Here is a 115,343-nt window from a genome sequence, read left to right on the forward strand (position 1 = left end):
ATTGATAACCGATTTGAATTTTTGGTAGTCAACAAGTCTTTCATAAAAACTCTTCAATACGCCACAAGATTCAGGAATTGTCAATTTATTATTCTGTCCAAAACCTTGTTTAGCAGTTCCAATATTCTTATTTCGTCTTGTCGGATTGTTCATTTCTGCTGTCTCTGTAAAATTACTGCCAACGTTTCGGGGCTTTGCGATGGTGGGGCAATCGAAGCACAAATCTTCAATTTTGCACAAAAGTTCAATCGAAGAACTGAACTTGAATTTAGCAGTTTCGCCCCACTATTGCAAAACCCTCGTTAGCAGATGGCCTTTTCTGTCTGTCTAATATTGTTATCAAATATTTTTACTATATCGTTTAATTTTACAAATAATTCTTTTGTATCAATTTCCAATTTCGGTCTGTCCCACGTTTCAAATTTTTCTTTGTCGTTGAGCCTTGGCCAAAAGATAAAATCATAGAAGTAATTCCACACTTCTTTTATTAATTCATTGTCAGCAAAAACTTGAAGGTTGGAATTTCTTTCGTCCTGATTAATAAAATCGCCAAATAAGTTCACGAAGTTTGCAAAGCCTTCAACCGTTTCGATGTCCAAATTGCTTTTATCAATTTCTCCTAAGATTTTGGCGATGTCGTAAATACAATATTCTGTAACTTCTAAATCGTTGAAATTCTCAAGCCAAGAATTAAGATTTTCAAATTCGATTAGTTTGTCAACCGAAGATAAAATTGTTGCTTTTAACTTTGTCAGAGATGTAACTGCAAATATTTCCCCATTTTTAAAGGTCAAAAGCCTGTCTGTACTGTTTTCATCTGTATCAGTATACCAAACTAAAAATAAAGAACTTTCAAAACTTTTCGAACAGTACTTGATTATCCAAGTCGAATATTTTTCACTCAAATCGTCAAATGTTTTTATGTCGCGTTGTTCTGTCATAGGCTTTCTGCTAACTTGCGGCTTGGCGCAACCTAGTTGTGTTTAAACGTTTATAAACGAATATACACGTTTGTCTTCCGATTATTAATTAAAATTTAACTATTAAAAATTCGCAGTTCAATAGCCAATCGCAAACTAAAAATTACTTCCATCAAATTTTTACGGTTTCCCATAATTCGTTTATAATTCATCAACTAAAATTATCCAAGCCATAATTTTTTCCCAATTTTGCAAAATGCCTCCACCGAAGAAAAAGCCCGTAGCAAGAAAACCAACCACTCGAAAAACTAAAGCCAAACCAATTGTAAATGGATGGAAAATAGCCTTGGTGGGTTTGTTATTGGTTTTACTTTCTCCATTTTACTACGGCTACATCTTAAAATTTGCATCGGCAACTTGGTTTAGTTTAACACATTGGGGCGAGGATAAAAACTACAGAACCTATAAAAGCTTCGACATAAAAATCCCTAAAAAACATAACATACATGGTATTGATGTTTCCTATTATCAAGGTAAAATCAACTGGCAAAAAGTTAAGGCAATGGAAGAGGATGGGGTTAAAGTTTCTTTTGCATTTATCAAAGCTACCGAAGGCCTTTTGCTGGTTGATCCTTATTTTCAACGAAATTGGCGAGAAGCACCAAAAGTGGGTTTAAAAGTTGGTGCCTATCATTTCTTCCGTCCGCAACGCTCGGGTTTATGGCAGGCTAATTTCTTTTTGCAAACAGCTAAATTTGAAGCTGGCGATTTGCCTCCAGTGGTAGACGTAGAAAGCCTGGATGGTGTTTCGCCAGAAAAAATGCGCACCGAGCTGAACGCTTTTATCATTCGTGTAGAAGAGAAAACCAAGGTTAAACCTATTATTTATTCGGGCTTAAAGTTCTACCAAGATAATCTGCAAGGTTTTTACGATGGATATCCACTTTGGGTGGCGCATTATTATCAGCCTAAGCTAAAGTTAAGCGATAAAGCATGGAAGTTTTGGCAACATTCTGACAAAGCTCGGATTAACGGTATCAATCACGTGGTAGATTTTAACGCATTTAACGGAGATAGTTTGGATTTCGCTGAAATGCTAATCCAATAGAAAAGCCTTCCCGATTTTCGGAAAGGCTAAAATTAAAATGTTTGGTTTATTTCCTTGAAATGTAAACTTCAGAATTCATTTCGGTGCTTTTAGAGTTAAATCTGCTTACTTCAAATTTGCACGATTTATCCATTGAAATTTTGTATTTACCTGTTTTTCCGCTTAACGATAGGTTAGCATTGTTTTTAATATTAGTATATAAATCTTCGGTTTTAGCATTTAAGCCTAGTTTAGCGTTATCTGCCAAAAATACTTGTAGGTATTTTAGCGATAGTGTGTTTTTGCTATTTACTACAGCATCGTCAGCAACTTCTAATCTGTAAATGTCATCTATAAACAGCGTGATTTTAGCATTATCAGTTGAGCTAACAAAAATAGTGTTGCCTAGTTTTTTTACTAGTACGTTTTGGCTTCCTTCGTTGGTATACAAAACATTCGAGTTCCTGTCTTGGCTAATGGTAACTTCTACATTACCTTTTATAATAAGTTTTTTGATGCTAGCGATGTTAACGGAACTCGCAGAAATGGTGTTTTCTGATTTAATAATATCGTTTGCGTAAACTGTTGATAATGATGTTGCTAACGCGATTAAGCCAGTAGCAAAAAGGGTTTTGATTGAAGTTTTCATGATTTCTATAATTTGTTAGGGTTTTGTTATTAAGACGCCCTTACCATGAAAACGTTGCACCACATTTCTAACCTTTATACCAAGGCTTTAGCATTATCGACGAACGCCGATTTAACCTATACCAACACGCTCAAAAAATCAAAAAAACTAACCAACTAACCAACCAACCAACCAACTAACCAACTAAAAAACTAAACGATCCACTTTTCGCAGGTTTTCAGAAACTCTTCATCTGCATCTGCACCAATACCAATGGTATCAGGCACATCCAACAGGTAACCATCGTAGCTTAGTCCGCCAATAACCGGATCTACCAAATGGCCCAATAAACAAGTATCTAAATCGAAAAATTCAACATTCGGGCTGGCCAATGCAAAGTGCAAGTTAGCGGTTAGCGCTATTCTGCTTTCTAGCATGCTTCCAATCATACATTTTATGCCATGTTGTAAGGCTTCTTCGTGTATTTTCTGCGCTTCTAAAATGCCTCCAGATTTGGCAAATTTAATATTTAAGTATTCGCAAGATTGTGTGTTTATCAGTTTTCTGGCATCATGGTGGTTGTAGCAACTCTCATCGGCCATAATTTTAATGGGCGAGTTAAGTGCTAACTCCGGCAATTTATCATCATACCAAGTTCGCATCGGCTGTTCGCAAAACTCTATTTTTTCTTTAACCAGTTCGCCTAGGGCAAATAATGCATCGTCAAAACTCCAACCTTGATTGGCGTCCAAGCGTAAAATCATATCATCGCCTACGGCAGCTCTTATTTGTTTTACCCGTTCTATATCATCGTGTACGTTTTTTCCTAGTTTAATTTTAATAATATTGCAACCATTAGCCCTATATTCTAAAGCCTTTTTAGCCATTCCTTCTGGTGTGTCGATACCTATAGTCATATCGGTTTCTATGGTGCGTTTGTGTCCGCCTAGAAATTGGTAAAGTGGTAAATTCGCATGCTTTGCTGAAATATCAAACAATGCCATGTCAAATGCACTTTTTATGGTAGCGTTATGATCGGCATAAGCCAAAAGGTCTGCCATTCTATCTGGTATCGCTAAGGGATCTTTTCCAACTAATATTTTAGCAAAATCCTTGGCCATCGCTAAACAGGTTTCCTGCGTTTCGCCAACAATCATCGGAAAAGCAGAACACTCGCCCACACCGTGTAAACCGGCGTCAGTATAAATTCTAATTAATACATTTTGTGCAAAGTGCATGGTTCCGGTTGCAATTACAAAAGGCTCCATTGGTATACTAAAGCGATAAATTTCGGTGTGGGTTATTTTCATAATATTGAGTTTAAAGGTTCGGAGGCTGTAAGTTCATCCATCAAAACATTTACACCTAAAAGTATAAAAACAAAACAAAATCCGATAGGTTAATAGATAATATATAATTTTGCAAGACCTTTTGCCTTAAACCTCAAACCTTCTACCTTTATAGTATGCAAGAACCCAATAAACTGATCCACGCTTCGTCTCCGTATTTGTTGCAACATGCCTATAATCCTGTAGAATGGCACGAATGGAATGCCGAAGCATTAGCAAAAGCAAAAGACGAAAACAAGCTTATTTTAGTAAGTATTGGTTATTCTGCCTGCCATTGGTGCCACGTAATGGAGCACGAGAGTTTCGAGAATTTTGAAGTGGCTGAGGTAATGAACAAACATTTTGTTTGCATTAAAGTAGATAGGGAAGAGCGTCCAGACATCGACCAGATTTATATGCTGGCTGTACAATTGATGAACGGAAACGGCGGATGGCCCCTAAATGCCGTTTGTTTGCCAGATCAGCGCCCCATTTATGGTGGTACTTATTTTAGAAAAGACGATTGGATTAATATTTTAGAAAACGTTGCTGGACTTTGGGCAAATGAACCTGCTAAAGCTATTAATTACGCAGAGCGATTAACAGATGGCATACGACAAGCAGAAAAAATCATCGATGTAAACACAGAACTCGAGTTTTCGGAAGATCAGTTAATTGAAATTGTGGAACCTTGGAAACGTCATTTTGATACGGATCAAGGTGGCTACAACAGAGCGCCGAAATTTCCTTTGCCAAATAATTGGAGCTTTTTATTAAGATACAGCTTTTTAAAGGCTGAAGAAGCTACTTTTATGCCTACTTGCACCACGCTCGAAAAAATGAGCATGGGCGGTATTTATGACCAAGTTGGTGGCGGTTTTGCTCGTTACAGCGTAGACGACAAATGGCATGTGCCACATTTCGAGAAAATGCTATATGATAATGCGCAGTTAGTTAGCTTATATGCAGAAGCTTATCAATGCTTAAAATTTAAACCTTTTGTGCAAGTTATTGTAGATACCATAGATTGGATATACCGCGAAATGACGGCCGAAAATGGTTTATTCTATTCGGCTTTAGATGCTGACAGCGAAGGTGTAGAAGGTAAGTTTTACGTTTGGGATAAGATAGAATTTGATAAAGTTGTAGGTGACGATGCAGAGCTTTTAGCCGAATATTTCGATGTAACCGCAGAAGGGAATTGGGAAGAGGAAGAAACAAATATTCTCCGCAGAAACAAAGACGATGTTTATTTTACCGATAAGTATAATATCACAGAAGAAATACTTTACCAAAAAATAGCATTAGCAAAGGCCAAACTACTCGATGCAAGAAGTAATCGTATTCGTCCCGGCTTAGACGATAAATGCCTAACAGCATGGAATGCCATGATGATTAAAGCTTTTATAGATGCATCGCAGGTATTATCATCCGATTTATATTATCAAACTGCAAAAACTGCAACCGAGTTTATTTTAGAAAACATGGTTTCGCCAAATGGGGGTTTATACAGAAACTACAAAAACGGTAAAGCAAGCATTACTGGCTTTTTAGATGATTATGCTTTTATGATAGACGCACTAATTGCGCTTTACCAGGCTGATTTTAATGAAGAATGGTTGCAAGAAGCAAAAGCTTTAGCTAATTATGTTATCGCCAATTTTACAGATCCAGAAAGCGAAATGTTTTTTTATACCGCAACTAATGGCGAAGAATTAATTGCCCGCAAACACGAAGTGATGGATAACGTAATTCCTGCCTCAAACTCGGTTATGGCGCAAAACCTGCAAAAATTAGGGCTGTTTTTTGATGAGGAAAGTTATCGAGAAAAAGCATCAGCTATGCTAAAATCGGTACTACCACGTATTAAAAGCTATGGTTCTGCTTATTCAAATTGGAGTATTCAATTACTAAACGAGGTTTACGGCATTAATGAAATTGCTATAACTGGTAATGAAGCTCAGCATGTTAAATCTGAGCTAAATAACTTCTACATACCTAATAAAATTACATTAGGCGGAACAAAAAGTGACCTGCCTTTGTTAAAAGATAAGCAAAGCGACGAAACAAAAATCTATATTTGCCGCAACAAAACATGTCAGCTACCTGTGGGCACAGTTAGCGAAGCATTAAATTTTATAAATTAAAACAATAGTATGAATATTAATTCGAACACTGTAGTTTCTTTAACTTACGAACTACACACTACTACGCCAGAAGGTCAGCAAGTTTTTGTTGAAAAAGCTACCGAAGAACAACCACTTGTATTTTTGTACGGTGTAGGTATGATGTTACCTAAATTTGAAGAACATTTAACTGGCTTAAAAGCTGGCGACGAATACAGTTTCGAGCTTTCTGCTGCAGACGGTTATGGCGAAATAGATGCTACTGCTCATGTAGATTTGCCTAAAAGCATGTTTACAGAAGCCGGACCAGACTTACCAAACGTTGGCGATGTTATCCCTTTACAAGATAACCAAGGTAACCAATTTCGTGCTGGTGTAACTGGCGTTCACGAAGAACACATTTCAGTTGACTTAAACCACCCAATGGCTGGTAAAAACTTAATTTTCGCCGGCAAAATCCTTACTGTTCGTGAGGCTACTGCTGATGAGTTAAGCCACGGTCACGCTCATGGCGCAGATGGTCATTCGGGTCACTAAGATCCTATAAAAATAATTAAAGCGTCCAATTTGGGCGCTTTTTTTGTTTAGAAAAACTTAGCTGGTAGCTCTTCTGTCAATACAGCCCCGCCAATCGCTTCAATCTTTTGCGAACAAACCTGCGAGGTTTAATAGAGCTTGTGCTACAAAAAGTATTTACGCTGTTGTCGGGTTTATATAACAAAGTAAATGCCCTTTGGCAAAAATGCGCATAGTTTAAAATGATTGTAAAACTTACTACTGTGGGTTCGGGTTACAAATCCGGAATAGCAAGTTGCAAATCCAGAATAGCATTGTCCGGAAAAGCATTAGTAGCGAGTAGTGATTAAAAAATTGTTAGTTTTCTGCGCTGCATTTATCGCAAACCCCGTAGGCAACAAAACTTATAGATTCTGTTTTAAATCCGTTTGGAATAGTTATTTGAGGCACATTAACTGGTAAGCAATAAACTTTGGCACAAATACTGCAATTAAAATGCACATGCTCATCTTGGTGGTGGTGCGAACTACAGTTTGATGAGCAGATGGCGTAATTAGCCGTTCCGTTATGGTCTATAATTCGGTGTAAAATGCCTTTGTCTTCGTAGGCATTTAAAATACGGTATAAGGTAACGCGGTCTATTTCCTTACCTAATTTTTTTTCTAAATCTGGTTGGGAAATAGCCGCATCGTCAGCTCCAATTTCTTCCAAAACACGAACTCGCTGCTTCGTATTTTTAAGCTGGTTTCTTTTTAATATTTCTGTAGGATCGTTAGCCAACATTATATAGCCTTCGCGTTTAGCAAACTAATAGGAGGGTTGTCCATCGCATTTCCAGCACTCAATTTAAGCGTACCTTTAATTTTAACGGTTTGGTAGGTAAATTTTATCGGCTCTGCCAATTCTACCAATACCATAATGGGCACACCATTTTTGCCACAATAAAAACATTGGTTAATTGGAAGTGTGCTTAACATAAACTTGGTTTGTTTCATGCCATCTTTAATTGGCACAATGTATCCTTCTAATTCAAAGGGTTTGTTAGCATGTTTTTTAATATCGTTACCAAAAATGGCATACATTTCTGTGTCCTTAACAGTTTTAAAATCGACACTGCCGATTACATCCCAGTTTTCTGATAAAATCTGGTCGTTCGGATCATGCTGTGCCTTTGCGCTAAAGCCGAAACCAGCAAGTAATAAAAGTATAAAGCTTAATTTTTTCATCGTTATCGTTATTTGTGTGTTATATTTTTAATTCTTGGCTAATATTTTAGAGATGTTAGATCTGTAAGCTCGCAAGGCCGGAATTATAGAAGCAAATATACCAATAGCTAGGCCAGCAAGCAACAAGTACAATTCGCTATTTAAGAAAATCCGTCCGGTAAGCTTAGCTTGGCTACTTTCTTGGTAATGTCCAATTATTTCCATGGCAAAATGTCCTAGCACTAATCCAACTATCGTACCAGCAATGGTTAAAAGTAATCCTTCTAATATTACTATAAAAAACAATTTGGTTCTAGATGCACCTAAGGTTCTCATAATCGCCAAATCATAACTTCTTTCCTTTAACGAATTATAAAGGTTTACAAATACACTAATAGCGGCAATTAGCATAATTAATACAGCAAACCACTGCAATGTGTCTACGCCAACGCCAATTAGCGAGAACAACCTCGTACTCTCCATAGCTGGTGAAGCAGATTGCAGGCTTGTCATTTGGTTTACCATACGTGGAAACATTGCTACAGACATTGGCGAACGATATTGGATCAACAATGCGGTAATTTCCTTACCTTCCAAAGATTCCGCTTCTTCCGCATGTTCATCGTCTGTGTGTACGTGCCCAGGTTCTCCGTGTGCCACAGCTGCTGCTTCATGCTCGCCTTCATCGTGCATTTTCCATATGCTGGCAACATTGGTAAGTATAAGGTTATCGGTAACATTTTGTTGAGGCGCTAAAATACCTACCACCTTGTATGCATGGTGATCGTGTACATCTTTAACTTCTGTTAACCCATGCGCACCAAAAAAGGTATCGCCAACTTTTAGATTTTGCTCTTTAGCTACAGTTGCACCAATAGTTGCCTCAAAATTTGCGCTCCAAAATTTTCCACTTTGTGTTTTTAAACCATAAAGACTTACAAAATTGCTATCTGTACCCACAATTCGTACGCCATTATAATTGTCGCCTAACGCTAAAGGTGTGGCACGTTTAACAAACGGACTTCTAGAAAGCTCGTTTGCTTCTTTCAATGGAATATTCCCGGTAGGAAAATCGATGTAGTAAATGCTGCTTAAAATTAACTGTAACGGACTTCCTTTTGCACCTACAACTAAATCAATATCTTTCGAGTTGTTGTTTAGTTTTTCTTCAATTTGCGTAGATGCTAAAAGTAAAATTGTTAAAATGCCCGTTCCGAATGCGATAAGCATAATATTTAACCAAGCAGATAATGGTTTAGACCACAAACTTTTCCAACTTATTTTTAATGGGCTCATGCTAAACTATAGGTATTTGTAAATGCGTCTTTAACTCTTTTGTCGTGTGTAGCAACTACCAAAGTTGCGTTGTTTAGTGCAGATTGTTGCATTAGCAATGCTAAAACGGCTTCTGCATTTTTGTCGTCTAAACTAGAGGTAGGTTCGTCGGCAATTAACAAAGCAGGCTTGTTAATTACTGCTCTGGCAATAGAAACCCTTTGCAGCTGACCTTGGCTTAACTCGTTAGGGTAAGCATTTTTCTTGCTTAAAATATCTAAAGACTCTAAAACTTCATCAATGCGTTTTTTATCCTCTGGAAGTTTAGCAAAACTTTGTGCCAACAAGAGGTTTTCAGTTATGGTTAAACTTTTGATTAAATGCGGTCTTTGAAAAATTATTCCAATTTTACGACCTCTAAATTGGTCGAGTTCTTTTGAAGATAAGTTATAAATTGAAGTGCTGTCGATATTTACTTCGCCTTGCGCAGGTTTTAAAATGCCTGTTAGTATATGTAACAAAGTAGTTTTACCGCTTCCAGATTCGCCTAGAAGCAACCATTGCTCGCCGTCTTTAATGTCCCAATCTTTAAAGCTTAGCTGTTGTTGGCCATTATAGTTATGTTTTACAGATTTTATAGCAATCATTTTTTAATTCTGCTTTTTAAATAGTTTATGTAAATTTCTTTAGCATTAAGTTCTTGGTGCTTATGGTCACAACCATTGTTTAATGTGCATATAGCCAAAACTGCACACAGCAATCCTAATTTTTTTACCATTTCAATCGTTTTACAAATTTAAGATATGCAATTGTATTGCATTAATTATCGTGTAAAGTATTTGCTACCACTAGCTAATTTCTAAGCTTTTTCAGCATTAGTAGGGTGCGAGTGGTTGCATTTCTTCATTAATTTCCAATTTACGAAATGGCTAAACGCAATGGTAAAACCGCCCAAAGGGATTAAAATAAATTCTATTTCATGGAATAGAAAATGTCCAGAAAAAATAAAAGCAAAACCTGTTGCTAAAAGCGTAATTGGTAGAACATTTTTGTGCTTGGGATAGGATTTGAATAGGGAGTAACATCCCAAAATCAACGAAATAAATATCATTACTATTTCTACCCAGCTATTGGCCAGAAATTCTAAGCCAATTAATGGTAGCAATGTAAGCACAAATGGAAGCGCTGCGCAGTGGATAGCGCAAGAAATTGAGGCAAGCATTCCGAGTTGGTCTGCATTAAAACGACGAGTTAAAGTTTTCATGTTACAAATATAAATGCAATTATGTTGCATTTAAAAATTTATTTGTTATTTTTGAGTCATCGTTATTTTTAATTAAAGCATTTGCAACAGTTTTTCATCAGGCTGTTGCAGTGCTTTTTTTTGTCTATATTCGTTTATAAATAATGACATATGGAAATTAAGTTTCTTTTTTTAATGTTTTTCGCGATTTTATTAATTGGTTATTATTTGTACACGTTGTATAAAACACTGCAGTACAAACGGAAGTACGATAAATCCGCAGATGCGCAGGATTTGTATTTGCGAACACAATCATTTCATCTCTTGTTTTTTGGCAAACTTTTTAAGAGTGATGAAAAATCAAAATACAAGATTTTGAAGAACGAAGGAGAAAAAGATGAACATAAAAAAAGCCTTGATTCGTAAAAATCAAGGCTTTTTTCTTTTTGGTTGTTACCTATTTATACATTTCTGCTCTTAGTTTGGCCACATCTTCATTATTAATGTAGTCATCGTAAGTCATCATTCTATCAATACTTCCTTTTGGCGTAATTTCTATAATTCTTGTAGCTACAGATTCTGTTAAAGCATGATCTCGAGAAGTAAATAACATTGTTCCTCTAAAATCCTTCATGCCGTTGTTTAAAGCCGTAATAGATTCCAAATCCAAGTGGTTGGTAGGTTCGTCGAACATTAAAAAGTTAGCATGTTGTAACATCATTCTTGAGAACATACAACGCATTTTTTCACCTCCAGAAAGGACTTTTACATTCTTTAAAACTTCTTCGCCAGAAAACAACATTCTGCCTAAAAAGCTACGCACAAATTGCTCGTCGGCATCAGTACCAGAATATTCGCGTAACCAATCTACCAAGTTCTCGTCTTTACCAGCAAAATATTCGGTGTTATCATTTGGGATGTCAGCAGGGCTAATGGTTACACCGAATTTAAATTCGCCTGTAAAATCTTTATCTCTTCCAGTAAGTACGTCGTAAAATGCTGCGGTTGCTAAACTGTTTTGCGAGAGAATAGCAATTTTGTCGCCTTTGTTGACCATAAAGTCAACATCTTTAAATAAAACTTCGCCATTAGCGGTTTTACTCAATTTTTCTACCTGTAAAATCTGGTCGCCAGCTTCTCTGCCTAAGTTGTTAAACAAAATAGCCGGGTATTTACGGCTAGATGCCTTAATTTCGGTGATATCTATTTTATCTAAAGCTTTTTTACGTGAAGTTGCCTGTTTAGATTTAGAAGCATTTGCACTAAAACGTCTAATAAATTCTTGTAGTTCCTTAACTTTTTCTTCTGTCTTTTTATTTTGGTCGCTACGCTGTTTTAATGCCAATTGGCTACTCTCGTACCAGAATGTATAATTACCGGTATAAATATTCATTTTGCTAAAATCGATATCCACGATGTGCGTACAAACCGCATCTAAAAAGTGCCTGTCATGACTAACTACCAAAACCGTAGCTTGGTAATCTGCTAAAAAGTTCTCTAGCCAAGCAATCGTATCAATGTCCAAATCGTTGGTAGGCTCATCTAATAGTAAAATATCCGGATTACCGAACAAAGCTTGCGCTAATAAAACACGAACCTTTTGGTTACCGTCTAATTCCTTTAGCTGTTTGTAATGATGCTCTTCTTTGATGCCTAAATTACTTAACAAAGTAGCCGCATTGCTTTCCATATTCCATCCATCTTTCTCCGCAAAAAGATTTTCCAATTCGCCAGCACGCTCGCCGTCTTTATCACTAAAATCTTCCTTTAAATAAATAGCGTCTTTCTCGATCATAATGTCGTACAATTCCTTGTGTCCCATCATAACGGTTTCAATAGCTGTATTTTCGTCAAATTCGTAGTGGTTTTGTTTTAACACGGCCATACGTTCGCCCGGTGTAAAAGCCACCGAGCCAGATGTTTGGCTTACCTCGCCACTTAAAATTTTAAGAAAAGTAGATTTACCTGCGCCATTGGCACCTATTACACCATAGCAGTTGCCAGAAGTAAATTTTAGGTTAACGTCTTCGAAAAGAGTACGTTTGCCATAACGAAGGGAAAGATTAGAAACTGAAATCATATTATTTGTAATAAGGCGCAAAGGTACGGAAAAAGGTTGAGGGTAGAAAGAATATGCCAGAAAGTATGATGATCGATTAATGTGAAAGAAAATTGATTTCGTTTAATAACAACTTAAAGTTGAATGGAGATAGCAGCAAAACAATCAGGCATAAAAAAAGGGCGATTAAACCGCCCTTTCTCTAAGTTTTGAGTATTTCTTAGTAGTTCCAAACGAAACGTTGTTTTTCTGTACCGTTGTTAGTAAACACAATTTTAGTTGCAACCTTAAATTCTGCTTCTACATCTTTTCCGTCGTAAGTAGATGGGATCCAATCTATTTTAAAATCCATATCTTTTTCCTTTAACTGATAACTATACCAATTATTTTTATGTTGATAAGTGATTATGTATGATACATCGGTTTTAGATTTAACTTTTGCAATAATGTTGATGTCTATTGGCGAATTATAAACTACAATTTCTTTTGGGAATTGAGCTTTCGCTGCTTCTCCTAATAATGATGAATATTGGTCTATTGAGCAGATAGGTAAAACTACCGATCCATTTTTTGCAGCGTCTGGGTTTTTATCAGTTATTGAAATTTCGGCTTTTTTTAAAGCTACTGTGTCTAAGGCGATCAGTTTATTTAAATCATAATTGTACCTTAAAAAGGTAGAGCCATCGCTGTTAAAAGCATACCAATTACCTGCCCTGGTGTTTTCTTTGTAAGTTCCTCTCAGCCAAATTTTTCTGTTTGTGTTTTCAACGAAGTAAGCGCCATCAAGCTTTTTATCGTCATTTACATTGTATGTTAATCGAGAATTGTCAACTAAGATTTTGGTTTTTTGTACCGGTTTTACATCGCTAAAAACAGATGCGAAAAAAGCACTTGTAATTAACATCGGTAATGCGAAAGCTTTCATAAGAATTTATATTTTTAAGTTCTCTTAAAGGTAAGAATTAAAAAATGCAGTCGCAAATAAATTTTATAGCTCAATTTGAGTTGGTTAGATTATTTGAAAAGCCGTTAACAAAAAAAGAAATAACAGATTTTGCCTTAATGGCAAAAGATGGGAGGATAGATGTAGCTGATCTGTTAACGCTCAATTTTCATCAAAATGAACAAGTTGCCTTTCGCTCATCTTGGATTTTGGAGAACGTTTTCCTTAGCTATCCATCATTATTTACACCTTACGCATTTATTTTTCTAGAAAAATTCTCTTTACAGAAAAACCTTTCTTGTTGTAGGAATTATGGCAAAATTTTAGCCTTAATGACAAAGAAAAACGCCTCGAAAGAACTAAAAGAAATTATTCAAAATATAGATACCAAACCATTGGTTGAGACAGTTTTTACTTGGTTAATTGATGAAGGAATGCCAGTTGCAGTTAAATCGCATTGTTTAAATATTTTAGCAAATCTAACCGCAAAACACAGTTGGATAAAAGATGAGCTGTTAGAAACGATGGATTTTTTGGTGGATAAGGAAAGCATCGCATTTTATGCTAAAGTTAAGCAGATAAGAACGCAATTAAAATAAAGATACCCGTGCTATACAAAAGCAATAAAATAATTTAAGATTTAAAACCCATGTAAAATCATTTACTTTTGGTTTATGAACAATGATTTCGAAGTTTTAAAAAAACTAATCCAAAATCGCCGAAGTGTATTTCCGGCCGATTATATTGCAAAGGAAATAGAAGAAGATTTAATTGAACAAATATTAGAAAGTGCCAATTATGCGCCTACACATAAATTGACTCAGCCTTGGCGTTTTACAGTTTTAACAGGCAAAGCAAAATCTAAATTGGGCGTAGCATTAGGAGAAATTTATAAAGCAACTGTTCCTGCAGAAAAATTCCTTCAAAAAAAGTTCGATAGTTTTGCGCAGAAAACAGATCAGGCAGCTTGTATACTTGCAATAAACATTAAGTTTTCGGGAAAATTGCCAGATTGGGAGGAGATTGCAGCGACAGCCTGTGCAGTTCAGAATATGGCACTAACTGCCGAAGCCTTAAGTATTGGCGCTTATTGGAGTTCGCCACCTTTAATTAGTGGCTTAGGAGAATTTTTAGGTTTGAAGGAAGATGAGAAATGCTACGGTTTATTTTATATGGGCTACCATAATAACGAAGCTGGCACTGCTAACAGAACACCGATGAGTGAGAAAGTAACTTGGATGAGAGATTAATATGGAAGGCACAAAATTAGCTTTGTACGAACTTTGTTTAGCCTTTGTAGCTCAACGGATAACGACCGCGAAAACTGCCTTGCAGCAAGCTAGGGAAGCAAGTAATGATGATACGAAAAGTAGCGCTGGCGATAAATACGAAACTAGCCGTGAGATGGCGCAACAAGACATTGATCGTAACAAAAGGTTATTGATGGATGCTGAAGAAAATCAGCATATGTTAACTTTGATAAAAGATTTACCCGCAAACGAAATAGCAAGAAATGGCAGTTTGGTTTATACCGATAATGGAAATTTCTATTTAAGTATAAGTGCTGGTTTACTTAATTTAAAAGGCGAAACTTTTTTTGCGGTTTCTGCGGTTTCGCCGATAGGTAAAATGTTTTTAGGAAAAAAGGCAGGTGAAAACTTCGATTTTAACGGAAAAAAGTATCAGCTAAAAGAAGTTATTTAGCTGATACAGGTTTCTTATTAAAACTTTTATTAATACTGTTGTAAAGGTTTTTAGCAGTGTAAGTCCCTGGGTCTATAATTCTTCTTATGGTGAACAATGGATAATTCTCATCCCTTTGGGTAGATAGGATAAAAGCCGCTTTAAAGCCGTAGTCTTTTAACTTATGCAACGTAGAGGATTTCGAAACGCCGTAAGGATAGGCGAAGTACTCGATTTTTTTGCCAGTTATATCTTCTAGCTTTTTGTTAGGTTCCTCTATTTGTGTTTTCCAATCTTCAGCCGTAAAATCAGCAAAATTTTTATGGTCGTAGGTATGGCTGGCTATTGTATTACCTTCATCGCTTAGCTGTTTTATCTGCGCCTTGTTCATGTACGCGATTCTTCCTTTCTTGCCAATTGCAACCGTCATTATAAAGTACACACCTTTAAAACCGTATTTTTTTAAAGTTGGTGCCGCTATGGTAAACTGATCTAAATCTGTGTCATCAAACGTAAACATGATTGGTTTTTCCGGCAACTTTTTGTCAAATACCAAATAATCATAAAGCTGATCAGGCAGTATAGAATTGTAACCACTATCGGCCAGCATTTTTACGTGGCTCTCAAACCTGTCTGGTGCAATAATATCATCGTGTGCTCGCTTACCATCTGTAGGCAACCAATTTCTTATTTGATGATAACAAAGCACCGGAACTTCTTTCTTGGCCAGAATTTCTTGAGCAGAAGCCGGTTTTATGTTACTTCTATCTTTTACAGTTGTTGTATCGACGTTAGCGGAGGTAGTTTTACTATTGTTTTCTTGCGGATTAGAATGGCAAGAAAACAATAATAATGCAGGTGCTAAAGCTAATAAAAGGTTAACTCGCATTAGTTTTTAAAAACTTTTAACAATGTTGTTATGTAAAGTTTTAGGGCTCCAAAATCCACTAGCAATAATTCGTCTAACACACATTAACGGGTCGTTTTCATCACGCTTGTCAGCTAAGGCAAATGCCATTTTAAAACCTCTTTTCTTTAACTCAGGGAAGCCTTCCTTATTCCATAAACCAAACGGATAAGCGAAATATTCGATTTTTTTGCCCGTAATTTCTTCTAATTTTTTTGTAGGCTTATCTAATTGCTCTTCCCAATCTTTACCTGTGTATTTTTTAAAATTTTTATGGTCGTACGTATGGCTACCAATAGAATTGCCTTCATCCGCAAGCTCTTTAATTTGTTCAGCGCTCATGTAATTAACAAATTTGCCTTTTTTCCCAATTGAAACCGTCATGATAAAATAAGCAGCTTTATAGCCATATTTTTTTAGCGTTGGATTTACTACAGTATATTGGTCTAAAACAGTATCATCAAAAGTAAGCATGATAGGTTTTGCTGGCAAAGGTTTACCTTCATTCAAGTAAGCGTATAATTGATTTGGTAAAATGGTGTTGTAACCACTATCGGCCAACATTTTAATTTGATCTTTAAAGTTCTGAATTTCTACCGTATAATCTTTACCCATTTGCCCATCTGTAGCACGCCAGTTGCGTACTTGGTGGTAACATAAAATAGGCACTTGTTTGCGAGCTAAAATCGTTTTAGCATCCGCAACTTTTACACCGTTAATGTCAATGTTTTTTGCAGTGCTCTCAGGAGCTGTTTTTTCTTTTGTAGTGCTATCGCCCGCGTTTTGCTTATCGTTGGCCGCATTACATTGGCATCCGCTTACCAGAATTGTAGCAGCTGCAATTATTGTTAGAAAATTAATCTTCATAGGTTTTTGTTTTCCTTGTAGTTGATAAGAGAAATTGTTTATTTCTGAACGCAAAACTATAAAATTGACATGTATTTACTATCGAAAACTTTAAGCTGTTGATAAAAAAACGATTAATTGGTTTTAAAATCTTTAACAGGGTGAATTCCTATCTTTTTTATTACAAATAAATAGCTAGTTTTTAAATAATTTAGGCATTTATTAAACAATCAACTCACATCAATGAAGAAACTCTACTCATTGTTAGCTTTTGCATCGGTTTTATGTGCTACCGATGCCCTAGCGCAAACAAAAACCATTTCGCTTACAGAAACCACACAAGTAGGAGAGAAAGCTAATTACCAAGCAGCTGCAAGGTTTTCGCCAAGTAAATTGCGTAAAATTATTTATTCGACGGCGGTAGATCCGCATTGGTTAAAGCAAAGCAACAGGTTTTGGTACCAATATGAAACCCCAAACGGCAAACAATGGTACATTGTAGAGCCTGCATCTAAAACCAAAAAGGTTTTATTTGACAATGCTAAAATGGCTTCTGAAATAACTTTAATAGTTCGCGATCCGTTTGATGCACAGCATTTGCCGATTGAAAATTTAAAATTTTCTAAGGATGAAAAAAGCATCAGCTTCGAGATAAAAAGTACTATCGAAGAGCTTAAAAAAGATAGAAAAGATAAAAAAGCTGCAGATTCTATGCAGAAGAAAATTTTCTTTTTTAACTACGATTTGGCCAATAGCAAACTTACAGAGGTTAAAAACTACGAGAAGCCAAAAGCTAAGCCAAGTTGGGGTTCTGTAGCGCCAGATTCGTCGGCAGTTATTTTCTCTCGCAATTATAACCTGTATTGGATGGATAAAGCCAATTATCTAAAGGCGGTGAAAAATGAAGAGGATAGCACAATTGTAGAGCATCAGTTAACAAAAGATGGTGTTAAGTTTTACTCTTTTGGTAGCGACGGCGATGGCGAAGATAATGAGCTAAATATCAAAAACAACAAAAAGAGAAGAGGTGCTTACGTACTTTGGTCGCCTGACAGTAAACATTTTGTGTTGGATAGAACCGACTCTAGAAAGGTTAAGGATTTTTGGGTAATTAACAGTATTGCCGCTGGCCGCCCAACATTAGAAACTTACAAATACCAAATGCCAGGTGAAAAAGAATCGCCTGTAGACGAGTTTGTACTTTTTAATTTTGCAGCTAAAACTTATAAAACTATAAACACTACAGCTTTTAAAGATCAAAGCATATCTACCTGGAGTAAACCAGCTTTAAATAAGGATAGAGATAATGAGTTTAGACCGTCGATTTGGTTAGGCGATAACAATAAATTCTATTTTTCTCGTAACAGTAGAGATTTAAAACGAATTGATATTTGCACAATAGACATACAAACCGGTGCGGTAAAACAATTGATAGATGAGCGTTTTAATACCTATGTAGAAGTTCAACGCCCAGGTTTAGTTAACGGTGGTGCAGAAATGATCCATTGGAGCGAACGTGATGGTTGGGGCCATTTCTATCTTTTTGATGCTAATGGAAAGTTGAAAAACCAAATTACAAAAGGTGCTTTCCACTGCGAATCTATTGTTAATGTTGATGAAAAAAACAGGGTTTTATACTTTACAGCTAACGGAAAAGAGGACAAGGAAGATCCGTACTTTATGCACTTGTACCGTATAAACTTTGATGGTTCTGGCTTAAAGTTGCTGAACAGCGGAGATTTTGATCACGCAGTAAACATGAATGACGAAGCAAAATTCTTTGTTGATAATTATTCGAGAGTAAACACGGTGCCAAAATCGTTCTTATTAGATAACAATGGCCTGAAAGTAATGGAGTTGGAAACTGCAGATTTGTCTTTACTGATGGAGACGGGCTACAAATTTCCAGAACCATTTAAAGTTAAGGCAGATGATGGCATAACCGATATTTACGGAGTGATGTACAAGCCATTCGATTTTGATCCGAAGAAAAAATACCCAATTATAGAGTATGTTTATCCTGGTCCGCAAACGGAGGCAGTTAATAAAGCTTTCGGTAGGGCAATGGATAGAATGGATCGTTTGGCGCAGTTAGGTTATGTGGTAATTACAGTAGGTAACAGAGGTGGTCACCCGGCTCGTTCTAAATGGTACCACACTTATGGTTACGGAAATCTGAGAGATTACGGTTTGGCCGATAAGAAAGCCGCTGTAGAGCAGTTGGCGGATAGATATTCTTTTATCGACGCGAATAGAGTTGGTATTACTGGCCACTCTGGTGGTGGTTTTATGTCTACCGCTGCATTGTTGGTTTACCCAGATTTCTTTAAAGTTGCAGTTTCTGCAGCGGGTAACCACGATAATAGCATCTACAACCGTTGGTGGAGCGAAAAGCACCACGGTGTTAAAGAAATTGTGTCGGCCAAAGGCGATACAACTTTTAAATATTCTATTGATAAAAACCCAGATTTAGCGAAAAACCTTAAAGGACATTTGATGCTTATGCACGGTGACATGGATAATAACGTAAATCCTGCAAACTCAATTCGTGTTGCAAACGCCTTGATAAAAGCCGGCAAACGTTTTGAATATGTGGTAGTTCCGGGTCAGCGACATGGTTTTGGCGATATGACGGAATATATGTTCTGGAAATTAGCCGATCATTTCAACAATTATTTATTGGGCGATTTCTCGAAATCTTCTGAAGTAAATATTGTGGAGATGGATAGAGATATTGAACGAAAGCAATAGCGCTAATAATTTACGAACGTAAAAGGCTCTGCAGGTTTTCTTGCAGAGCCTTTTGTGTAATAAACCTGAGCGCAGTGTAAAGCCCGGATCCCGATTTTATATCGGGAGAGGACTTGTAACGTAGCGCAGGACTAACATTTATAGTAACGCTGGTTTTGCTTTTCAAAAAATGAATATATTTAGGTTTTTAATTTAAACACTTAACGAGCTATGATATTGAACAAAAAACATTTATTAATGCTTGCTATTGGGGCGGTTGGCTTTGCTTCTTGCCAATCGGAGCAAGGCGGCGCTAATTTAACGCCAGATTCTGTAGCCTTAAAAGCGGTAAACGATACTGCTTTAGCGAAACATATCGGAGTATTGGCATCGGATGATTTTGAAGGCAGAAAACCTTTTACTACTGGGGAAACGAAGACCATTAACTATTTAAAGACCGAATTTGAGAAAATTGGCTTGAAACCGGGCAACGGCGATAGTTATTTCCAAGAAGTTCCGATGGTGGATATCAAATCTACACCGAGTGATTTGAGCATTAAAACAGCCGATGGAAAGGCCGTGAGTTTGAAATATTTGGATGATTTTGTTGGCGCAAGTAGGCATGTTACCGAAGCCGTTAAAGTAGAAAATTCTGAGATGGTTTTTGCTGGCTATGGCATTGTTGCACCAGAATATAAATGGAATGATTACGAAGGTTTGGATGTTAAAGGAAAAACGGTAGTAGTTATGGTAAACGATCCTGGTTTTTCTGACTCGACTTTGTTTAAAGGTAAAACGATGACTTACTATGGGCGTTGGACTTACAAATTTGAAGAAGCCGCTAGACAAGGCGCAACCGGAGTAATAATTATCCACGAAGATAAAGCGGCAAGTTACCCTTGGGCGGTGGTAAGGAGCGGTTGGTCTAAATCTAAATTATATTTAGAAGCGGCGGATGCTAACAAATCGAGAGCTATTATGGAAGGATGGATTACACAAAATGTTGCCCAATCTTTATTTAAAATGGCTGGTAAATCTGCCGATTTGATGAAACAGGCTGGTAAGCCAGGATTTAAGCCCGTTGCTTTAGGTTTGAGTGTTTCTACCACTATTAACAACGTGATCAAAAAATCTACTTCAAACAACGTTGTTGCCGTATTGCCGGGTACTAAAAGAGCTGATGAATATGTGATTTACTCGGGTCACTGGGATCATTTAGGAAAAGGCGAGGCTATTAATGGCGATTCTATTTACAATGGCGCTGTAGATAATGCAACAGGTACGGCTGCTTTGTTGGTTTTAGCCGATGCTTTTAAGAAAGCGAAAGTACAACCAGAGCGTTCTATCATGTTTATAGCTTTAACGGGCGAGGAGCAAGGTTTGTTGGGGTCTGAATATTATGGCGCACATCCTTTAGTGCCGGTAAATAAAACAGTAGCAGTAATTAATATGGATGCGATGCAAGCATTTGGTAAAACTAAAGATATTATAGCAGTTGGCTTTGGTCAGTCGGAGCTGGAAGATTATTTAACAGATGCAGCTAAAAAACAAGGTAGGATAGTTACGAAAGATACAAATCCATCGGCTGGGTTTTATTTCCGTTCAGATCATTTTAATTTTGCGAAAGTTGGTATTCCGGCTTTGTATACCGAAACTGGAGATGACCATGTAGAAAAAGGAGTGGCTTACGGAAAGGCGCAAAAAGAAGATTATACCAAAAACCGTTATCACGCACCTGCGGATAATTTTGAACCTGCCAAATGGGATTTCTCTGGCATGGTAGAAGATTTGAGATTGCTTTTTGATGTAGGTTACCGCATTAGTAACGAAACTACTTTTCCAGGTTGGAAAAATGGTTCGGAGTTTAAAGCGATTAGAGAAAAGAGTATGAAATAGGTTTTTAATTAAACTACCAAAGGTGGTAACTCTGTTGAATTACCACCTTTTTTATTTTTGAGGGCTTCTGTTTATTTTACCTCCAACTTCATCGTTTTTACGCCAAAGTTCCCTTCTAAATCAGTCCCTTCTAGCCAAACGGTGTAAGTTCCCTTTTTATCCGAGGTAAAAAAACTTACAAAAGTTTCGCCTTTTTCATCAGTGATAATATTCGGATTCCAATAAATTGTAGATCTAAAATCGGGTGTTTTATTGTCGTTCTCTGCAGTGTATTTAGGCGAGTAGAAAACCTTTTTGTTACCATAATTCATCGGTCGGTACTTATAAATATTAGCAGCCTTTTTTAAAAAAGGCCCACTACCAGATTTAGTAGTAATTTCTATGTAAGCATATTGAGTTTGGTCTAACCAGTTTCTTACAAAGCGACTTCTGTAAAGCATACTTTTGTTGAAAAATGCCATTACCTCAACACCTTTAATATCCTCAGCATTATAATAATCTAAAGTAGTCCTTACAAAATTGTTATAATCATTCATTTTGGTTGCTGCAGATGCATCCGCTGAGTCATAAAAGAAATCTAACTCCATTCCATCTATCACAAACCTTACTGGTTCAGAATTGATGAAAAAATCTCGAATACTCGAACCCCGCCTCACACCGGTTCTAAATCCGGTAATCTTTTTTATAAGTAAATCGTATAAAGTTAACTTGGGTACTTTGTTTAAGTCTTCTTCGGTAAGTATTTGGTCTGCCTCACCAGGGCCATTTAAATTTTTTGAACCTGGAATCACTCTCTTACCCGTAATGGTTACCTCCCTAAGTAAGTTTCCACTGGCATATCGTTTGTTTAAGGCTTCGTTTTGTGTAGCTACCAAAACATTTGCAACACTGTCGGCAGTAGTATCGAAAATAATATTCTTTCGTTTTACAACCTCAATTTCAGGTCTTTTAAATTCATCAACTTCAATGCCCAATGTTCCTTTTCTGCCCTTGGTGTTTAGAGCCTGTACGATAAAAGATGCGCTATCCATAACCGGGAGCTGATCGAATACAAACTCTCCCTTATCATTCGCAACGGTATCTATTAATGTAAAACCTCTGTTCTGACCAACCATAGTTACTTTAGCGTTAGCTATGGGTGTGTTGGTTAAGTTGGTGATTTTTCCACGAAGTGTAAATTCCTTTTCAGCTTTAAATAAAGGTTTTTTAGTTAAATCCCATTGGTAATTAACCCAGCCTTGTGTTAACATTAACGCTTCCAGGTCATTATGCGTTTGTTCATCGTATTGCTTAAAATACGATCCAGGGTTTTCAATCTCTCCTTTTAAATCTGAAGTTAATAGCAAGTAGCTTAAAATATTTCCCTCATTTAAACTGTCCTTGGTAACTTGGCTATCGTCGGTTATGGACATGGATAACGACATTTGGGCTGGTTTTTTATCGAATGAACTGGCCTTGATAACGAGTTTTACGCTGTCTCTATTTTTGTATGCTAACTTATCTGAAGAAACATCAATCTTAGCCTGGTCTAAATGATTGATAAAAAAGTTTCGCTCATTAAGGGGCTTTCTTTGTGCATCTAAAATTAATATCTGGCAAACTCCGGTTGGGAAAATGCTTTTGGCAACACGAATAGTTTTACCTGTAGTGTTTGCTGCCAACGTTGCTACAAAACAAGCCACGCCTCTAGATTGACCAATGACGGTTAATGGTTCGTTTTTTAAGTTAGATCCAAATTGAATAACTAAAGAGTCTGATTTATAATCGTTTGTAACTTTTAAAGCTGTTGAAAGTTCTTTAACAGTAGGCAAGGTTGTATTAGGTACTGCTAAATTTTTTATTCTCGCAGTATACCGCTCAGTCGCTACAGCGTTTAAATAGAAAAAGCCCATTCCTTTTGTATTCGATACAAAAGTGGTAACGATATTATCTTTGCTGTCTAAAATTTCGCCACTTAGGCTGATGCCTTTTCCATTGGCATTTAATGCTTTAAATGCAATTTTTTGATTAGAACCAGCTATAAGATTTCCACCTTCCGGCAAAAATTGTAGGTCTATTGCACTATTTCTATTGTTGCCTGAATTATTTTGATTGCTTGCCAAAGGCGACTTTGTTGTTGAAGCACTGGCTATTCCTATCGCACCTGCAGGTAAGGAAAATACTTTAAGCTGTTTTTGAAAAAAATGTGAATTTCCAAAGTTCTGCATCCAGTTTGTGTAGGCTCTAAATGTGTATGTTCCGGTTTTAAATTGCCGTTCGTTTAGTGCAAAAGCGCCCCAAGTTAAGCCAGATACTGTTGGCAAGGCAAGCGTTTGTAAAACATCGTTATTTTCGTCGATTATTTCTGTGTAGATAACAGCACTAGTATTAGACGGAACATTTAGTGTGCCATCTACCAGATAGGCTTTAAACCAAATGGTATCAGTTGCTGTATAATTGGTCTTGTCAAAATGCACATAAAGTTTTTCCCTTGGCAAATTGTTGCGAATGCTGTCGTACAATTTTAAAATAGCTTGTTGCTGGGCCGAAACTATTGTGCGGCAAAAAATAAAAAAAGTAAGGAGGACTGCGGATTTATACATTGATGAGAGCATTTGATAAAATTAAATATACAAGAATATTTTTATGCTGATGATTTTCGAGTGTAAAAGGATTTATACAAAGGATTTAACTTTAGGTTTGCAACTCCAAAACCAAACAATCGCGAGGCGTATTTATACGCAAATAGTCAAAAAACTCATTTATAGGGCTAAACGCATAAATAGTTTCTAAATTTGGCAACATAATTATGAATACAGAAAGTTCTACAAAAGTTATAGCCGAGGAAACTGTTTTTCCAATCCTGTTTGCGTTAAGTTTTTCGCATTTACTTAATGATACCATACAGTCGCTAATTCCAGCTATTTATCCGATAGTAAAAACCAGTTACGGTTTGAGTTTTGCTCAAATTGGTATTATTACCCTTGTTTTTCAAATGGCGGCTTCGTTGTTTCAGCCTTTTGTAGGTTTGTATACAGATAAAAAACCGCAACCATTTTCGTTGGCAACAGGCATGGGTTTCACCTTAACGGGATTGGTAACGCTTTCGCTTTCAACACATTTTTATACGATGCTAGTTTCGGTGGCTTTAATTGGTGTAGGTTCTTCGATTTTTCATCCAGAAGCATCCAGAATGGCTAATGCTGCATCTGGGGGAAAAAGAGGTTTGGCGCAATCAGTTTTTCAACTGGGGGGTAATGCAGGTAGTTCTTTAGGCCCGCTTTTAGCGGCTTGGATTATTGTGCCCAACGGTCAGTTTAGCATTGTTTGGTTTTCTTTTATTGCGCTGTTGGCCATCATCGTATTAACTTACGTGGGCCGTTGGTATAAAACTTATTTGGTTAAAATTAAACAACGTGCTAAAGCAAGTGCACAGGCTGTTTCTCATCATTTGTCTAGAACTAAAGTTATCACATCAATCGTTATTTTACTGGTATTGATATTTTCCAAATACTTTTACATGGCTAGCTTAACAAGCTATTTCACATTTTTCTTAATGCAGAAATTTCATGTTTCAGTGCAAACCTCGCAAATCTATTTGTTTGTGTTTTTGTTTTCGGTTGCTGCAGGTACACTAATTGGTGGGCCAATTGGCGATAAAATTGGTCGTAAGTACGTAATATGGGCATCTATTTTAGGTACTGCACCTTTTGCATTAATGCTTCCTCATGCCAATCTGTTTTGGACAGGCGTGTTAATTGTTCCTATCGGGATGATATTAGCTTCTGCTTTCTCGGCAATCCTGGTGTATGCGCAAGAGCTTATTCCAGGTAAAGTTGGTTTGGTATCCGGTTTATTCTTCGGCTTTGCATTTGGAATGGGGGGGATAGGTTCGGCTTTATTGGGTCGATTGGCGGATTCGACAAGTATCAGTTACGTATATAGTATTTGTGCTTATTTGCCACTAATAGGTTTGCTAACAGCATTTTTGCCGAATATAGAAAGAACAAAGAAATAGCAATTAAAAACAGCCCAATCAGATTGCTTGCTTACCGTTCAGATTTTTACAGCTGATTTAAAAACTTGACGTGTTTAAAAATGAACATTTACGCCAAATGAAGGTGTAAAGTTATCGAGCGCCAATCTTAACTTTTTATCTTGCCTAAAATTGTAGGCTTGTTCTTTGTTTCTGTCTACAAAATAGCTAATCACTGGGAATGAAAATTCAATGTTCCATTTTTTACTTGGTAAAAAGGCGAAACCGGGATTTAAGCTTGCACCATACCCTTTAAATGTATAATCGGTGCGATACAAATAACCATCATCATCAATGTTTTTATAACTATTAACTTGAAAAGTTAAGTTGGCCTGGCCAAAAAATTTAAAATTTTCCTTAACATGAAAGTAATACCTTGTGAAAGGACTTAAGCCAAAATTTTCTTCCTTAAAGCCAAATGTACGTTGAAAAAAGCCAGTATTCTGATCAAAGTAATCATAAAATTCGCCATTTAATTTCGACAGATTGTAATTGATTTCCATTCCAGCTGCAAGATTATCGTTGAAGAAGTGGCCGATTCGGGGATTAATAGAAAGCGAATTAATTTTAAGCGCATTTGAGTTTTGATTATTAGTAGCGAAACTGAAACTGAGCCCGCCAAAGGTTACGCCTTTTTGAATTTGCGCATGTGTTGCAAAGCCAACGGCGCATAACATAGCCATTAAGGTTAATTTGATTTTCATACTAATTCCATTCGTGTGTAATCAATATTAATTATTATTAAGCGAAAATACAATAGCTTGTTAAATCTGCAAATGCGATAACTTTTTGTTTTACAGTGATAAATGTTTTTGAGTTCGTGCCAATAAAAGGTAAGGGGCAAAAAAAAGCATCCATGTTTACCATGGATGCTTAATAGGCGTTTATCTGTTTAGCGCTAGCTTTCTAGTTATTCTCATTCAAGAATACAAACTGATGATCGAACATATCCAATTTTATTTTACTGTCTTTATCAACTTTTCCCGCTAGGATAGATTTCGATAATTCGTTTAGAATACGTTTTTGAATCACTCTTTTCAATGGTCTTGCACCAAATTGCGGATCGTAACCTAACTCTGCTAACCAATCCAACGCTTCCGTGCTGGCCTCCATAGTAATACCCATTTCGGCTAATGTTTGTTGTACTTGTTTAAATTGTAAATCAACAATATTTCTAATTTCGCTTCGCTGTAATGGCGTAAACATAATCAACTCGTCAATTCTGTTTAAAAACTCGGGACGAATAGTTTGTTTCAATACTTCAAACAATTCATTTTTGGTTTTTGCAATCACTTCATCGCGGTTTTCATCATCTAATTTTTTGAAATTATCTTGAATTAAATGTGCACCTATGTTTGAAGTCATGATGATAATCGTGTTTTTGAAATTCACCACACGACCTTTGTTATCAGTTAAACGTCCATCATCTAATACTTGTAACAAAATATTAAATACATCAGGGTGTGCTTTTTCAATCTCATCCAATAACACAACCGAATACGGCTTTCTACGAACAGCTTCCGTTAATTGTCCACCTTCGTCGTATCCTACGTACCCTGGAGGCGCACCAATCAATCTCGAAACGGCATGTCGTTCTTGATACTCGCTCATATCAATTCTAGTCATGGCATTTTCGTCGTTAAACAAAAACTCTGCTAATGCTTTTGCTAACTCTGTTTTACCAACGCCGGTAGTACCTAAGAAAATGAAAGAGCCAATTGGTTTACGTTTATCTTGTAAGCCAGCCCTTGAGCGGCGAATGGCATCAGAAATTGCTTCAATTGCTTCATCTTGTCCGGCAACGCGTTTGTGCAATTCGTCTTCCAAATTCAGTAATTTTTCACGTTCGCTAGCAATCAATTTCGTAACTGGAATGCCAGTCCAACGGCCCACCACACCAGCAATGTCATCAGCAGTAACTTCTTCTTTCAACATTCTGCTTTCGCTCTGCTGACTTTCCAACTTTGCCTTCAACTCCGTTACCTTTTCCTCTGCCTCTTTAATCTTTCCGTAACGAATTTCAGCCACGCGACCATAATCTCCGGCACGTTCTGCCTGTTCAGCTTCTAATTTATAAGCCTCTATTTGTTCCAATTGGCTGTTTACACCATCTACTAAATCTTTTTCACCTTGCCATTTGGCCTTAAACTCATCTCGCTCTGCCGATAGATTGGCAATTTCTTCAGAAAGCTCTTTAACTTTTTTATCGTCTTTTTCGCGTTTTATGGCTTCACGTTCAATTTCTAAACGCATAATTTCGCGGTCTAAAGCATCTACGTTTTCGGGCACACTGTCCATCTCCATGCGTAGCTTAGAGGCTGCCTCGTCCATTAAATCGATAGCCTTATCTGGTAAAAAACGGTCGGCAATATATCGTTGAGACATTTCTACCGCCGCAATAATAGCTTCGTCTTTAATCCTCACTTTGTGGTGCGTTTCGTAACGTTCTTTTAAGCCACGTAAAATAGAGATTGCATCTTGCGTATCTGGTTCTTCCACCATCACCTTTTGAAAACGACGCTCTAGGGCTTTGTCCTTCTCTAAATATTTTTGATACTCATCTAGCGTAGTTGCACCAATTGCACGTAACTCGCCTCTGGCTAATGCGGGCTTAAGAATGTTTGCGGCATCCATTGCGCCTTCGCCACCACCGGCACCAACTAAAGTATGTATTTCGTCTATGAATAGAATAATGTCGCCATCGCTTTGCGTAACTTCTTTCACCACCGCTTTTAAACGCTCTTCAAACTCGCCCTTGTACTTTGCACCGGCTATCAAAGCGCCCATATCCAAAGAAAATACGGTTTTTGATTTTAAGTTTTCCGGAACATCTCCCTTTATAATCCTAAACGCAATACCTTCGGCAATAGCTGTTTTACCAACACCTGGCTCGCCAATTAAGATCGGGTTATTCTTCGTTCTACGAGACAGAATCTGTATCACACGACGAATTTCTTCATCTCTGCCAATAACCGGATCCAACTTTCCGCTTTCGGCATACTCATTCAAATTTCTTGCATACTTGCTTAAAGCTTGGTAGGTAGCCTCTGCATTTTGGTCGGTAACTCTATTATCTCCACGAAGTTCGGTAATAGCCTTTTTTAAATCTTTTTCGTTAACGCCTTGCTCTTTAAGTAATTTGGCGGTTGTATCGTTTACTGCTAATAAGCCTAAAAGCAAGTGCTCAACAGAAACGAAATCGTCTTTGAATTCTTTCAGGTACGATTGTGCTTTTTGCAAAGCCGAATTGGCGGTCGACGATAAATAAACATCGCCACCAGTAACTTTTGGTAATTTTTGTATCGATGCGGTTAAATTTTGATCAACCGAATTTAGGTTCACATTTAGTTTCTTCAGCACATAAGAAACCACGTTTTCATCAACCGTAAGCAAACCTTTTAATAAATGCGCTGTATCAATAGCTTGTTGCTGATTGCCCTGCGCTATTTCAGAAGCCTTTTGTATAGCTTCTTGTGCTTTAATTGTAAAGTTGTTGAAGTTCATATTTTGCTTTTATTCAAAACAAATGCCACAGGTATTTTGCTTAAAGAATCGGAAATTTTGTCTGTCGGTATTGACTTAATAAGACTAAATGACTGTAAATAAGTGGTTTATACTGAAATTTTGGCTGATTGAAAAAGATTTGAAAAACAATGTTAGTAGTTCTTGGCTTATGTAGTCCTTCTTTCCGTTGCAGCCGATGAAGAATCGGCATTCACTTCAATAAGGTTTATATTACAAAGCCAGTATCTCTTAGGCTTTTGCAAAAGCCAAATAAATGTTTTTAAATCTAATTTGTACTGGCTCTTCATACCCAATTGGGCATCTAAACACTAAAGCTGTTAACAATTAAGATTTTAACAGCCAATTTTGCCGTAGATGTTATTTCGATTTCCATTGGTTTCAGCCAACAGAAAATTAATTCCCTTTTTGCTCAATTACATGTTTTCCCGCGTCTAGTTTAATTAAACCAGGCGTAATGTTTCGTCCGTTCAGCGTAGTTGCAATGTCCCTAACCAAATCTAACTGTATGCTAGCACTAGCGTTTGCCGGAATTGAAATTTCATACCTAACACCGCCTTTAATTCTTTTCCAAGCTGATTTAATTTTTCCGTAAGGACTATCGTGGGAAGCTTCAAAATGATCTAAACCTTCTACAACATGAGGTTGCAGTAAAATATGTTTAAATCCAGGTTCGTTTTCATCCGGCTTGATGCCGCCTGGAGCTTTATAAAGCCAAGCACCAATTTCGCCAAACATAATGTGGTTCATAGAAATATCTGATTTAGCATCGATAGGCCAGTTTTCGTAAAGTGTTGTTGCACCATTGGCAATCCACCAACCCCAACTTGGAAACGTCCTTTGCGAAGCAATTTTATAAGCTAGATCCGCATGTCCATTTTCGCTTAATGCATTTAAGATTGCTTTTGTTCCTAGCAAACCCACATCTAAATGAAAACCATCTGCTTCCACGCGTTTTGCAAGGTTTTCGGCAACTAAAGCTTTATTTTCTTCGGGCACTATGCCCCAAAAAAGAGGGACACTTAGTTCTGTTTGCAAACCATTACTGTAAATGCCAGTTTGCTTATTTAAGTATTTGTTGTTGAAAGCTGTTTTTATTTTCTCTGCAAGTGCAGTATACTTTTTATAATCATCGGTTTTACCTAAAATTTTGGCGGCTTTGGCTAAAATAACCGCATCAGCATAATAGTAGCAAGTAGAAGTCAGCTCAACAGGCGATTTTGACTTTACCGGTACCCAGTCGCCCAAACCCCAACTTGTTAAACCGGATGGATAGGTTTCGTCGATGTGATTTACATACTTTTTAATGTTTTCGTAACAATCTGCCAGCAACTTTTTATCGCCATAAAATAGATAGATGTTCCAAGGTATAATGGCAATTGTACTAGTCCAATCTGGGCCGTTTCCCCACTCATAACCCCAGCCATCAGTTGGGATAATAGAAGGTAAAACTCCGTTTGGTTGTTGTTCATCTCTATGATCTGCAAGCCATTTCTCATAAATGGTAATGGCATCAAAACCATACAAACCAATTTCAACGGCTATGGCAGCATCACCTGTCCAACCATTTTTTTCTCGTTGCGGGCAATCGGTGGGGTAGCCAAATAAATTAGAAAGGTATGAGTTATTGGTTGCGTAAAAAATCTTGTTAATTAAAGTGTCCGAAGCTTTTATCTCGCCAGCCACAGGCACATCGCTGTGCATAAAATAGCCAACTAAATCTTCCTTTTTTAGGTTTAAAGGTTTACTCAAGCTCACTTCAACATATTGAAAACCTTTGTAATTAAAATAGGGCATGAAACTTTGTTCGCCTTTGCCGTTTAAAATAATAATATCAGTTTGAAAAGGGTCTTTATCGTCGGTAGGACGGTAGTGAACATCAATGTTTGACATATCGGCTCTTCCGTTTGCGTATAAACGCTCTACGTGTTTTAATCTTACAATGGTACCGGTTGGGCCGTTAAGTGTAATTTTGCTAACCCCAGAAATATTTCTACCCAAATCGAATAAATAGGTGGTGTCATTAAATTTTCTAAGGCTTTTAGCTTTTATTTCTTCAACATTCCGTACAGGGTGCAATACTTGCGCTACCACATTTTGCGAAGGAGCAGATCGGTAAATTACACGTTTCCATTTACTGTCGTCGAAGTTTATTTTATTCCAACCGCTTTGCTCAAGTCTTGCGTCATAATGTTCGGCGGTATAAATACTGTTAAAAATTATCGGACTTAAATCGGTTTTCCAATCCTTGCCTGACTTTACAACTTCAACCGTTCCATCGGTGTAGGTTATGCGCAAATCCATGCAAAAAGTTGGTCGGTTACGCCAAGGAGCTTTTTCGAAATCCCAAACGGCGGTAGATTGATGGTTATACCAACCATTACCCAAAGTTACCCCAATAGCATTTTTGCCATTTTGCAAATGTTTGGTCACATCGTATGTAACGTAAAGATTTCGTCTGTCGAAACGTGTATAAGTTGGGTCCATTCTGTGGTTGCCAACTTTATTTCCGTTTAATGAAAGTTCGTACAATCCGCCAGCGGTAATGTATGCACGAGCAGATTTGATTTTTTTAGTAGTCTCAAACTGTTTTCTAAAATAAGGCGCCGGTTTTAAATTGATATTTTGATTGTCGGAAATCCATGCGCCTTGCCAATTTTTGCTATCCATCATTCCCATTTCAAAACTGGCGATTTTTACTTTGGTAGACTTTACCTTGTTTTGATCAGCAATATCAACCCGCCAAAAATACTTGGTAAAAGGTTTTAGTAACCGCCCAGAATAAGTTTTTAGATTTTCGCTTGTAGCCAACCAACCTGTATTCCACTGTACTGCTTTTCCTTGTGCTAAGGCTACAGAATCGGTATTTACTAAAATTCTAAAAGCTGTTTGTTTTGCCCCAGTTCTATCATCGTTCATTTGCCATGTAAAACGCGGATTTGGGCTATCTAAGCCAAGTGGATTTATTAGATATTCTGTTTTAAGGTTGTTTGCATATTGAGCAAAACTAAATAGGGGCACAGAAAGTAATAGTAGCGATTTAGCAAATTTTAAAAACATAACTTGAGGTTGATTTTTCTAAGTTATAGAATTAAAGGCATAAAAAAACACCTCTAGAATATTTAGAGGTGTTTGCAATTCGTTTTTATAATTTATCCTAAAATTTCTTTCAACTTCGTTGTTTGGTGATCTGCCAATTTCTGTAATGGACCAGAAGCCAACATTTTCATCATCATATTTAAATCTGCCGAAATAATGTGTTTAGCAATGGTTCCGCCGTTGTCATTTTGTTCTACTGTCCATTTTAATTCCACATCAAAAGGTGGTTTTTCTGTAGGTATAGCAACAATTTCTGTGTTAGGCACACGACTAGAAATTTTTATAGCCAACTTTGCCATATTTTGTATGGTAAAGCTTGCTTCGTCTTCAGTAGAAGACCAGTTATAAATATTTTCTGGCATCAATTGTTGGTGATTGTTTAAATCTGCCAAAAAATCATAAACCTTATCAGTTGTTAAATTAAGCTCAACTGTACTTTCTATTATCGTCATATTTGTTTTTATTAAGGCTTAAAAAGCTATTAACCTTCAACAACCGTGCCCCATTCGGCAGGGTTTTCACGCCACTTGCTTAACAATTTGATATCGTTTTGCGCAATAAAACTGTGCTCTGCAGCGTAATCAATCAATGCACTGTAGTTAGATAGGGTAGAATAACGACATTTTGCATTTGCAAAATTTTCATCGGCTTTATCAAAACCATAGGTAAAGATAGCCACTAAACCAGCTACAGATAAACCAGCAGCACGTAAGGCGTCAACAGCTTGCAAACTGCTTTTGCCGGTAGAGATCAAGTCTTCAATAACGACTACACGTTGTCCTTCAATAATTTCTCCTTCAATTAGGCTACCTGTACCGTGCTCTTTAGCTTTTGCTCTTACATAAATAAATGGTAAACCAAGCTCTTGCGCAACAAGTACACCTTGCGGAATTCCAGCAGTTGCAACACCAGCAATCACATCTACAGCACCATACTCTTCTTGTATAAGTTGCGCTAATTTTTGACGAATGTAAGTTCTAACAGACGGATGGGATAGTGTTATGCGGTTATCGCAATAAATTGGAGATTTCCAACCAGAAGCCCAAGTAAATGGATTATTAGGTTGTAATTTAATTGCTTTAATTTGTAATAAAAATTCAGCTACCTTTAATTCAATATCACTTTTATTATACATGGCCCAAAATTACAGAATTTATATTAATGATAATACCTTGTTTATAGCAGATATAATGCCCAATCAAATAAGGGAAATTCAACAACTTGAAACAGAGGGATTTGATTTTTTAACATTTTATAAAAACCTTAAAAAATCAAAATCTAATAACTACTTTCTACAGTCGTTAAATCCTAAACAAACATTTAAAACTATAAAGAAAAGGTTAACGGTTATAAAGGCGGCTGGCGGGTTGGTTAGCAATGCCAAAGGCGAGTTTTTATTTATTTTCCGTAACAAGAAGTGGGATTTGCCCAAAGGAAAAGTAGAAAAAGAAGAAAAAATTAAAGTGGCTGCTGTGCGTGAGGTTGAAGAGGAGTGCGGCGTTAAAGTAGAAACCAGAGACAAGTTATTATGCAAAACTTATCATGTGTACGAGTTAGGACAGAAAGTTATTCTAAAACGTACAAATTGGTATAAAATGACGGTGAAAAATTCGCCTAAGCTTGTGCCGCAAACGGAAGAAGGAATTACTGAAGCAGCTTGGGTTGCTCCGTTAAATGTGCCCGCAAAAACAACCAATACCTATCCTGCTATTTTAGATGTATTGAGGGCTGATAGCCTGATCTAATTTTTTTGAAGCGCAATACCAGATAACTATTAACGATAGTCCTCCTTTACGCTGTATTTTTGCATGCTTTACTTCGCTATCGCTCAGCGTTAAGCATGCAAAAGATGCCGCTTCAAGTAGGGCTATTTATTTTGGGCTTGTGCAAGTAAACCCTCATAGCTGTACAAGCCGAGTTTTACAAACCTGATTGCAATGGAAATCCTTTTTGCAACCTGAGCAAAGCGGAAGGGCAAAAACATTGTAGTGTAAAGCAGGGCAACCGCTAAGGAGTAAGCCGCTTTTGCTTTACAGAAAAAAACTAGTCAATGGTTTTCAGATTTATAAAAACTGAATTACCTCTTTGGGCACAAACGGACTAACATCGCCGTTATTTCTTAAAATGTCTCTAACTATGGTAGAGCTGATAGCAGAATATTCGGGTTTGCTTAGCAGTAGTATGGTTTCTGCTTCTGGCATCATGGTCTGATTAATTTGTGCAATAGCTCTCTCATATTCAAAATCTGATGCCGATCTAATTCCTCGGATCATGTATTTTGCGTTAATTTTTTTGCAAAAATCTACCGTTAAACCTTCGTAGAGTTGTACATCAATATTATCTGCCGAAGCAAAAATTGTTCTAACAATTTCTTCCCTTTTCTCTGCCGATATAAAATTTTGCTTCGAACTGTTTAATCCAATTCCTACAACAACTTTATCGAAAAGAGGCAGAGCACGTTTCAAAATATCTACGTGGGCAATTGTTATTGGGTCAAACGAACCTGGAAATAGCGCAATTTTCATAGTTGAAGTTACTGGTTAAAAGTTTAATTTAGGAGTTAAATTTAAAAGTTCGAAAAGCTATTATTCGATAGTTCGGAGTCGAGAGCCAAAAAACAAACAACTAACAATGAACAACGTATTATTCTTGATTTTCGAAAAAGCTAAATGAAGAGTTTCCGTATTTTCTGGTTTGTGTATAACCTTTTTGCTGATTTAGTTTGGTGTAGGTAGCGTGTTCTACTACTAAAATCCCATTTGGTGCCAATAAATTATTTTTAAATACCAATTCTGGTATAAGCTGAATACTTGGTAAATCGTAAGGCGGATCGGCAAATATAATTTGATACTGCTTGGTTTCTTGTTCTAAAAATTTAAGCACATCTGCTTTTGTCGGCTCAATTTCATCTAAATTATGTTTTGCAATAACAGATTTTATCCAATATATACAACCGGAATGTTTGTCGACCGAAGTTATTTTTTTTGCTCCTCTACTGGCAAACTCAAAACTTACACTGCCTGTTCCAGTAAATAAATCCAGAACTTCACACTCCTCGAAATCGTAATTATTATAAAGAATGTTAAATAATGCCTCTTTTGCCATATCTGTGGTTGGCCTAACGGGCAAATTAGTAGGGGCAAAAAATTGTATGCCTTTTAAACGGCCACCGATTATACGCATTTGTAAATAGCTAAAAGAGTAGTGTAATAATGAGATGGCATGTCTTCCAATGCTTCGAGCGCTAAATCACTTTGTGGTAAAAGCATAGTTGTTTTAGTAAAATATTTGCTAATTACAGTATGCTTTTGATCTTTTTCGTGAATGATTCCGCTTAGTTTTATACTTGTTTCTTCGGTAATCTGTAACTGGTTTTTTATTAGCAACAAATAGTAGTTAAACTCGTCGGTATTTTCTATTTCGTAACTTTTCTGAAAAATCACCTTGCTATCATTTACAAATAGTGCACTAAAAGAGCCTACGGTAAAATCTAAAAAAAGGCCATCAGTAGCAGTAGTAGCGAAATTTAGCAATCCGGCAGACTCGTGATAGATTTTTGCATCTTTGAAATTCTCGAAGATAGCGCTGGTCTTTTTATCAAAAGCAAAAATGCTATTAAATTTGAAGTGAGGCTGAGCTTGTACATGTAAATTTCCGTCATGAGGTTCGGCAAAATATTGCGCATTCGCTTCTAAGCTTTCTTCGCTGTAAAGTTCAGTAGGAATATTTATTAGATTAGCGGAATAGCTGGCAATTTTTACATCGTTAAAGTTCAAGCCTAAATAACTATCTGTTTTTATTTTATCAGTAAGTTTTTTGACAACATCTTCGCATTCTTGCTCATCAAATACAGCAATCACTTTATTTTTCTCCTTATTAATTATCGCATAAGAAAAACTATCGTATCCCATTTTAACAATTAAACTACAGTTTAGTGATGTAGCTGGGTCAAAATCTGGGTCGATTAATAAGATGCTGTTGTTATTGCTCATATGTTGGCAAAAATAGTTTTTTTCTATAACATTACCATTGCATCTTTGCTAAATGGATAATGCCCACATTATTGCCCAATCATATCCTTTTCAACCTACTAAAGAACAATTACAGTTTTGCGATAAAGTTGCATCTTTTTTAACCAGCGAAATTGATAACAGATGTTTTGTTTTGAGAGGTTACGCAGGTACAGGAAAAACTACGTCTGTAGCTGCATTAGTAAGCGCATTACCCCAGTTTAAAATGCGAGTAGTTTTGCTAGCGCCAACGGGTAGGGCTGCAAAAGTTATTAGCAATTATACCAACAGAACAGCCTTAACCATACATAAAAAAATATACCGTAAGCGAAGTGCGGTGTCTACAGAAATGGCTTTTCAACTGGCGCCAAACTTAGCAGAAAATACGCTTTTTATTGTCGATGAAGCTTCGATGATTGCTGACGAGTGGAATCAGCAAAACGGATCTTCTTTCCTTAAAGATTTGATTGAGTTTGTTTTTCAGCCAAATCCGTTAGGAAAAGATAAAAATTGTGCGCTTCTATTTGTTGGCGATACAGCCCAGTTACCCCCAGTTGGCAGCATCGAAAGTCCGGCATTAAACGAAAAGTATTTAAAAGATAATTTTGGCTTAAACGTTACCGGTGTTGAGTTGAAAGAAGTTGTTAGGCAGGAGAAAAAATCTGGAATTTTAGCCAATGCCACTATGTTGCGCAAGCTGATAAACAACTACGATGAAGAACAAAAACTACTGCCTAAATTTTTAACAAAAAGCTACAAAGATACTTTTAGCATTACAGGGCTTAAGTTGGTAGAAGGTTTGGAATATGCTTATAGAAAGTTCGAAATCGAGAATACTTTGGTAGTCTGTAGATCTAATAAATCGGCAAATATCTATAATAACCAAATAAGATCTAGGCTTTTATACAGAGATGAAGAATTAAGTGGAGGCGACCAAATTATGGTAGTGCGTAACAATTATTTCTGGTTGCCCGAAAACCAAAAAGTTTCGTTTATAGCCAATGGCGATATGGCTCGAATTGTTAGAGTTCGTAAAGAAGAAGAGCGCTACGGGTTAAGATTTGCAGAAGTAAACTTGGATTTTTTGGACTTCCCGGAAGTTGGAACGCTTACTTGTAAAGTGATTTTAGATACCTTACAAGCCGAAACGCCAAATCTTCCTTACGAAAAAAGTAAACAGCTATTTGAAGGGTTAATGTTAGATTACGACCATTTAACCAGAAAACGCGATAAAATGGAAGCGATAAAGCAAGATCCTTATTATAATGCTTTACAAATAAAATTTGCCTATGCGGTAACTTGCCATAAGGCACAGGGCGGACAATGGGATGCCGTTTTTGTAGATCAAGGCTACCTAACAGATGAGATGATTGATTTAGATTTTATGCGCTGGCTTTATACTGCTGTTACCCGGGCTAAAAAGGAATTGTTTTTAGTGAATTTTGCGCAGAACCTTTATGCCACTAGCCAAGAAGACTTTTAGGCGGATGGGAGTAAAATGGTAAAAGTACTACCCTGATTTTCAATGCTGCTAAAAATTAATCGCCCTTTGTGTTGTTCTACGATCTTTTTAGATATATGTAGACCTAATCCTACAGATTTTTCGCCTTTTAATCCTCGTCGTCCGGCTTGCGTAAATTGATTGAATATGTATTTCAGCAATTTATCAGGAATGCCAATGCCGTAATCTTTAATAACAATGCAAATATTGGTGTTTCGTCTTCCTACGCTAATACTCAACGGCGTGTCGATGTCAGAGAATTTTAAGCCATTGCTAATTATATTGTCCATTACCCTTTCTAATTTCGAATAATTGATAGCTGCCATAACATCTATTTCAATTGCTTCAAATAAAATGTTTCTATTACTATTTCTTCGCCATTTATCTGCTATGGCTTCTACATAATTAGCAATGTTGGTGGGTTCGGTTTGCAAGATAGCCTCTTCGTGCTTAACAGCATCTATCAAATCATTTATAATTTCCTTAGCTTGTTTGGTAGAGTCAGCAATCATTTTAGCCTCTAAGCTCTCTTCGTTTTCCTGCAATATAAAACTACTTAATGTGCCGATATTGTTTAAGGGATTGCGTAAATCGTGGGCAACAAAACTTAAAATCTCGCTCTTTTGGATGTTTAATCGCTCAATTTCTAAGTTTTTCTCTTCAAGCTGTTTAACTTGTACAAAGTGCTGCGATTTGAAATAATAGCTGTACCTGCTGGCGCACATTAAAATAAAGGCCAGTACAAAGGAAGCTATTACATTCATTATTTTCTCTTCAAAATTAATTCGCGGAATTACCATGCTAATTATGAAGATTATAATTACAGAAGTAGAAATCATAATTATTTCCTTGTGTTCTATAGCAAAAAACAAGCTAACTACCACAATGCCAATTAAAAACATTGTTAAGGTGTTTTTAGTGTTGTACATAGAAACGGTATAACTCACGCCAAAGGAAACTAGCAGGATAAACACAATAAAGGCAATGGTTATATACTGACGCATTCTGCTTGTGATTTCAGGTTTTTGCAATGCCCACCTACTAGTTAAAAAGAATATAAATGAACCGGATAGTTGTATCCAATTGCCTAACGAATGTGCATTATAGTTGCGTATATTTTGAACGTCGTCATAAAACAACAGACCTAAAACCCTGGTTAAACCAGCAATTATTAACAGGGTTGTGCTTAAAACCTTAACTTGCTTAAGGTTTGCGAAACCATAATATTCTTTAAACTCAGCCGAAAATTTCGGTGGAGTTTTGTAAGTGAAAAGTGCGAACAAAATTTAACAAATTGGGATGTTAAAAATAATAAAAGCAAATGAATATTAAATTTTTAAAAGGCAATTTTAACTGTTAATTTAGGGTACAACATGTTGGTTATTTGACACAACTGCTGAAAATACCTAATCAAATTGTTTATAAATTAAACTAGAACAAAACCTATGAAAACCAAATTATTTACGCTAATGTTGTTAGCCACGGTTGGCTTACTAGCGTGTAAAACACAAAGTATTAAAGAAAGTACAATTGTTAGTTACGGTACATCGTTCGGCATGTGTGTAAATTACTGCAAGCAAAGCATTGTAGTTGAAACAACAAAAGTAACCTTTACAAAAACAAAGAATGGTAAAATACCAGATCCAAAAACCTGTGAGAAAGTTATAACTAATGAAGAATTTAAAACCATTACCGGCGCTATCGATAAAAATAAATTTGATAAATTACAAGAGGTTATAGGATGCCCAGATTGTGCTGATGGAGGCGCCGAATGGGTGGAGGTAAGCCAAGATGGCAAAAAGAAAAGGGTAACTTTTGAGTACGGCAAAGCACCCGAAGAATTAAAAAATGCAGTGGCAAAGCTAAAGGAGCTTAAAGAAAGTTTCGCTAACTGCAATTAATAAAAAAAGCCATCCAAATTAAAATGGATGGCTTTTTTGTATCAAATAAATAAATAAAAAATATTACTACTTATCCTACTACTTTTACGTTTTCAGCCTCAGGTCCTTTTTTTCCTTCTTTAATTTCGAACTCAACTTGTTGTCCTTCTTGTAAAGATCTTAACCCTGAAGATTTGATTGCTGAATGGTGGCAAAATATATCTTTACCGCCTTCTTCTGGCGTAATAAAACCGAAGCCTTTTGAATCATTAAACCATTTTACTGTACCTGTCATAACTACTTTATTATTAAATTAAGAAGTGAAGATAAGAATTTCAGGATAAAAGCCTCAATTATTTTAACAGAATTATAATTGATGTACTTATAAAAAACAAAAAAGGTGCAGTTCTTACGAACCACACCTTACAAAAAACTCCCTTAAGTAGACTCTACTCAATATTAAATACGCTTATTTCTATAAAATAGTTTAACTAAAACGAAATAAATATTTTAATCAGCAAACTCGTCTACTAAAATTTTAATTTCATAATCGCTAATAGTGATTAATCTATATTTGTACAAACCTCCAATAGCTTTTTTAAAGGCGCTTTTACTAATCTGAAATCTATCATAAATCTCGTCTGGAGTACTTTTATCGCCTAAAGCAATTTTTCCTCCACTTTCTTTAAGCTCTTTTAATATCACATCTCTGGTTTCTAAAATGTGGCCAAAACCGGTAGGTTGTAATGTTAAATCTATTTTTCCTTCTACGCGTACTTTTTTTACCCAGCCCTTTCTGTAATCGCCGGGTTGCAAGTTTGCAAAAAGCTCATTGTGGTAAAGCAATCCAATATATTTATTGTTAATAATGGCGTTATAACCTAAATCGGTTCGTTCGCTAATCATCAGCGCAACTTCATCGCCTTCATCAAATTCAAAGTCTTCTTCTTCAATAAACTTATCTAAACGAGAAGAAGCCAGCATTCGCCCATTACTTTCATCAAGGTAAAGGTAAACGGCATAACTTTCGCCAATTTCCATCATCCTCTTTTGTTCTCGGCTAGGTACATAAACATCTTTTCCTATACCCAAGTCCAAATAAGCACCATCATCGGTTGCATCTACCACACGCAAAAAGGCAAAACTTTCAACTTCGGCAAAAGCTTCCTTGGTAGTAGCTATAGTATTACCATCTTTATTTACAAAAACAAAAACATTGATATTATCGCCTATTTCAATTCCTTTTGGCACATCCGCATAAGGTAATAGAATTTCCCTGTCTCCATCGCTTAAGCTTAAACCGTCACTGTTTTTAGCAACTATTCTTAAGTCGTTATACTTTCCTATTTCTATCATTTTTAATTAAGAGTTAAGCTATTTTCTCCAATAGCTGTTAAAATTATGGAGCAAAGTTAATCATCTTTAATTAATAACGGTTTATATCTTCAGCGTAGCTTAAAATTGATTGATTTTTCTATTTTTGCTACACATAAACCATTAAAAACATTCTAAAAATGAGTCAATTAATTCCAACATTTTTTGTGGGCGATGAATACTTCATCGATGAGAAAGTTAATTTCTTAAAATTTACAAACGAGTACAAAGTTTATAACGAGCAAGGTGTGCAAATTGGCATTATTAAGCAACGCATGAGCGGATGGCACAAAGCTTTAACATTGCTGATTAATAAAGCTATGATGCCGTTTAAGTTAGAAATTACCGATGCTAATGATCAATTACAAGCAACTATTAGTCGCGGATGGACTTTCTGGATGTCGAAAATTACCGTTACAGATCCCTCTGGTACTGAAATTGGGCATATTACCCAAAAGTTTAAATTTTTTAAACCTACATTTTTAATTAACAATCCTTCTACCGGAGAAAACATTGCACAAATTACTGGCGACTGGAAAGCTTGGAATTTCGATATTAAAAAGCCGGCAGGGCAAGAAATGGGAAAAATTTCTAAAAAATGGGCTGGAGCAATGAAAGAGATTTTTACCAGTGCAGACAAATACAATGTTTCTATAGACCCCAACTACGCTGAAAATAATAATAAAGTTGCTATCGTTGCAACAGCCATTACTATTGATATGGTATTAAAAGAAAGCAAATAGCTTTGTTTTTTCTATGAAGAGACGGCGATAAAGCTGTGTTATTGCTTTTAAGATAGCTTTCTTGTCCATTCGGAATTAAATAGCGTTAAAATAAAAATGGCCCATAATTACGGGCCGTTTTTATTTTTAACATTGAGATATGTGCCTACGAAAACCTTTTCGAACTGTGCTTTGTTATACCGAATATGGCAAATAAAGAAAACGAGAAAAACAGCGAACATGTTGATGAGCCAAAAAGTGCACATGCAACACCAGTTGTAGAAAAATATGTTGAGAAGAGGGTAGAGAAAGCAGAAAAGCAAATAGAAAAGGAAGAGAACTCTAAACAGCGTTCAGCATCTTCAAATTTTTCTACAAACGCAAATTCAACCGCTTATTACATTGTTTATTAAGCTCCAGGTTTGCTTCTTTCAGGTTCGTAATGTAAACCGGGAGACAACCAATACAACAGTACCATTCTTGAGTAGCGATAATTAAATGGTGCACATAAAATAGTTGTGCCAAATAATAGGCCTAAGAAATACCACAGATTTTCAAAGCTTAATCCTAAACCAAGTACAGATGCTGCAACACTAACGGTGATCATCTGTGCTACGTTAAAGGCATAACTCACAAACATAGCCACATAAAAGTATCCTGGTTCACGTTCAAATTTAAGGTTGCAATGTGGGCAAACCTCGTTCATTTTCTGAACTTTAAATCCATACGTAGCGCCAGTAAATACACTTCCAACCCTGCAACGTGGACATTTTGAATTTACAAAAGCACCCCATTGTGATACGTGATATTGGTTACTTGATTTTTCTGCTTCCATGGTTATGTGTATTTAATTTTCTGAATTTTTCTGGGGTGATGCCTTCGTATTTTTTAAAAAATTTTATGAAGTAAGATTGATCTTCGAAATTTAACTTGCCTGCAATTTCCGACACTAAAAGATCTAGATTTATTAGCAGACGCTTTGCTTCTAAGATAACCCTTTCTCTAATTAATGCACCAGCCGATGTCCCCAATAAATCTTTACAAAGTGCATTTAAATGGTTTGGTGTTATATAAAGCAGATTTGCATACTGTTTTGGCAATCTCAACTCTGCAAAGTTGGTTTCAATTAAGGTTTTGAAATTTTTCAGTAACGTATGATTGTAAGAATTGCCATTGTCTAAAATGCTGTTTTCGCCTCTGGCAATCTCAATAAATAAGCGTAACAAAAGCGTTCTAACTAAATCGTCATTTATTGGCGTTTCATTCTGGGCATCTTTTAAAATGTCTTCAAAAATATTTATTGCCACTTGTTGTACAGTTTCACTTAGAACCAAAACTTGTTGGTCTGGTCTGCCGCTGAAAAAACTGAAGCCGTCTAGGTAATCTGGTTTTAAGAGAAGTGAGCTCAAATAATCACTATTAAAGTTGATAATGTAGCCTTCGGGTTCGGTCTCAAAATCCCAACTGTGCACTTGTCCTGGTATCATAAAATAAATGAGACCAGGCTTAACATCAAATTTTTTAAAATCTATCTGCTGATTTCCAGTTCCCTCGGTAAAAAAAACAAGATGATAAAAGCTATGCCTATGTGCGCTGTGTAAATGCTGGTGTTGCAAAGCATAATGACGAAACCTGCTAACTAAAATGCCGTCATTTTTGTAGGCTTTAAAGTTCTGGATGTCATATACAGGAATATCTGCTTTCATATTACAAAAGTACCAAATCGATAATTGAAATTAATGGTACAAAAATGATATAAAAAAGTATTTTTTACTTATTTGTTAAACTAGGTCTGAAATGTGATTTTGATTTAATGAGATGATTTTACGCGGAAATTGGTCGCTATGCGCCAAAATCATATTTAAAATGTAATCGTTAGAAGGATAAGGAACAATGGCAGATTTCAAGGATTCTAGATCGTTTATGTCACTATAGTTAGATATGTAGCCCATTCCATAAAATTTACCTTTTTCTACCCACAGACAACTTCTTTCGTCTTCGTTTCTGCCCTCATCAATTAACGCAAATGATGGTAGCAAATTTTGCAACTCTTTAATTGCTCGTTTTACTCTGAAATTGTAAAGTGCTACACTTTCCTCGCCAATACAAGCACCGGCACAGTTTCCACTAGCATGATTGGTGCAAGCCAATTTCGGTTTTTGTATAAAACAAAGTTTTTCGCAAAGCTGATGTTCTGCCGCTACATTTCTTAATAGTTCATGCCCTGCTAGCAAATTGTTAAAACTGTATATCTCACTGCCGTTTTTCCGGTATTTATCTATTCCTAAACGTAGGTAGCCTTTTTGATCTTCGAAATAATAAAGCGAATATTTTTGTTCAAAACGTTTCATCGCTCTGTTATTTTCTGGCCAGTGCTTTTTTATTTCTGCTGCTTCCAAAATAAAGGCCATCAACTCTGTACCACAACATTCAAAATCTATACTGTAAATATCTTTTAAAAAGTTCTGGCGTTGTTGCGTGTTGCTATTGCCCGTGAAATGAGTGCAAACACGTTTTTTAAGCTGTTTTGCCTTGCCAACGTATATTACCTTTCCTTTTTCATCTTTAAAATAATAAACGCCAGGTGTATTTGGTATTTTATCAATAGCATTTTTAGCCAAATTTGGAGGTAAGGTTTGTTCCTTAGATGTTTTTTTAAGTGTATCCTTAATTACATTACCAGAATCGTTAGCTAGCAGCATTCCTAATAAAATAGCTGTTGCATCGGCATCGCCTCCAGCTCTGTGTCTGTTATTTAAGGTAATTGAAAGCGAATTGCAAAGCTTGCCTAAACTATAAGAAGGAAGTTTTGGAAATATTTTACGACTTAACCGAACAGTACATAGCTTTTTTGTATTAAGTTGGTAACCGCAAGCTTCAAGATGGTGGCGAACGAAGGAATAATCGAAATTTACATTATGCGCAACAAAAATTTTATCTCGTAACAAATTGTAAATTTCGTCGGCAACTGCTCTAAAATCTGGAGCATCGGCAACCATTTCGTTGTCTATCCCTGTTAAAGCCTGAATGTGTGTAGGTATATATTGATGCGGATTAATCAACGTTTCAAAACTATCTATTACCGATTGGCCATCATGTATTTTAATGGCAATTTCGGTAATGCCATGCGCTGATGCGTAGCCTCCGGTGGTTTCAATATCTACAACTGCAAATAACATTATACAAATATATGCTAAAAAAATTAGTAAATTATTCTGCATTGCTGAAAAATATTTCTATTTTTTTTCAGGTTGATATAATAAAGCTTCAGATTAAACGTCTATATATTTGAGAGCGTTAATTTAGATTGGCGGGGATAAAACGATAGTTTCATCTCCGCCTTTTTTATTTTAGAAGTTTTTAAAATCCTATCTTGGTTTCTTAATTGATCAGGATATGAACAAAATCATAATACTTTTATTATTACCAGTTTCAATTCTATTTGAAACAGAGTGGAAGCGAATTGCCATCGATCAAAAAGTGTCGCTTTTACTCCCTTCGCCAATAGAGAAGTTAGATGTTGATGGAAAGGAAGCTTGGTACGGCGAAATTGATAGCGCCGGTAAATGTATGGTTATGTTAACTGATTTTTCTAAATTAGGGCTGGATGCCAAAACTTTAGCAACCGAATTAAAAAAGAAAGAGACTTACGAAAAGTTAAAAAACGGCATTGCATTAGGTAGCAATAGCAAGCCGACTAACGAAGAAATTACAACTTTTAGAGGTTACCCTGCGTATAAAATAACAATGACGACCGAAGCTGAGGGTGAGTCATTTGATACTGCGCTTTTAAACTTTTTTGTAGATGCAAAAATGTATACTATTTCTGTTATTAGCGCTAAAGGAAAAAGCTACAAAACTGCCCAACAGAAACTAATAAATTCGATAATTATAAAATAATTTAATCTGGATACAATATTCTGCAAAACTTAGCGTCTATATATACGAGAGCGTTAATTTAGATGACGGGGATGAGGCATAGCTTTATCCCCGTTTCTTTTTAAATAAAAAAAGCAAAGCGGAAATAAACAGATTAAACCCAAAAGAAAACCTGCTGCTACATCGGTAAACCAGTGTGCACCCAAATAAATTCTAGATACGGGTATAGTTATAATATAAAAAACAGAAAGATAGGTGATGATCTTTCGAGTAATTGGAGCTAAGTGATCCATGTATTTCATCAGCACAATCATAAAACCAAAAAACAGTACATAAGAAGTAACATGCCCACTTGGGAAACTCTGAAAGCGATTTATTTCAACTAAACGAACATACAGTTCTGTTGGCCTTGGTCTGTTGAAAATATGTTTAGCACCCAAAATAACCAATCCAGATGATAAGATTGCCGTTATAAAATAGGCTTCTCTGCGATGCTTATAAGCAAGAAATACCCCTGCAACAGCTAAAACCATTACCAAAGACCATGGTAGTTCGCCAAAAAAACTAATGCCTAACATGACTTTGTCAAGCGTAGCCGAATGATGTTGTTGTACAAGCTTAGATATATTTAGGTCCAACGCTGAAAAAGGATTTTGTATTACAAAAGCCGTAAGTGCAATAAAGGCAATTATAAGTAAAGCCAATAAGTAATTGAGGATACGCATGTTTTTTTGCATGCCGTAAAACTAATAAATTTTACATTTTATAATGTTATCACATTTTTTTAAAATAAAAAAGCCCAGACAAACTGCCTGAGCTTTTGAGTGCGTGGAGTTAATTATTTTGCTGCATTCCATATGGCTATTGGAATTGCATCTTCGCAGGGGCATTTTGCTTTGTTAACAATTATTAATTTAACTGATGATGCTACCTTGCCTGCATAATCAGCAAATCCTTCCTCATTCATACTGCTACGAGCCATTGCGGCGGCGGCACAGAAAGACCAAAGCTGCGCATCTTTTTTATCGCTTATCATTTTTGCCTTATAATGCTCTGCTAATGCGAAGTATCTTTTAAATTGATCGTTATTTGCTGTTGCATCGCTACTGCTACGCTTAATTGTAAAACGACTATTATTTACATTAGGTTTAAAAGTTTGTATAGTGTTTGGGTCTATAATTTCTATCCTATAGTCTGTCTTACTCCTAGGATGTATAAATCTGAAGATGTTAGGTTCTACCTTTTCGTATACAGAAGTGGTATTAGGTTCAATTAGCGTTAGCTTATCTCCACTAAAATTTATGGTTACCGTATAATAGCCGTCTTCTGTAGTGTATTGGCCAGAATTTAACTTAATTTGTGCATCAGCTTTAACTGTTATGAAAAACAGTAAAATTAAAATTAGCCATCTCATGGACAAGATCTTTTACGTCTTTCAGCCTCCGCAAAATAATCGGCTTCGTTGCAAGCGTAAGTTTTGGCGTAATATTCCCAGTTCTTCTTGCAGGCTGCAGATAATCGGTTTGGAATTTGAAAGGTATTTTTTGTGCCCGACGGACAAGTGAAAGAATAGCTGTAGGTACTGTTGTCTACTTTCTGTTCTTCTTCCTCTTCCTCTACAGGCTCAAAGAGCTCGCAACTGGCAACCAGCATCGGTAGTGCCATTGCAATCCATAAAAGTTTTTTTGCTTGTTTCATGATAATTAATTTAGTTGTTTAAAGGTTAACTAAAATTAACTTGCAATTAGAGCTTAAGCAATACTCACTTTTAGGTATTTTTCTGCCATCCAAAATCTGCAGTATGTAAATGGAAACTTATATATTTAGCTATGGGTTTTAAAGTAATTGTTACCGGTGCAACCGGATTAGTAGGTGAGGGAGTAATATTAGAATGTTTGGCAAGCCATAAAGTAAGCGAAGTGTTAATGGTAAATAGGAGGCCGTCGAAAATGATTCATCCTAAACTCAAGGAATTGATAGTACCCCATTTCTTTAAGTTAGATGAATTTACTGAACAGCTTAAAGATTACGATGCTTGTTTTTATTGTGCCGGTATTAGCTCAAATGGTTTAACAGAAGCTGACTATACTAAAATTACCTTTGATACTACTTTGCATTTTGCGAATGTTCTTGTTAAACATAATCCTAAAATGATATTTTGCCATGTTTCTGGAAGCCATACGGATAGCACTGAAAAAGGTCGCGTAATGTGGGCGAGGGTTAAAGGAAAAGCAGAGAATGAATTAATGAAGTTGCCTTTTGCAAAAGTTTATAATTTTAGACCAGGGGCGATGAAACCCACCAGAGGTCAGAAAAATGTAAAGGGTTACTATAAAATAATAAGTGCGCTATTTCCAGTTTTTAGGCTGTTGTTTCCGAATAATACGTGTACAGTGGCGCAAGTAGGGCAGGCTATGATCAACAGTGTTTTTAATGGATATCCTAAGCAAATTTTAGAAGTTAAGGATATAAAACTCTTAGCAGAAAACCAATTATAGGCTATTTAATCTTAATTACTACTTTTCCTTTACTTCGGCCCGCTTCTATGTACTCCAAAGCTTCGTTAGTTTCGTCAAATGTGAAAATTTTGTCTACAACTGGCTTAATATGGCCTTGCTCAATTAGCGAAGTAATTTCGGCTAACTGTTTACCACTTGCTTTCATAAATAGAAATGAATAATCAATACCCAATTTTGTCGCCCGTCTGCTAACCTTTCTGCTTAAAAAGTAAATAATGATTCTCATTAGCCACGGTAAACCGATTTCTCTGGCGAAATCAACATCCGGTGGACCGGATATAGAAATAAGTTTAGTATTGGGCTTAAGTATGTTTAAAGATTTGAATAAAGTCTTATCATCTTGGCTATTCAAAACCACATCGTAATATTTTAGCACGGTTTCAAAATCATCCTTTCGGTAATCTATCATTACATCGGCGCCTAAACGCTTTACAAGTTCGAAATTGTGGGCACTAGCTGTAGTGGCAACTGTGGCGCCCAAGTATTTTGCTAATTGAATGGCGATGGTGCCAACACCGCCAGAACCAGCTTGTATAAATACTTTTTGACCTTTTTTCAGCTTTGCTTTTTCTACTAATGCTTGCCAAGCTGTTAAACCAACTAAGGGAACTGATGCAGCTTCTTCCATACTAAGGTTTTTTGGCTTTAGTGCAACATCTTGCTCGTCGATAGAAATGTATTCGGCAAAAGTTCCTATGTGATAGTCGGATGCCCTGGCATAAACTTCATCGCCAACCTTAAAATCTCTTACATTTTTACCGATTTCTTTAATTACCCCAGCTAAATCGTGCCCTAAAATTAAAGGCAACTTATAAGGTAGTAATAATTTAAATTCTCCTTTTTTTAATTTCGAATCCAATAGATTAAGGCCGGCAGCAAAAATTTCTATTAGAACTTCATTTTCTTTTACCAAAGGTTTTGCCACGTCCGCTAGTTCAAGCTTAGCTTCCTTATTGTATCGTTTTAAAATATATGCTTTCATTATATGTTGTAACGGTGGTGATTTTATTTTAGGGAGTTGTAATATTTTTTAGCATTTACTAAACCAAATGCCAATTTCGGAAAAAAGCGGTTAAGATAATAGAGTGTTTTAGTATCGCCTACTCGAATGGTGTACTTGTTCTTTTGTAGTCCTTTTATCAAGTCTTTTACCAAATGCTGTGGACTTAGTTTTTTGCCATCTCTCTCCGCAACCATCGCCGTGTCTACAACTGGAGGTAGTAATTCAAAAACCTTGATATTACTTTTTATAATTTCTAGATGAGTTCTCAGCGATTTTGTATAAAAAGACAAGGCAGCTTTCGACGATGAGTAGGTAGCTTCGATTATGGATGGCACAATGCTTAGTATAGAAGTAGTGTTGATTATAGCGCTTTCATTTTTAGTGCTTAGCATTTGCATGAAAATGTTATTTAGTCTTACAACGCCTAGATAATTAACTTCCATTTCATAAACAGCACCTTCAAAATGTTTTTCATTAGCAATACCCAAATTTAATGGACTAACACCAACACCAGCATTATTATACAAGATATCAATACCGCCTAATTTTTCCACTTCATTAAAAAGCATTTTTGCATCGGCTTCTTTTGATACATCACTTTTTATAGCAATTACGGCAGGATACGCTCTTTTCACTGCCGCTAACTTCTCCTCATTTCTGCCTGTAATAATAACTGTTGCGCCAATGGCCAAAAACTGTTTTGTAGCTTCTAATCCAATTCCAGATGCGCCACCGGTTATCAATATTGTTTTTCCTTGCAAGTTCATTTTAGCTCGGTATTAATAGTTTAATTAATGAGGAACTTGATCTGAAATTGGATTCACCAACTCATGTATCTTTTTGCTATCGCCCACTGGCACTTCAAATTGGTTTTTAGACAAAGCAACAAATAACTCGTCGGCCACCTCTGCTGGAGGAATGCCACTGGCACCACCTATTTCTGCTGAAAAATCAGTGTTTACCAAAGGCGGATAAACTTCATAAATATGCAGGTTTTCATTTTCGGCAAACGTATCCCTTAACCCTTGAGTGTAACTGTGTAGAGCTGCTTTGCTTGCCGAATACGTTGGTAAGTACTTATTAGATCTAAATACGGCTATAGACGAAACATTGATAATTGCGGCTTCTTTTTGTTTTAATAATTTCGGCAACATTGCAGATGTAAAATCAATAACACTAATATAATTGGTATTCATTTCTTGATATGCTTTTTCAGCAGAGTTATTGTTTACGTCGCTTAAATCATTAATAAAAGCGGCACCTGCGTTATTAATAATGATGTTTAAAGTGGGATGATTACTATTCAATTCTTCAGCAATTTTCAATCTGTCTTCCTTTACTGATAAATCTCCTTGTATCGCAGTTACATTATCTAACTGTTTCAAAGCATTTTGAAGGCGTTCATTATCTCGGCCATTAATAATAACCTTGTTACCTGCTTCGCTAAATTTTTTTGCTATTTCCAAACCAATTCCGGCGCTACCGCCACTTATAAATATGGTATTTTCCGTTGTTTTCATTTTTTTATTTTTTATATTGATTGTCTGCGACAGGGATTACAGTGGCATCCCTCGATTTTTATCGGGGATATACCACAAAGCCCGTCTGGTTGCACAAAAAATTAATTATCAATTTCAGGGTAGTCTGTATATCCTTTTTCACCTGGCGTATAAAAAGTTGCTTGATCAGCTTGATTAAGTGTGGCGTCTGTTTTAAATCGCTTTACCAAATCAGGATTTGCGATAAAGGGAACACCAAAAGACACCATATCTGCATCGCCATCTTGTAATACTTTTTCAGCGGTTTCTTTGTTAAAACCTCTATTGATGATAATCGTACCACTAAATATTTTACGAAAATGCTTGGCTACTTCTTGGATGGCGTCTGGAATTTCGGAAACATCTGTAAATGGTTCTATCAAATGAATATATGCCAAGCCGTAATCATTAAGTCTTTGTACAATATAGTTGTAAATGGCCTTGGTTTCATCGTCTACAAGAATACCCATAATCCCGTTTAGAGAAGGATTTAAACGAACTGCTACTTTTTTAATATCAACTGCAAGCTTCAATTCATCTAAAATATCGAATAGAATTTTTGCTCGGTTTTCAATAGAACCCCCATATTCATCTGTTCGGTGGTTACTGTTTTTGCTGAAGAACTGTTGTAGCAGATAGCCATTTGCTCCGTGCAGCTCAACTCCGTCAAAGCCTGCTTCGAAAGCATTTATCGCTGCTTTTTTGAAATCATTTATTGTTCTTTTAATGTCTTCGATAGTCATTGGTTGCGGGGATTCGGAAGGCAGAAATCCTTTTGAAGTAAATACTTGTTGTTGTGGATTTACAGCTGAGGGAGCCAATGGCTTTTTCCCATCATGTAATTCGGGATGCGAATATGCACCCGTATGCCAAAGCTGGGCAAATATCTTTCCCCCTTCTTGGTGCACAGCATCTGTAGTCAATTTCCAACCTTTTACCTGCTGGTCGCTGTAAATGCCAGGCACATTAATTACGCCAACTGCCTCTTTACTAACAAAAGTTCCTTCGGTAATAATCAACCCTGCACTAGCACGTTGTTTATAATAGAGCGCCGTAAGTTCTGTAGCAACATTTTCAGCATTTGCCGACCGACTCCTAGTCATTGGTGCCATTACCATGCGATTGTTTAAATTGAGCCCATTTTGACTGTATGATTTAAAGATTAATGCTGTTTCCATTGTATCTATAATTTAATTTTTTAATTTTGCTTGCGTTTTGCAAGTGCAAATATATAAACAACTTTCATTTTGCAAGTGATTTTTATAAAAAATATTTTATGTCAACTACGAAAAAAAGATCTGAGTGTCCAATTAGTAGCTCTTTAGATATTTGGGGAGATAAGTGGTCGTTACTTATTGTTAGGGATTTGATGTTTTCCAAACAATGCACCTATGGCGATTTTTTAAAATCTGAAGAGAAGATAGCTACCAATATTCTGGCTTCGAGGTTACAAATGTTAGAAGATAATGGCGTAATTACCAAACAAGAACACCCAGAAAGTAAAGCTAAGGTGCTTTATAAGCTAACCCAAAAAGGAATAGATTTATTGCCAATGATGATAGAAATAAATTTATGGGCCGATAAATATTTCACGCTTCCGCCAGATAGAAAAGAGATGTTAAATGAGCTTAGAAAAGATAAAGAAGGATTTATAAAGCAAAAAAGAGAAGAACTTGCTGCTTCGATAAGCTGAATGTTACCATTTGCACGATATATTGTTGAATTTTGAGGCTTATTGTAGAGATTTTCAGCATAAAAAAAGATCGCTTGCGGTAAACGCAAGCGATCTCTATAATTGTGCTATTTGTTGTTTTTATCGTAAAACTCGAAGAATTCTTTCAACCTAAAAATTTTACTTAAATAAGCATAGTCCTGGTTCATTTTATTATAAGTTTGGGTACTAGGTTCTTTTACATCAATGTTGCCCTTTCCAAGCGTTCTATCAGGAATAAACAAAGCCGTGCTCACTTCTGGCGCACCTAAAAGGGAGTATATTTCTCTGCCTTCTACATCGTATGGTTTAAATTGATCCCTTAAATCCTTCTTGGTAAAGATGATATTATACGTTACATATTTAGACTTTGTTGGATTTATTACACCGTATTCTGTAGGTTCCAATGTCAAATCCTGATTGACAATGCCAAATGCTTGGCAATCAATTTTATGTGCACCTATTTCCAACTCTGCTTTTACAAAGCTGTTTGCGGGTATCTCATAGGTTTTACCGTCTATTTTTACAGAAATTGCTTGTGCTGTTGGGTTGTCAATTAAAGTTGCTCCATTCAACTTGGTTTTTAGTACAAGTTCGTAATAGCCATACGCAGCAAAGGCCAAAATCATTAATCCAAAAATAATAAAGTGGGCCTTGGTTAGTTTTTTGTTTTCGTTAGGTGAGGTCATATCTTTTAAATTTTATTAAATATAAAAGAAAGTTTATAGCCATGCCATTTCGTTTTTATATTTAGCAAGTTTGACTATAAATTTGTGAGCTTTAGTTAAATATTCGTTAAGAGAAATAAAAAAAGCCATCCGAATTAGGATGGCTTTGTGGAGCCGAAGGGGTTCGAACCCTTGTCCAGTTGTGTGATAAATTATGCCTTCTACATGCTTATTTTCCAATTAATTGTCGGGATCTGTCGGGCTGGAAACCGACCTAAACTTTCTCCTTATGTACTTCATTTCGCAATTGCATCGTACCTCTACAAAAGCTAGCATTGTTATTTCGATGCCTCTGATGCTAACCTAACATTGCGGCAGTTAGCGAGACAAAAGCTTACGTAATTCTAAATTAGGCAGCTAAGGCGTAGTTATTTTCGCCAATTATTGTTTTGAACGTTCTCTTTAAAGTGCTCTCCGTACAACGCACTGCATGCTAACATACTCAGCGCCACCCTGTCAAATCCAAAACGGCCCCATGTAGTACAAAAGTAGAAGGTTAAAATTTTTTAATCAAATCCTTGATCTTTGTTCTTTTATCCATTACTTCACAGCAAATATACAAATTAAATGCCAAATCAACGTTTCGTTGCGCTAACTCAACACAGATAAATTATTCTTTACCGCCGTCTCTAACTACATGATAATTTGGCGACATAATTTCAATACCCGCTTTACCGAGCACATCTTGTATGTTTTCTAACAGTTTGCTGTAGATTAAAGCCTGTTTGTTTGCTTCTTTTGTATAGGCATTTATCTGGTAGGAGATATTAAAGTCTTCCAATCCAATTTGTAACACAAATGGCTTGGGATCTTGAATTACAAATTCAGTTTTTAATGCAGCCTCGATAAGTAAGTCATAAACATGTTGCCAAGGAACATCATAACCTAAGGTTACTATGTAATGTACAATCAGTCCTTGTTTTTCATTTTTAGTATGACTGGAATAATTTACAGTTGAGCTAGAAAGTACCATTGAGTTGGGTACGGTTATATCTTCATTTTTAATGGTTTTTATTCGTGTTACTAACATCGATTTTTCTACCACATCGCCAACCACATCTCCAATCTTAACACGATCTCCTACACGAAATGGGCGCATGTAAGTAATAACCAAGCCGGCAACAATGTTTCCAATCGCACTTGAAGAACCCAACGATATCAAAATACCCAAAAATACAGATACGCCTTGGAAAGCTGGAGAACTTGAACCCGGTAAAAACGGAAAGATAATTACCAGCATAAAGGCGTAGAGAATAAACCTTAAAATATTAAATGTTGGTATAGCCCATTCTGCATGAAACCCCTTAAACTGTATGTTGCCGAGCTTTATTTCGTAGAAGAAGTATCTAATGCCTTTAAGTAAATACCTGAAGATTAAGTAAATTACAATGACTTTAAACAAATCTGGTAGGTATGCCAAGGTTGCCTTACCGGCAGATCTTAACGGATCTAAAATCAAGTTAAGCATTTTTCCGGTAAGCGCTTCTGTTTCTGGAAAAATACTAAACAGTAGCGGAAGTGATAGGTAGAATATAAGAACGATCAGCAAAATCTTAACAATAGTGCTTAGTTTAAGTAGCGCTGTGGCTAAATGATCAGGGGTAATAATCTTTATTTTTTTTAACCTAAGTCCGTTGAGATATTTTTCTTTATTAGTGGAAATAAAGCCAGCTACGCCTCTAAATATTCGATTAAGTGCATAAATTACAATGCCCAATAGAAGAATAATTAAGGCTGCTAAACCAATACGCTTTAAAAGATTTGTTAAGCTGTGCGCACTACGTTCTTCAATAATATGCTTTTTTATGATGCTTAAATATTCGTTGGCCAGTTGAATGTTCTCTTTGCCAAACCATAAGCCATCTAAATTGCCAATGCTCACAATAACTTCTGTATTGTTATAAATGAGATCGAAACTTCCTTCGTTTTCTACAACAGATAACGAATCGGGCTTAAAGAAAGGGTCTTCGTATAATTTGGTAATTTTAATCGAAATTGCTCTAGCTCTATCTCTAGCATTAAAAGAGCCAGTACGTGTAAATATGTTAAATAAGGTATCCCTATTAAGCACAACTGGATAGCCCCTTGCATTTTTCTTTAGTTTATTCAGCTTCTCGATTTGAGCTATGTGCCTAAGCGAATCACTTACTGCAATAGTGCGCAGTTTAGCCTCTAGTTCTCGTGTTTTTTGTACGTTTCCAGTTGCTCCAGCAAGTTCTCTTTGCAACTGTACTTTTACCAAAGAGTCGATACGTTTCTGCTGTTGCTCTCTTAACAATAATGCTTCGTTTATTTTAGCGCTGTCTTGTAAAATTGCTTTAGGCTGCTGCGCAATACAAGATGAACTTATATACAGAAATCCGAAAAAAAGAAATAACATTCTAATTAAAAACATAGGCTTATTTAAAAGTTAACAAACAGCAATAGGATAAAGATAGTATTTTACAGTTTTTTAATATTGGCAAACTAGGTATTTTTAGCTTAGCCATAAGCGAATAATGACAGGTCTAAAACAAAAAATCGGTTAGCGAACAATTTCCACTAACCGATTTTTCTTTATTTAAAACGCTTAAACTGTTCTTCCCGGATATTGTTTCAAAGCAACTTCCAAGCAATCCATTGCTCCGTTTAAATCGGCAGTGTTTAAAACATAGGCCATACGAACCTCGTTTTTGCCAGAACCTGGGCTAGAATAAAAACCAGTAGCAGGTGCCATCATTACAGTGCTTCCGTTGCGCTCAAAGTTTTCTAGCATCCATTGGCAAAAAGCATCCGCATCATCAATTGGGAATTTTGCCACTACGTAAAATGCACCACCCGGATTAGGACAGAAAACGCCATCCATGTCATTTAAGCGTTTTACCAAAGTATCTCTGCGTAAAGTATATTCTATATTTACTTCTTCAAAATAACTATCCGGCGTATCAACTGCAGCGGTACCAGCAATTTGCTCTACCATACCTGGACTTAACCTAGCTTGTGCAAACTTTAATCCAGACGCTATAACTTCCTTGTTTTTAGTAATTAAGCAGCCTAAACGTGCGCCACAGGCACTATAGCGTTTAGAAACCGTATCCATTATTACTACGTTTTCATCTAATCCATCCAAATGCATCGGAGAAATAAACTCACGCCCATCATAGCAAAACTCGCGGTAAGCCTCGTCAGAGAATAAGAATAGGTCGTACTTTAAGCATAAAGCCTTTAAGGCTTCTAATTCTTCTTTAGAATAAAGGTATCCGGTAGGATTATTAGGGTTACATATAATGATGGCCTTTGTTTTAGGAGTAATTAACTTCTCAAACTCAGCAATAGGAGGAAGCGCAAATCCATTTTCTATGTAGGATAAAATAGGTTTTACCACAACATTACTCATACACGCGAAACCATTGTAGTTTGCGTAAAAAGGCTCAGGAATGATAATTTCATCACCTTCATTAACGCAGGTTTGCATAGCAATAGTTATAGCCTCAGAACCACCTACCGTTACCAAGATATTTTCTGGCGTAATGTTGTAACCTAACTTATTATAGTATTCTGTAAGTTTTTTTCTGTAAGCCAAAGTACCTTCTGAAGGAGTGTAGGCCCAAACATCAAAATCGATGTTTTTAATTGCATTTAACATGCCTTCTGGTGTGGCAATGTCTGGCTGGCCGATATTTAAGTGGTAAACTTTTTTTCCTGCTGCTTTAGCCTTATCGGCAAAAGGTGTTAATTTTCTGATGGGTGAAGCGGGCATTTGTAGCCCCTTTTCTGATATGTTTGGCATGGTACAAAAATAAAAAACCCCGTGATAATTACGGGGTTTTAAAACAATATGTTTAAAATTTTACTTAACACTTCCTTCTACAGCAATACCTTTAATGTACAAAACTTTGGTAGCTTGTCTGGCGTTAGAAGTTAAAGTTACGGCCTTATTAAAAGGTAAAGCACCACCGGTTGGTGTAATGGTAACTTTTACAAATCCTTTTTCTCCTTTTTTAACAGGTGTTTGGGTATATTCAGAAACCGTACATCCACAAGTAGTTTCTACCTTCGAAATAATTAAAGGCGCATCGCCTACATTGGTAAAGTTAAACGTATGAACTGCTGCTTTATTTAGGGCAATTTTACCAAAATCGAACGACTCAGAATCAAATTTAAATTCGCCTTGCGTGCTCTGAGCTTTTGATACTAAACCTATGCTAAATACTAATGCAACTACTAAAATTAACTTTTTCATGATCTTTGTGTTTTAACAAACTTAATAATTTAATAGAAGTAATCAAAAAGTATTCCACTATTTATATTACACTAAGGTAGGAGGCAAGTTTATCAAAAATTGTATCTTTGTTGCCTAACCAATTTTGCTTATGATGAAAGATAGCAAGCTTACCAGTAATCAAATTGACACATCAGAATTAAGTTTTGAAGACTTTAAACGCATTGTAATAGACGATTACCGAATTGCTTTTGAAAGCAGGCAGGCCAGTTTATTAGGTCGTAGGGAGGTGTTAACGGGCAAGGCTAAGTTTGGTATTTTTGGCGATGGTAAGGAGGTACCTCAGTTAGCAATGGCAAAAGCTTTTAAAAAAGGCGACTGGCGCTCGGGGTACTATCGCGATCAGACTTTTGCGTTTGCAACTGGAATTTCTACAATCAAAGAATTTTTTGCCCAATTATACGCTAACCCAAGTGTAGATGCCGATCCATCTTCAGCAGGTAGACAAATGAATTGTCATTTTGCAACCCGTTCTTTAAATGATGACGGCACTTGGAAGGATTTAACAGATATTAAAAACTGTTCGTCGGACATTGCGCCAACTGGCGGACAAATGGCTCGCTTAGTTGGTTTGGCTTACGCATCCAAATTATTCAGACAAAATCCAGAACTAGATTATCTGAAGAATTTTTCTGTAAACGGAAATGAAGTTGCTTTTGGTACTATTGGCAACGCATCTACATCAGAAGGTGTGTTTTTCGAGTCGATAAATGCAGCCGGTGTATTGCAGGTTCCTATGGCTATTTCTGTTTGGGATGATGGTTACGGAATTTCTGTTCCGGCTAAATATCAAACTACAAAAGAGGATATTTCCGAGATCTTAAAAGGTTTCCAACGTGAGGAGGGAACTAATGGCTACGAAATATTTAAAGTAAAAGGGTGGGATTATCCCGCTTTATGCGAAACCTACCAAAAAGCAATCGAAGTTTGCAGAACAGAACACGTGCCCGTTCTAATTCATGTTACGGAAGTTACACAACCTCAAGGCCATTCTACCTCTGGCTCGCACGAACGTTATAAAAACAAGGAGCGTTTAGAATGGGAACGAGAACATGATTGTATTGCGCAAATGCGCAAATGGATGATCGAATCGGCCATTGCAAATGAAGATGAGCTAAATAGTTTGGAAGAAGAGGCGAAAAAGTTTGTGCGTAATGTGCAAAAAGAAGCTTGGAACGACTTTTTAGATCTTATAAAACAAGAGCAGAGTCAGGTTATCAATATGATTAATGCTTTTGCCAATGGCGATGCAGGATTAACAAAAATTGCAGCCCAACTGGCTTCTACACCAGATGCATTGCGTAGAGAAGTAATGTCGTCTGCAAGAAAAGCTATCCGCCAAAGTGCACACCAACCATCTGAAGAACGCAATGTTTTAATCAAATGGTACCAGGAACAAGCAGGTATTAACGAAGAAAAATACAGTTCAAAACTATTTACAGATGGCAAAGAAAGTCCGTTTTTAGTTGACGTTATCGATGCAGATTATACCAATGATGGTAAAATGATTGATGGCAGAGAGCTTTTAAATGCTTGTTTCGATTCGAATTTTGCTAGAGATCAACGCTTGGTTGCTTTTGGAGAAGATTTAGGTAATATTGGCGACGTAAACCAAGGTTTTGCCGGTTTACAGGCTAAATTTGGCGAATTAAGAGTAACGGATACCGGCATTAGAGAAATGACTATTGTTGGCCAGGGAATTGGTTTGGCTATGCGTGGCCTACGTCCCATTGCCGAAATTCAATATTTAGATTATTTACTTTTCGCACTTAATATTTTAAGTGATGATTTGGCAAGTTTATCTTATCGTACCAAAGCGGGACAAAAAGCACCGGTTATTGTGCGTACCCGTGGACATCGCCTAGAAGGTGTTTGGCATTCTGGTAGCCCAATGGGGATGATTTTGGGTGCTTTACGTGGCATGCATATTTGTGTGCCTAGAAACATGACAAAGGCAGCGGGGATGTATAACACGTTGTTTAGATCTGATGAACCGGCCTTGGTGGTGGAGTGTTTAAATGGCTATCGTTTAAAAGAAAAACTGCCTGATAACGTTGGCGAGTTTACCGTGCCATTAGGCAAAGCCGAAATTATTAGAAACGGAACGGATATTACTATAGTAAGTTATGGTTCTACCTTGCGTATTGTAGAGGAAGCGGCAGAAGAATTAGCGGAATTGGGGATTTCAGTGGAAATCATCGATCCACAAACTTTATTGCCTTTTGATACAGATCAGCTTTGCAAAACATCTTTACAAAAAACAAATAAGCTTTTAGTAATTGACGAGGATGTTCCTGGAGGCGCAAGTGCATTTATTTTACAAGAAATTTTAGAAGTGCAGGGCGGTTATTACCACTTAGATGCGCAGCCTAAAACGCTAACTGCAAAGGCACACAGGCCTCCATATGGATCTGATGGAGATTATTTTAGCAAGCCGTCTTTAGATGATATTATTGAGAGTGCTTATGCTATGATGCATGAAGCAAATCCGAATAAATTTCCAAAGCTTTTTTAGGCTAACGCGAAATTAATTTTACAAGGTGCAATTTTTAATTGCACCTTTTTTTGTGAAAATGGCCTCTAACAACTTGTGTATTTGCTTAATAGTTAAGAATATGATTGAAAATGTAGAAAAAGTAATTAACTTCAACGTTTAATACGCTCGTTGATAATTATGTCGCTCAGGTTTTTAGAGATTTACTCAAATCGTTTCCTATTTACATTACTCATAGCGCTGTTCCTTTTTTTAGGCGGAAATGCAAACTTATTTGCTCAAAATAGCACACGGATACAGAAGTTAGATAGTTTAATACAACGTGATAAAGCTTATTTAAAAGAAGATAACGAAAAGCTAGATACCTATATCAAAATTTTAATCAAAACTTATAATTATGCTGTAGACAAAGAAACTTTTATTAACTATTCTAGTAGGAGTATTAAGCTAGCTATTAAGTTGAAAAACAGTGCTCGTCTGGCGGATGCCTATCATTACACCGGGTTTCATTACCACTCTTTAGGCTCACTGTATAAAGCGGAAGAATTTTACAAATTGAGTTTGCAAAAAGCAACCGAAGTAAATTATTTGGAAGGATTGTCTAGTAATTACTTGAACTTGGCTGCGCTTTACAATAACTTATCTGATTATTCTAAAGCACTGGATGCAAATTTGGCAGCCACGGCGATATTTCACAAACTGGGCGATTTGGGCAGTACTGCTTCTTGTTATATTAATATAGCTGGAATTTACACCAGTTTAAATCAGCACAAAACCGCCATTGCTTACCTTGATAAAGCGCTCAAAATATTCACAGCGCTAAATAACAGTCCTTATGGCATGGGATTAATATATAATAACCTTGGGCGATCTTACTTTGGTGCGAGTGATGAAGACTTAAAACAGCTAGGCGTAGAAAAATCTCAGCGAAACGAAAAGGTGCTTAACTATATCGCCAAAAGTTTGCAGATTGCTACAGAAGGTGATATGAAATCGCTTGTTGTGGCCAACTACGATGTTAAAGGTGCTGTTAGCGAAGCAATGGGCGATAAAAATACAGCTTTAGAATCTTACAAACTTTCTTTGTTACATGCCAAAAAGCTGGCGGGGCAGTATTATGTAGGCTTGTCATCAGCTGTGCTTGCGAAATTTTATGAGCGGGAAAATAATTTAAAGTTAGCTGAGGAGCTTGCAAAAGATGCGTTAAAAATAGGGGAGGCTAATAAGTATTATGTTATCGAACGTGATGCTTATGAAGTTTTAAGCAAAATTGCCGAAAACCAAGGTAATTTTAATAAAGCTTTACATTTTTACAAAAGTTATGTAACTAGTAAGGAGAAACTATTTAACCAAGAAAAAGAAAGGGAAATAACGCGTAAACAGCTACAGCTTGATTTTGGTGTTAAAGAGCGAGAATACCAGTTAAGGCAACAGTTAACAGACGCAAACTTAAAGCAACAAGAACAGGTGTTAACTTTAAAGAGTCAACAACTTGCCTTAAGCGACAAAGAGAAAACTTTACAGCGCCTAACATTTTTACAGAAACAAGCCGAGCTAGAACACGATAAGCACGAGCAGACTAACTTGTTAAAACAGCAACAGTATAAATCGTCTCTAGATAAGCAGTTAAAAGACAAGCAAATTAATCTGCAAAAAACAGAACTTCGCTTCAATAAGAATATTAATCTTTTTCTCGGTATTCTAGCTATAATTCTACTAACATCGGCTATTGTAGTATTTTTTTCGCATAGAAAATCGGTTAGGCTTAACCAGGTTGTTTCTCAGCAAAAGCTAGAATTAGAAAAATTAAGTTCGGTCAAGGATCGTCTTTTTAGCGTGGTTAGTCATGATATGCGTGCCCCAATAAATTCTTTAATTTCCATTATCCATCTGTTGGAAGACGGTAATATTAGTCAAGAAAAATTAACTAAGTACGCTGGCTTGCTTAAAAATAATTTGGGTCATACCTCTACTATGATGGAAAACCTGTTAAACTGGGCGTCGAGCCAGATGCAAGGTTTCAAACCAATATTTGAACCGGTTAATGTTAAATTTTGTGTTAACGATGTTATTAATACAATGTACACTAGTTCTAAAGAGAAAAATATAGAGTTGAGCAGTAGCGTAGGAGATAACATTATTTGCTACACCGATGCAAACATGCTTTCGCTGGTGCTTAGAAATTTAATTAGTAATGCTATAAAATTTACACCTAACAATGGCAATATTCTTGTTTCGGCTTATTTGGAGCAATCCTTTGTAAACATTACGATTGAAGACACCGGGATTGGGCTGTCTTTGCAACAAATAGAAGCGGTAAATAATTCTATTTATACCGAAACAGGTAAAACCACCAGAGGAACCAACGATGAAAAGGGTACCGGCGTTGGATTAACACTTTGTAAAAAGTTTTCTGAGTTGATGAAAGGCAAACTAACGGCTGAAAGCGATGGAACCGGAAGTATGCTTACCCTAAAATTGCCACTTCACAAGTAAATCTATTCAGGCATTGGTATATCGACTAAGTTTATAGCTTTATCGATTAGCTTAAATTGTTAAGAATTTTTTTAGGAAATTGCTACTATAAATTAATCCTCAAAAAAATGAACTTTGCAAAAATTAACGCTCTAGCCAAATTTCTTCTAAACTTTGTAGCATACCTATTAAACGAAAGTTTAAAAAATAATCGATTAGTTAAACGAAATTAGCAAACTTACTTATAATGTCTAGAGATAGTTTTAGCAGTAATTTTGTCCATTAATTCTTGTTTTGCATTAATGCTTAACGGTACAGAGAAATCGTTATTTAGGAAAACTTCTGTAGGCGCAACTGTTACAATTGAGCTGGTGTTTATAATAAACTGTTTATGCACACGTACAAAGTTTGCGGGTAGCTGTCGTTCAAGGTTTTTGAGGTTAACTAGTGTAACATACATATTATCTGCCGTAAATATTTTGGAGAAATCGCCCATGCTTTCTATATAAATAACCTCTTCGTAGGTAAGTCTGGTATATCCTTTAGTTTCCTTAATAAAAAAGTAATCATCGCCGTTTTGTTCTTCTTGCTCAACAACAGGAAACTTCTCAGCTTTAGCTTTTAAGTCTAAATACGCTATAGCCTTGTTGCTCGCTTTTAAAATTCGGTCGAAAGTTGCGGGTTTTACAATGAAATCAATGGCGTCTACATCGAAACTTTGTACTGCGTAATCGCTAAATGAGGTTATAAATATTACAGCAGGCGTGTTTTTTAAACTTTTAACTAGGCTAATACCTGATAAATCTGGCATGTCTATATCAGAAAAAATTATGTCTATAGACTGCGTTGCTAACACATTCGAAACCTCTATCGCGTTTTTGCAAATCGACTTGATTTCTAATCGTTCAATTTTCCGAACAAACATTTCAATAGCATCGCGTTCAATCTCGTTATCATCAACAATTAGGCAGGTGTAAGTAGTCATTGTTTAAAGATAGTTGTTAAAAATTATTTAAAATGGATTAACTAATAATTAATAACAGCAGAGTTTTGTTTTTGTTGCGAATGCTTTTTTTATCGGTAGATGGAACTTTTTACTTTAATAATTCAGCAGAATTTAAAAATAGGCCGTCGTTTTTTGTAACGATTTTATCTGGTACCAAGCACGTTAATGCATACATTTTGCTTCCAATTAAAATCATTTGTACAGATAATTGTTTTTTAGTTGAATTATCAACTCCCGAAAAAGTATAATTGGTATACGTTTTCCACTTGCCAATTTTTGCTTCGCCAAATGTGTAATTTGGTTTTTGCGATGCCATTCCGGCCATCATCTGGTCTGCAAATTGTTGCGAATCTTTTAACGGCGCTAAGGTAGCCGAGTCTAGATTAGCTAATATTTTGTAATCTAGTACAGTGGCACTGTATTGAATACTGTCTTTACCTTTAAAGACATAACTTTCAGAAGCTGTTTTGGTTGTTTTAGTTGGTTCTTCCGGAAACTTTACAGAAATTTTTTCGTCTAATTTTTTTGTTATCCAGGCAGTTTGGGCATTGGTAAATATTACGCTTAACACAAGTAACAGCAATAACAAGATCTTTTTCATTTCTATCTATTTTGAGTAAAAATAATATCTTTATTGTTTAATTTTTAATTAAATTTAAATAAATAGATTGTGATGTTTTTAGCAAAGGTACACGATTGGTCTACTTATGTTTTTTCTCCCCGGTATATACCTTTTCTCCCGCAGAAATAGCGATGTCTAAATCGTTCTCTTCTGGCGGAATTGGACAACGATATCCGTCGCTGTAAGCACAATAAGGATTGTAGGCCTTATTAAAATCGATCTCAATTTTGTTTTTCCTTATAGATTTTAAATCAAGATCTATGTACCGGCCACCGCCATAACTTGTTTTATTGTTTGATAAATCTGTAAACGGCAAGAATAATAAATCCTTGTAAGCAGGATTCATCATTAAACTGATGTTTCTGTATAGCGTAAGTGTTAAGGCAGTGTCTTTTAGTTTAAATGTTACATTCGCATAGCGGATAAATTCTTTACTCGTGCCGTCGTAGGTGGGCATTTTAAAGATTTTCTCATTCTTTAGAATTTTAACTTTTGCGTTAACGAGATATGCACTGTCAGGTTCGAAAAACTGTAGGTGCTTTAAATCTTCTTGTTTTAAAGGCGAACGCTCTTCTTTAAGAAAATCAGCTTTATAGTTTGCTCTATGCGCTTCAATTTTAGTAATATAGTTTTGCGCATTTGCGCCGAAACTTATAAAGAAGATAAAAATAATTAAATGTCTCATCGCTAAATTCTATTTGCTCTTTGCCTTAACAGATGGTCTGCCAGCACTAATGCTGCCATTGCTTCGACAATAATTACCGCTCTTGGTACAACGCAAGGGTCGTGCCTACCTTTGCCTTTAATTTCTGCCTGCTCTCCAGCTGCATTAATAGTTTGCTGATTGTGCATGATGGTTGCAACCGGCTTAAACGCAGTAACAAAAGTAATGTCCATTCCATTGCTAATGCCACCCTGTATACCACCCGAAAAGTTGGTTAACGTTTTAGGTTTATCGCCTGCTAAAAATACATCGTTATGCTCAGATCCTCGCATCTCGCTACCGGCAAACCCAGAACCGTATTCGAAACCATGCACCGCATTTATACTCAGCATCGCTTTACCCAAATCTGCGTGTAGTTTATCAAAAACTGGTTCTCCAAGACCTGTTGGACAATTTTTTATTATGCAACTTACTTTCCCCCCAACAGTATCTCCGTCTTTACGAACTGAATCTATAAAGTCAATCATTTCATTAGCTGTTGCCGGATCTGCGCAACGAACGATATTATCTTCACGCAACGCTAAAGCTTCATCTAAATCGTCTGTGTTAAAATTTGGTGCGTTAATTTTTCCAACAGCTGTTACATGCGCAAATATCTGTATGCCAAACTGTTTTAAAAACAACTTTGCAATAGCGCCAGCAGCAACTCTGGCTGCGGTTTCCCTAGCCGAAGATCTTCCACCACCTCTATGGTCGCGGATGCCATATTTTGCATCATAAGTATAATCGGCATGGCTAGGTCTATAAACATCAACATTATGACCATAATCTTTAGATCTTTGGTCTTCATTTGGTATTAATAAACTTATCGGTGTTCCAGTACTTTTACCTTCAAAAATGCCTGAGAGAACTTGTACCGTATCACTTTCCTTACGTTGAGTAGTTATTTTTGATTGCCCAGGTTTACGCTTGTCGAGCTCTGATTGAATAAAATCTAGATCAATATCCAATCCAGCCGGACAGCCGTCTAGAATTACACCGATGGCCACGCCATGAGATTCGCCAAAAGTGCTAATGCGAAATAGTTGTCCGAAAGAGTTGCCTGCCATATTAATTTTAGATTTATGATTTTTGATGTTTTGGTTTATGTAAAGCTTAATCTGTAGTCCTTGCTCTTTTATCCTTGCTCTGAAATTTCGAATCCAGCTTTCTCCAGATCTTTCCAAAAATAAGGATAAGATTTATTTACCACTTCTTTTTCTTCGATCTCTAATTGCTTTATTTTTAGTGCTAACGGTGCAAATGCCATTGCCATTCTGTGATCCTCGTAGGTATTGATGAACATCTTTTCGGGAAAGAACAAACCTGAGCAATCTAACTTGTAACTTAAGTTTTTCTCAATAAGTTTAACGCCAATTTTTGCAAGCTCGGTTTGTAAAGCCAAAACACGATTGGTTTCTTTAATCTTTAGAGTTTCTAAACCAGTAAAAGTACAGTCGTGCCCCAGTGCTGCGCAAACTACAATTATGGTTTGTGCCAAATCTGGACATTCTTTAAGATCGAAAATTTTTCTCGACAATGGTTTAGCGTCCTTTTTAAGGAAAACACCTCCATCTTTAAATTGGGAGGTAATGCCAAAATTGGCCATGATTTCGGTAATCTTGCTATCGCCTTGTAAACTATAACCATTTAATCCCGGTAGGAAAATACTTGCTTCGTCTGCCAAAGCTGCAATGGCATACCAGTAAGAAGCTGCGCTCCAATCTGGTTCTACGTAAAGTTTTGCGCTATTAAAATCCTGCTTGGCAATGCCTATTTTGTTTTCTTCCCAAACATGATTAACGCCAACTTGCGCTAACATGGCCAAAGTCATGTCTACATACGGTTTAGAAGTTAAATCACCTTCAATTTCTAAGGTTAATCCTTGTGTTAAAGCTGGGGCGATCATTAGCAAAGCCGAAATATACTGACTACTTATATCACCTTTAATTTTAACCGAATTGTTGGTTTGTTTTAATGGACCGGAGATTTGCAAAGGAGGGAAGCCGTGGTTTTCTAAATAGCTGATATCTGCGCCAATTGCTTTTAAAGCCTCAGCTAAAATGCCAATTGGTCTTTGTTTCATCCTTTCGGTGCCTGTTAAGGTAAAACTTCCCGGCTGGATGGATAGAAAAGCTGTTAAGAAACGCATAGCTGTTCCGGCAGGGCCGATGTCTATCAGTTGCGAGTCTTGAGTAGTTAGTCCGGAGTCTGGAGTATTTGGATTCGAGTCTGAACTATCGACTAAGGACTCAGGACTGTTTACTACAGACTTTAGACTCTTTACCAACAGTTCTGTATCTGCAGCATCGGAAAGATTATCTACACTAACGGTTCCTTTGCTTAATGCACTAATTACCAATGCACGATTGCATTCGCTTTTAGAGCCCGTAAGTTTTATTTCGGCATCAATTTGTCTGTTTCCATTAAAGGAAAGCAATACATTTTTAGACATATATTCTTAGTTAAATTAGTATAGCGTATTGCATTTGGCGCAAATTCACGTTAATCGCAATACGCTTTTCACTTTCAGTCTATCAGACTATTTTACCTCTGCATGTGCTTCTGCCGCGATACCTTTTTCGGCTTTGCCTGCATTCATGATCTCAGTTTGTCTACGGATAGATTCGCCGTGAACCAATTCTAAAAACTTCTCGGTAAAATTAACGTCAAGTTGCAACGCTTTTGCAAAAGCCGTGCGTTTTTGCATAATTTCATCCCAACGGTTAACCTGTAGAATAGTTACTTTGTTATCTCTTTTAAATTCGCCAATTTTCTGCGTAATTGCCATACGCTCTGCTAATTTCTGAATTACTAAGTCGTCTATTTTATCAATTTGCTTACGTAAATCAGCTAATTTATCTGCAAATTCTTCGTTTTTAGATTCTGGTTTACGCAAAGAAAATCTGCTTACCATTTCTTCTAAAGCAGCCGGTGTAACTTGTTGTTTTGCATCAGTCCAAGCTACAGACGGATCAATATGCGATTCAATCATTAAACCTTGCATATCTAAATCCAATGCTTTTTGAGAAATGTAAGGAATTAATTCTCTGTTACCGCAAATGTGACTAGGGTCGTTAATAATTGGCAATTCTGGACATAACGTCTTTAACTGGATTGCAAGTTCCCACATTGGTTCGTTACGGAAAGCACTTTTTTCGAACGATGAAAAGCCACGGTGAATAGCGCCTAACTTTGTAATACCTGCTTTGTTGATACGCTCCAATGCACCAACCCAAAGTTGTACATCAGGATTGATAGGGTTTTTAACCAATACAGGAATGTCTACACCTTTTAAAGCATCAGCAATTTCTTGTACCGTAAAAGGATTTACAGTCGAACGAGCGCCAATCCAAAGAATGTCTACACCAGCTGCCAAAGCTTCCTCTACGTGTTTAGCATTTGCTACTTCAACGGCTGTTGGCAAGCCAGTTTCTGCTTTAGCACGTTTTAACCATTCTAAACCAATACTGCCAATACCCTCAAATTCTCCCGGACGAGTACGTGGTTTCCAAATACCAGCTCTTAATACGCTAACTTTTCCAGTAGCTTTTAGTAAATGTGCGGTAGATAATAACTGATCTTCAGTTTCTGCACTGCAAGGACCAGAGATAATTAAGGGTTCGTTTTTGATGTTAACCCAAGTGTTTAATGGCTGAATGTTTAAATCTAATTTCATTTTATGTAAGTGTTACGTTTTTATTATCGTTGTTTGTTATTCGTTGTTCGTTTTTTTGATTAGAAACTTTAGAGGATTTTAACTTGCGGGCTATACCTTGTCGTTTTTCTGATACTCGCCCATAATGTTAAAGTTAACTGTGTATTTAAGTGCTTTTCTAATGGCAGTGTCGTAGTTTTCCATGTTAGCCCATTCCATATCTATATAAAAGTAATATTCGTTTCTTTTGCCCAGCACCGGCATAGATTGGATTTTAGTTAAGTTTACGTTAAGCTCGGCAAAAATATTAAGCACTTTGCTTAGTGCGCCTACATGGTTGCCTACCTGAAAACAAATAGAAGCTTTATTAATTTCCTGCGAATCTTCCACTTTTTCGCGTTGTAAAATCAAAAACCTAGTGTAATTTTTTTTGTTCGATTCAATTCTGCGTTCTATAATGTTTAAGCCATAAAGTTCTGCTGCCAAAGTATTTGCAATAGCTACGGTATCGGTTAATTGCTCATCTCTAATTTTTTTTGCACAAGCCGCCGTGTCGCTACTTTCCATTACCTGAATGTTTGGGTAGTCGTCAAAAAAATCAACACATTGTCTAATGGCAATAGGATGGGAGGTAGCAAACTTAATATCCTTAAACTCTACGCCTGGCAAAGCCATCAAGTGCAATTGAATTGGCAGGTAAACTTCGCCCATTACCGTAAAATTATAATCTCTAATTAAGGTGTAATTGGGTAATAAACTACCAGCAATAGAGTTTTCTATGGCCATAATTACAAAATCAGCATCACCTTTTTCCAGTTTTTCGCAAGTTTGTTTAAAAGAATTACATTCTATAGTTTCGATATCTCTACCGAAAAATTTAAATGCTGCTTCTTCATGGAAAGATGCTTTAATGCCTTGTATGGCTACTCTAGGTTTTTTTGTTTTCATTGTTGCTTTTGGTGGCGTTAAACAAAAAAAGTCCCGGCGTTATGCCGGGACTTTTTATATACTTTTAATATTTTTATCTATCGTTTTGTACATACTAGCCCCGGCTCTTACTAAAATAGTAAAAGTAACCAAAGTAATATGTGTTTTGTAATTGCATTATTTTCTTTCTTGGTGTCAAATGTACAGTTCGAAATTTAATTTGTCAATAGCTAAATGAAAATATTTTAAATAAAATTAAATTTTGTTGCAAAACTATATAGTTAATGCTTGTAAGGCTTGGTGTAGACTATATGTAGTTTTGGTATAAATAGGTGAAAAACAATGGTAGTAATACTTGGCCAATAATAGTCCCGCCATACCCTCTAATCTTTTTGTGATTGTTCATCTTTATGAAAGACCTTAAAACAAAAAGTATTTTCGTTTCTGTCGGGTTTATATAATAACGTTAGTATTTCTTGGGCTAGGTTGTCATGCAATATCTAATTCCTCCCCCTTGCCCACTCGGGGAGGGGGATAGATAGTTTGCTAGCTTTAAAGATGCTTATGTCTGAAGGTTAGAAATTGTGATTGTTTATATGCAACCACAGCCTTTTGTTTATTAAACCGGATTGAAGCGTTATCCTTTTTTGTTCTAATGGCATTAAGAGCGAGGCAAAAAAGATTAAGCGGAAAGCCGGACTGCTGTAGCCGAATGCTCTCTGCTTACGTTTTCAAAAAAAGAATAGTTATTTAAACCCCTTTTCTGGCTTCTTCTGCCTCACGTAATTCTCGTTGCATTATTTTAGCAACTTTTGTGCTTCCATCGTGGCTCCAACCTGGAGGATTTAAGATATATTTCACCTTATCTAAAAAAGTCGGCGCTTTTTTAACATCGTTTTTTAACGCAATAAACTCGTGGAAAATAATATTAACCGGTCCGGTATCCGTAGGTTGCGTGGTTAAACCGTATTTAATGGTGTCTTCTGGTAGTTCCTCCTGAAAAGTTCCAAACCATCTGTCCCATAAAATAAGCACCATACCCATGTTTTTATCTAGGTAGCGCAAGTTGCTAGCATGGTGTACACGGTGATGAGAAGGTGTTACAAAAATATATTCGAACCAAGGGTGTAATTTGCCGACAGCCTGTGTATGCACTAAATTGCCATAAATCTGAGTAACTAAATAAGCGAACAGTATATCCATTGCGCCAAAACCCATAAATGCTAAAGGCAAGTAGAAGAAAACGCGATACAACGGTTCGAAAACCGTAGAACGGAAACCTGTGGTTAGGTTAAAATGTTCTGACGAGTGGTGTGTAACGTGCATTGCCCAGAAAAAGCGAACATAATGCCCAACAGTGTGTAAAAACCAATATAAAAAATCTTGCGCCAGAATTAAAACCAACCAATAAAGCCAAACATTTGAGATTTGGAAAAGGCGAAATTGGTAACAGTAATCTAATAAGAAAAACGTGGCAGTTTTCATGCCTAAATTAATAACAACCGCAACTGTCATTAAATAAATGTTAGTCCAAGTATCACGTTTAGTGTATACTTTGCTATCGTGCGCATAGCTGAAATACATTTCTACGAGCGTTAAAACGATAACGAAACCGAATAAACCGCCGACAGAAATATCACTTCCTGTAAAAGTCATTTTATAAATTATTGTAGTAAACTAAACTGCCTAAAATATCCGCAGCAGTAACACGGCAGTTGAACGTGCATTTGCCAATAGTATCTAGTAAAGAGAACATAATTTGCCCATCTTCATTCTTTTTATCGCTTTGCATTAGTTCCAAAAGTTTGTCGAAACTTTTTTCTTTAATGTTGTATTTAGGGTAGATGGAAAGGATGTATTTGCTAATGTCCGCCAATTCCTCTTCAGTTAAATTACAATATTTTGCCGACAAAAATGCTTCTGTAACCATTCCAATGGCAATTGCTTCGCCATGTGTTAACGGATTTTTGCTGTTAGTTAAGGCGTAACTTTCTACGGCATGGCCGATGGTATGGCCAAAGTTTAAGATTTTGCGTAAGCCCTTCTCTAGCGGATCTTCGGTTACCACCTGATTTTTAATTTCGATAGAACGGTAAATTTCTGCTGGTAGTAACGCTTTGTAATCGCTAGTTTTTAGACGTTCGTAATAAGCTTTATCGGCAATTAAACCGTGTTTTATCATTTCGGCAAAGCCTGATAAAAGCTCTCTTTGCGAAAGTGTTGTTAAAAAACTAGTTTCGATAAATACGGCCTGCGGTAGGCTAAAAGTACCCACCATGTTTTTTACATTGTCTATATCAATACCGGTTTTGCCACCAACAGAAGCGTCTACCTGAGATAAAAGCGTAGTTGGGATGTTAATGAAATCGATTCCTCTTTTGTAGGTTGAAGCAATAAAACCACCCATATCGGTAATTACGCCACCGCCTAGATTAATCATTAAACATTTACGGTCGGCACCAAAATCCAAAAGCGTTTTCCAAATGCCAATACAAAAATCAATGTTTTTGTTTTCTTCGCCCGGATCGGTTTCAATGATGTCAAAATTATCTAAATCATCTAAAAATGATCTAAAAACCGGCAGGCAAACTTCAGCGGTATTGGTATCGACAAAAACGAATACTTTGCTGTATTTTTTCTTGTCTAAAATTTCTTGAAGTGGCGCTAAGCCAGTTTCGAAATAAATAAAGTGATCGGCATTTTTTATAGGTTCCATTATATAACTTCTATTATTTTACCCATAAAATCTATTTTGTCGCCAATTTTAACCTTTAGACGTTTTCTGTAATCTACTTCGCCATTGTATTTTACCAAGCCTTCTTCCACTACAGATTGCGCCTCGCCACCGCTTTGTACCAAAGAAGTTGCTTTTAAGAGTGATATTAGCGGAATAAATTCGCCTTCTAGTTTAAACTTTATCATTGCGCTGCAAATTTACAATTAATTGTAAAGTGTTTTATGCTAACAATCATTGTTATTTATATTTTTGCACTCTTCTGACCAAGAACACGAAAAAATGGAATCATCACCCAAAAAGAAAATCAACTTTGACAACACCGAAATTGCATTTCGTAATAAATCAAATGGAGAGTTAAATCAGGCTTATTGGCTTTTTAAAATAATTAGTAGTAACTTTTTAACCAACGTTGGTCCACCCATAACTAATTTTTTGCTGAACATTGGCTTCCCTATAAAAGGAGCTATTAAGGCAACTATTTTTAAACAGTTTTGCGGTGGCGAAACCATTGCAGATTGCGAGCATACTATTGAGCAATTGAGTTTAGGGAAAGTAGGCACTATTTTAGATTATTCTGTAGAAGGAGAAGATGAAGAAGAGGTTTTCGATTTTACTTGCGAAGAAATTATTAGAACCATAAAACGAGCTGATGGAGATGTTAGAGTGCCAATTACAGTATTTAAAATTACAGGTATCGGTCGCTTTGCGTTGTTAGAAAAATTAGATTCCAAACAAGAGTTAACCGCCACCGAAACAGAAGAATTTGCCAGGGTTAAAGCTCGTTGCCTAAAAATTTGCCAAGCTGCGTTTGACAGAAAAGTTCCAGTAATGATTGATGCGGAAGATAGTTGGGTACAAGATACGATTGACGAACTTGCATTAGAAATGATGACTACTTTTAATAAAGAAAGTTTGATTGTGTACAATACTTATCAACTGTACCGCCATGATAAATTAGCGGATTTGAAAGCTGACTACTTAATTGCGAAAGAAACAGGTTTTATCCTGGGCGTGAAAATGGTACGTGGCGCTTATATGGAAAAAGAGCGTAAACGTGCTTTGGAAATGGGTTATACGTCGCCAATACAGCCAGATAAAGCTGCAACGGATAGAGATTACGATGAGTCTTTACGTTTTTGCGTTGAACATTTAGATCAAATTGGTATTGTTTGCGGTACGCATAACGAAGAGAGTTCTAGATTGTTAACGCAGTTGATAGATGAGAAAAACATCCCGCATAACCATCCGCATGTTTACTTTGCACAACTGTTGGGAATGAGCGATAATTTAAGTTTTAACCTATCGGATGCTGGTTACAATGTAGCAAAATACGTTCCTTATGGTCCAATTAAAGCAGTAATGCCTTATCTGTTTAGAAGAGCACAAGAAAATACTTCTGTTGCCGGACAAACAGGTAGGGAGTTGGGTTTAATTAGCAAGGAGAAAGCTAGAAGGAAACTTTAGGAATAAGGAGCAAAGATTAACGAGCAAAGATTAAATCTTTTATCCTGGCTCTTTGTTCTTTTATCTACTTAACTATATAATAACCAATCGCTAGCCAAACTAATCCTTTGGCGAGGAAAAACATAAAGCCCCAAAAGCCAAGTTTTTTAGCCCATTGAATTAATTTTTGTTTTTTCTCTGCATTCATTGGTTTCAAAGATAGCTATTTAGAAAGATTAAAAATAATAAGGGAGTTTAAACGATAAAATTATTACGTTTAAACTCCCTTTTTTAGTTAAAGCTTATTTATTTTTTAAATCGAAACGATCTAAATTCATCACTTTGTGCCAAACTGCAATAAAGTCTTTTACGAATTTATCTTGCGCATCGCTACTTGCGTAAACTTCGGCAATTGCTCTTAACTCAGCGTTAGAACCGAAAACTAGGTCGGCACGTGTTGCCGTCCATTTTACCTCATCGGTTTTTCTATCCCTGCCTTCAAAAACTTGTTTATGATTATCTGTGGCTTTCCACGCTGTGTTCATATCCAATAAATTGACAAAAAAATCGTTGGTTAAGGTTTCTTGTTTTGAAGTGAAAACGCCGTGCTTAGACTGATCGAAATTGATGTTCAGTACTCTTAGTCCGCCCAACAAAACGGTCATTTCTGGTGCGGTTAAGGTAAGGAGGTGTGCCTTGTCTAACAATAATTCTTCAGTTGATAACGTATGATTGCTTTTTTTGTAGTTTCTAAAACCATCTGCAACTGGTTCTAAAACGCTAAAAGATTCTACGTCGGTTTCTTGCTGACTTGCATCCATACGACCAGCAGAGAAAGGAACTTTAAGGTTTGATCCAGCGTTGGCAATAGCTTTTTCGACTGCTGCATTACCGGCAAGAACGATTAAATCGGCCAATGAAACTTTTTTGCCATCGCTTTGCGACGAATTGAAATCGCTTTTTATCTTCTCCAATACGTCTAAAGTTTTATCGAGCTGTGATGGATTATTTACCGCCCAATAACGTTGAGGTGCCAAGCGAATGCGAGCTCCGTTTGCGCCACCACGTTTATCAGAACCACGGAAAGTGGACGCTGAAGCCCAAGCAGTAGAGATTAACTGTGACAATGAAGCTCCAGATGCAAGAATAGTTTCTTTTAAAGCGCTAATGTCGTTATCATCTATTAACGTATGATCTACTGCTGGAATAGGATCTTGCCATATTAAAACCTCTTGCGGCACTTCTGGCCCTAAATATAAGGCACGTGGCCCCATATCTCTGTGTGTTAACTTAAACCAAGCACGAGAAAAAGCATCAGCAAATTGGTCAGGGTTTTCTAAAAATCTTCTAGATATTTTTTCGTAAGCCGGATCTAACCTTAAAGATAAATCGGTTGTTAACATACTTGGCTTATGTTTTCTGTTGGGATCAAACGCATCAGGAATAATCTCATCGGCGTTTTTTGCCACCCACTGATGTGCACCTCCTGGGCTTTTTGTTAATTCCCATTCGAAACTGAAAAGGTTTTCGAAAAAGTTATTGCTCCATTTAGTAGGAGTGGTAGTCCAGGTAACTTCTAAACCACTGGTAATTGTATCTGCACCTTTGCCACTGTTGTAGCTATTACTCCAACCGAAACCTTGCTGTTCAATTCCAGCCGCCTCGGGTTCTTTACCAACATGGTCTGAAGAAGCTGCACCGTGTGTTTTACCAAATGTGTGTCCACCAGCAATTAAAGCAACAGTTTCTTCATCATCCATCGCCATGCGTTTAAAGGTTTGGCGAATATCTTTTGCTGCTGCAATAGGATCGGGGTTGCCATCTGGACCTTCTGGATTAACATAAATTAAGCCCATGTGCGCAGCTGCCAATGGTTCTTCCAAATCTCTAGAATGCTGCTGTCCGTTGGCATCTTCGTCAGATACTAACACACCATGTTCTGCAACACCTTCCGATCCTTTAGAATAACGTTCGTCGTTACCTAGCCAAGTTTTTTCCGCACCCCAATAAACATCCTCGCTAGCTTCCCAAACATCAGCTCTTCCTCCGGCAAAGCCGAAAGTTTTAAAACCCATCGATTCTAAAGCAACGTTTCCGGTTAGAATTAGTAAATCGGCCCAAGAAATTTTATTACCATATTTTTGTTTGATCGGCCAAAGTAATCTGCGGGCTTTATCCAAACTTACGTTATCTGGCCAGCTGTTAAGTGGCGCAAAACGTTGCTGCCCTTGCCCGGCACCACCTCTACCATCATAAATACGGTAAGTACCTGCACTATGCCACGCCATACGGATAAATAAACCACCGTAATGGCCAAAATCTGCCGGCCACCAATCCTGTGAATCTGTCATCAATGCATGCAAATCTTGTTTTACCGCTTCGAGATCTAAACTATTAAAAGCTTCGGCATAATCAAAATCTTCGCCCATTGGGTTAGAAAGCTGCGAGTGCTGGCGTAAGATTTGTACATTAAGTTTATCTGGCCACCAATCTCTATTTTTGGTGCCACCGTTAACGCTAGTTTCTTTTAGGGTTCCATTATGAAATGGGCATTTGCTAATGTCGTTAGAGTTGTTTTCCATTTTCTTGTTCTTATTTAAAAGTTTATAGGTTGGTTCTAAATTGTAAATTATAACGGGTAATTATCAACTTAAACATTAATAACAAAACTAAAGCGATAGAGTTAGCTAAACAAACTGCTTTTTTCTATATGCGCATAGGCAAAAGCTATTTGACCTTAAAAGGCTGCTTGCCACTTAGCAAATCCCAGAAAAGTATAAAATCGCTTACCAAGCTGTAGCCAGGATATTTAAAAGTTGCAGGTTTGTTCTTTTCAAAGAAGAAATGACCAACCCAAGCAAAACCATATCCGATAAAAGGAACAGCAATTAAAAAACGTAAATCGTGAAAAAGTATAGCGGCAAAAATTAATAGGATTAATAATCCCGTGCCAATAAAATGTAAAATTCTGCTAGTTAAGTTCTGATGTTCAGATAAATAAAACGGATAAAATTCTTTTAGTGAAGTAAATCTTTTTTGACTCATTTTGCTATATTAACTTTATTATTTCGATCTTAAATTTATGAAAAAATATTTACTCTTCCTTCTGATTTTCTCTTCATCGGTTGCTTTAGCGCAACGAACTATTAAAGGACAGGTAATTGACGAAAAAACGAAAGAGACTTTGCCAGGAGTTAGCGTTTACATTAACAATAGTACTATCGGAACGGTTACCGACAGTGATGGAAAATTTGTATTGAATATTCCATTTAATGGTAAGATGGAGCTGGTAGCTTCTCATGTAATTTATAAAAAGAAAACAACATTACTGGAAGATGCTAATTACGATCAACTTTTGATTACACTACAAGCACAAGATAATACGCTTAAAGAGGTAATTATTAAAGCCAAAAAGAATAAGGAAGATAATTTTAGGAAATGGGGCGATTTGTTTACTAAAATAATTATGGGAAATAATCTTCGCTTTGCAAACAGTTGCAAAATTATGAATCCAGACGAATTGGTGTTTTACTTTGACCGGGATAGAAACGAGCTAGCTGTTTATGCAAAATCGCCTTTGCTTGTAGAAAATAGGCTACTTAATTATAAGATTAAAATAGATCTGGAAAATTTCACCTATAGTTTTGGTAATGACGTGTTAAAGGTTAATTACTCAACTTTTTTTGAGGATTTAGTAACCCATTCGCAAAAGTTGCCAGCGGTGGCTGTTATGAGGAAAGAAGCCTATTTTGGTTCTCAGATGCATTTTATGCGTTCTATTTACAACAACACCTTAACAAAAGATGGTTTTTCAATTTATCACTACAGAAGTATAAAAAACAAGGAGAAAGAACGCGTAAATAAAATTGTACAGAATCGTATAGCCGAGAGATTTGCCGATAAGACAAATCCAAATTATGATTTGAAAGCGTTGTTCTCTTCAAATGATACCGTAAATTATTACAAAATGATTTTAAAGCAGGATGATAACCTTGCGTTGGATACCTCGAGAACACATTCGAGAAAATTGGCGGTGCTGAATAGGCAAGAGGGTACAGTTAAGCTAAATTTTGCAGATACTGTCATGATCAAATATCAGCCTTTGCTCGATTTCAGATTTCCAAAGCTTAGCGAGAATTCTCATGGCCCATCAACAAAATTGCAATACACTTTTATGTACCCGATAGAAAGTGGGGGAGTTAATATTGAGCGAAATGGTTATTACCCAGAGCTGATTTTATTTATTTACGGAAACATGTCTGAAAGAAGAATATCCCAGCTTTTACCCTGGGATTATGATCCTGATAAGATTTAAAGAATTTGATGTTGTTTAAGAAACTCTTCCAGTTTCTCGGGATGAACATCCATTAGCAAAGTATGTAAGCCAGCTTGCTTAGCACCTGCAATATGTTGTGGGCTATCGTCTATAAACAAAGTTTCTGCCGGGTTTAGGTTGTTTTCCTTTATAACTTGTTCGAAAATATTAACGTTTGGCTTGCGCAGTTTCATAATTTGAGAGAAGTAGGCTTTTTCGAAAAAGCTATCGTAATTATCTATGCCAAATTCTTTTTTGATATAATTGAGAATCCATTTATAGTGGATTTCGTTATTGTTGCTTAGCAAGAACGTACGGTATTTTTCTTTAACAGTTAGCAAAACATCATGGTTATTTGCCGATACACCGATTAACAAACTGTTCCAAGCATCGTCTATTTGAGCATCTGTAAGTGATGGATTATTGGCTGCGGTTCTAATGCCAGCTCTAAATTCGTCTTCAGATATGCCAGCCATCTCAAAATTATCAAATAAACTGTTGTGCGCTTTGTGCGCAAAAAATTCTTCAGAATTTGTTATACCTAATTGAAAAAGAGCATTTTGAGTACGTTTGAAGTTGATTTCGAAGATTACATTGCCATAATCGAAAATAATATTTTTAAATTTTTCCATAAAAAGAGTTCCAAAATTCGTTGCAAATATGTAACATTGCACTCGCAAAACCTAATCGGTTTTCCGGCGCCTATAGCTCAGTTGGTTAGAGTAGAAGACTCATAATCTTTTGGTCCCTGGTTCGAGCCCAGGTGGGCGCACAAGCTAAAAAGCCTAATCTTAGTTGATTAGGCTTTTTTGTTTTTTACATTTACAGTTATTTTATTAGGCGTCAAGATATTGTTCATTGCCGCCCAAAGTTTAATATCCATTCCGTAAACATCAGGTCTGTATTCTATTTTATTGTTCTTTTCCCAAGCTGTAAAGTAGGTAATCAATATTGGAATGGGTTTCTTAGGTGTAAAAGCCATTTGCAATGCTTCAATAGGTTTTGGCTTACTTAAAAGATTTATTCCTTTAAACTGTGCAATTTTAGTGCTATCCAAAGGTGCTAAGCCAATTTTTGACCTTATTTTTTCATACTTTTCCTTGTCAAATACTAGAAGTTCGGCAAGTTTCAAAGGTTTTTCTAAACGGATACAGCCGTGGCTTATTGCTCGATTAGATAATTTAAATGCCTTCTTATTGTTAGTGTCGTGTAAGAAAATGCTGTTATCGTTTTTAAACGAAAATTTAAATTTGCCTAAAGAATTGTTTTCTCCAGCTTGTTGTACAAATCTAAAAGGTAGCTTATCTCTAGAATATTTATACCATCGTATTTGATTTGGATTTTGAATAAGCTTGTTTCTGTAATAAACGCTAATTCTATTTTTAGTTAAGTAGTTTCGATTTCTGCTCGCCATAGTATATATCTCGCTACTTGCTATGCTTTGAGGAATATTCCAAACTGGATTAGCATATAGTGTATTAATGTAGCTGAACAGCATCGGCGTTTCATGATTTTTAGGTTTATCATCATAATCGCCAGATTTTTCGAAGATTTTATATTTTTCTTCGTAATTATTGTCAATTTTTGCGCCTACACAAACTTTCATTTTTGTTAACGTATCCTTTTTGTTAAAGTATACTAAACTAAACTCGGGGATGTTTACCTGAATAAATTCTTCCCCAGTGTGGGGCAAAGCCCACCTTAATCGCTCCATATTTACAGCGAGAATTTTGCGAACAGAGTCGTTTTTATTTTGAAGATAGGCAAATTGTAAAGCCTTATATTGATCGGATTTATATTGAACATCTTGCAGTGTGTCTGTTAGGCTAACAGAGTTTAGCAAGTTTGTAACGAATAATGAATCTGGCTGTTTTAGGCTAATTAGATATCCAGTATGTATTGTTCTCGGATCTACAAGTCCGAATTTTAGAATACTAACGTAGCTGATGTATGCGTTAGCGGTAAGAAGCTCTAGCTTAGCGAGCGTGGCATAGCTTTGATTTACGTTTGTATACTTGTTGGCTTTAAGTTCCTTTAGCAGACTATCTATGTCTTTGGTTGAGAAAATTTCGGGATTTACGCCATGCTCGCTACTCTTTGACAAAAATAAAACAAGCGAATCTAATTTCTGATTGCCGTAAAATTTAACAACTAAATTTGTTGAAAATCCATTCGTCGCATAGAAATTTCTAATTGTATTTGAGTGTTTAAATTTTGGCGAAAGGCTATCAATCGTTCTATTTAATATATTGTTAAATTGTAGCGTGTCAAAATTATTGTAAATTTCATTTTTAAATTGAGAAGCCAGCAATTCACCCAACGTAGGCTCTGATTTAAATGAACTAATAATGTAAATGAGAATGCAAAAACCAGTTCCAACGATAATTTTTTTTGCTTTTAAAAAGTGCCTATAAATTTTTTTGAGATACATAGGCATGTACCAAGTACATTATCGTGCCAAAATATAACATGTTATAAAATAAGGCTGGTAGTAATTCAGTTAACACAACGTAATTTACTCTAGGCAGTTCGCAACACTAAATAGTAGCACAAGCTTGCGTTAACTAAACGGGATAGTAATGGAAATATTCCGATGAAATCGGAAATTGTAATGGATAGCCCGGCTTTCTGTTGAAACGAGCTTCAGTTTTTGCTTTTCTAATCTTTATTAACAGCTTATTTCGCTATAGATTGAGTAATTGTTATTGTTGTTGCAAAGGGCTGGCCAATAGATAATGTTCTATAATAAGAAAATCCCCAGTTTTTAAACTGAGGATTTTTAATGTTTTGGATGAAGTTTTATTTATAATAAACCTCGTTCCAATGTAATTCGTTTCTGAATTGGTCTAATTTTGTATCTGCGCCAATATTTAAGAATTCTAGACCTGCAATGTTAGCAAAATCTAGTAAGTGCGCAGAAGTTAAATTCTGACTGTAAGCGGTGTGGTGTGCGCCACCTGCGTAAATCCATGCTGCGCAACCCGTTTTCATGTCAGGAAGTGGTTTCCACAATACGCGAGCTACAGGTAGGTTCGGCAGGTCGTTTTCAACCTCAACGGCTTCAACTTCGTTAACAATTAGCCTAAAACGGTTGCCCATATCAACCAAAGAAGCGTTTAATGCGTTTCCGCCAGCAACGTTGAATACTAAACGAGCTGGATCTGCTTTGCCACCAATGCCTAATGGATGAACTTCTAAGCTAGCTTTTCCGCTTGCTAATGATGCATCAACCTCTAACATGTGCGAACCTAAAACCATAGAGTTCTGTGGATCAAAGTGGTAAGTATAATCTTCCATAAAAGCATTTCCGCCAGGTAAACCAGCCCCCATTACTTTACATGCACGCACTAAAGCAGCAGTTTTCCAATCGCCTTCTCCGGCAAAGCCGAAACCCTCAGCCATTAATCTTTGCGCTGCGATTCCTGGTAACTGAATCATACCATGTAAATCTTCGAAAGTATCAGAGAAGCCTTTGAAGCCACCATTGATTAAGAATTTTCTTAAACCAACTTCTATTTTAGCAGCATCGTGTACCGATTGGTGTTTTGCACCGCCACGACGTAAATCTGCCGACATGTTGTAGTTTTCTTCGTACTCGTCTAGCAGTTGTTTTACCGCTTCATCGCTACTGCTGTTAATAATTTCCACTAAGTCGCCAATGCCGTAAGTGTTTACAGAAAAACCGAATTTTAATTCAGCTTCTACTTTATCGCCATCGGTTACGGCTACGAAACGCATATTATCGCCAAAACGGGCAAATTTAGCTCCTTGCCAGTCGTTCCAGCCTGCGGCTGCTCTAGTCCAAGTGTTGATTTGGTCTAAAACTTCTTCATCTTGCCAATGGCCAACAACAACTTTTCTGTCTTTACGCATTCTGGTTACCATAAAACCAAACTCACGATCGCCGTGTGCACTTTGGTTTAGGTTCATAAAGTCCATATCAATGCTATTCCACGGAATATCGCGATTGAATTGGGTATGTAAGTGCAGTAATGGTTTTTGCAGGATGCTTAAACCGCGAATCCACATTTTAGCCGGTGAGAAAGTGTGCATCCAAGTTATTACACCTATACAATTTTTAGCTACATTGGCTTGTTGCAAAGTATCAAAAATCTCTTCTGTGCTTTTTACAATTGGTTTGTATACTACTGTAACCGGAATTTGCTTTGCGTTGTTAATAGATTTTGCAACTTCTTCGGCATGTAAAGCAACCTGTCTAAGCGTTTCTTCGCCGTATAAGTTTTGGCTACCGGTGATGAACCAAACTTCTAAATTTTTTAAATTAATCATTTTATGGAGGGTTTGATAAGGTATAATTAAGATTGGCCGTAATAAGAATCTGGACCGTGTTTACGTTCAAAATGTTTTTTGATTAAAGCATCTTTAAGCTTTGGCGCCTCAGGATTGATTTGCCGTGTTAACAATGCCATTTGCGCAACATTTTCTAAAACAGCGCTATTGTAAACCGCTTTTTCGGCTGTTTTGCCCCAAGTAAAAGGAGCGTGGTTGCCAACTAAAATCATTTCTACTTCTTTATGGCTTAGGCCAAGCTCGTTAAAATGGTTAATGATTTGAAAACCAGTTTCGTACTCGTAGTTTCCTGCAATCATTTCATCTGCCATTGGTGGTGCGCAGGGAATGTCGACGGTTAAATGATCGGCATGTGTGGTGCCAAAAATAGGAATTGGCAATTGCGCTTGTGCCCAACTAGTTGCATAAGTAGAGTGGGTGTGGACAATACCATTAATGTCATCCCAGTTTTTATACAATACCGCATGGGTTTTAGTATCTGATGAAGGTCTTAGATCTCCTTCAATGGTATTTCCATCAAAATCAACAATCACCATTTTTTCTACCGTTAAATCCTGATAAGGTACCCCACTAGGTTTAATCGCGAAAACACCTAATTCTCTATCGGCTGCGCTAACATTGCCAAAGGTAAAAAGCACCAAGTTTAATTTGGGCAATTGCATATTGGCCGAATAGGCTTGTTCTTTAATAGCTTGATATTTGCTCATAATTAGTGAATGGTTTTAAGGTGTTGCTCTGTAAAAGCACCTAAAGCTTTGTATCTTTCGTAATGATTGCGATATAATTCTTGTTTAGCCAGGTTTGGTTCGTAAGTTTTTTCAAAACCCGTTCCCATTGCTTGCATAGCTTCCTCTACTGTATTGTAAATTCCTGCAGCGGTAGCTGCGAACATGGCGGCGCCTAATGCACAAGTATGTTCGAACTTATGTATACGTATTGGCATTTCGAGTACATCGGCCATCATTTGCATAATGTAAGGTGATTTTTTTGCAACGCCACCAATACCAATAATTCCTTTTACCGGAACACCTTGCTCTATAAAGCGATCGACAATACTTTTTGCGCCAAAGCAAGTTGCAGCAGCTAACGCTCTAAAGATACGCGGTGCATCACTTGCTAAACTTAATCCAGCAATGCTACCTTTTAGTTCTTGGTTGGCATCTGGTGTTCTTCTACCATTAAGCCAATCTACTGCAAGCTCTGCGTAATCTCCATCGCCTAAAGCATCTGCAGCCTTACTTAAATTCGAAATTATTTTACTTTCTATCTCTTCTTTTAGGGCGATGGCTGTTTCGCTGTCTACCAAACTACTTTCGTTTAATAAATTTAGCGGCCAGCTAATTACGTTTTTAAACCAAGCGTAAGTATCGCCAAAAGCAGATTGACCAGCTTCTAAGCCCATGGTGCCAGGAATAACCGAACCGTCGACTTGCCCGCAGATGCCTGCTACCATTTTGTGGTTAATGTCTTCATTAGGTGCAACTAAAATATCGCATGTGCTCGTACCCATGATTTTGCACAAATGGTATGGCTCAATTTGCCCGCCAACAGCACCCATATGCGCATCGAATGCGCCAACACCAATTACAACATCGTTATTTAAACCTAATCGAGTAGCCCATTCGGCGCTAATTATACCAGCAGGTTCATTTGAAGTGTAAGTTTCAGTAAATAAATTCTCTCTAAACCCGTCTAAAAGTGGATCTAAACTGCTAAAGAATTCGTTAGGTGGTAAGCCATCAAATTCCTCCGCCCATAACGCCTTATGTCCAGCAGCACATCTGCTTCTTTTAATTTCAGTAGCATCAGTTCCGCCAGTTAATAAAAACGGAATCCAATCGCAATGTTCAACCCAAGAGAAACAAGCGTTGCGAACGGCTTCGTCAGTTCTCAGCGTGCGAAGTAATTTCGCCCAAAACCATTCAGAAGAGTAGATACCGCCAATGTATTTTAAGTAATTTATATCAAATTTCGTAGCATGCTCGTTAATCTGCGCTGCTTCCTTAACTGCGGTATGATCTTTCCAGAGCACAAACATGGCATGAGGATTTTCTTCAAAACCAGGCGTTAAGGCTAGGGGAGTGCCAGTTTTGTCAACGGCAACCGGCGTAGAACCGGTTGTGTCTACTGCAATACCTTTAATTAGTTTGGCAATTTTTTCGCCACCGGCTTTTTTAATACAATCTTTTATGGTGTGCTCTAATCCCTCAACATAGTCTAAAGGATGTTGCCTAAACTGGTTTTTTGCAGGTTCGCAATATTGGCCTTTTTGCCAACGCGGATAATAGAATACTGAAGATGAAATTTCAGTTCCGTTCAATGCATCTACAATTACAGACCTAACAGAGTCTGAACCGTAATCGATGCCGATTACATATTTGGTTTCGTTCATACTATAAATAAACGTCTAATAAACGGTTATTTATTTTTAAAAGGAAATTTTTTTCAAAAAAAATGATACAACTTATCACGGTTAAATAAAAAGCTAGTCTTAGGGTAGAAACTGATTATAATCTACCATTTGTGGCGCTGTTAAGCGTCAAGCGCAATTTTTAAATGGTTGATGATTTTTAATCGCTATTAGTTGTAATTTTAAATAATTGATATTCAAGTGTTTGTATTTTTAAGTGTCTAATTAACGTTTAAAAATTTGGAGTTAATTTTTGTTTATCTAACTTAGATGTGACATAATAGCAACTAGCTATTTTATAACCAAATACTAAACCTGTTTTTTATTCAAATCTGAATAGTCCATCTCTACACAGTGGGTAACAAAACACTTGGTGCCAAGTTATAAGCGTTAAACAAACATTTATTAACCAAATTAAACTATTCTGATTATGAACAGTAATTCTACGCAATTAAGGTTTGCGTCTTTGCTACTCCTTTTTTTCCTAAGTTTAGGAATAAACGGGCTGTACGCTCAAGAAACAAACCGACAAATTAGCGGTACCGTTAAGGATTCGAAAACAGGCGAAACTATTCCTGGAGCAGGAGTAAAGCTGAAGGGAACGAGTAACGGTACCAGCTCAGATGCAGACGGAAAGTTTGTTTTAAGAGTGCCTGCAACGGGTATTCTTGAAATTACTTACATCGGCTACGACAAACAAGAGGTTGCACTTACCTCTAATAATGTTTACAATATCAATATTGTTGAAAATGCACAGATGTTGGAAGACGTTGTTGTAGTTGGATATGGAACGATGAAGAAAAAAGACCTTACTGGTTCAATTACTCAGATCAGACCAGATAAAATTGCTGATCAGAACCCAAACACAACGCAAGATATTCTTCGAGGAACGCCGGGTGTAACCGTTGGTTTTGATGCTTCTGCTAAAGGTGGCGGTTCAATCCAAATTCGTGGACAACGTTCTGTTTACACTGCAGGCGGACACAATGATCCTTTAATTATTTTGGATGGTACTATATTTTACGGTGAACTTTCGGAGATTAACCCGGATGATATTGATCAGATCGATATCCTAAAAGATGCATCTGCTTCTGCAGTTTACGGTGCAAAGTCGGCAAACGGTGTTTTAATCATCTCTACTAAAAAAGGTGTTAAAGGAAAACCGAAAATTAACTTTACTTCAAATTACGGTTTATCAACAATGGGTGCAAACCGTAACGTTTTTAATGGAGATGAGTATATGCAATACCGTAAAGATTGGTATACCGCTCCTACTTATGGTGTAAATTCAACAACTGGCGCTTATGAAGCTTACAGAACACCACTTTCTGCAACTGGCGGTGTAAATCGTCCAGGATTTTACGAAAGCCCAACTCCCGAAAATTTAGCCAAATATGGCGTTACGTTAGATCAATGGAAAGCGTATACCGCAAATGCAAATGGAACAGCGTCAGATAACGAAATTTGGGCAAAACGTTTGCTAATGCAAGGAACTGCATTAAATAATTTCTTAGGCGGGCAAACCTTTGACTGGTACGATCATAGTTTCCAGACAGCTGTTAATCAAGATTATAATATCAGTGCTTCTGGTGCTACAGATCAAATGAATTATTATATGTCCTTAGGATATCTTTCTAATGAAGGTGTTGCAGTAGGTAACGAATACAGAGCTGTACGATCGAATATTAAGGTTGAAGGAAAAATTAATAAGTGGTTAGAACTAGGCGCAAATGTTAACTTCCAGCATCGTACAGACGGAGATTTAGCAGTAGATTGGGGAAGACAAATTACTTTAAATGCTCCTTACGCAAGCTATAAAGATGCAAATGGTAATCTACTAGTTCATCCAATGGGAGATTTAATGGTAAATAATGTTGGTTATAACTACGATTTCAATCGTCAGTATTTAGACTTAGATAAAGGTTTTACGGTTTTGAATTCAATTTTAACTGCAAAAGTGAAGTTGCCATTTAATATTACTTATTCGTTCAACGGATCGCCGAGATATCAGTTTTTTCACGATCGCTATTGGGAGTCAGCCAGTCACCCAGATTGGAAAGCAACCAATGGTTTAGTTAATCGCGAGCAAACACAGCGTTTCGATTGGTCTATTAATAATACTTTAAATTGGGAACAAACATTTGCTCAAAAACATCGTGTTAACGTAACGTTGGTACAAGAGGCTGAGCAGAGACAATCTTGGAGAGATAGAATCGAAGCACGTAATATATTGCCGAGCGATGTTTTAGGTTATCACGAAACTTTTTATGGTGATAAGCAGAGAAGTTCTTTTGATTCAGACGATATCAAAGAAACTGCAGATGGTCTATTAGCTAGAGCGTTTTATTCTTATGATGATAGGTATATGTTTACAGGTTCATTTCGTAGAGATGGTTACTCGGCATTTGGCACATCAAATCCTCGAGCAAACTTCTTTTCTGTAGCCGCCGCTTGGACTTTTACCAATGAAAAATTTTTCAATTGGAAACCAATGACCAGCGGTAAACTAAGAGTTTCTTACGGTCAGAATGGTAATAGATCATTAGCCGATCCTTATTTAGCGCTTGCTAACTTAGGTGCTGGGGTAGGCGCTACGGCGGGTTACTTAGATGCCCAAGGCAATTTGATCCAATATAGATATTTAACAATTGGTCGTTTGGCTAATCCTTCTTTAAGTTGGGAGAAAACAGAATCACTAAATCTTGGTTTAGATTTCGGATTTTTAGACAACAGAATTTCCGGTAGCTTAGATTATTATGTTACACCAACCGTGGACATGATTATGAACAGAACGTTACCAGGTTTTACAGGTTTTGGTAGCATTACTACAAATCTTGGAAAAGTAGAAAACAGAGGTTTTGAGGTAACAATTAACTCTCGCAATATTGTTAAAGATAATTTTACTTGGAGTAGCACTTTTGGATTTTCTAAATATAAAAATACTATCGATCATCTTTATTATGTTTATGATAATGTACTTGATGCACAAGGAAATATTACTGGAACTAAAGAGAGAGATGATATCGCAAACGGTTGGTTTATCGGTCAACCGATTAGCGCTATTTGGAATTACCGTGTAACTGGCATTTGGCAAGCAAATGAAGCTACTGAAGCTGCAAGATATGGCCAGCGTCCTGGAGATCCAAAGGTTGCTAATAATCCAGCAAACGATAGAAGAAATGCTGACGGATCAATTACCCCAGTGTACGACGATAACGATAAGGAATTTATGGGTCAGAGTGCTCCGCCAATTATGTGGTCGCTTAGAAATGATTTTACTTACAAAAATTTTAATTTCTCATTCAACATGTATTCATATTGGGGGCATAAGAGCACCAACACAATTTATTTAAATCAAGATAATGGATCGTCTTTAGTTACTAATTTAGCTAACGCTTATAAAAAAGACTATTGGACATTAGAGAACCCGTCTAATAATGTAGCTCGTTTGGATGCAAAGGGACCTGCAGGTGTTAATTCTCCAGGTATGCTTTATGATCGTTCATTTATACGTTTAGAGAATGTCACTTTAGGATATACTTTGCCAACTTCACTACTGCAAAAAGTTGGTGTAGAAAGAGTAAAAGTTTACAGTACTGTAAGAAATCTTGCAGTTTGGGCTAAAGATAAAAATTGGGATTATTGGGATATTGAAACTGGTGGTTTAGCGCCTCGTACATATACTTTCGGGTTAAATGTTACATTTTAAAAAATAGAATGATGAAAAAGAATTTCAACAGATATAAAATTAATGGCATATTATCTAAATTTTTGGTAGTAGTTTTTGGAGCCATGATTACCTTTTCTGGGTGTAAAAGATCTTATTTACAGCCAGAGCCATTGTCACTTTTCGATCCGGACCAAACCTTCTCCACACGAGCTGGTTTAGATGCTGCAATGGCCATTTCTGATAGGCACTTACGTTCTTATTGGACTTATTTTGAGTACACCGATTTAGGACTGCCAATTAGCACAGAATATATGTTTTCTGACGTTGCTGTCGCAGCAAAAACTGATGATGGTGGTATCTTTGCCGATATTGCTACTAGATTAACACCTACAGATATGCCAGAGCGAGTTTCGTATTTCTGGAATGAAACATACAACGGTATTAAATACGCAAATACAATTCTTACTTATATCGATAGAGTTGATGGTCTAGACCAAGCAACTAAAGATCAATATAAAGGTAGAGCTTTATTTCACCGTTCGTTTCGTTACTTAGCACTTGCTTTTCAATTTAAAGATGTACCGTTAATTACCAAAATTTTGGAATCGCCAAAGGTTAATTTTAAAAGCACAAAACGCGAAGCCATTTTAGAAATGATTACAGCAGATATGGAACAGGCTGTACAGTGGGTTCCTGAGCAAGCACAAATGAGTTTAGTTGGTTTAATTAATAAAGGTGCTTGTAGGCAGCTACTAATCAAGTGTTATTTAGCTACAGGCCAGTATGACAAAGCTATACAGCAGGCCGATTTATTAATTAATGGTTCCGCATATACTTTAATGAATAACAATTTCGGAACATTTATTAACCCATACTCAGAAGCTTGGCCTGTAACACGTAACGTTATTTGGGATTTACATCGTCCAGAAAATAAAGCTATCAATGCCAATAAGGAAACTATTCTAGTAATGCCAAATCGTTTAAATACGGATATGGGTATTAAAATGAATACGATGCGTAATTGGTTGCCTTTAATCGACAATGCAGCTACAGCAACTCCTAGTGGCGGGCAAGCTGTCTTTTTCTATCCTAGAACTAACTCGGGTAATGCAAATGCAAATTACAGAGCTCAATATGACTATGTTCGTTCCTTGGGTCGTGGAATTGGTCACATACGTCCAACTTATTTTGCGCAAAAATCTCTTTGGGTAGTAAACGGCGTTAATGATGCAGGCGATTTACGACACAGCACTGCTGCGGGAAACTGGGTAACCATGGAATCTTTAAAATACAATAACCCGGCTAACACCACTTGGTTTGGGCAAAATGTACGTTTGCGCAGCGCAACCGGCACGCTTTTAAGTACGGATACTATTCGTAATTATTTCGATTGGCCTCACTACAAGTATTACATTGAAGACGCTAATGAGACTTTAAATACTAACGAAGCTAACCACAGAGGCGGTGCAGGCGACTGGTATTTTTACCGATTAGCTGAAACTTACTTGTTGAGAGCGGAAGCTAAGTTTTACAAAGGTGACATTGCAGGTGCAACTGCAGACGTTAATGCAATTAGAACCAGAGCAAAATGTACGCAGTTTTATACAGCCGTAACAATTGGCGACATTATGAATGAGCGTGCAAGAGAATTAAATATGGAAGAATGGCGCTTTACTGAACTAAGTCGCGTTTCGTATTGCTTGGCTAATAGTGGCAAAGCCGATGAGTTTGGCAGAACTTATACTGTAGCTAACTTAGCTACAAATAGTTACTGGTTCCAAAGAATTCAGTTCTATAATGATTTTTACAATAAAAATAAAGTTAGTGTTAGAAATCGTTCTTACACAATGGCACCTCACAATATTAGTTGGCCTATTCCACAAAGTGCGATAAATGCAAATACAGGAAATAAATTAAGCCAAAATCAAGGTTACAGTGGTTATAATGCCGGAGTTGATATATTCCAAACATGGCAGGAAGCTGTTGCTGATGAAAGTAAATAGTAGGAATTTATAACAATAGTAAAAGGGCTTTTTGGTAATCCAAAAAGCCCTTTTACATTATCTGATATTTATCACATCATCAAAACGAGATTAAGAAATCAGATTCTCTGGATTTGGAATAAAGTTGATGAACGATTGAAATTTAGCCTTATACTTTTTCTCGTCTAGTTTGTAGTAAAAAGCACCGCGTTTAGAATTAAACCTGTCTTTTTCGGCAAGCTTAATCAATAAACCGCTAGAATTAACTTTTCTAATAAAGTTTCGGTTATCGATTTTTGCATTGTAAACTTGCTCGTACAAGTTCTGTAATTGCGGGATAGTGAATTTTTTCGGTAACAACTCAAACAAAATAGGATGGAAGGCTGCCTTATACCTAATTCTATTTTTTGCCTTATCAACCATTTTATCATGGTCAAATATTAATTGCGGAGCTTCATTAATTAAAAACCATTCGGCATGGTAAGCATCGTTAATTTGTTCCTTGTATTTGTTAATGTCTATCAATGCAAAATAAGCTACAGAAATTGTACGCTCTATAGGATCCCGATCTGGCGTTCCGTAAGCTTTTAGCTGTTCTAAATAAACATTTTTTAAACCTGTGTTTTTTAACAGGATTCGCTCTGCGGCTTGATAGAGATTTTCGGCAGCTTCAATAAAACCGCCCATTAAACTCCACTGATCTTTTTGTGGTTCAATTGCTCTTTTTACTAATAAAATCTTTAACTGATCGCCATCGTAACCGAAAATTATACAGTCTACTGCAACGAGCGTTGGTGCTTGCTTTGGGTATTTATATGTTTTAACAGTTTTATCTTTTGTTTTTTCGTCTAACTTCATTAGGTTGCAATAATTATCGAGCTTTAATTGGCAGTATTAACATTAAAATTATAAATTTAAAATCAATTCGCAACATTAAACGTCATATTTACATAAATAAAATAAGCGTCACTAAAACGTTTTATTAATTTATCTATATTAGCAATAGAAAACCTAACCAAATATCAAAAATGAACAAAAGAAATTTAGCCTTAGTTGCTTTAGCACTTTCTAGCTTTTTAGTAGCTTGTAATAACCCAGAGAAATCTTCAAATAGCGTAAATGACACCACGAGTAGCGTCGTAAAATTAGATACTGGCGCCTACCAAAGAACCATTAATGGTAAGCAAACCAATCTTTATCAATTAACTAATAAAAATGGTGCTGTTGTACAGATAACCAATTACGGCGGCAGAATTATGTCTATTGTTGTGCCAGATAAGAATGGTAAACCAACAGATGTTGCTTTAGGTTACGACAGTGTACAATCTAATCAGAAAAAAGGTGAGCCGTTTTTTGGCGCATTAATTGGTCGTTACGGAAATCGCATTGCGAAAGGGAAATTTAACGTTGCTGGCAAACCTTATCAAGTGCAGGTAAATGACGGCGTAAATACGTTGCATGGAGGTACTGATGGCTTTTACTCGAAAGTTTGGGATGCGAAGAAAATTAACGATCAAACTTTGGAGTTGACTTATCTTTCTAAAGATGGCGAAGCTGGCTATCCGGGAAATGTTAACGTTAAAGTTGTTTATACCTTAACAGAAGATAACGCATTAAAAATAGATTATAGTGCAACTACAGATAAGGAAACGGTATTGAATTTAACTAATCATGCTTATTTTAATTTAAGTGGCGAAGGAAATTCTACCATTACAGATCACGAATTAACAATTGCAGCATCTGGTTTTACGCCAGTTGATACTACTTTAATCCCGACAGGTAAAATACAAGATGTAAAAGGAACGCCTTTTGATTTTACAAAAGCGAAAGTAATAGGGAAGGATATTGATGCGGCTGATGAACAATTGAAAAATGGAAAAGGTTATGATCACAATTTTGTGTTAGACAAAATTTCTTCAGATAAACCTGTAGCAATTGTAAAAAGTCCTATCAGTGGCATTACAATGGAAGTTTACACTACCGAACCTGGTATTCAGTTTTACAGTGGCAACTTTTTAACCGGTGCAGACAAAGACGGAAAAGGCGGTAAATCTTACGGTCATCGCTCTGCTTTTTGTTTAGAAACGCAACATTTTCCAGATTCTCCAAACCAACCTAGTTTCCCGTCTACTACCTTAAAACCTGGTAGTACATACCAAACTAGCACTACCTATAAGTTTTTAAATAAATAGGAGATATCCGCTAAATAAAAAACGGGCGCTGATGATTTAGGTTATCAATGCCCGTTTTTGCATTAAATCCACTGATTTAGAACTCAAAGCAATATATTGTTGGCCTAAAGCAATACAGCGTAATGATGTTGCTTCAACCTTTTAACCAAAACTAATAAACTTGTTACAGTCAAATCAACTTCTCATAACTAAAGCTTAAATAAATACTACCCCATTAAGAACTGCCGCAACAAAGCCTAAAAGTTAGGTTTTAATGATGTAAAGTTAGATTTCGGCGTTTTGTAAGAGCAAATGTGTGAGCTGAAAGTTTTCTTAACTAAAGCAATGACGGGTAATTAATCCAATTATTCAATAAATGTTAACTTGACGTTTAATTATAATTTCTTAAATTAGCCAAACCACTTAGTCTAATCGCTAATTGGCAACACAACCAAATGTAACCGATTAACAATGAAGTATAAGAAAAGCTTTGCGATTTCGATTTTAACGGCATTATTTTTAAGTGCCAATGCCCAAAAAGAAGCTACCCTTTTAGTAAACACCCAAAAAGCTGTTGCACCAATTGCGCCAACAATGTGGGGCGTTTTTTTTGAAGATATAAATTTAGGTGCCGATGGTGGCATTTACGCCGAGTTGGTAAAAAATCGATCTTTCGAGTTTTCTAAGCCATTAATGGGCTGGTCTGTTAAAGGTAAGAAGTTTGGCGAGGGCGATGTTTTAGTTCAGAATAGACAAGAACTCCAGATTTCCAATCCGCGTTTCTTACGTTTAAATATTAAGCAAGCCGCCAAAGGCGATGCAGGAATAACCAATGAAGGTTTTAGGGGAATGGGTATAAAAAAAGATATCAGGTATGATTTTTCTTTAATGTATCGCCAACTAAGAGGTAATGTTACCTTGCATTTAGAATTGGTTGATGATAAGAATAACGTAATCGGAATTGGCACGCTTAAACCAAACGCAACTAACGATGATTGGAATAAACAGCAAGCAAGTTTAGTAGCAATTGCTACGGTTGAAAAAGCCAAATTAAATATCTGGTTTGAAGGTAATGGTTTAATTGATTTAGATATGGTTTCACTTTTTCCTTCCGACACCTGGAAAGAGAGACCAGGCGGCATGCGTAAAGACATGATTCAGATGCTGGCCGATATGAAACCGGGTTTTATCCGTTTTCCAGGCGGTTGCATTGTTGAAGGAATCGATCTAGCTAATCGCTACCAATGGAAAAAAACAATCGGCCCAATAGAAGACAGACAATTAATTATGAACCGTTGGAATGTTGAGTTTGGCCACAGACCTACACCCGATTATTTTCAGACATTTGGTTTAGGTTTTTACGAATATTTTCAGTTGGCCGAAGATATTGGCGCAGAACCATTGCCAATTTTAAACTGTGGTATGGCTTGCCAATATAATACGGGCGAAGTGGTGCCGCTAGATCAATTGGGTCCTTACATACAGGATGCTTTGGATTTAATTGAATTTGCCAATGGCGATGCGACAACTGAATGGGGTAAAAAACGTATTGCGATGGGGCATAAGGAACCATTTAACCTAAAGTACCTAGGTGTTGGAAACGAGAATTGGGGGCCGCAGTATATTGAAAGAGCTAAACTTTTTAAGGATAAGATAAAAGAAAAATATCCAAACATTCAGCTAATTTACAGTTCTGGCACTGATCCCGATAGCGAACGCTATCACTTTTTAGATAAACAATTACGCAGCATTGGCGCCGATATTATTGATGAACATTATTACAGATCGCCAGATTGGTTTTTGAAAAACGCTGCCCGTTATGATAGTTTTGACAGAAAGGGGCCAAAGATATTTGCTGGCGAATATGCGGCACATGTTGATGGAAAAATAACAGGTAGCAATAGGAACATCTGGCAGGCTGCAATTGCAGAAGCTGCATTCATGACTGGCCTAGAAAGAAATGCGGAAGTTGTAACAATGGCTTCTTACGCACCTTTATTTGCACATGGCGAAGGTTGGCAATGGGCGCCCGATTTAATTTGGGTGAACAACTTAACCGTTTATGGAACGCCAAATTACGAAGTGCAAAAAATGTTTTCGGTTAATAAAGGTACACACGTACTTAATGCAAATTTAAACGGCAAACCATTAACAGGAGAAAACGGGCTTTATGCTTCGTCTGTAATAGATGAAAATAAAAAAGAAATTATCGTTAAAGTGGTAAATACTTCTGGCGAGGCAAAAAAGCAAACCTTAAGTTTTGAAGGGAATAAGAAGTTGGCTAGCCAAGTTTCAATCACCAGCATTTCGGCAGATTTGAATGATAAAAATGCTTTTGACAAGCCTCGAAATATTTATCCGAAGGAAGAGAAAGTTAAGATTAACGGTAAAAATTTAAACTTGAGCATACCAGCTAACGGTGTGGCGATGGTTAAAGTGGCTTATAAATAAATGATTTTAAAGGTAAATACTTCTCGTTTTTTTAAGAAACTAGCCTCGGTTGTTTTTTTATGCATATGCTTTGCTAACATCGCGTTAGCACAAAAAGTAACTGCCTTTAAAGCGCAGGAAGTAAAGTTGTTGCCGAGTATTTTCAAAAATGCCGAACAAACCGATTTAAGGTATATGTTGGCATTAGATGCCGATAAGCTTTTAGCTCCCTATCTTCGCGAAGCGGGATTACCTGCCAAAACAACATCATACACCAATTGGGAAAATACAGGTTTAGATGGGCACATAGGCGGACATTATTTAACGGCTTTGTCGCTTATGTACGCAAGCACTTCAAGCCCTAAAGTTGGAGATCGGTTAAATTACATGTTGACCGAGCTAAAAAGATGTCAAGATAAAAATGGCAATGGCTATATAGGCGGCGTTCCCGGTAGTAATGCGCTATGGCAAGACATCGCCAATGGCAAAATTCAGGTTGGTACATTCGATTTAAACAAAAAATGGGTGCCGCTTTATAATATTCATAAAACCATTGCCGGGTTAAAAGATGCTTACGTTTACACCAAAAATCCATTGGCAAAACAAATGCTTGTCGATTATGGAAACTGGTTTGTCTGGCTAACTTCGAAATTGAGCGATGAGCAAATACAACGTTTACTCATATCAGAATACGGTGGTTTAAATGAGGTATTTGCCGATTTGTACCAGATAACTTCCGATAAAAAGTATCTTAAACTTGCATACCAATTTTCTGACCTTAAAATCTTAAATCCGCTAGCAAAGCAAGAAGATAAACTAAGTGGTTTACATGCCAATACGCAAATTCCGAAAGTAATTGGTTTTAAACGAATTGCAACAGTAGGTAATGATAAGGCTTATAATACAGCCAGCAAATTTTTTTGGGAAACGGTAATTAATAACCGTACAGTTGCGCTTGGTGGCAATAGTGTAAGGGAGCATTTTAACCCTACTAACGATTTTTCTACGATGATTACGAGCGTAGAAGGGCCAGAAACCTGCAACAGCTACAACATGCTTAAGTTAACCAAATTGCTTTATGAGGATGAAGGCCTGAGCAGTTATATGGATTATTATGAGCGCACTTTGTATAACCACATTCTCTCTTCACAACATCCTACAAAAGGTGGCTTTGTTTACTTTACGCCTATGCGACCAGGTCACTACAGGGTTTATTCGCAACCGCAAACCAGTTTTTGGTGTTGTGTAGGTTCGGGCTTAGAAAATCATGCTAAATACAACGAGCTTATTTATGCGCATAGCGATGAAGAGTTGTTCGTTAACCTTTTCATCCCATCGGCAGTAAATTGGGAAGAGAAAGGTTTTAGCCTAGTACAAAATACAAGCTTCCCAGAAACAGAAACTACGTTACTTACTATTCAAAACGCCGGAAAAGGTAGCGTTGCGTTGCAAATTCGTTATCCTAATTGGGTAAAGCTAAACGAGCTTAAAGTAAAAGTTAATGGTAAAACCGAAAAAATTACCGCTAAACCTGGCAGCTACGTCAAATTGCAAAGGGTTTGGAAAAAAGGCGATCAGATTGAAATTGTTTTGCCCATGCATATCAAAGCAGAGCCGATGCCCGGAAAATCGCCTTATGTTGCACTATTAAATGGACCAATTTTGTTGGCTGCGAAAACCGATAGCACGAATTTAACCGGTCTGTTTGCAGATGATAGTAGAATGGGACACATTGCCGGCGGAACTCAATACCCTTTGCAAGATATGCCCTTGTTTGTCAGCAATCAAACAGATTATGCAACGCAAGTTTATCCTGTTAAGGGAAAAAGCCAAACTTTCAAGGCAAGCAACCTTATCTATCCGGCTGCGAAAAAGAATTTAGAATTAATACCATTTTACAAACTGCACGACAGCAGGTATATTGTGTACTGGCAAACGGTAAACGAGTCGGGTTTAGTTGCTATGAAAGCGCAATTAGCTAAAGAGGAGGCAGAAAAAGCTAAATTGTTAGCGCTAACTATAGATATGGTTTATCCTGGAGAGCAACAACCCGAGTCTGATCATTTTATAGAAATGGAAAACTCACAAAATGGTACGCACAGAGATCGTCATTGGCGCACTGCAAAAGGTTGGTTCAGTTACCAGTTAGCCAACCCTAAAAAAGAAAGTGCAGTACTAAGATTAACTTATTTTGGTAGAGATGCCAATAGAAATTTTCGAGTTTTGATAAACGATAAAGAGATAGCAAAAGTTAGCCTGGACGGAAAAATGGGCGATAAATTTTACGAGGTAGACTATCAGATACCAACTGAAATAACTAATAAAACAAATAAACTAAAAGTGAAATTTATTGCCGAAAACGGATCTGAAACTGCAGGGATTTACGAATTGCGATTAATGAGACACACAAACAACCTTTAATATAATGATGAGACCAAACAAAAGTAGATTTAAACCAAGAAGCCTTTTCGTTGCAGCATTTACAGGGATTTTAAGTATTTCTAACCTGTATGCGCAAAAAACAAACGCCTATCTTTTTACCTATTTTACTGGTAATACTGGTAACGAAGAAGCTATTCGTTTTGGAATTAGTAAGGATGGTTACAATTACAAGGCGCTAAACAACGATCAGCCGATAATCAGTTCTGCTAAAATTAGCTCTACTGGTGGTGTCAGAGATCCGCATATTTTACGCGGAGCAGATGGCAAGACTTTTTATATGGTAGTTACCGATATGGTTTCTGCAAGAGGTTGGGATTCTAATCGAGCAATGGTTTTGCTAAAATCTAACGATTTGATTAACTGGACGTCGAGCATTATCAACATTCAAAAGAAATATCCTAACCAAGAAAAGTTGTTGCGTGTTTGGGCGCCTCAAACAATTTACGATGCTAAAGCGAAAAAATACATGGTTTATTGGTCGATGAAACATGGCGATGGACCAGATATTATTTATTATTCTTACGCTAACGCTGATTTTACAGACTTAGAAACTGAACCAAAACAACTGTTTTTTAGTCCTACAAACGGTTCTTGCATTGATGGAGATATCATTTTTCATAATGGGAAATACCATTTGTTTTTTAAAACAGAAGGTGGCGGAAATGGAATTAAAAAAGCGGTTTCAACTAAACTTACAGAAGGTTATGTGTTAGAAGATAAATATTTGCAGCAAACTAAAGAGGCGGTAGAAGGTGCTGGAGTTTTCAAGTTAAATAATAGCAAGGATTATATTTTGATGTACGATGTTTATATGAAAGGTCGCTATCAGTTTACCAAAAGTGCTGATCTGGAGAATTTCAAAGTAGTAGATCAAGATGTGACAATGGATTTTCATCCAAGACATGGTACCGTTTTACCAATAACACAACAAGAATTAGAGCGTTTAACCGCAAAATGGTACAATGGTGCTACCATTCTTAAAACTGCTAAGTCAAATTCAATTAAAAAAAATAATATTGTTTTAGATACGGTTAATTCTACCGTTTACCTGCCTGTTAAGCCGGGTACTAATTTGGCTTCATTTGACCCTGAATTTGATAAAGGTTTAGATGTTGTTATTTCTCCCAAAGGTCCGTACAACTTTAGCAAAGGTCCAGTTAAAATTAACGTAAGTGTTGGCGGAAAAACTGCTAAAACCTACTCGGTTACAGTATCGGAAGATCACAATCCGGTATTAAACGGTTATTTTGCAGATCCTGAAATTCTTTATTCAAACAAAACCAAAAAATATCATCTCTATCCAACTAGCGACGGCTTTACAGGTTGGAGCGGTAATTTTTTCAAAAGCTTTTCTTCGCCAGATTTGGTTAATTGGACAGACGATGGTGTAATTATCGATTTGCCGAAAAATGTAACTTGGGCAAAAAGAAATGCTTGGGCGCCAACCATTGCCGAGAAAAAAGTAAATGGCGATTATAAATATTTCTACTATTTCACGGCGGCGCAGAAAATTGGTGTTGCCGTAGCAGATTTGCCGAATGGTCCTTTTAAAGATAGCGGAAAACCGTTAATAGCCAAAAGACCGAACGGTGTAAGAGGTGGTCAGGAAATTGATCCAGATGTTTTTACAGATCCACAAACCGGTAAAAGTTATTTGTATTGGGGCAATGGCTATATGGCAGTTGCGCCATTAAATGATGATATGATTTCTATCGATACCAATGCAATTAAAGTTATTACGCCAGACAATACTTTTAGAGAAGGTGCCGAAGTTTTTTATCGTAATGGAAAGTATTATTTCTTGTGGTCTGAAGACGATACCAGAAGCGAAAACTACCGAGTAAGATATGGTTATTCAGATTCTCCAACAGGAAAAATTATTATTCCGAAAGATAATCTGATTTTAGCTAAAGACCCAAATTTGGCCATTTTTGGAACAGGACATAACAGCGTAATCCAAGTGCCTGGCAAAGACGAATGGTATATTGTTTATCATCGTTTTACGAGGCCAAATGGCATAACAATGGGCGATGCAGCGGGCTATAACCGTGAAGTTTGCATAGATAAAATGGAGTTTAATGCTGATGGAAGCATTAAAAAAGTAACACCAACTTTAACAGGAATTAAACCAGTAAAATAAATTATGAACAAGCGTTTTTTAACTTTCTTGCTAATGCTTTTTGTAGCTTTTAAGCTACAGGCACAACCACTGCCGAAAAAGGCAGATGTTCTGGCAACCATTAACAAAGCAAATACTTACTGGCAAAGCAATAACAAACCAGAGCGCCGAGCATTTTGGGATCATGCGGCTTACCACACAGGTAATATGGAAGTTGTTGCCCTTACAAAAAATGAAACTTACCGAAAATATTCTGAAGATTGGGCCGAGTATAATAAATGGATGGGCGCTAAATCTACAGACAAAAGCAAGTGGAAATACAGCTATGGCGAAAAAGACGAATACGTGCTTTTTGGCGATTGGCAGATCTGTTTTCAAACTTATATTGACTTGTATAACTTAAAGCCCGAAGCACACAAAGTTGCTAGAGCGAAAGAGGTAATGGAATACCAAATGAGCACTACCGCTAACGATTATTGGTGGTGGGCAGATGGTTTGTACATGGTAATGCCCGTAATGACCAAAATGCACAAACTTACCGGTAATAAACAATATTTAGATAAGCTTTACGAGTACTTTATGTATGCCAATAGTATCATGTACGATAAGGAAGAAAAATTATACTATCGCGATGCGAAATATGTTTACCCAAAACATAAAAGCGCTAACGGCAAGAAAGATTTTTGGGCCAGAGGCGATGGTTGGGTTTTCGCCGGTTTGGCCAAGGTTCTACAAGATTTACCTGCTAACGATAAACATAGAAAAGAATATGTAACCAAATACAAAAACATGGCAAAAGCGATTTTGAAAAGTCAGCAGGCCGAGGGTTACTGGACACGTAGCATGTTAGATCCACAGCACGCACCCGGACCAGAAACTAGCGGAACAGCATTTTTTACTTACGGTTTGCTTTGGGGTATTAACAACGGTTATTTAAAAGAAAAAACATATAAAAAAGCTGCGCTACAAGGATACGAATACCTAACTAAAACAGCTTTGCAGGAAAGTGGTAAAATCGGTTATGTACAACCAATTGGAGAAAAGGCAATTCCGGGGCAGGTGGTTGACGCAAACTCTACTGCAGATTTCGGTGTAGGCGCTTTTTTATTGGCTAACTGCGAAATGTATAGGTATCTAAAAAACTAATAACTAGAAAATGATATTCAAAAAAATAACTGTTGCAATCTTTGCTATTGCCATTGGTTTTACACCAGTTTTTGCGCAAAAGAAGAACGCTGCAAAAAAGCAAGAAGCATTAACCGATCGCCAATTTTGGTTAAATGAAATGGATAAAATGGTTAGGCCCGTGCTTTACAGTTTAGCCAAAGACAGTTTGCGTATTAACATGCCGCAAACTACTTCTATCCATGTAGATAATAAAGAGCACAGAATTAAAGTACAGTACGTAGAAGTTTTGGGCAGAGTTTTAAGTGGTATTGCGCCTTGGTTGCAATTAGAAGGTGGCACTGAAAAGGAAATCGCTCTGCGTAAACAATACCGAGAGTGGGCTATACAAGGCATTAAAAACTCTTTAGATTCTAATGCAAAAGATTTCATGAGATATGATATTGGCGGTCAGCAATTAGTAGATGCATCTTTTGTAGCTATTGCATTTGTACGTGCGCCTTGGCTTTGGGAAAACTTAGATAAAAAGAACCAGGAGCTAATGATGAAATCTATCGTAACTACGAAGAGATTTAAACCGGTATTTTCTAACTGGTTGTTATTCTCAGCAATGAACGAAGCTTTTTTAGCCAAGTTTGGTTACGAATGGGATGTAATGCGTGTAGATTATGCTTTGCAACAAATGGAGCAATGGTATGTGGGCGACAGTATGTATAAAGATGGTACTTCATTCGCATTTGATTATTATAACAGCTTTGTAATTCATCCTTATTTAGCGGGCATAGCCGATGTGGTAAAGAAAAAAACGAACGCTTACAACGGCATGTTCGAAAAGATAAAAAAACGTAACGAACGTTTTGCGGTAATCCAGGAAAGGTTAATCAATACAGACGGAACTTTCCCTGCTACGGGCCGTTCGTTAATTTATCGTGGTGCTGCATTTCATCATTTGGCAGATATGGCTTGGCGCAAAGCATTGCCAAAACAACTTAGCCCAGAGCAAGTTAGGGGTGCGTTAACTGCGGTGATTAAAAAAACGTTAGAGAGCCCAACTACATATAAAAATGGTTGGCTAACAATCGGTTTGTATGGTTCGCAACCAGAAATTGGCGATTTCTATAACAATCAAGGTAGTCCGTATTTAGCTACGGCGATATTTTTGCCTCTAGGTTTACCAGATTCAGATCCATTTTGGGCAAATCCGCCCGCTAAATGGAGTGCTCAAAAAGTTTGGAGTGGCGAGGATTTCAAAAAAGATCACGCAGAAGAAATTAAATAAACTTTATGAAAAAAATCATTCTGGTCTGCACTACAGCGTTGTTAAGTTTAAATGTCACTGCACAAACAGTACATGCTAAAGTAGAAGATAATTCAAAAATTTTAATTAGCAGGCATATTTACGGCCAATTTGCAGAGCATTTGGGTCGTAGCATTTACGATGGCTTTTGGGTTGATAAAAAACTCGACGTAAAAAAGCAGGGCAGAATCAGGTTAGATATTGTAGAGGCGCTCAAGAAAATTCAAATTCCTAATTTAAGGTGGCCTGGTGGTTGTTTTGCCGATGAATACCATTGGAGAGACGGAATTGGTAAGCCTAAAAATCGCCCAAAAATGGTTAACACGCATTGGGGTGGCGTAACCGAAGATAATAGCTTTGGCACACACGAGTTTTTAGAACTTTGTAAACTACTTGGTACTGAACCTTACATTTCAGCAAATGTGGGTAGCGGCACGCCCGAGGAAATGAGCAAATGGGTAGAGTACCTAAACTTTAAAGGCGAAAGTCCCATGAGTAAACTTCGCAAAGAAAACGGCCACGAAGAACCTTTTAATGTTAGCTTTTGGGGTGTAGGTAACGAAAGTTGGGGCTGTGGTGGTAATATGACCGCAGATTATTACAGTAACGAATACCGTAGATATGCAACTTTTGCTAAAGACTACCCGGGCATAAAATTAAAGAAAATTGCTGGTGGCGCTAACGACTTCGATTACAACTGGACCGAAACGGCTATGAAAGTAATTGGTCAGCGTATGTGGGGTTTATCTTTACACTACTACACTTTGCCAACGGGTAATTGGGGCAAAAAAGGTTCGGCAACGGGATTTAATGAGCAAGAATATTTTAACACGATGGAGCGTGCGTTAAAAATGGATGAGCTGGTTACCAAACACTCGGCTATTATGGATAAATACGACCCTAAAAAAAATGTTGCTTTAGTGGTAGACGAATGGGGAATTTGGACAGACGTAGAACCGGGAACAAATCCAGGTTTTCTGTTTCAGCAAAATAGCTTAAGAGATGCATTAATTGCAGGTAGTACGCTAAACATCTTCCATAAACATGCTGAAAGAGTTAAAATGGCAAACTTGGCACAAACCGTAAACGTGTTACAATCCCTAATTTTAACGGAAAAAGAAAAAATGCTTTTAACACCTACTTATCATGTTTTTGATATGTACAAGGTACATCAAGACGCTATGCTTTTGCCTATCAGTTTCGAGTCGCCTTCTTACGTCTTAAACGGAAAAAAGATCCCAGCAGTAAATGCATCGGCTTCCAAAGACAAAAATGGCGTAGTGCATATCTCTTTCGTTAATTTAGATAACAGCAGAAGCATAGAGGTTAATACAGATTTGGGTAATATTAATTTTAGCAAAGCTGATGGACAAATCCTAACCTCTGCAAACGTAAATGATTACAACTCGTTTACTCAACCCGATAAAATCAAACTGAACACTTTTTCAGGTGCTACAAAAAACGGTAATAAGTTGTCGGTTACATTACCGGCACATTCCATCGTAACTTTAACATTAAACTAAATGAACCGAAAAATAACCTTTAGTATTATCGGATTTTTATTGTTTGCAATAACCGCAATGGCGCAAAATGCAAATTTGCATACCGTTGCAAACAATGGTTGGGCAAACAATTCGGTAAACACGGTCATTTTCCGTAAAAATGCCTTAACAAGTTATAAAGGTGTTCAATACATTGCTTATTACGACGATGAACAATTTGTGGTATTAGGCAAAAGAAAGATTAAAACCCAAAAATGGGAATTGTTGCGTACAAAATATAAAGGAGATGCCAGCGATGCCCATAAATCCATTAGTATTATGGTAGACGGTGCTGGCATTTTGCATTTAGCCTGGGGCCAACATAATAATAAACTAAACTACGCAAAGGCGATAAAAGCCGGAAGTTTAGTAATGGGCGAGAAGTTGGAAATGATTGGGGAGAAAGAAACCAAGGTTAGCTATCCAGAGTTTTACAAGCTGGCCAATGGCGATGTTTTGTTTTTCTACAGAGATGGTGGATCTGGCAATGGTAATTTGATGATCAATCGTTACCAAACCAAAACTCAGAAATGGATTAGAGTACAAGACAATTTGATTGATGGCGAAGGGAAACGAAATGCTTACATCCAAACTACAGTAGACGTAAAAGGTACAATTCATGTGTCTTGGGTTTGGCGAGAAAGTCCAGATGTGGCCAGTAACCACGACTTGTGTTACGCAAAATCTACTGATGGTGGTTTAACCTGGCAAAAGTCTGATGGAGAAAAGTATCAATTGCCAATAAACTCAGCTAATGCAGAATATGCTTTGAAAATTCCTCAAAATAGCGAACTGATTAATCAAACATCAATGTTTGCCGACGAAAATGGTTTTCCTTTTATTGCCACGTACTGGCGAGAAAAAGGAGAAACTGTGCCTCAATATCACCTAGTGTACAAAAGCCAAGCGCAGTGGGAAGTAAAAAACTTAGGTTTTAGAAAAACGGGCTTTACATTAAGTGGTGGTGGTACCAAAAAAATTCCTATTGCCCGCCCGCAACTAATTGCTTGGAAAAATGGCAAAAACATTGCGGTAGCATTAATTTATAGAGATATAGAACGTGGCAGCAAGGTTTCTATGGCTTTAAACAACAACTTAAATAACAACAACTGGGAAATTAGCGACCTAACTGAAACGAGCGTAGGGGAGTGGGAGCCTGCTTATGATACCGATCTTTGGGCGAAAGAAAAAATAATGAACTTATTTGTGCAAAAAGTTGAACAGGTAGATGGAGAGGGAAAGGCTAATGCTAAACCAACACTTATTCAAGTATTAACATGGAAACCTTTTAATTAATAATTTAATGGCCGAAAAGCCAAAAAGCATTTTGCAAATTCATTAATAAATGTAAATTTGACGTTTATTATTTCTTTAAAAATCAACCTAAAACCAATGAAGAAATTTTTTAATACACTTACGTGTTTATTATTGCTAATCAGCTTAAAGTCTGTTGCGCAAAGCGAGAAATATACAGCTTTTGAACCTGGCAAAATTTGGAAAGACGATAAAGGCGTACATATAAATGCGCATGGCGGAGGAATTATCTTCCACAAAGGATTGTATTATTGGTTTGGCGAACATAAAATTGCCGGACCAAGAGGAAACAGTGCGCAAGTAGGCGTACATGCTTATTCATCAAAAGATTTATATAATTGGAAAGATGAAGGAATTGCGTTGCAAGTAAGCGAAGACCCGGCAAGCGATATTGTTAAAGGTAGTATTATAGAGCGACCAAAAGTGGTTTATAATAAAAAAACCAAAAAGTTTGTAATGTGGTTTCACTTAGAGCTTAAAGGCAAAGGTTACGCTGCGGCACATGCGGGTGTTGCTACAGCAGATAAGATTAATGGCCCTTACAAATTCATTAAAAGCTATAGGCCAAATGCGGGTAAAATGCCCTTTTATCCGGCCGGAACTCCAGCAGACAAAATTGTTAACTGCGAAAAACCAGCTAATACTTACGATGGCTATTTCTGCAGAGACTTGCCGGGTGGCCAAATGGCTAGAGACATGACCGTTTTTATTGATGATGATGGCAAAGCTTACCATGTATTTTCTGCTGAGGAAAACTATACATTAAATATTGCCGAGTTAAGTGATGATTATACTTCACATACCGGAAAGTTTATTAGAATGTACGTAGGATTTCAGACGGAAGCTCCGGCAGTGTTTAAAAGAAACGGAAAGTATTATATGATTGGTTCAGGCTGTACAGGCTGGGATCCAAATCCGGCTCGTTGGTTTATCGCCGATAATATTTGGGGCAAATGGGAATACAAAGGCAACCCTACTATTGGAGAGGGAAGTAAACTAACTTACGGCGGGCAAAGCACGCACGTACTACCCGTACAAGGAAAAAAAGATGCCTTTATTTTTATGGCTGATAAATGGACACCAAAAAATCCAATTGATGGTAGATATTTATGGTTGCCAATTACTTTTAAAGGAGATGATATAGAAATAAGCTGGAAAGATAGCTGGGATTTAAAATCTTTCAAATAATAAAAAACACGCACCAACAAATGAAACAAGAATTTATTTTAGAAGAACATCCGCACACGCGATTAAACATTTTAACCGGAGAATCTGTATTGGTTTCTCCACATCGTAGCAAACGCCCTTGGCAAGGTAAGGTTGAAGATCTGGCTCCAGATAATAGGCCAGCTTACGATCCATCTTGTTATCTGTGCGCCGGTAATAAACGCTCAGACGGAACACAAAATCCAGATTACAAAGACAGCTTTGTTTTTGTAAATGATTTTTCGGCTTTGCTACAAGATACACCAGATGGAGAATTAAATGACGGCGGTTTATTGGTGGCAAAAAGTGCAAAAGGTATTTGTAAGGTAATAAGTTTTACGCCAGAGCATAATTTAACCTTACCAGAAATGAGTGTAGAGGCCATTACAAAAGTGGTAAATTTATGGCAAGACGAATATATATCACTTCGTGCAAATAGCTGGATTAAATATATCCAGATTTTCGAGAACAAAGGCGAAATTATGGGTTGCAGTAATCCGCATCCACACGGGCAAATTTGGGCACAAGCGAGCATCCCGCAAGAGGTGTTAAAAGAATGCCAAAGCCAAAAAAAACACTTTGCTATTAACGGAAAAAGCTTATTAAGTGCTTATTTGGAACTTGAGTTGGAAAAACAAGAACGTATACTTTTTGAAAATAAACATTTTGTGGTTTTAGTTCCGTTTTGGGCAGTTTGGCCTTTTGAGACTATGATCATCAGCAAAAAGCATGTTACTGATATTTCTTATTTTAATACCTTGGAGAAAAAAGCTTTAGCGGAAGCAATAAAGTGGTTAACTACCAGATACGATAATCTTTTCCAAACTTCTTTCCCATACTCGGCTGGTATGCACCAAATGCCTGTTAATAGTGGTAATTTACCAGAATGGCATTGGCACATGCATTTTTATCCGCCTTTATTACGTTCGGCAACGGTTAAGAAATTTATGGTAGGGTATGAGTTGTTGGCAAATCCGCAACGCGATATTACACCAGAGTATGCAGCACAAAGATTAAGAGAATTGCCTGATTTACACTATAAAAGCTCAATGTAAAATTGATGTTAAAATAAAGCAGCTAAATGGTAATATTCGATTAACTATTAGAATAAGAGCTTTGTAATTTTAATAAACGTCAAAATAACAATTATATTGTCGTATTATTAAAATTTATGCAAACATATTACTATCAGCAACATAGCACAAAAACTGCGTTTACAGCGGTCAGATTGCATTAAGTAAATAAATAAATTATTTTTTGATTTTTTTATTTGCTTAATGCAATTTTTTTTTTCTACATTTATAATTGTTAATTTAACGTTTATTATTTAAGCCTACCAAATAGCAATTTGCCAAGTTGGATAATTAGAGAATAAACGCAAGCTAGCTAACCAAATAACCAAATATATATGAACAGATTTCTTATCTGCCAACTGGCGAACCTACGCAGATGGCTTGACCGAACCAAACACTTCGATTTAGTGCCAACTCCAATTATAATTAGTAGAAATATTTTTAATAAACATCGCTAAACAATATTTTTTTGCTGTTTTTTTTAAATGTTAAAATAACGTTTAAAATAGAGCTTTAGAATAATGCTAAACAAACAATTACAAAACACATTGTTTTAAAAAAAGTTTTAATCGATTTCAAAAAAAATAAAAAGCGAATTAAACCAGCGCAATTGAATTTTGGAGGCGGTTCTAAATCAACAAATCAACAAACAAACTTAAATTATGAAGAGAAAATTACAAGATGTATTGTGTTGCTCCTCAATGGATAGCCTTAAATCTGCATTTAAGGTTTTTATCTATTTTGTGTTGCTCACAGGGAGCATTAATGCTTTTGCACAAACAGAGGTTACCGTAAAAGGAGTTGTACGGGACTCCATCGGCGGTTTGCCAGGCGCAGGTATTAAAGTATCTGGTACTAATAGGGGTACTTCTACAGATGGAGACGGTAATTACACCATCAAATTACCAAGATCTGGCAGATTGCTCTTTACAGCAATTGGTTTTAAACCGAAATCTCTGGCAGTAGCCGACTACACACCAAATGCGCAGGGCGTTTACATTATCAATGCTTTGTTAGATAGTGATGTTGGCGCACTAGACGAAGTTGCTATTGTGGGTTTTGGTACACAGAAAAAAGCAAGTATGATTAGTTCTATTACTACCATTAATCCTAAAGAACTGAAAGGACCAACGAGTAATTTAACTACCATGATGCAAGGACGTGTAGCCGGTATGATTGCTTATCAGCGAACAGGAGAGCCGGGTGCAGATAATGCGCAGTTCTTTATTCGTGGCTTAGGTACCTTTGGTACGGGTAAACAAGATCCATTGATTTTGATTGATGGTGCGGAGTCTACTCAAAATGACATGGCTCGTCTGCAACCAGATGATATTGCTTCATTTAGTGTTTTAAAGGATGCGAGTGCTTCAGCAGTATATGGTGCACGTGGAGCTAATGGTGTGGTATTAATTACTACAAAATCTGGTGAAGCTGGTGTTACAAAGTTCACCATAAGATCTGAGACCGCTGCATCTTCAAATACTAAGAATTTTCAATTTGCCGATAACATTACATATATGAAAATGGCAAACGAAGCTGCATTAACAAGAAATCCTCAAGCTGCTTTGCCGTATCTACAAACTAAAATTGATGCAACAGCGAGAGGTGATAATCCTTTATTGTATCCAAGTAACAATTGGATTCAACAATTGGTAAAGGACTATACTATAAACACACGTAATAACTTAAGTGTTGAAGGCGGTGGTGAAAATGCAAGGTATTATGTTTCCGGAACGTATAATATTGATAACGGAGTTTTAAAAGTTGATGGACTTAGCAATTTTAATAATAATGTTAAGTTGAAGAACTATAACGTACGTTCAAATGTAGATTTAAATCTTACGAAAACCACTTTTGCGTCAATTAGGGTATTTGGCCAATTTGATGATTACACTGGACCGCTTTTAGGTGGACTCGATGGCAATGGCAATCCGATCGGTGGCGGTCAAAGAGTTTTTAACCAAGCTGTTTGGTCTAACCCGGTATTATTTCCTTCTGTATATCCTTCAAGCTTATCACCATTTGCCACACATACCTTGTTTGGTAGTGCTATCACTCCGAATAACGGCTTGTATATAAATCCTTATGCTGAAATGGTTAAAGGTTATTCAGAATACAACTCATCTACATTGCAAACACAACTTGAGTTGAAACAAGATTTGGGTAAATTGGTTAAAGGCTTAAATGCCCGTATGATGGCTTATGCTAGAAGGTACTCTTATTTTGATGTATCTCGTAGCTACAATCCATTTTATTACTTGGGCGTTGAGCAGCCAGATGGAAGTACTGGTGTCCAAGTTTTAAATCCGGGTGGACAAGGGTCAATTGGTGCTACAGGAACAGAATATCTAGGTTATTCTGAAGGTGCAAAAAGACTAAACTCTACATTCTACGCAGAATTTGCCTTAAATTATAATCGCACATTCGGAAATAAACATGCGGTTAGCGGGATGTTGATTACTACTTTACGTAATTATTTATCGGGTAACGCGGGTAGTTTGCAATTATCGTTACCAGCACGTAATCAAGGTTTATCAGGTAGAGCAACTTATGGTTACGATGATAAATATTTGTTAGAGTTGAACTTCGGGTACAACGGATCTGAGCGTTTTGCGCAAAACAACCGTTTTGGTTTCTTTCCAACTATTGGTTTAGGTTACGTAGTTTCTAACGAGGAGTTCTTTAAACCACTAACAAAGGTCGTTAATTCTTTAAAACTTAGAGCAACTTATGGTTTAGCAGGTAATGATCAAATTGGTAGAAGCCAGGATCGTTTCTTCTACATGTCTGAAGTTAATATGAATGATGGGAATTACGGTGCTACTTTCGGAGAACTATGGGGCTACAATAAAGCTGGTGTTCTGGTTTCTCGCTACGCAAATCCTCTAATTACTTGGGAAGAGTCGAAACAATTGAATTTGGGATTGGATATTAGATTTTTGGATGCATTGGATATCAATATTGACGTCTACAGAAACACGAGATCTAACATTTTAACTGGCCGTACATTTATTCCTGAGACTATGGGTTTACAAGCAGCGGTTAATGCTAATACTAACAAAGCGCAAAACGAGGGTGTAGATTTTGCGGCAGTATACAACAAATCATTCGGTAGTGGCTGGTCAGCTCAATTAAGAGGAAACTTTACCTATGCAAAAAGTAAAATTTTAATTAATGATGAACCAAGTTTTCCAGCAAGTGAATACTATCGTACAAGAGTAGGTCATCCCACGACACAGCGTTTTGGGTTAATTGCCGAGCGTTTATTTGTTGATGATAATGAGGCTAAAAATGCGCCCCCACAATTTGATGGTACGGCGGGCTTAACTTATGGAGGTGGCGATATAAAATACCGTGATGTAAATGGTGACGGTATTATTAACGATCAGGACATTGTACCTATCGGTTTGCCAACTTCACCTGAAATTATTTACGGATTTGGCGGTACTATCGGTTACAAAAGCTTTGATTTTAGCTTTTTCTTCCAAGGCTCGGGTCGTTCTTCTTTCTTTATCAACTCAGAAAACATAGCTCCATTTGTTTTAAATGGCGGTAGCCAAAACGGGTTACTATCGGCTATTTCAGAAAGTTACTGGTCTGAAGAAAACAGAAATATCTATGCGCTGTGGCCCCGTTTGAGCCCTAATTTTGTACCTAACAATAATAGAGAATCAACTTGGTGGATGAGAAATGGTAATTTTTTAAGATTAAGAAGTGTCGAGTTGGGTTACAATGCTTCTCAAAGCATCAACAAAAAAATCGGATTCAGAGGACTGCGTATTTATTTAAGTGCTACCAATTTAGGTTACATCAGTAGTTTTAATACTTGGGATCCTGAAATGGGGGGCAATGGTTTAGGCTATCCTATTCAGGGTACCTATAATCTAGGTGTTAGAGCAACATTTTAATTAGGTATTGATTAAGAAAGAAATAAAATGAAAATTAAAAATATAACAATCAATAAGATTAAGGGAAGTGTTAAAGGCATGATTATAACTTCATGTTTTGCTGCAACCTTGTTCAGCTTGTCGGCATGTAAAAAGTATTTGGATATTGTACCAGATAACGTTGCTACCATAGACAATGCGTTTACAATGAGAACGGAAGCAGAGAAGTATTTATTTACTTGTTATTCTTTTCTTCCAAAAGATGGAGATCCGTTTTTTAATGTAGGCATGCTTTCTGGCGATGAACTTTGGGTACCTACACAAGAATGGGATTTTGTATCCTACGCTTGGAGAAGTGCGAGAGGTGGTCAAAACGCAGCTCAGCCTTTCATGAATGCATGGGTAGGTAATTATCACGGTGGGGGTCCTGGTGATAGATATGGCTTATGGAAAGGTATTAGAAACTGCAATATTTTTTTAGAGAATGTTAAAGATGAAAGCAAGGTACGTGATTTAAGACCAGATGAGCGTGCTCGTTGGATTGCAGAAGTAACTTTCCTAAAAGCATATTACCACTATTATTTATTACGCATGTATGGTCCAATTCCACTGGTGGATACAAATATTGATGTGAGTGCTACCGAAGATAATGTTCGTATCAAAAGAATGCCTTTTGATGAATGTGTAACTTATATTTCTAATTTATTAGATCAAGCTACGCCTAACTTGCCAAATATCATTACCGATAGAACAACTGAACTGGGAAGAATTACCAAACCAGTTGCACTTGCTATTAAGGCTAAACTGTTGTTAATGGCGGCAAGTCCGTTATTTAATGGTAATTCAGATTATACAAGTTTTAAAGATCATGATGGTGTAAGTTTATTCCCTGCTGCTTTTAGTGCAGATAAATGGAAATTAGCAGCAGATGCAGCCAAGGTTGCTATTGATGCAGCCGAAGGAGCTGGCTCTAAATTGTACGTGTTTCCAGGTTCTACTTTTAAACTATCCGACACCACAAATTTGCAGTTAACTTTAAGAAGTGCTATTACAGAACGTTGGAACGAAGAGCACATTTGGGCAAATCCTAATACCAATACAGACTTTTTGCAACGTACAGCTATGCCTAAATTAGCGAATGGTGGTGCAAGTGGAGATGCGAGGATGCAGTTGGCAGCACCATTGAAGATTGCTGAAATGTTTTATACTAGCAATGGCGTACCAATTACAGAAGACAAACTATTGAATTTTGCAAATAAATATACGCTAAGAACTGCGCTTAAGAAGGAAAGATTTTTTATTAAAGAAGGACATGAAACTGCTCGATTAAATTTTGATAGAGAGCCACGTTTTTACGCAGATTTAAGCTTTGATGGTGGCGTTTGGTACAAATATGATAGTCCGAGTAACTCTGATGAAAATACTTGGGTTGTTGAGGGTAAGTTTACGCAAATGGCAGGAGCTACACACGTAGGTTATTATAACGAAACAGGTTATTACTTGAAAAAAGTGGTGGATTGGAATATGACCAACAGCACAAATGGTGTTTCTTATCGCAACTATCCGTGGCCACAAATTCGTTTGGCAGATTTATATTTAATGTATGCTGAAGCTGTAAACGAGAGCCAAGGACCAGTTAATGACGTTTATGAATATTTAGATAGAGTTAGAAGACGTGCTGGACTTAAAGGCGTAATCGAGTCTTGGAATTTATATTCTAATAATCCGAGCAAACCAACTACAAAAGATGGACTAAGGGAAATCGTTCATCAAGAAAGGTTGATTGAAATGGCATTTGAAGGTAGCCGTTATTGGGATTTAAAACGTTGGAAAAAAGCAGCGGAAGCATTAAATCAACCGATCACAGGATGGAGCGTATTTCAGGCTAATACCGCAGATTATTATAGGCCACGAACAATTTTTACGCAAAATTTTGTTGCGCCTAGAGATTATTTAGCTCCAATCAGAAATTATGATATTACTGTTAATCCAAAACTGGTTCAAAACCCAGGATGGTAAGTTTAACCACTAAATTTTCAGATATGAAAACAATTAGAATTAATTTATCCTTAATGATTGCTGCAATAGCAATCTTAGTTGGAGGGTGCCAGGCCGACAAACTAGAACCACTCGAAAAAAATACCAGTGCGCCAGGACCTGTGTCGAACGTACAGTATACCGCTGGGCCAGGTAATGCTACATTAACCTATGCATTACCTTCTGATAACGATTTGTTATATGTAAAGGCTGTTTATTCACTTGCTAACGGCAAAGTAATGGAAGTGAAAGCATCCTATTACGGAAATACCTTAAAAGTTGAGGGTTTTGGTGATACAGAAGAACATGAAGTTAAGCTGTACGCAGTTAATAGAAGCGAAGTAGAATCTGCGCCTGTTTCTATAAAAGTAAGACCGTTAGAAAACCCGATTTGGGGTGTATTTAGAAGTATGAAAGCACTTGCAGATTTTGGAGGAATAAGGTTTACTGCAAAAAATCCAGCCGAAGCGGATTTAGCAATTGAAATTTTAACAGAAGATAGCAAAGGTAGAATGGTGCCAACTTCAAAAAATATCTACACATCTACAATTGATATTGATCAGGCTATTAGAGGATACGATCCAGTATCTAGAAAGTTTGCAATTACAATTAGAGATAGATGGTTAAATTATAGCGATACGCTCTTTACTACACTTGTGCCTTTGTATGAAGCGCCAATACCAAAGTCTGGTTATAGAGCAGTTACTTTGCCAAGTGACGTTGCTTTAAATACTTCTACATCAATCGCTGGTATGTGGGATGGCGATACCAACGGTTGGCCCCGTGTTTTAATGACTAGTTCTGCGGTATTAACGCCGCAATGGATAACTTTTGATATTGGAAAGCTGTCTTCACTAAGTCGTATTGTGATTTGGGATTATCCTGAGTATTTAAGCATACGTACTTATTTCTATGGTGGTAACTTAAATGAATTCGAAATTTGGGGTACAGATAATCCTCCAACCGATGGTAGTTTTAACAATTGGACAAAATTGGGGACTTTTAAATCTAAAAAACCATCGGGAGCGGCTTATGGTACTAACACTACCGAAGATGTAGCGGCAGGGGCTGCAGGTTTAAACTATACGTTTGATGCTGGTATCCCTAAAGTAAGATATCTACGTATTAAAAATAATAAAAACTGGCAGGGAACGACATTTATGTCTATAGGTGAAATTCAAGTTTATGGCGACCCAAGATAATGTTTAACGCGAAAATGAATATTGACATGAAAAATAATATCAAAAAATTAACTAAGCATATAAAATTTGCGGGCTTAGCTCTGTTTTTCGTTAGCATCTTAGCTTCTTGTGCTAAAATGGACGATTACAAAAACTTCATCGGTGACGGGGAAATTTCTTACACCGGAAAATTGGATTCAGTTAAAATTAATTCTGGTAGATACAGGGTAGTTTTAAATGGCTTGTTCTTAGCAGACCCTAAAGTTAAAAAGTGCGTAGTGTATTGGAATAACAAAGCAGATTCTGTGGTTATTCCGGTTACAAGAACTGCTAATGTTGACACTTTAAAATTAAGTATTACCAATATTAAAGAAGGTGTACAGAATTTTATCATTTACACTTATGACGATAAGGGCAATAAGTCGATTCCAGTTTATAAAACAGGAAGGGTTTATGGCGATCGATATCAAGCCACCTTATCAAACAGAGGTATTAATGGTGCTTTTACTAGCGAAACCAATGTCACCACCATCGAATGGGGAGGCATGGATAGAGTTAGTGGTGTATTCGCAACCGAATTAATCTACATAGATAACTCTAATGTAGAAAAAAAAGTAAGAATTCCGATAGATGTTAATAATTATACCGTTCCAAATTTTAAAGAGAAAGGTACGATTAAATATCGTACGTTATTTTTGCCAGATACGATGAGTGTTGATACATTCTATACAGAATATACCAGCATGTATATTCCTAAGTTTAGTAAGGTTGATATTACGGCAACTTACCTTAAAAATGTTGGTCCTGGTATTGTTGCTTCATCAATGAGCGGTACAAGATGGGGTATTCTACGTGACTGGGTTACAAGTGCTTCTGTAAAAAATGCAAGTGGTACTGTAGGTGGTTTTGAGAACAAATCTGGTGGAGTAATTTCTTTAGAAGCAGGTTGGGGTTTACCAAACGTTACAGATGGCAAAATTTACCAAACTATAACTTTGCCTGAAGGTAACTACCGTTTCGAAATTGTAATGACAGATTTCAATACCGGTGGTTCACGCTATTTAGCTGTAGCTGAAGGCACAACGTTACCAAACGTAGCAAACATAACTAGTCAAAGCATTGCATTTTCAAATTTAGAAAGCAAGATGCTAAACTTTACGCTAGATGCTAACAAGCAAGTTTCTTTGGGATTTGCAGCAACACTAACCGGTAGCGGAAGTACAGGTATGTACGCTAAAATACCTTCTGTTAAATTGTACAGAATTAATTATCTATAATACTATAATACGCCCTCTCAACAACCTACAGGAGCTTCCGTTCTTGTAGGTTGTTTTTATAATTCAAAAACGCTCAAAAACACGAGTATTATCTGAACCAAATTAATCGTACTCATGAAAATCAATCCCCTTATCGTTATTTTACTAGCAACTTTTTTTGTTAGCTGTGAGAAAGCAACGAAAACTGCTGAACCAATTACGCCTCCTGTCGTAACTACAGGTACCGTACCAACCGTACAAACTGCCGAAGTGACAAATGTTACCACCATAACCGCAAAAAGTGGAGGTATTACTACCGAAAATGGCGGTAGCTCTATAACCGAAAGAGGTATTGTT

General features: G+C 36.8%; 96 protein-coding genes, 1 tRNA gene and 1 other RNA gene (1 of these 98 running past the window's edge). 40 read left to right on the top strand and 58 right to left on the bottom strand.

The annotated features are described in order from the left end of the window. Positions 1 to 302 precede the first annotated feature (302 nt). Entirely contained in the window at positions 303 to 941 is a 639-nt protein-coding gene (locus tag DUT69_RS17575) for a hypothetical protein (RefSeq protein ID WP_113654590.1), read from the bottom strand. Positions 942 to 1,176: 235 nt separating this feature from the next. Between DUT69_RS17575 and DUT69_RS17580 the strand changes: the two genes are divergently transcribed. Continuing rightward, positions 1,177 to 2,028, top strand: coding sequence for a glycoside hydrolase family 25 protein (locus DUT69_RS17580; protein WP_113654591.1), 852 nt, complete (start codon positions 1,177 to 1,179; stop codon positions 2,026 to 2,028). 46 nt (positions 2,029 to 2,074) lie between these two features. On the opposite strand, the gene DUT69_RS17585 is transcribed toward DUT69_RS17580, so the two are convergent. Next, positions 2,075 to 2,656 (bottom strand): GIN domain-containing protein, encoded by a 582-nt coding sequence (locus DUT69_RS17585; RefSeq protein WP_113654592.1) that lies wholly within the window; start codon positions 2,654 to 2,656, stop codon positions 2,075 to 2,077. A gap of 191 nt (positions 2,657 to 2,847) precedes the next feature. Next, positions 2,848 to 3,945, bottom strand: a complete 1,098-nt coding sequence (locus tag DUT69_RS17590; protein ID WP_113654593.1) for a mandelate racemase/muconate lactonizing enzyme family protein — start codon at positions 3,943 to 3,945, stop codon at positions 2,848 to 2,850. A gap of 155 nt (positions 3,946 to 4,100) precedes the next feature. Between DUT69_RS17590 and DUT69_RS17595 the strand changes: the two genes are divergently transcribed. Beyond that, the gene (locus tag DUT69_RS17595; protein WP_113654594.1) at positions 4,101 to 6,110 is read left to right on the top strand and encodes a thioredoxin domain-containing protein; all 2,010 of its coding nucleotides are present in this window, start codon (positions 4,101 to 4,103) and stop codon (positions 6,108 to 6,110) included. 9 nt (positions 6,111 to 6,119) lie between these two features. Beyond that, positions 6,120 to 6,626, top strand: a complete 507-nt coding sequence (locus DUT69_RS17600; RefSeq protein ID WP_113654595.1) for an FKBP-type peptidyl-prolyl cis-trans isomerase — start codon at positions 6,120 to 6,122, stop codon at positions 6,624 to 6,626. A 336-nt stretch (positions 6,627 to 6,962) separates the two neighbouring features. On the opposite strand, the gene DUT69_RS17605 is transcribed toward DUT69_RS17600, so the two are convergent. From DUT69_RS17605 to DUT69_RS17625, 5 genes are all read right to left on the bottom strand, one after another. Then, the gene (locus DUT69_RS17605) at positions 6,963 to 7,388 is read right to left on the bottom strand and encodes a Fur family transcriptional regulator (protein WP_205314301.1); all 426 of its coding nucleotides are present in this window, start codon (positions 7,386 to 7,388) and stop codon (positions 6,963 to 6,965) included. Then, a complete protein-coding gene (locus DUT69_RS17610; protein ID WP_113654596.1) occupies positions 7,388 to 7,831 on the bottom strand; it encodes a hypothetical protein in 444 nt (147 codons plus the stop codon). Before DUT69_RS17610 ends, DUT69_RS17605 begins: the two co-directional genes overlap by 1 nt. A gap of 27 nt (positions 7,832 to 7,858) precedes the next feature. Beyond that, on the bottom strand, positions 7,859 to 9,106 hold the full coding sequence (locus DUT69_RS17615; RefSeq protein ID WP_113654597.1) for an ABC transporter permease: 1,248 nt from the start codon (positions 9,104 to 9,106) through the stop codon (positions 7,859 to 7,861). After that, entirely contained in the window at positions 9,103 to 9,732 is a 630-nt protein-coding gene (locus DUT69_RS17620) for an ABC transporter ATP-binding protein (RefSeq protein WP_113654598.1), read from the bottom strand. Before DUT69_RS17620 ends, DUT69_RS17615 begins: the two co-directional genes overlap by 4 nt. Positions 9,733 to 9,944: 212 nt before the next feature. Further along, positions 9,945 to 10,349: a MerC domain-containing protein gene (locus DUT69_RS17625; RefSeq protein WP_113654599.1), complete on the bottom strand. Its 405-nt coding sequence runs from the start codon at positions 10,347 to 10,349 to the stop codon at positions 9,945 to 9,947. A gap of 150 nt (positions 10,350 to 10,499) precedes the next feature. On the opposite strand from DUT69_RS17625, the gene DUT69_RS17630 reads away from it, so the two are divergent. Beyond that, positions 10,500 to 10,754, top strand: coding sequence for a hypothetical protein (locus DUT69_RS17630; RefSeq protein ID WP_113654600.1), 255 nt, complete (start codon positions 10,500 to 10,502; stop codon positions 10,752 to 10,754). A gap of 31 nt (positions 10,755 to 10,785) precedes the next feature. Here the strand turns inward: DUT69_RS17630 and DUT69_RS17635 are convergent, their stop codons facing one another. Together DUT69_RS17635 and DUT69_RS17640 are read right to left on the bottom strand one after the other, a co-directional pair. Continuing rightward, on the bottom strand, positions 10,786 to 12,408 hold the full coding sequence (locus tag DUT69_RS17635) for an ABC-F family ATP-binding cassette domain-containing protein (protein ID WP_113654601.1): 1,623 nt from the start codon (positions 12,406 to 12,408) through the stop codon (positions 10,786 to 10,788). Positions 12,409 to 12,607: 199 nt separating this feature from the next. Continuing rightward, entirely contained in the window at positions 12,608 to 13,312 is a 705-nt protein-coding gene (locus DUT69_RS17640) for a hypothetical protein (protein ID WP_113654602.1), read from the bottom strand. Between the two features lie 44 nt (positions 13,313 to 13,356). Here DUT69_RS17640 and DUT69_RS17645 point away from each other — a divergent pair, with 44 nt between their 5' ends. The 3 genes from DUT69_RS17645 to DUT69_RS17655 all read left to right on the top strand — a co-directional run bounded on the left by DUT69_RS17645 (position 13,357) and on the right by DUT69_RS17655 (position 15,034). Then, the gene (locus DUT69_RS17645; RefSeq protein WP_113654603.1) at positions 13,357 to 13,929 is read left to right on the top strand and encodes a hypothetical protein; all 573 of its coding nucleotides are present in this window, start codon (positions 13,357 to 13,359) and stop codon (positions 13,927 to 13,929) included. 75 nt (positions 13,930 to 14,004) lie between these two features. Beyond that, complete coding sequence (locus tag DUT69_RS17650) at positions 14,005 to 14,580, top strand: nitroreductase family protein (RefSeq protein WP_113654604.1); 576 nt, start codon at positions 14,005 to 14,007, stop codon at positions 14,578 to 14,580. A gap of 1 nt (position 14,581) precedes the next feature. After that, positions 14,582 to 15,034 (top strand): 3-oxoacyl-ACP synthase, encoded by a 453-nt coding sequence (locus tag DUT69_RS17655; protein WP_113654605.1) that lies wholly within the window; start codon positions 14,582 to 14,584, stop codon positions 15,032 to 15,034. Here the strand turns inward: DUT69_RS17655 and DUT69_RS17660 are convergent. Next, entirely contained in the window at positions 15,027 to 15,902 is an 876-nt protein-coding gene (locus tag DUT69_RS17660; protein WP_113654606.1) for a polysaccharide deacetylase family protein, read from the bottom strand. The genes DUT69_RS17655 and DUT69_RS17660 overlap by 8 nt on opposite strands. Before the next feature lie 6 nt (positions 15,903 to 15,908). Beyond that, positions 15,909 to 16,787 (bottom strand): polysaccharide deacetylase family protein, encoded by an 879-nt coding sequence (locus DUT69_RS17665; RefSeq protein WP_113654728.1) that lies wholly within the window; start codon positions 16,785 to 16,787, stop codon positions 15,909 to 15,911. Positions 16,788 to 17,009: 222 nt separating this feature from the next. Between DUT69_RS17665 and DUT69_RS17670 the strand changes: the two genes are divergently transcribed. Together DUT69_RS17670 and DUT69_RS17675 are read left to right on the top strand one after the other, a co-directional pair. Continuing rightward, the gene (locus DUT69_RS17670) at positions 17,010 to 19,517 is read left to right on the top strand and encodes a S9 family peptidase (RefSeq protein ID WP_113654607.1); all 2,508 of its coding nucleotides are present in this window, start codon (positions 17,010 to 17,012) and stop codon (positions 19,515 to 19,517) included. A 210-nt stretch (positions 19,518 to 19,727) separates the two neighbouring features. Further along, entirely contained in the window at positions 19,728 to 21,392 is a 1,665-nt protein-coding gene (locus DUT69_RS17675; RefSeq protein WP_240186755.1) for a M28 family metallopeptidase, read from the top strand. Between the two features lie 71 nt (positions 21,393 to 21,463). Here the strand turns inward: DUT69_RS17675 and DUT69_RS17680 are convergent, their stop codons facing one another. Beyond that, positions 21,464 to 23,893: a carboxypeptidase regulatory-like domain-containing protein gene (locus DUT69_RS17680; RefSeq protein ID WP_162796353.1), complete on the bottom strand. Its 2,430-nt coding sequence runs from the start codon at positions 23,891 to 23,893 to the stop codon at positions 21,464 to 21,466. Between the two features lie 287 nt (positions 23,894 to 24,180). Here DUT69_RS17680 and DUT69_RS17685 point away from each other — a divergent pair, with 287 nt between their 5' ends. Beyond that, positions 24,181 to 25,389: an MFS transporter gene (locus DUT69_RS17685; RefSeq protein WP_113654609.1), complete on the top strand. Its 1,209-nt coding sequence runs from the start codon at positions 24,181 to 24,183 to the stop codon at positions 25,387 to 25,389. A 74-nt stretch (positions 25,390 to 25,463) separates the two neighbouring features. Here DUT69_RS17685 and DUT69_RS17690 read toward each other — a convergent pair whose 3' ends face one another. The 5 genes from DUT69_RS17690 to pyrE form a co-directional block, all read right to left on the bottom strand. Continuing rightward, a complete protein-coding gene (locus DUT69_RS17690) occupies positions 25,464 to 26,111 on the bottom strand; it encodes an outer membrane beta-barrel protein (RefSeq protein ID WP_113654610.1) in 648 nt (215 codons plus the stop codon). Positions 26,112 to 26,313: 202 nt separating this feature from the next. Further along, on the bottom strand, positions 26,314 to 28,911 hold the full coding sequence (gene clpB, locus DUT69_RS17695) for an ATP-dependent chaperone ClpB (RefSeq protein WP_113654611.1): 2,598 nt from the start codon (positions 28,909 to 28,911) through the stop codon (positions 26,314 to 26,316). 414 nt (positions 28,912 to 29,325) lie between these two features. Then, complete coding sequence (locus DUT69_RS17700) at positions 29,326 to 31,989, bottom strand: alpha-L-rhamnosidase (protein ID WP_113654612.1); 2,664 nt, start codon at positions 31,987 to 31,989, stop codon at positions 29,326 to 29,328. Between the two features lie 92 nt (positions 31,990 to 32,081). Further along, positions 32,082 to 32,480 carry an SRPBCC family protein gene (locus DUT69_RS17705; RefSeq protein WP_113654613.1) on the bottom strand — a complete coding sequence of 133 codons (399 nt, stop codon included), beginning with the start codon at positions 32,478 to 32,480 and terminating at the stop codon, positions 32,082 to 32,084. A gap of 29 nt (positions 32,481 to 32,509) precedes the next feature. Further along, positions 32,510 to 33,163: an orotate phosphoribosyltransferase gene (gene pyrE, locus DUT69_RS17710; RefSeq protein ID WP_113654614.1), complete on the bottom strand. Its 654-nt coding sequence runs from the start codon at positions 33,161 to 33,163 to the stop codon at positions 32,510 to 32,512. Positions 33,164 to 33,218: 55 nt separating this feature from the next. On the opposite strand from pyrE, the gene DUT69_RS17715 reads away from it, so the two are divergent. Beyond that, positions 33,219 to 33,773 carry an NUDIX hydrolase gene (locus tag DUT69_RS17715; protein ID WP_240186756.1) on the top strand — a complete coding sequence of 185 codons (555 nt, stop codon included), beginning with the start codon at positions 33,219 to 33,221 and terminating at the stop codon, positions 33,771 to 33,773. Between the two features lie 318 nt (positions 33,774 to 34,091). Here the strand turns inward: DUT69_RS17715 and coaD are convergent, their stop codons facing one another. From coaD to DUT69_RS17730, 3 genes are all read right to left on the bottom strand, one after another. Further along, on the bottom strand, positions 34,092 to 34,553 hold the full coding sequence (gene coaD / locus DUT69_RS17720; RefSeq protein WP_113654616.1) for a pantetheine-phosphate adenylyltransferase: 462 nt from the start codon (positions 34,551 to 34,553) through the stop codon (positions 34,092 to 34,094). A gap of 118 nt (positions 34,554 to 34,671) precedes the next feature. Next, entirely contained in the window at positions 34,672 to 35,211 is a 540-nt protein-coding gene (locus tag DUT69_RS17725) for an RsmD family RNA methyltransferase (protein WP_113654617.1), read from the bottom strand. Further along, positions 35,202 to 36,020: a DUF3822 family protein gene (locus tag DUT69_RS17730; RefSeq protein ID WP_113654618.1), complete on the bottom strand. Its 819-nt coding sequence runs from the start codon at positions 36,018 to 36,020 to the stop codon at positions 35,202 to 35,204. The genes DUT69_RS17725 and DUT69_RS17730 overlap by 10 nt, the downstream gene beginning before the upstream one ends. Before the next feature lie 52 nt (positions 36,021 to 36,072). On the opposite strand from DUT69_RS17730, the gene DUT69_RS17735 reads away from it, so the two are divergent. Further along, on the top strand, positions 36,073 to 37,521 hold the full coding sequence (locus DUT69_RS17735; protein WP_113654619.1) for an ATP-dependent DNA helicase: 1,449 nt from the start codon (positions 36,073 to 36,075) through the stop codon (positions 37,519 to 37,521). Here the strand turns inward: DUT69_RS17735 and DUT69_RS17740 are convergent. Continuing rightward, positions 37,518 to 38,822: a sensor histidine kinase gene (locus DUT69_RS17740; RefSeq protein WP_113654620.1), complete on the bottom strand. Its 1,305-nt coding sequence runs from the start codon at positions 38,820 to 38,822 to the stop codon at positions 37,518 to 37,520. The genes DUT69_RS17735 and DUT69_RS17740 overlap by 4 nt on opposite strands. A 162-nt stretch (positions 38,823 to 38,984) precedes the next feature. On the opposite strand from DUT69_RS17740, the gene DUT69_RS17745 reads away from it, so the two are divergent. Beyond that, positions 38,985 to 39,440, top strand: a complete 456-nt coding sequence (locus DUT69_RS17745) for a hypothetical protein (protein WP_113654621.1) — start codon at positions 38,985 to 38,987, stop codon at positions 39,438 to 39,440. Between the two features lie 70 nt (positions 39,441 to 39,510). On the opposite strand, the gene DUT69_RS17750 is transcribed toward DUT69_RS17745, so the two are convergent. Next, positions 39,511 to 39,714, bottom strand: a complete 204-nt coding sequence (locus DUT69_RS17750; RefSeq protein WP_113654622.1) for a cold-shock protein — start codon at positions 39,712 to 39,714, stop codon at positions 39,511 to 39,513. A 215-nt stretch (positions 39,715 to 39,929) separates the two neighbouring features. Next, positions 39,930 to 40,775, bottom strand: a complete 846-nt coding sequence (locus tag DUT69_RS17755; RefSeq protein ID WP_113654623.1) for a CvfB family protein — start codon at positions 40,773 to 40,775, stop codon at positions 39,930 to 39,932. A 158-nt stretch (positions 40,776 to 40,933) separates the two neighbouring features. On the opposite strand from DUT69_RS17755, the gene DUT69_RS17760 reads away from it, so the two are divergent. Further along, positions 40,934 to 41,536 (top strand): LURP-one-related/scramblase family protein, encoded by a 603-nt coding sequence (locus DUT69_RS17760; RefSeq protein WP_113654624.1) that lies wholly within the window; start codon positions 40,934 to 40,936, stop codon positions 41,534 to 41,536. Positions 41,537 to 41,721: 185 nt separating this feature from the next. Then, on the top strand, positions 41,722 to 41,928 hold the full coding sequence (locus DUT69_RS17765) for a hypothetical protein (protein WP_113654625.1): 207 nt from the start codon (positions 41,722 to 41,724) through the stop codon (positions 41,926 to 41,928). Here the strand turns inward: DUT69_RS17765 and DUT69_RS17770 are convergent. From DUT69_RS17770 to DUT69_RS17780, 3 genes are all read right to left on the bottom strand, one after another. Beyond that, positions 41,925 to 42,350: a DUF983 domain-containing protein gene (locus DUT69_RS17770; protein ID WP_113654626.1), complete on the bottom strand. Its 426-nt coding sequence runs from the start codon at positions 42,348 to 42,350 to the stop codon at positions 41,925 to 41,927. The genes DUT69_RS17765 and DUT69_RS17770 overlap by 4 nt on opposite strands. Then, on the bottom strand, positions 42,328 to 43,221 hold the full coding sequence (locus DUT69_RS17775; protein WP_113654627.1) for an AraC family transcriptional regulator: 894 nt from the start codon (positions 43,219 to 43,221) through the stop codon (positions 42,328 to 42,330). Before DUT69_RS17775 ends, DUT69_RS17770 begins: the two co-directional genes overlap by 23 nt. A gap of 75 nt (positions 43,222 to 43,296) precedes the next feature. Beyond that, positions 43,297 to 44,694, bottom strand: a complete 1,398-nt coding sequence (locus DUT69_RS17780; RefSeq protein WP_113654628.1) for an exonuclease domain-containing protein — start codon at positions 44,692 to 44,694, stop codon at positions 43,297 to 43,299. A 217-nt stretch (positions 44,695 to 44,911) separates the two neighbouring features. Here DUT69_RS17780 and DUT69_RS17785 point away from each other — a divergent pair, with 217 nt between their 5' ends. Continuing rightward, positions 44,912 to 45,415 carry a hypothetical protein gene (locus DUT69_RS17785; RefSeq protein WP_113654629.1) on the top strand — a complete coding sequence of 168 codons (504 nt, stop codon included), beginning with the start codon at positions 44,912 to 44,914 and terminating at the stop codon, positions 45,413 to 45,415. Between the two features lie 53 nt (positions 45,416 to 45,468). On the opposite strand, the gene DUT69_RS17790 is transcribed toward DUT69_RS17785, so the two are convergent. The 3 genes from DUT69_RS17790 to DUT69_RS17800 form a co-directional block, all read right to left on the bottom strand. Beyond that, entirely contained in the window at positions 45,469 to 46,119 is a 651-nt protein-coding gene (locus tag DUT69_RS17790; RefSeq protein ID WP_162796354.1) for a phosphatase PAP2 family protein, read from the bottom strand. A gap of 113 nt (positions 46,120 to 46,232) precedes the next feature. Next, positions 46,233 to 46,808 carry a hypothetical protein gene (locus DUT69_RS17795; RefSeq protein ID WP_113654631.1) on the bottom strand — a complete coding sequence of 192 codons (576 nt, stop codon included), beginning with the start codon at positions 46,806 to 46,808 and terminating at the stop codon, positions 46,233 to 46,235. Then, positions 46,805 to 47,092 carry a hypothetical protein gene (locus DUT69_RS17800; protein ID WP_113654632.1) on the bottom strand — a complete coding sequence of 96 codons (288 nt, stop codon included), beginning with the start codon at positions 47,090 to 47,092 and terminating at the stop codon, positions 46,805 to 46,807. Before DUT69_RS17800 ends, DUT69_RS17795 begins: the two co-directional genes overlap by 4 nt. 131 nt (positions 47,093 to 47,223) lie before the next feature. Here DUT69_RS17800 and DUT69_RS17805 point away from each other — a divergent pair, with 131 nt between their 5' ends. Continuing rightward, on the top strand, positions 47,224 to 47,892 hold the full coding sequence (locus DUT69_RS17805) for an NAD-dependent epimerase/dehydratase family protein (RefSeq protein ID WP_113654633.1): 669 nt from the start codon (positions 47,224 to 47,226) through the stop codon (positions 47,890 to 47,892). Between the two features lies 1 nt (position 47,893). Here the strand turns inward: DUT69_RS17805 and DUT69_RS17810 are convergent, their stop codons facing one another. From DUT69_RS17810 to DUT69_RS17825, 4 genes are all read right to left on the bottom strand, one after another. Next, a complete protein-coding gene (locus DUT69_RS17810) occupies positions 47,894 to 48,895 on the bottom strand; it encodes an NADP-dependent oxidoreductase (RefSeq protein ID WP_113654634.1) in 1,002 nt (333 codons plus the stop codon). Between the two features lie 23 nt (positions 48,896 to 48,918). Next, positions 48,919 to 49,683 carry an SDR family oxidoreductase gene (locus DUT69_RS17815; RefSeq protein ID WP_113654635.1) on the bottom strand — a complete coding sequence of 255 codons (765 nt, stop codon included), beginning with the start codon at positions 49,681 to 49,683 and terminating at the stop codon, positions 48,919 to 48,921. Between the two features lie 24 nt (positions 49,684 to 49,707). Beyond that, positions 49,708 to 50,436, bottom strand: a complete 729-nt coding sequence (locus DUT69_RS17820; RefSeq protein ID WP_113654636.1) for an SDR family oxidoreductase — start codon at positions 50,434 to 50,436, stop codon at positions 49,708 to 49,710. A gap of 101 nt (positions 50,437 to 50,537) precedes the next feature. Next, the gene (locus DUT69_RS17825) at positions 50,538 to 51,632 is read right to left on the bottom strand and encodes an alkene reductase (protein WP_113654637.1); all 1,095 of its coding nucleotides are present in this window, start codon (positions 51,630 to 51,632) and stop codon (positions 50,538 to 50,540) included. A 98-nt stretch (positions 51,633 to 51,730) separates the two neighbouring features. On the opposite strand from DUT69_RS17825, the gene DUT69_RS17830 reads away from it, so the two are divergent. Further along, positions 51,731 to 52,147 (top strand): winged helix-turn-helix transcriptional regulator, encoded by a 417-nt coding sequence (locus DUT69_RS17830; RefSeq protein ID WP_113654638.1) that lies wholly within the window; start codon positions 51,731 to 51,733, stop codon positions 52,145 to 52,147. Positions 52,148 to 52,254: 107 nt separating this feature from the next. Here the strand turns inward: DUT69_RS17830 and DUT69_RS17835 are convergent, their stop codons facing one another. The 5 genes from DUT69_RS17835 to DUT69_RS17855 form a co-directional block, all read right to left on the bottom strand. Continuing rightward, the gene (locus DUT69_RS17835; protein ID WP_113654639.1) at positions 52,255 to 52,854 is read right to left on the bottom strand and encodes a hypothetical protein; all 600 of its coding nucleotides are present in this window, start codon (positions 52,852 to 52,854) and stop codon (positions 52,255 to 52,257) included. Positions 52,855 to 52,999: 145 nt separating this feature from the next. Beyond that, positions 53,000 to 53,368: a transfer-messenger RNA gene (gene ssrA / locus DUT69_RS17840) on the bottom strand. Positions 53,369 to 53,503: 135 nt separating this feature from the next. After that, positions 53,504 to 55,288, bottom strand: coding sequence for a mechanosensitive ion channel family protein (locus DUT69_RS17845; protein WP_113654640.1), 1,785 nt, complete (start codon positions 55,286 to 55,288; stop codon positions 53,504 to 53,506). Positions 55,289 to 55,462: 174 nt separating this feature from the next. Further along, positions 55,463 to 56,662: a pyridoxal phosphate-dependent aminotransferase gene (locus tag DUT69_RS17850; protein WP_113654641.1), complete on the bottom strand. Its 1,200-nt coding sequence runs from the start codon at positions 56,660 to 56,662 to the stop codon at positions 55,463 to 55,465. 60 nt (positions 56,663 to 56,722) lie between these two features. Further along, positions 56,723 to 57,115: a DUF1573 domain-containing protein gene (locus DUT69_RS17855; RefSeq protein ID WP_113654642.1), complete on the bottom strand. Its 393-nt coding sequence runs from the start codon at positions 57,113 to 57,115 to the stop codon at positions 56,723 to 56,725. A 130-nt stretch (positions 57,116 to 57,245) separates the two neighbouring features. On the opposite strand from DUT69_RS17855, the gene DUT69_RS17860 reads away from it, so the two are divergent. Together DUT69_RS17860 and DUT69_RS17865 are read left to right on the top strand one after the other, a co-directional pair. After that, positions 57,246 to 59,669 (top strand): alpha-ketoacid dehydrogenase subunit alpha/beta, encoded by a 2,424-nt coding sequence (locus DUT69_RS17860; RefSeq protein ID WP_113654643.1) that lies wholly within the window; start codon positions 57,246 to 57,248, stop codon positions 59,667 to 59,669. A gap of 159 nt (positions 59,670 to 59,828) precedes the next feature. Then, complete coding sequence (locus DUT69_RS17865) at positions 59,829 to 62,144, top strand: ATP-binding protein (protein WP_113654644.1); 2,316 nt, start codon at positions 59,829 to 59,831, stop codon at positions 62,142 to 62,144. Positions 62,145 to 62,361: 217 nt separating this feature from the next. Here DUT69_RS17865 and DUT69_RS17870 read toward each other — a convergent pair whose 3' ends face one another. From DUT69_RS17870 to DUT69_RS17915, 10 genes are all read right to left on the bottom strand, one after another. Beyond that, entirely contained in the window at positions 62,362 to 63,108 is a 747-nt protein-coding gene (locus DUT69_RS17870) for a LytR/AlgR family response regulator transcription factor (protein WP_113654645.1), read from the bottom strand. Positions 63,109 to 63,217: 109 nt separating this feature from the next. Further along, complete coding sequence (locus DUT69_RS17875) at positions 63,218 to 63,730, bottom strand: hypothetical protein (protein ID WP_113654646.1); 513 nt, start codon at positions 63,728 to 63,730, stop codon at positions 63,218 to 63,220. A gap of 100 nt (positions 63,731 to 63,830) precedes the next feature. Beyond that, positions 63,831 to 64,436, bottom strand: coding sequence for a DUF1684 domain-containing protein (locus DUT69_RS17880; protein ID WP_113654647.1), 606 nt, complete (start codon positions 64,434 to 64,436; stop codon positions 63,831 to 63,833). 2 nt (positions 64,437 to 64,438) lie between these two features. Beyond that, positions 64,439 to 65,524 (bottom strand): chorismate synthase, encoded by a 1,086-nt coding sequence (gene aroC / locus DUT69_RS17885; RefSeq protein WP_113654730.1) that lies wholly within the window; start codon positions 65,522 to 65,524, stop codon positions 64,439 to 64,441. Between the two features lie 68 nt (positions 65,525 to 65,592). Next, complete coding sequence (gene aroA, locus DUT69_RS17890; protein WP_113654648.1) at positions 65,593 to 66,909, bottom strand: 3-phosphoshikimate 1-carboxyvinyltransferase; 1,317 nt, start codon at positions 66,907 to 66,909, stop codon at positions 65,593 to 65,595. Between the two features lie 87 nt (positions 66,910 to 66,996). Then, positions 66,997 to 68,133 carry a chorismate mutase gene (locus DUT69_RS17895; RefSeq protein ID WP_113654649.1) on the bottom strand — a complete coding sequence of 379 codons (1,137 nt, stop codon included), beginning with the start codon at positions 68,131 to 68,133 and terminating at the stop codon, positions 66,997 to 66,999. Between the two features lie 90 nt (positions 68,134 to 68,223). Then, positions 68,224 to 69,060 (bottom strand): prephenate dehydratase, encoded by an 837-nt coding sequence (locus tag DUT69_RS17900; RefSeq protein ID WP_113654650.1) that lies wholly within the window; start codon positions 69,058 to 69,060, stop codon positions 68,224 to 68,226. 729 nt (positions 69,061 to 69,789) lie between these two features. Continuing rightward, on the bottom strand, positions 69,790 to 70,695 hold the full coding sequence (locus DUT69_RS17905) for a sterol desaturase family protein (RefSeq protein WP_113654651.1): 906 nt from the start codon (positions 70,693 to 70,695) through the stop codon (positions 69,790 to 69,792). Position 70,696: 1 nt separating this feature from the next. Beyond that, complete coding sequence (gene aroB / locus DUT69_RS17910; RefSeq protein ID WP_113654652.1) at positions 70,697 to 71,755, bottom strand: 3-dehydroquinate synthase; 1,059 nt, start codon at positions 71,753 to 71,755, stop codon at positions 70,697 to 70,699. After that, positions 71,755 to 71,961 carry an RNA-binding S4 domain-containing protein gene (locus DUT69_RS17915; RefSeq protein WP_113654653.1) on the bottom strand — a complete coding sequence of 69 codons (207 nt, stop codon included), beginning with the start codon at positions 71,959 to 71,961 and terminating at the stop codon, positions 71,755 to 71,757. The genes aroB and DUT69_RS17915 overlap by 1 nt, the downstream gene beginning before the upstream one ends. 94 nt (positions 71,962 to 72,055) lie before the next feature. On the opposite strand from DUT69_RS17915, the gene DUT69_RS17920 reads away from it, so the two are divergent. Next, positions 72,056 to 73,240, top strand: a complete 1,185-nt coding sequence (locus DUT69_RS17920; protein ID WP_113654654.1) for a proline dehydrogenase family protein — start codon at positions 72,056 to 72,058, stop codon at positions 73,238 to 73,240. Positions 73,241 to 73,304: 64 nt separating this feature from the next. Here the strand turns inward: DUT69_RS17920 and DUT69_RS17925 are convergent, their stop codons facing one another. The 3 genes from DUT69_RS17925 to DUT69_RS17935 all read right to left on the bottom strand — a co-directional run bounded on the left by DUT69_RS17925 (position 73,305) and on the right by DUT69_RS17935 (position 76,264). Beyond that, positions 73,305 to 73,427 carry an alanyl-tRNA synthetase gene (locus tag DUT69_RS17925; RefSeq protein WP_113654655.1) on the bottom strand — a complete coding sequence of 41 codons (123 nt, stop codon included), beginning with the start codon at positions 73,425 to 73,427 and terminating at the stop codon, positions 73,305 to 73,307. A 94-nt stretch (positions 73,428 to 73,521) separates the two neighbouring features. Then, entirely contained in the window at positions 73,522 to 75,801 is a 2,280-nt protein-coding gene (gene katG, locus DUT69_RS17930; RefSeq protein WP_113654656.1) for a catalase/peroxidase HPI, read from the bottom strand. Positions 75,802 to 75,946: 145 nt separating this feature from the next. Beyond that, positions 75,947 to 76,264, bottom strand: coding sequence for a DUF962 domain-containing protein (locus tag DUT69_RS17935; RefSeq protein ID WP_113654657.1), 318 nt, complete (start codon positions 76,262 to 76,264; stop codon positions 75,947 to 75,949). A gap of 37 nt (positions 76,265 to 76,301) precedes the next feature. Between DUT69_RS17935 and DUT69_RS17940 the strand changes: the two genes are divergently transcribed. Continuing rightward, the gene (locus DUT69_RS17940; RefSeq protein ID WP_113654658.1) at positions 76,302 to 77,534 is read left to right on the top strand and encodes a carboxypeptidase-like regulatory domain-containing protein; all 1,233 of its coding nucleotides are present in this window, start codon (positions 76,302 to 76,304) and stop codon (positions 77,532 to 77,534) included. On the opposite strand, the gene DUT69_RS17945 is transcribed toward DUT69_RS17940, so the two are convergent. Then, positions 77,531 to 78,166: an HAD family hydrolase gene (locus DUT69_RS17945; protein ID WP_113654659.1), complete on the bottom strand. Its 636-nt coding sequence runs from the start codon at positions 78,164 to 78,166 to the stop codon at positions 77,531 to 77,533. The two genes, DUT69_RS17940 and DUT69_RS17945, sit on opposite strands and share 4 nt — an antisense overlap. Positions 78,167 to 78,232: 66 nt before the next feature. Between DUT69_RS17945 and DUT69_RS17950 the strand changes: the two genes are divergently transcribed. Next, positions 78,233 to 78,306, top strand: a tRNA-Ile gene (locus tag DUT69_RS17950). Between the two features lie 27 nt (positions 78,307 to 78,333). Here the strand turns inward: DUT69_RS17950 and DUT69_RS17955 are convergent. From DUT69_RS17955 to DUT69_RS17970, 4 genes are all read right to left on the bottom strand, one after another. Next, on the bottom strand, positions 78,334 to 79,950 hold the full coding sequence (locus DUT69_RS17955) for a L,D-transpeptidase family protein (RefSeq protein ID WP_317047227.1): 1,617 nt from the start codon (positions 79,948 to 79,950) through the stop codon (positions 78,334 to 78,336). A gap of 383 nt (positions 79,951 to 80,333) precedes the next feature. After that, complete coding sequence (gene araA / locus DUT69_RS17960; RefSeq protein WP_113654661.1) at positions 80,334 to 81,824, bottom strand: L-arabinose isomerase; 1,491 nt, start codon at positions 81,822 to 81,824, stop codon at positions 80,334 to 80,336. Positions 81,825 to 81,850: 26 nt separating this feature from the next. Then, a complete protein-coding gene (locus DUT69_RS17965) occupies positions 81,851 to 82,552 on the bottom strand; it encodes an L-ribulose-5-phosphate 4-epimerase (RefSeq protein WP_113654662.1) in 702 nt (233 codons plus the stop codon). A 2-nt stretch (positions 82,553 to 82,554) separates the two neighbouring features. After that, a complete protein-coding gene (locus DUT69_RS17970; RefSeq protein WP_113654663.1) occupies positions 82,555 to 84,237 on the bottom strand; it encodes a ribulokinase in 1,683 nt (560 codons plus the stop codon). A 448-nt stretch (positions 84,238 to 84,685) separates the two neighbouring features. Between DUT69_RS17970 and DUT69_RS17975 the strand changes: the two genes are divergently transcribed. Together DUT69_RS17975 and DUT69_RS17980 are read left to right on the top strand one after the other, a co-directional pair. Next, entirely contained in the window at positions 84,686 to 87,964 is a 3,279-nt protein-coding gene (locus DUT69_RS17975) for a SusC/RagA family TonB-linked outer membrane protein (RefSeq protein WP_113654664.1), read from the top strand. 8 nt (positions 87,965 to 87,972) lie between these two features. Further along, entirely contained in the window at positions 87,973 to 89,928 is a 1,956-nt protein-coding gene (locus DUT69_RS17980; RefSeq protein ID WP_240186757.1) for a RagB/SusD family nutrient uptake outer membrane protein, read from the top strand. Positions 89,929 to 90,018: 90 nt separating this feature from the next. On the opposite strand, the gene DUT69_RS17985 is transcribed toward DUT69_RS17980, so the two are convergent. Next, complete coding sequence (locus DUT69_RS17985; RefSeq protein ID WP_113654666.1) at positions 90,019 to 90,765, bottom strand: NUDIX hydrolase; 747 nt, start codon at positions 90,763 to 90,765, stop codon at positions 90,019 to 90,021. 170 nt (positions 90,766 to 90,935) lie between these two features. Here DUT69_RS17985 and DUT69_RS17990 point away from each other — a divergent pair, with 170 nt between their 5' ends. From DUT69_RS17990 to DUT69_RS18060, 15 genes are all read left to right on the top strand, one after another. Next, positions 90,936 to 92,099 (top strand): aldose epimerase family protein, encoded by a 1,164-nt coding sequence (locus DUT69_RS17990; RefSeq protein WP_113654667.1) that lies wholly within the window; start codon positions 90,936 to 90,938, stop codon positions 92,097 to 92,099. 450 nt (positions 92,100 to 92,549) lie between these two features. Further along, complete coding sequence (locus DUT69_RS17995; protein ID WP_113654668.1) at positions 92,550 to 94,529, top strand: alpha-L-arabinofuranosidase C-terminal domain-containing protein; 1,980 nt, start codon at positions 92,550 to 92,552, stop codon at positions 94,527 to 94,529. Continuing rightward, a complete protein-coding gene (locus DUT69_RS18000; RefSeq protein WP_113654669.1) occupies positions 94,530 to 96,929 on the top strand; it encodes a glycoside hydrolase family 127 protein in 2,400 nt (799 codons plus the stop codon). A 4-nt stretch (positions 96,930 to 96,933) separates the two neighbouring features. Next, positions 96,934 to 99,090, top strand: a complete 2,157-nt coding sequence (locus tag DUT69_RS18005; protein WP_113654670.1) for a family 43 glycosylhydrolase — start codon at positions 96,934 to 96,936, stop codon at positions 99,088 to 99,090. A gap of 3 nt (positions 99,091 to 99,093) precedes the next feature. Next, complete coding sequence (locus DUT69_RS18010) at positions 99,094 to 100,215, top strand: glycoside hydrolase family 88/105 protein (protein ID WP_113654671.1); 1,122 nt, start codon at positions 99,094 to 99,096, stop codon at positions 100,213 to 100,215. A gap of 10 nt (positions 100,216 to 100,225) precedes the next feature. Next, positions 100,226 to 101,473, top strand: coding sequence for a DUF2264 domain-containing protein (locus DUT69_RS18015; RefSeq protein WP_113654672.1), 1,248 nt, complete (start codon positions 100,226 to 100,228; stop codon positions 101,471 to 101,473). A 5-nt stretch (positions 101,474 to 101,478) separates the two neighbouring features. Then, a complete protein-coding gene (locus tag DUT69_RS18020; RefSeq protein ID WP_113654673.1) occupies positions 101,479 to 103,014 on the top strand; it encodes an alpha-N-arabinofuranosidase in 1,536 nt (511 codons plus the stop codon). Continuing rightward, positions 103,015 to 104,328: a BNR repeat-containing protein gene (locus tag DUT69_RS18025; RefSeq protein ID WP_113654674.1), complete on the top strand. Its 1,314-nt coding sequence runs from the start codon at positions 103,015 to 103,017 to the stop codon at positions 104,326 to 104,328. It begins immediately after the preceding gene. Between the two features lie 96 nt (positions 104,329 to 104,424). Further along, positions 104,425 to 105,534, top strand: coding sequence for a glycoside hydrolase family 43 protein (locus tag DUT69_RS18030; RefSeq protein WP_113654731.1), 1,110 nt, complete (start codon positions 104,425 to 104,427; stop codon positions 105,532 to 105,534). Between the two features lie 20 nt (positions 105,535 to 105,554). Beyond that, positions 105,555 to 106,607 (top strand): UDP-glucose--hexose-1-phosphate uridylyltransferase, encoded by a 1,053-nt coding sequence (locus DUT69_RS18035; protein ID WP_113654675.1) that lies wholly within the window; start codon positions 105,555 to 105,557, stop codon positions 106,605 to 106,607. A 680-nt stretch (positions 106,608 to 107,287) separates the two neighbouring features. After that, complete coding sequence (locus tag DUT69_RS18040) at positions 107,288 to 110,533, top strand: SusC/RagA family TonB-linked outer membrane protein (RefSeq protein ID WP_240186758.1); 3,246 nt, start codon at positions 107,288 to 107,290, stop codon at positions 110,531 to 110,533. Between the two features lie 27 nt (positions 110,534 to 110,560). Continuing rightward, positions 110,561 to 112,531 (top strand): RagB/SusD family nutrient uptake outer membrane protein, encoded by a 1,971-nt coding sequence (locus DUT69_RS18045; protein WP_240186759.1) that lies wholly within the window; start codon positions 110,561 to 110,563, stop codon positions 112,529 to 112,531. Between the two features lie 23 nt (positions 112,532 to 112,554). Continuing rightward, positions 112,555 to 113,751 carry a DUF5000 domain-containing lipoprotein gene (locus DUT69_RS18050; RefSeq protein WP_162796355.1) on the top strand — a complete coding sequence of 399 codons (1,197 nt, stop codon included), beginning with the start codon at positions 112,555 to 112,557 and terminating at the stop codon, positions 113,749 to 113,751. A 26-nt stretch (positions 113,752 to 113,777) separates the two neighbouring features. Next, positions 113,778 to 115,007, top strand: coding sequence for a DUF4998 domain-containing protein (locus DUT69_RS18055; protein WP_162796356.1), 1,230 nt, complete (start codon positions 113,778 to 113,780; stop codon positions 115,005 to 115,007). A gap of 114 nt (positions 115,008 to 115,121) precedes the next feature. Continuing rightward, positions 115,122 to 115,343, top strand: partial view of a hypothetical protein gene (locus DUT69_RS18060; RefSeq protein WP_113654679.1) — the start only. Its footprint extends 1,008 nt past the window's final position; the window shows 222 of its 1,230 coding nt (coding positions 1–222); it begins with the start codon at positions 115,122 to 115,124; its stop codon lies off the right edge, out of view.

Source organism: Pedobacter namyangjuensis, assembly GCF_003313325.1.
GTDB lineage: Bacteria > Bacteroidota > Bacteroidia > Sphingobacteriales > Sphingobacteriaceae > Pedobacter > Pedobacter namyangjuensis.

Bases quoted from the DNA above. Each gene is read 5' to 3' on its own strand.
- DUT69_RS17715 (WP_240186756.1), top strand. From the start codon at position 33,219: ATGCCCAATCAAATAAGGGAAATTCAACAACTTGAAACAGAGGGATTT.
- DUT69_RS18025 (WP_113654674.1), top strand. From the start codon at position 103,015: ATGAACCGAAAAATAACCTTTAGTATTATCGGATTTTTATTGTTTGCA.
- DUT69_RS17690 (WP_113654610.1), bottom strand. From the start codon at position 26,111: ATGAAAATCAAATTAACCTTAATGGCTATGTTATGCGCCGTTGGCTTT.
- DUT69_RS17735 (WP_113654619.1), top strand. From the start codon at position 36,073: ATGGATAATGCCCACATTATTGCCCAATCATATCCTTTTCAACCTACT.
- DUT69_RS17785 (WP_113654629.1), top strand. From the start codon at position 44,912: ATGAACAAAATCATAATACTTTTATTATTACCAGTTTCAATTCTATTT.
- DUT69_RS17830 (WP_113654638.1), top strand. From the start codon at position 51,731: ATGTCAACTACGAAAAAAAGATCTGAGTGTCCAATTAGTAGCTCTTTA.
- DUT69_RS17770 (WP_113654626.1), bottom strand. From the start codon at position 42,350: ATGGAAGCAGAAAAATCAAGTAACCAATATCACGTATCACAATGGGGT.
- DUT69_RS17940 (WP_113654658.1), top strand. From the start codon at position 76,302: ATGAAAAAATATTTACTCTTCCTTCTGATTTTCTCTTCATCGGTTGCT.
- DUT69_RS17645 (WP_113654603.1), top strand. From the start codon at position 13,357: ATGCAGTCGCAAATAAATTTTATAGCTCAATTTGAGTTGGTTAGATTA.
- DUT69_RS17675 (WP_240186755.1), top strand. From the start codon at position 19,728: ATGATATTGAACAAAAAACATTTATTAATGCTTGCTATTGGGGCGGTT.
- clpB (WP_113654611.1), bottom strand. From the start codon at position 28,911: ATGAACTTCAACAACTTTACAATTAAAGCACAAGAAGCTATACAAAAG.
- DUT69_RS17870 (WP_113654645.1), bottom strand. From the start codon at position 63,108: ATGACTACTTACACCTGCCTAATTGTTGATGATAACGAGATTGAACGC.
- DUT69_RS17935 (WP_113654657.1), bottom strand. From the start codon at position 76,264: ATGAGTCAAAAAAGATTTACTTCACTAAAAGAATTTTATCCGTTTTAT.
- DUT69_RS18035 (WP_113654675.1), top strand. From the start codon at position 105,555: ATGAAACAAGAATTTATTTTAGAAGAACATCCGCACACGCGATTAAAC.
- DUT69_RS17925 (WP_113654655.1), bottom strand. From the start codon at position 73,427: ATGAATGCAGAGAAAAAACAAAAATTAATTCAATGGGCTAAAAAACTT.
- aroA (WP_113654648.1), bottom strand. From the start codon at position 66,909: ATGTCTAAAAATGTATTGCTTTCCTTTAATGGAAACAGACAAATTGAT.
- araA (WP_113654661.1), bottom strand. From the start codon at position 81,824: ATGATTAATTTAAAAAATTTAGAAGTTTGGTTCATCACCGGTAGCCAA.
- DUT69_RS18010 (WP_113654671.1), top strand. From the start codon at position 99,094: ATGAACAAGCGTTTTTTAACTTTCTTGCTAATGCTTTTTGTAGCTTTT.
- pyrE (WP_113654614.1), bottom strand. From the start codon at position 33,163: ATGTATAATAAAAGTGATATTGAATTAAAGGTAGCTGAATTTTTATTA.
- DUT69_RS17580 (WP_113654591.1), top strand. From the start codon at position 1,177: ATGCCTCCACCGAAGAAAAAGCCCGTAGCAAGAAAACCAACCACTCGA.
- DUT69_RS17900 (WP_113654650.1), bottom strand. From the start codon at position 69,060: ATGAAAACAAAAAAACCTAGAGTAGCCATACAAGGCATTAAAGCATCT.
- DUT69_RS17620 (WP_113654598.1), bottom strand. From the start codon at position 9,732: ATGATTGCTATAAAATCTGTAAAACATAACTATAATGGCCAACAACAG.
- DUT69_RS17760 (WP_113654624.1), top strand. From the start codon at position 40,934: ATGAGTCAATTAATTCCAACATTTTTTGTGGGCGATGAATACTTCATC.
- DUT69_RS17845 (WP_113654640.1), bottom strand. From the start codon at position 55,288: ATGTTTTTAATTAGAATGTTATTTCTTTTTTTCGGATTTCTGTATATA.
- DUT69_RS17600 (WP_113654595.1), top strand. From the start codon at position 6,120: ATGAATATTAATTCGAACACTGTAGTTTCTTTAACTTACGAACTACAC.
- DUT69_RS17975 (WP_113654664.1), top strand. From the start codon at position 84,686: ATGAACAGTAATTCTACGCAATTAAGGTTTGCGTCTTTGCTACTCCTT.
- DUT69_RS17625 (WP_113654599.1), bottom strand. From the start codon at position 10,349: ATGAAAACTTTAACTCGTCGTTTTAATGCAGACCAACTCGGAATGCTT.
- DUT69_RS18015 (WP_113654672.1), top strand. From the start codon at position 100,226: ATGATATTCAAAAAAATAACTGTTGCAATCTTTGCTATTGCCATTGGT.
- DUT69_RS17745 (WP_113654621.1), top strand. From the start codon at position 38,985: ATGAAAACCAAATTATTTACGCTAATGTTGTTAGCCACGGTTGGCTTA.
- aroB (WP_113654652.1), bottom strand. From the start codon at position 71,755: ATGGAACCTATAAAAAATGCCGATCACTTTATTTATTTCGAAACTGGC.
- DUT69_RS17595 (WP_113654594.1), top strand. From the start codon at position 4,101: ATGCAAGAACCCAATAAACTGATCCACGCTTCGTCTCCGTATTTGTTG.
- DUT69_RS17815 (WP_113654635.1), bottom strand. From the start codon at position 49,683: ATGAACTTGCAAGGAAAAACAATATTGATAACCGGTGGCGCATCTGGA.
- DUT69_RS17855 (WP_113654642.1), bottom strand. From the start codon at position 57,115: ATGAAAAAGTTAATTTTAGTAGTTGCATTAGTATTTAGCATAGGTTTA.
- DUT69_RS17700 (WP_113654612.1), bottom strand. From the start codon at position 31,989: ATGTTTTTAAAATTTGCTAAATCGCTACTATTACTTTCTGTGCCCCTA.
- DUT69_RS17945 (WP_113654659.1), bottom strand. From the start codon at position 78,166: ATGGAAAAATTTAAAAATATTATTTTCGATTATGGCAATGTAATCTTC.
- DUT69_RS17765 (WP_113654625.1), top strand. From the start codon at position 41,722: ATGGCAAATAAAGAAAACGAGAAAAACAGCGAACATGTTGATGAGCCA.
- DUT69_RS18045 (WP_240186759.1), top strand. From the start codon at position 110,561: ATGAAAATTAAAAATATAACAATCAATAAGATTAAGGGAAGTGTTAAA.
- DUT69_RS17795 (WP_113654631.1), bottom strand. From the start codon at position 46,808: ATGAGATGGCTAATTTTAATTTTACTGTTTTTCATAACAGTTAAAGCT.
- DUT69_RS17820 (WP_113654636.1), bottom strand. From the start codon at position 50,436: ATGAAAACAACGGAAAATACCATATTTATAAGTGGCGGTAGCGCCGGA.
- DUT69_RS17635 (WP_113654601.1), bottom strand. From the start codon at position 12,408: ATGATTTCAGTTTCTAATCTTTCCCTTCGTTATGGCAAACGTACTCTT.
- DUT69_RS17895 (WP_113654649.1), bottom strand. From the start codon at position 68,133: ATGAAATTAGATTTAAACATTCAGCCATTAAACACTTGGGTTAACATC.
- DUT69_RS17590 (WP_113654593.1), bottom strand. From the start codon at position 3,945: ATGAAAATAACCCACACCGAAATTTATCGCTTTAGTATACCAATGGAG.
- DUT69_RS17810 (WP_113654634.1), bottom strand. From the start codon at position 48,895: ATGAAAGCATATATTTTAAAACGATACAATAAGGAAGCTAAGCTTGAA.
- DUT69_RS18030 (WP_113654731.1), top strand. From the start codon at position 104,425: ATGAAGAAATTTTTTAATACACTTACGTGTTTATTATTGCTAATCAGC.
- coaD (WP_113654616.1), bottom strand. From the start codon at position 34,553: ATGAAAATTGCGCTATTTCCAGGTTCGTTTGACCCAATAACAATTGCC.
- DUT69_RS17630 (WP_113654600.1), top strand. From the start codon at position 10,500: ATGGAAATTAAGTTTCTTTTTTTAATGTTTTTCGCGATTTTATTAATT.
- DUT69_RS17650 (WP_113654604.1), top strand. From the start codon at position 14,005: ATGAACAATGATTTCGAAGTTTTAAAAAAACTAATCCAAAATCGCCGA.
- DUT69_RS17835 (WP_113654639.1), bottom strand. From the start codon at position 52,854: ATGACCTCACCTAACGAAAACAAAAAACTAACCAAGGCCCACTTTATT.
- DUT69_RS18000 (WP_113654669.1), top strand. From the start codon at position 94,530: ATGATTTTAAAGGTAAATACTTCTCGTTTTTTTAAGAAACTAGCCTCG.
- katG (WP_113654656.1), bottom strand. From the start codon at position 75,801: ATGGAAAACAACTCTAACGACATTAGCAAATGCCCATTTCATAATGGA.
- DUT69_RS17725 (WP_113654617.1), bottom strand. From the start codon at position 35,211: ATGCGTATAATCGGTGGCCGTTTAAAAGGCATACAATTTTTTGCCCCT.
- DUT69_RS17640 (WP_113654602.1), bottom strand. From the start codon at position 13,312: ATGAAAGCTTTCGCATTACCGATGTTAATTACAAGTGCTTTTTTCGCA.
- DUT69_RS17780 (WP_113654628.1), bottom strand. From the start codon at position 44,694: ATGTTATTTGCAGTTGTAGATATTGAAACCACCGGAGGCTACGCATCA.
- DUT69_RS17730 (WP_113654618.1), bottom strand. From the start codon at position 36,020: ATGAGCAATAACAACAGCATCTTATTAATCGACCCAGATTTTGACCCA.
- DUT69_RS17655 (WP_113654605.1), top strand. From the start codon at position 14,582: ATGGAAGGCACAAAATTAGCTTTGTACGAACTTTGTTTAGCCTTTGTA.
- DUT69_RS18005 (WP_113654670.1), top strand. From the start codon at position 96,934: ATGATGAGACCAAACAAAAGTAGATTTAAACCAAGAAGCCTTTTCGTT.
- DUT69_RS17750 (WP_113654622.1), bottom strand. From the start codon at position 39,714: ATGACAGGTACAGTAAAATGGTTTAATGATTCAAAAGGCTTCGGTTTT.
- DUT69_RS17705 (WP_113654613.1), bottom strand. From the start codon at position 32,480: ATGACGATAATAGAAAGTACAGTTGAGCTTAATTTAACAACTGATAAG.
- DUT69_RS17825 (WP_113654637.1), bottom strand. From the start codon at position 51,632: ATGGAAACAGCATTAATCTTTAAATCATACAGTCAAAATGGGCTCAAT.
- DUT69_RS17980 (WP_240186757.1), top strand. From the start codon at position 87,973: ATGATGAAAAAGAATTTCAACAGATATAAAATTAATGGCATATTATCT.
- DUT69_RS17755 (WP_113654623.1), bottom strand. From the start codon at position 40,775: ATGATAGAAATAGGAAAGTATAACGACTTAAGAATAGTTGCTAAAAAC.
- DUT69_RS17585 (WP_113654592.1), bottom strand. From the start codon at position 2,656: ATGAAAACTTCAATCAAAACCCTTTTTGCTACTGGCTTAATCGCGTTA.
- DUT69_RS17775 (WP_113654627.1), bottom strand. From the start codon at position 43,221: ATGAAAGCAGATATTCCTGTATATGACATCCAGAACTTTAAAGCCTAC.
- DUT69_RS17915 (WP_113654653.1), bottom strand. From the start codon at position 71,961: ATGATAAAGTTTAAACTAGAAGGCGAATTTATTCCGCTAATATCACTC.
- DUT69_RS18055 (WP_162796356.1), top strand. From the start codon at position 113,778: ATGAAAAATAATATCAAAAAATTAACTAAGCATATAAAATTTGCGGGC.
- DUT69_RS17920 (WP_113654654.1), top strand. From the start codon at position 72,056: ATGGAATCATCACCCAAAAAGAAAATCAACTTTGACAACACCGAAATT.
- DUT69_RS17805 (WP_113654633.1), top strand. From the start codon at position 47,224: ATGGGTTTTAAAGTAATTGTTACCGGTGCAACCGGATTAGTAGGTGAG.
- DUT69_RS17800 (WP_113654632.1), bottom strand. From the start codon at position 47,092: ATGAAACAAGCAAAAAAACTTTTATGGATTGCAATGGCACTACCGATG.
- DUT69_RS17575 (WP_113654590.1), bottom strand. From the start codon at position 941: ATGACAGAACAACGCGACATAAAAACATTTGACGATTTGAGTGAAAAA.
- DUT69_RS17880 (WP_113654647.1), bottom strand. From the start codon at position 64,436: ATGAGACATTTAATTATTTTTATCTTCTTTATAAGTTTCGGCGCAAAT.
- DUT69_RS17985 (WP_113654666.1), bottom strand. From the start codon at position 90,765: ATGAAGTTAGACGAAAAAACAAAAGATAAAACTGTTAAAACATATAAA.
- DUT69_RS17995 (WP_113654668.1), top strand. From the start codon at position 92,550: ATGAAGTATAAGAAAAGCTTTGCGATTTCGATTTTAACGGCATTATTT.
- DUT69_RS18020 (WP_113654673.1), top strand. From the start codon at position 101,479: ATGAAAAAAATCATTCTGGTCTGCACTACAGCGTTGTTAAGTTTAAAT.
- DUT69_RS17660 (WP_113654606.1), bottom strand. From the start codon at position 15,902: ATGCGAGTTAACCTTTTATTAGCTTTAGCACCTGCATTATTATTGTTT.
- DUT69_RS17605 (WP_205314301.1), bottom strand. From the start codon at position 7,388: ATGTTGGCTAACGATCCTACAGAAATATTAAAAAGAAACCAGCTTAAA.
- DUT69_RS17610 (WP_113654596.1), bottom strand. From the start codon at position 7,831: ATGAAAAAATTAAGCTTTATACTTTTATTACTTGCTGGTTTCGGCTTT.
- DUT69_RS18050 (WP_162796355.1), top strand. From the start codon at position 112,555: ATGAAAACAATTAGAATTAATTTATCCTTAATGATTGCTGCAATAGCA.
- DUT69_RS17865 (WP_113654644.1), top strand. From the start codon at position 59,829: ATGTCGCTCAGGTTTTTAGAGATTTACTCAAATCGTTTCCTATTTACA.
- DUT69_RS17970 (WP_113654663.1), bottom strand. From the start codon at position 84,237: ATGAACGAAACCAAATATGTAATCGGCATCGATTACGGTTCAGACTCT.
- DUT69_RS17670 (WP_113654607.1), top strand. From the start codon at position 17,010: ATGAAGAAACTCTACTCATTGTTAGCTTTTGCATCGGTTTTATGTGCT.
- DUT69_RS17875 (WP_113654646.1), bottom strand. From the start codon at position 63,730: ATGAAAAAGATCTTGTTATTGCTGTTACTTGTGTTAAGCGTAATATTT.
- DUT69_RS17905 (WP_113654651.1), bottom strand. From the start codon at position 70,695: ATGACTTTTACAGGAAGTGATATTTCTGTCGGCGGTTTATTCGGTTTC.
- DUT69_RS17965 (WP_113654662.1), bottom strand. From the start codon at position 82,552: ATGAGCAAATATCAAGCTATTAAAGAACAAGCCTATTCGGCCAATATG.
- DUT69_RS17615 (WP_113654597.1), bottom strand. From the start codon at position 9,106: ATGAGCCCATTAAAAATAAGTTGGAAAAGTTTGTGGTCTAAACCATTA.
- DUT69_RS18040 (WP_240186758.1), top strand. From the start codon at position 107,288: ATGAAGAGAAAATTACAAGATGTATTGTGTTGCTCCTCAATGGATAGC.
- DUT69_RS17990 (WP_113654667.1), top strand. From the start codon at position 90,936: ATGAACAAAAGAAATTTAGCCTTAGTTGCTTTAGCACTTTCTAGCTTT.
- aroC (WP_113654730.1), bottom strand. From the start codon at position 65,524: ATGGCAGGCAACTCTTTCGGACAACTATTTCGCATTAGCACTTTTGGC.
- DUT69_RS17860 (WP_113654643.1), top strand. From the start codon at position 57,246: ATGATGAAAGATAGCAAGCTTACCAGTAATCAAATTGACACATCAGAA.
- DUT69_RS17790 (WP_162796354.1), bottom strand. From the start codon at position 46,119: ATGCGTATCCTCAATTACTTATTGGCTTTACTTATAATTGCCTTTATT.
- DUT69_RS17665 (WP_113654728.1), bottom strand. From the start codon at position 16,787: ATGAAGATTAATTTTCTAACAATAATTGCAGCTGCTACAATTCTGGTA.
- DUT69_RS17850 (WP_113654641.1), bottom strand. From the start codon at position 56,662: ATGCCAAACATATCAGAAAAGGGGCTACAAATGCCCGCTTCACCCATC.
- DUT69_RS17685 (WP_113654609.1), top strand. From the start codon at position 24,181: ATGAATACAGAAAGTTCTACAAAAGTTATAGCCGAGGAAACTGTTTTT.